This window comes from Mycobacterium sp. NGS45, assembly GCF_059812645.1.
Genome location: NZ_JCALDB010000020.1, coordinates 1 through 95612 on the forward strand (window position 1 = coordinate 1; position 95612 = coordinate 95612).

Genomic DNA, 95612 nt, shown 5'->3' on the forward strand with positions numbered 1-95612 from the left:
GCGGGCTGGCGCGTCTAACCGGTCATGTTGGAAGACTTCCTCCGTCGGCATGATGGCGTCATCACCTTGGCTCAGGCGCGCCAGGCCGGCTTGACCGACGACGTCGTCAAACGTCGAGTGCGTGCGGGTCGCTGGCGGCGCTGCGCCCGCGGTGTCTACTTCGTCGACGACCGACCGTTCACCGACGCGGCCCGGATCCGGGCCGCGGTGTGGGGCCACGGTGCCGCCGCCGTGGCCAGTGGCACCGCGGCCGCTTGGTGGCTGGACTTGGTGCCGAAGGCCCCGGACATCGTCGAGGTGACGTTGCCCAGATCCGCGCACAGTCGGGGTTCGCCGGGCACCCGGATTCGTCGTCGCGATCTTTCCGACGACGACGTCGTCGAACACCTGGGACTTCGGGTCACCACGGTCGAACTGACCGCCGTCGAAACGTCGATGAACGTGATGGACCTTGTGTTGCAACGGCATTCGGAACTCCCGCAGCTCTGGCGCGCGCATCTGCGCAACAAGGGCCGGTACGGCTCACCCCGGGCGCGGTTTCGGCTGCAGGCCGCCGGCGACGGCACGAAATCCAAGGCCGAGCGGATCTTCGCCGGCTTGCTCAACCGGGCCGGGATCACCGGTTGGGTTGCCAACCAGCCGGTGGGGCCCTACGTCGTCGACTTCCTGTTCCGCGACGCCAAGGTGGCAATCGAGATCGACGGGTTCGCTTTCCACAGCGAGACTGATGATTTCATTCGGGATCGGGCCCGGCAGAACTACCTGGTGCTGAACGACTGGCAGGTCCTGCGGTTCACTTGGTGGGATTTAATCGAGAACCCGGAACGGGTGATTGCCGAAGTCCGCCGGGCGATTTCGGTGCGCTAGGGGGTGCTGAGCGCCCGTAAACGCACCGAAATCACTCAGGAGCGGCGCAGGGTGACCCGGTAGGCGTACTGCTCGGGCAGGAACTGGCTGACCGCCAACTCGACCGGGGTGCCGGTGGAATCCGAGTACAGCCGATCCACCCGCAGCATCGGGTGCTGCACCGGACAGCCCACCGCGGCGGCCACCTCGGCGTCGGCCACACCCACCGTGATCGACTGTGCGGCTTCGGTTATCGGATGTGCAAGATGGGGCTCGAGCAAGCCGATGACGGTGTGCGCGCTGACCGCCCCGGTCTGCAGTTCGGGAGCGTCGAGCACCGGACCGGCGGCCGCTTCGGTCAGGTGCAGTCGGGTCAGTACGAATGGCACGCCGTCGTGCAACCGACGGAACACCACGGTGTAGACCACATCGCCGGCCGACCGCAGCCGGCCCGCGGCTTCGATGTCGACCCGGCGGCGCAGCCCGGTCAGGACTTCCAGCGTGGTGTCCTCGGACAGGCTCATCAGATCCTCGATCGAACCCAGCTGGCGCAGGTACCGCGGCGCGGACTCGGTGACGTAACTGCCCCGCCCCGGCACCCGGTACACCACACCCTCGGCCACCAGATCCTGGAAGGCTCGGCGTACGGTCTGCCGGCTCAGGCCGTACGCGGCGGCCAGTTCCGACTCGGTGGGCAACCGGCGGCCGTCGCGGTAGTCGCCGGCGGCGATCTGGTCGCGCAGCCGACCGCTGAGCATCCGATAGGCCGGATCGGGCCTCATCTCAAGTCAGCCCGCCTCGGGAGACCAACTGTGCGGCAATCACATTGCGCTGGATCTCGTTAGTGCCCTCGCCGACGATCATCAGTGGGGCATCCCGGAAGTAGCGCTCGACGTCGTACTCGGTGGAGTAGCCGTAACCGCCATGGATGCGCACCGCATTGAGCGCGATCTCCATCGCCACCTCGGAGGCGAACAGCTTGGCCATCCCGGCTTCCATGTCACAGCGCTCACCGCTGTCATAGCGCCGGGCGGCATACCGGGTGAGTTCGCGGGCCGCGGTCAACTTGGTGGCCATGTCGGCCAGATAGTTGCCCACCGACTGGTGCTTCCAGATCGGCACCCCGAAACTCTCGCGCTGCTGCGCGTAGGCCAGTGCATCCTCCAGTGCAGCCGCGGCCACCCCCAGCGCGCGGGAGGCGACCTGGATGCGTCCGGTCTCCAGGCCCTTCATCATCTGGGCGAAGCCACGGCCCGGTTCGCCGCCCAGGATCGCCTCTGCCGGCACCCGGTACCCGTCGAAGGACAGTTCGCAGCTCTCCACGCCCTTGTAACCCAGCTTGGGCAGATCACGCGACACCGTCAGCCCCGGCCCGTGCTCGACCAGCACCACCGAGATGCCCTGGTGCCGCGGCGTCGCTTCCGGATCGGTTTTGCACAGCAGCGCGATCAACCCGGAGCGCCGCGCATTCGAGATCCAGGTCTTGGCGCCGGTGATCACCAGGTCGTCGCCGTCGGCGCGCGCGACGGTGCTCATGTTCTGTAGATCGGATCCGCCGCCGGGTTCGGTCAAAGCCATGGTGGCGCGCAGCTGACCGGTCGCCATCGGCGGCAGGTAGCGCTGCTTTTGTTCCTCGGTGCCGAACAGGGTCAGCAGCTTGGCCACCACGGTGTGCCCGCCCATCGCACCGGCCAGGCTCATCCAGCCCCGGGCCAGCTCGGTGGTGACGTCGACGTAGCACGGCATCGACACCGGTGAGCCGCCGTAGGCCTCCGGCACCGCCAGCCCGTAGATGCCGATCTGCTTCATCTGCTCGATCCACGCCTCCGGGTATTCGTTGGCGTGCTCGACCTCGCGGACGGTGGGTTTGACGTCCCGGTCGATGAAGGTCCGCACCGTGTCGACCAGCATGGTCTCCTCGGGCGATAGCTCGGTGGTCACGATTGGCGGCCCTTCCCTGCGGGTACCTGTGCAGCGTGAAATGTACGGCCATATTCGCACAGGTACGGCAGCACGTACCATCAACCCGTGACTTTGTCCGGCCAAATCCCCGGTGGACCCTACTTCGACGACCTGAGCGTGGGTCAGGTCTTCGACTCGGCCCCGTCCATGACCCTGTCCGACGGCGTCGCGGCCGCGCACCAAGCGATCCTCGGCGACCGGCTGCGACTGCCACTGGACGCCGCGCTCAGCTATGCCGTCACCGGCACGCCGGGCGCACTCGCCCACCCGGCGCTGGTCTGCGACGTCGCGATCGGCCAGTCCACCCTGGTCACCCAGCGGGTCAAGGCCAACCTGTTCTACCGCGGCCTGCGATTCCACCGGTTCCCGGTGCTCGGCGACGCGATCTACACCCGCACCGAAGTGGTGGGCCTGCGGCAGAACTCGGCCAAACCCGGGCGGGCGCCGACCGGGTTGGCCGCGCTGCGGATGACCACGATCGACCAGGCCGACCGGTTGGTGCTGGACTTCTACCGATGCGCCATGCTGCCGTTGAGCCCGGACGCCGGTGACACCGGGCACGCCGACGACCTCGCCGGGATCGGCGCCGACCTCGGTCCGGCTCCAGACCCCACCGCCGACTGGGACGGCGCGCACTTCCGCGCCCGCGTTCCCGGCCCGCACTTCAGCCCGGATCTGGCCGGTGCGGTGTTGCACAGCACCGGCGACGTGATCAGCAGCGCACCCGAATTGGCCCGCCTGACCTTGAACATCGCTGCCACCCACCATGATTCGCGGGTCGGTGGTCAGCGTCTGGTGTACGGCGGGCACACCATCGGGTTGGCGCTGGCCCAGGCCACCCGGCTGCTGCCGAACCTGGTCACGGTGCTGAGCTGGCAGTCCTGCGACCACACCGGCCCGGTGCACGAGGGCGATACGCTCTACAGCGAACTGCATGTCGAATCGGCTACTGCGCGCGCTGACGGCGGCGTCCTGGAGTTGCGTTCGGTGGTCTACGCCGCCCCGGACCGACCGGTGCTGGATTGGCGTTTCTCCGCGCTGATGTTCTAACGGGCACAATCGCACACGTGGACTCAGTGCGCATCGCCGACGCCGTGTTGCGGCGCGTCCGGGAACGCTTCCCGGAAACGGATGCCGCCGCCTGGTTGACCGGCCGGGCCGCACTGCTCGGTTTGGTTGCCCGGGGCCGGGTGTCGCCCGGCGGCGCGACCCACCTGTTGCGCGCCGCCGACGGCTGGTGCGCACTCACGCTGTCCCGCGACGACGACATCGCCGCGGTGCCGGCACTGCTGGAAACCGACACCTGCGACGCGTTGGTGGCCGATCCTTGGCCGGCGGTGCAGCGCTGGGCCGCCGACTGTAGCGCCGACCAGGTCAGCGCCCGTGCGCAACTGCTCGACCTGCCGGTGGCTCGGCTCGCCGAGACCACCCCGAGGGCCCCGGTGACTACCCGTCTCGGCGCGCGCGGGCCGGCCCGCCGACCCGAAGGATTGTTGGTCGCCGACCTGACCTCGATGTGGGCCGGCCCGCTGTGCGGGCAACTGTGGGCCCGCGCCGGTGCCACGGTGGTCAAGGTGGAAAGCCCGCACCGGCCGGACGGTACCCGCCGCGGCAACCGCGCGTTCTTCGACTGGGTCAACGCCGAAAAACTGTCCTACGCGGCCGATTTCGACGCGGACGCTCGAGCTCTCGGGAAGCTGCTCGAAGCCGCCGACGTGGTCCTGGAGGGATCACGCCCGGCCGCGCTGAGCCGACGCGGTCTCGGGCCGACGCAGCGGCCGGGCCGCCCGGGGCGGGTGTGGTTGCGGATCACCGGTCACCCCGACGGCGGCCGGCGGGTGGCGTTCGGTGACGACGCGGCCGTCGCCGGCGGCCTGGTGGGTCGTGACGACGACGGCCCGGTGTTCATGGGCGACGCACTCGCCGACCCGCTCACCGGTTTGGAGGCCTACCGCGCGGTGACCGAATCGCTGGCCCGCGGCGGCGGCGAACTGATCGAGGTCGCGTTGGCCGCCGTGGCTGCCGACTACGCCCGCTACGCCACCGGTCCGGCCAGCGCAACGCCCGCCACCGCACCCCGGATCCTCAGCGCGGCAGCCGAACTGGGCGCCGACAATGCCGCCGTCGTGCAGCTGGTCGCCGCCCGCACCGAGGCGCCGTGCTGATCCGGCGGGCCACCCTGCTGAACGGCGCGGTGGTCGACATCCGGGTCGGGGACCGGATCGCCGACGTGGGCGAGCTCACCGCGATGCCGGGCGAGGACGTGCTGGACGCCGAATTCGGCACTGTGCTACCGGGTTTGCACGACCACCATGTGCACCTGCGGGCTGCGGCGGCTGCCGCCGAATCGATACGGGTCGGGCCGCCCCAGGTCGAGAACCGCGACCAGCTGGCCCGCGTCTTGAAAGGCGCCCCGCGCGACCGGGACGGTTGGGTGCGTGCGGTCGGCTACCACGATTCGGTGGCCGGTCCGCTGGATCGCCGGCTGCTCGACCAGCTTGGTCCGCACACTCCGGTGCGGGTGCAGCACCGCAGCGGCGCGCTGTGGGTGCTCAACTCCGCGGCGCTGATCTCGATCGGACGCCCCGATCACCCGGACGGTCGCTTTCTGCGCGGCGCCGAGGAACTCGACCTGGCGCTCCGCCCGCCCGCGCTACGCGGCCTGGGACGACGCTGGGCAGCCTACGGGGTCACCGGCGTCACCGACGCCACCCCGAACCAGACCCGCGGGGACATCGAAAGCCTTTCTGCTGCAGCCGAATCCGACGAGCTACCGCAGCGGCTTCACTGCATGGCACCGGCCCCCACCGCACCGGTCCCCGGTGTCGGTATCGGCCCGGCCAAACGCATCCTCGACGACACCACGCTGGATCTGGCGGAACTCACCGACTGGGTGGCCGCGACGCACGGCGCCGATCACCCGGTGGCGGTGCACGCGGTCACCGCAGCGCAACTGGTGGTCGCGATCGCGGCGCTGAGTGCGGCCGGTACGCACCGGGGGGACCGGATCGAGCACGCCGCAATCGTGCCGCCGGACTGCATCGCGGACCTGGTCGATCTGGGCGTCACGGTGGTCACCCAACCGAACTTCGTCGCCGAACGCGGCGAACAGTACCTGCGCGAGGTGCCGACCGACGAGCTGCCGTGGCTGTGGCGGGTCGCCTCGCTGCAGGCCGCCGGTGTGCGGTTGGCGTTGTCCACCGATGTGCCGTTCGGCGAACTGGACCCGTGGGCGGCGATGCGTGCCGCCGTGCACCGGCGCACCGCGTCCGGTGCCGTTCTGGGTGCCGCCGAACGTATTTCCGCACACCAAGCGCTGACCATGTTCTGCGGCCACGCCGCCGACCCGGCCCGGCCGCGACAGATCGCACCCGGTCAGCCCGGTGACCTGTGCGTGCTGTCAGCACCGCCCGCAGCGGTGCTGGCTGAACTGGATGCCGGACTGGTCAGCGCGACCGTGATCGGCGGCGAGCTGGTGCACTCAGTGCGGTAGCTCGCGGAACGCGGTCTCCTTGAACGGCTCGGGCTCCTTGGGCAGACCCAAGATCCGCTCACCGACGATGTTGCGCTGAATCTGGTCGGTACCGCCGCCGATCGACGTGAAATAGGCGTTCAGGGTGCGGAAGGTGACCCCGTCGCCGACCGGGTTCTCCGAGCCGGTCAACATGGACTCGGCGCCGATGATCTCGGTCTGCACCCGCGCGGTTTCGTGCAGGATCCGCGACATCGCGATCTTGCTCAACGCGAGCAGCGTGGCGGCCTGCATACCGCCGGAAGCCTTGGCGCGCTGATTGTTCCACTTGTTCACCGTGGCCAGCGCATCCATCCGGGCGATCTGTTGACGGATGTGGGCGTCATCGGCCTTGCCGAACTGGCGGGCCAGGTCCAGCAAGGTTTCCTTGGCCTGGCCGTCGCCGGACCTACGTGACGTGCGGGCCAGATCACCCATCAGGCGACGCTCGTAGCCCAGCGCGGTCTGCAGTACCCGCCAGCCGTCACCTTCTTCGCCGACCAGGTTCTCGGCCGGCACCACCGCGTCGGTGATGAAGACCTCGTTGAACTCCGATTCGCCGGTGATCTGGTGGATCGGCCGGATCTCCACTCCGGGCTGGCGCATCGGCATCATGAAGAAGCTGATGCCGCGGTGCTTGGGCACATCCCAGTTGGTGCGCGCCACCAGCAGGCCGTAGTCGGCGCTCTTGGCGAACGAGGTCCAGACCTTCTGGCCGTTGATCACGTAGTTGTCGCCGTCCCGGTCGGCGCGGGTGCGCAATCCGGCCAGGTCCGATCCGGCACCCGGTTCGCTGTAGAGCAGGCACCATTTCGATTCGCCGCGCAGAGACGGCGGGATCAGCCGCCGTTTCTGCTCCTCGGTGCCCTCGTCGTGCAGCGTGCAGGCGAACAGGTTGTGCCGGTCGTGTCCGGTGCCGGGGGCACCGGCGGCAGCGAACTCTGCTGCTGCAATTCGGGATTCGGGATCACTGAGGCCACGGCCGTACCATTCGGGCTCCCAGGACGGTGCGGTCCAGCCGGCTTCGAACAGCAGGTTGGCCCAGGTGGCGCGGTCCATGCCGGGGGTCCAGTGCTGGGCCAGGAAGGCCTGAACTTCAGCGCGGATGTCGGTCATCTCAGGCCTCCTGCAACCGTAGGTAGCGTTCCCGGTGAAGGGCGGGGTCGCCGAGCAACTGGGCGTCGGTGCGGGCCCGACGCAGATACAGATGCGCCGGATGCTCCCAGGTGAACCCGATCCCGCCGTGCACCTGGATGTTGGTGGCGGCGACGAACACGTAGGCGTCAGCGCAATAGGCATGTGCCAGCGCCAGATCCGAAGCGCGGCTGGGGTCTTCGCGGTCGAACGCAGCGGCGACGTGCCGGGCCGCCGAGACCGCGGACTCGGCTTCCAACAGCATGTCGGCGCACATGTGCTTGACCGCCTGGAAGCTGCCGATCGCACGGCCGAACTGGAATCGGGTGCGGGCGTACTCGGCACCCATTCGCATGGTCTTGGTCGCGCCGCCGGCCATTTCGGACAGCAACGCCACCGCGCCGGACTGCAGGGCGGACTCGAACGACGCTGCACCGGATCCGATTTCGCCGACCAACCGGGCCGGCGTCTCGGAGAAGGTGACGCGATGCAATTTGCGGGTCAGGTCGACGGTGCTCAGCGGCACGACCTGCAGACCGGCCGCACCGCGCTCCACCACGAACACCGCCGCGCCCTCGGTGGTGCCGGCCAGCACGTAGATCCGGTCGGCGACGCCGGCATCGAGCACGAAATTCTTCTCGCCGCGCAGCACCCAACCGTCGGCGTTCTGCTCGGCAGCCGTGGTCGGCACGGCGGGCAGCGCGGCCGCATTGCCTTCGGCAAAGGCCAGGCTGGTGAGCACCTCACCCGCGGCGATGCGGGGCAGCACCGTGCCGGCTTCGTCGTCGTCGCCGGTGGCGGTCAACAACGCCGGTGTCAGCACCGCGGTCGACAGGTATGGGCCGCACAACAGCGCGCGCCCCATCTCCTCGTTGACCACGCCCAGTTCGGCGTAGCCGGCGCCGGCGCCACCGAACTGTTCGGGAACGGTCAAGCCGAGCAGGCCCATCTCGGCCATATCGGCCCAGGAGGTCACGTCGTGGCCGGTGTCGGTGGCCATCAGCGCACGCACCTGCGCCTCGTCGGAATGCTTGCCCAGCAGCGCGCGTACGGCCTCGCGCAGGGCCTTGAGTTCAGCGGACATCGGTCAATCCTGTCGATCTGTGGTCGCAAAGCGCCGTTTCAGGCTGTGGCATTGGGCGTCGAAGAAACTGCGGGTGACCCCGGCGCGCGGAGCGATCATGTCGAAACCGTGGAAGGCGCCCGGGATGATCTCCACCTCGGTCGGCACACCGGCCGCGCGTAACCGCTCGGCATAGGCCAGGTCTTCGTCGTGGAACAGGTCCAGGCTCCCCACGCCGATCCAGGCCGGCGGCAGACCGGCCAGGTCGGCGCGCCGGGCCGGCACCACCTGCTCGGGGTCGGCGGTGCCGAGGTAGGCCGACCAGCCGAGTCGGTTGCTGCGCGCATCCCAGAGCCGAAATCCCGGGTTGTCCCCGGTCGTGGTCCGGTCATCGAGCATCGGATACACCAAATGCTGTGCCAGCGGGCGTATTTCGCCGGCGTCGCGCACCCGGAAGGCCAACTGCGCGGCCAGCCCGCCGCCGGCGCTGCCGCCGCCGATCACGATTTGCTCCGGATCGACCGACGGCAGCGAAGCCAGCCAGGTCAACGCGGCGTAGCACTCTTCGAGCGCCCGCGGGTACGGATGTTCGGGGGCCAGGCTGTACTCCACCGCCGCGACCGTGATGCCCAACCGGTCGGCGAACCCGCGGCACAGCGGCGCGTCCTGGGCCGCGGTGCCGATCACGTAGCCACCGCCGTGGATCCACAGCATCGCCGGACCCGGCGTCGCCGTGGGGTGCGCCGGCCGGTACAGCCGCACCTCGACGCCGGCTGCCGTGGTCAACACCACGGCGCCGTGCGTCCGGAACTTGCGCTGCACGCGCCCGGCGACCCGGATCAAGGGCAGCGTGGCGGTCCGAATCGGGGACCGCGGCACGAGCCGGGTCATGTTGCGCAGGTCGGGGTGGATGTCGGTGGACGTCACGGGGTCACCCTACTGGCGCCGTTCAGCGGTGGGCCGGGGGTGACGGTTTAGGCACCGGACCGCCAGCCGGGATCCCGCCGCCAGGAACATCGCGTGGTTGCTGCTCGTCGGTCATGGACATCCCCCGATCTGAATATCGCCGAGCGCAGCCTATCGGCAGCGAAGTTTGCTCGGGCGGTCGTGTCAGATCAGCCCGGACGGCCAGTGAAAGTGGCACACCGTGCCACTTTCGCGTTTGCTGGATGGCTGGGCCGGGGACGTTTTCGCAGCAAACTGGCAGCGTTACAGAGTCCTGCGTAGTTGTTAGCGTGTTCGGTGCTTTCCGCCAGGTCGGTTCGGAGTACGCTCACGCCATGACGGTTTGCCCGGAAAATGAAAAGTCGGGTACGACGGTGCGAGATTGCGCCACCTGGATGCTGCACGCGCGCCCCGCCGACTATCTGCTCGCAGCCGGCAACATCGCCGAATCGCTGCCGGTGGTCGGCAAGCACTTCCAGCAGCTGAACTGGTACGCCGCGCTGGGCATGTGGGGCAGCCGGCACGCACCGCACCTGATCACCGCGGCCGCCAAGTCGTGGTTCACGCCGGGCATCGGTGAGATCCGCAAGGCCGAGCGCGACCAGACCCACGCGGTGGCCGACGCCGCGCTGCGCGGCCTGGTGCCGGCCGCCGATCTGGCCATCGAATGGCCGCAACCGGAGGGTGCCCCGCCGCTGCTGAAGGCGCTCGAGCATCGTCGGCATCTGCACCGCTCGGCGGTGCAGTACGGCCCAGAACCAGGTCAGGTGCTCGACGTGTGGCGCCGCGACGACCTGCCGGGCGACGCGCCGGTGCTGATCTTCCTGCCGGGTGGGGCCTGGGTGCACGGCGGACGGATCCTGCAGGGCTACGCCTTGATGTCGCATCTGGCCGAGCTCGGCTGGGTGTGCCTGTCGGTGGAGTACCGGGTCGCGCCGACGCATCCGTGGCCGCACCATATCGACGACGTCAAGACCGCGATCGCCTGGGCGCGGGCCAACGTCGACCGGTTCGGCGGTGACCGCGAGTTCGTGGCGATCGCCGGCTGTTCGGCCGGCGGGCATCTGGCTGCCCTGGCCGGTTTGACCGCCGACCATCCCGACTATCAGCAGCACCTGCCGGCCGGTTCGGACACCTCGGTGGACGCGGTGGTGGGTATCTACGGTCGCTACGACTGGGAGGACCGTTCCACCAAGGAGCGGGTCGGGTTCGTCGACTTCCTGGAACGCGTCGTGGTCAAGCGCCGGATCGACCGGCACCCCGAGGTTTTCCGCAAGGCCTCGCCGATGGCGCAGATACATCCGGACGCGCCGCCGTTCCTGGTGCTGCACGGCACCGCCGACTCGATCATCCCGGTCGAGCAGGCCCGCGCGTTCGTCGATCGGCTCCGTACCGTGTCCCGCTCCGAAGTCGGGTATGTTGAGCTGCCCGGTGCGGGCCACGGCTTCGACATGACCGACGGCGCGCGCACTGGGTCGGCGGCGACGGCAATCGGTTTGTTCCTCAACCACATTCGCCGGAGCCGCACCGCCATGAAGGCAAAACGGGTCATCTGAGGCGCGCCGCGCTTGTAGGGTTTCCCGGCAGGAGGGGAAACGTTTGCAGAGCGGGCGGCTATGAAGAGACTCACCGGGTGGGACGCGTTCCTGCTGTACACGGAAGCGCCCAATGTGCACATGCACACGCTCAAGATCGCGATCGTCGAATTCACCGATGCCCAGCGCAGCTTCGGCATCGACGACTTCCGCCGTGTGATCAACGCGCGGCTGCACAAGCTCTACCCGCTGCGCTATCAGCTGGTCGACATCCCGTTCAAGTTCCATCACCCGATGTGGCGGGAGAACGTCGAAGTCGACCTGGAGTACCACGTCCGGCCGTGGACGCTGCCGGCCCCGGGCGGGCGACGCGAGCTCGACGACGCGATCGGTGAGATCGCGTCCACCCCGTTGGACCGCAGCCGCCCGCTGTGGGAGATGTACTACATCGACGGTTTGGCCGACGGCCGCATCGCGGTGGTGAACAAGATCCACCACGCGCTGGCCGACGGCGTGGCCGCGGCCAACCTGCTGGCACTCGGAATGGACCTGCAGACCGGGCCCCCGGACGACCGGGAGAACTACGAGACCGACCCCGCGCCCAGCAAGACCGCGCTGGTGACCTCGGCGTTCAAAGACCACTTCCGGCACGCAGCGCAGATCCCGTCGACGCTGGCCTACACCGCGGCCGGGATCAACCGGGTGCGACGCAGTACCCGCAAGCTCGGCCCGGACCTGACCATGCCGTTCACCCCGCCGCCGAGTTTCATGAACCACGTGCTGACCCCGGAACGTCGGTTCGCCACCGCGGCGCTGACTCTGGAGGATGTCAAGGAAACCAAGGCCGCGCTGGGGGTTTCGATCAACGACCTGGTGCTTGCGCTGTCCGCCGGGGCGTTGCGCAAGGCCGCGTTGCGTTACGACGGGCACGCCGACAACCGGCTGCTGGCCTCGGTCCCGGTCAGCTTCGACTTCAGCTCGGACCGCATCTCCGGCAACCGGTTCACCGGGGTCATGATGCCGATCCCGATCGACATCGAGGACCCGCTGGAGCGGGTCCGGCAAGCCCACGACGACGCCATCCTGGCCAAGGAGACCAACCACCTGATCGGCCCGGAACTGGTCAGCCGGTGGTCGAACTATCTGCCGCCGGTGGGGATCGAAGCCCTGTTCAAATGGCTGTCCAGCAAAGACGGTCAGAACAAGGTGCTGAACCTGAACATCTCGAACGTGCCGGGGCCGCGTGAGTACGGCCGGGTCGGTGGCTCGCTGGTCACCGAGATCTACAGTGTGGGGCCGCTGACCGCGGGCAGCGGCATCAATATCACGGTCTGGAGCTACGTCGACCAGCTCAACATCTCGGTGATCACCGACCTGAAGTCGGTGCACGACGCCCATGAGATCACCTCAGCGATGGTCGATGACTTCGTCGAAATCCGCCGGGCAGCCGGGCTTTCGCAGAAACTGACGGTGCTCGACAAGGTGATGCCGCCGGCCTCCTAGCCGGCCTGGCGGCGGGCCTGCACCCAGGACAGGAACGCCTCGATCGCCTCGGCGGTGTAGTGCCCGCGCGGTGAGCCGAAGATGTCGAACGCGTGCTGGGCGTGCGGGATCTCCGAGTAGGCGACCACGTCCTTGGAGTGCGCGCGCAATGCGGCGACGAATTCGCGGGCCTCCGGCACCGGGATCAGCGAATCGTCGGTGCCGTGCAGCACGAAGAACGGCGGCGCGTGCGGGCCCACATGGGCGATCGGCGAGGCGTTGCGGAACAGCTCCGGGTCATCTTCGAGTCGTTCCTTGGCGATGAACCGCTGCAGGATCTCCATGAACTCCGCCCGGCCGGGGCCGCCCGTGGAGAACCAGTCGTAGCGGCCGTACACCGGGACCGCCGCCACCACCGAGGTGTCGGCGTCCTCGAAACCGGGCTGGAATCGCGGATCGTTGGGAGTCAGCGCGGTCAGCGAGGACAGATGACCGCCGGCTGAACCACCGGTGATCGCAACGAAATCCGGGTCGCCCCCGTAGTCGGAGATGTTCTCCTTGATCCAGGCCAGCGCGCGTTTGACGTCCACGATGTGGTCCGGCCAGGTGTTGCGCGGGCTGACCCGGTAGCCGATCGACATGCACACCCAGCCGCGTTCGGCCAGATGACTCATCAGCGGATAGGACTGCGGCCGCCGCATGCCGATCGCCCAGGCGCCGCCGGGAACCTGCAGCAGCACCGGGGCCTTGGCGTCCCGGGGCAGATCGCTGCGCCGCCAGATGTCGGCCAGGTTGGCGCCGCCGTACGGCCCGTAGCTGATGGTTCCGGCCTGTTGGACGTAGCGGCGACGGGAAAAGCCGGTGGCGAACACCCCGCCGTGCTTGCGTAGCTGCTCGACGGCCGGCTGCGAACTGGCTGCCGTCTCGCGGTAGTTCTCCGGCAGCGCCGCGCGCAGCCCGGCCTCGAAGTAGGGTTCGGATTTGACGTTGCGGCGCATCAACACGCCGAGCAGTACCCAGCTGATCACGTTCAGCACCAGGGCGATTCGGCCACGGCGGCCGATGAAGTCGCCGCGGATCCCGCGCCGCAACGCGTCGGCGGCCGAGCCGGCCAAGAACAGCGGCGCCAGTTCGGTGGTGGGCCAGCCGAAGGCGAACGCCGGGATGCTGAGATAACCTCGGCGAGCCAGTGGTTTGATGCCGTTGGCCGCGTTCAACAGTTCGGCGGCGGCACGCGCCAGGGTCCGGTTCGCTCGTGGGTTTCGGCTCACGCAGTCTCTTCCGCTCGGGCTTGCAGCTCGCGGCGCAGCACCTTACCGGTGTTGTTGCGGGGCAACTCGTCGAGCACGATCACCGCGCGCGGCACCTTGTAGTTGGCCAGGTTGTCGCGCACGTGCGTCTTGAGCTCTTCGGCTGTGGCCGAGGCATTCTCACGCAGCACCACGAACGCCACCAGGCGTTGGCCGTACTTCTCGTCGTCGACGCCCAGCACCGCGGCTTCGGCCACGTCGGGGTGGCCGGTCAGCGTCTTCTCCACCTCGATCGGGTAGACGTTCTCGCCACCGGAGACGATCATCTCGTCGTCGCGGCCGATCACGAACAATCTTCCGGCCGCGTCGAAGCGGCCCAGGTCCCCGGAGGCCATGAACCCCTCATGGAACTGCTTGGTGGCGCCGGAGGTGTAGCCGTCGAACTGAGATCCGTTGCGCACGAACACCTGTCCGACTTCACCGACGGGCACGTCGCGCAGCTCGGCGTCCAGGATCCGGACCTCGGTGCCGACGGCGGGCCGGCCGGCGGTATCCGGCGCGGCGCGCAGATCGGCCGGGACGGCGGTGGCGATCATGCCGGCCTCGGTGGCGTTGTAGTTGTTGTAGATGATGTCGCCGAACCGGTCCATGAACGCGGTGACAACGTCGGGACGCATCCGGGAACCCGAGGCGGTGGCAAACCGCAGCGACCGACCGCTGTAGCGGTCCAGCACGTCGTCGGGCAGATCCATGATCCGGTCGAACATCACCGGCACCACACACAACCCGTAGGCCCGGTGCCGGTCCACCAGTTCCAGGGTGGCTTCCGGGTCGAAGCGGCGTCGGGTGACCACCGTGCAGGCCATCGACGCGGCGAACACCAACTGGGAAAAGCCCCAGGCGTGGAACATCGGCGCCACCACCACGACGGTCTTGTCGGTGTGCCACGGCACCCGGTCCAGGATCGCCTTGAGCTCGGCCAGGCCGCCGCCGGAATGCTTGGCGCCCTTGGGCGTTCCGGTGGTTCCCGACGTCAGCAGGATCAGCTTGCCTGGCGTGGCCGGCGGTTCCGGACGCTGACCGGTGTGCGCGTCGATCAACCGCTCCACCGTGCAGTCGTGGGCCAGCGGGTCGTCGGTCCAGCCCACGATGCGGCGGGTGGCCGGACGGTTGGCCAGGGCACGGTCGACGGTGGCGGTGAACTCCTCGTCGTAGATCACCGCGTCCACGTCTTCGCGTTCGACCACCTCGGCCAGGGCCGGCCCAGCGAACGACGTATTCAGCAGCAGCACGTTGGCGCCGATCCGGTTGGCCGCCACCAGGGAGTCGACGAAGCCGCGGTGGTTGCGGCACATGATGCCGACCGTGCGCACGCCGAGGGCCTGCAGGGCGTCGCCGAGCGCGTCCGCGCGTCGATCCAACTGGCCGAAGGTCAACGCACCCAACTCGTCGATCAGACCGACCCGATCCGGCGAGCGTTGCGCTGACATCGCGAAACCGCTTGTCACCGAACGCCCTTCGCGTGCGCCGGCGGCCATGATCCGCAGATACTTGTCCGGCCGCATCGGTGCGATCATGCCGGCGCGGGCCATCGTGGCCACCAGCTCGGCGGCTTGACCGGCTGCGCTGGCTGCGGCGCCGATCCGGGACAGTCCGGGGAGTTCGACCACGATCAGCCGATCACCGGGAAGTTGCGCTCATCGGCCAACTCGTCGAGCGCGGCCTGCATGACGTTGCGGACATGAGCATCGACCTCGTCGATATCGGGGTCCTCGCCGAACTCGGCGACGATGTCGATCGGTTCCAGCACCCGCTGCACGATCTTGCTGGGCAGCGGCACGTTGAGCGGCAGCACCGCCGACAGCCCGAACGGGAACCCGAAGGACACCGGCAAGATCTTGGCCCGGAAGAACTTGTCCAGGCGCAACAGCTTGGCCAGCTCGGTGCCGCGGGTCAGATAGATCTGGGTCTCCTGACCACCGATGCCGACCACCGGCACGATCGGCACCCCGGCGTTCAGCGCGGCGCGGATGTACCCGGTGCGGCCGTCGAAGTCGATCGTGTTGCGCGCGGTGCTGGGCCGGTAGGCGTCGTAGTCGCCGCCCGGGAAGACCACCACCACACCACCGGAACGCAGTGCCTCGCCGGCATTCTCGTGATTGGCCTTGATGAACCCGGTCTTGCGGAAGAAGTTCGCCGTCGGCCCGGTCAAGACCAGGTCGAAGGTCAGCGTGTACACCGGGCGGTCGTACCCGTAGCGCTCGTAGAAGCCGGTCGCAAACACCGGTACGTCGAGCGCGAACATGCCGCCGGAGTGATTGGACACCACCAGCGCGCCGCCGTCCGGGAAGACCTCGAGGCCGCGTACCTCGGAGCGGTGCCACCCCTTGATCAACGGACGCAGCAGACCCATCACCTTCTCGGTGAGGCCGGGATCCCACTTGGTGATCTCACCCGTGGAGATCTCGGTGCCGTCGTCGTTCGTCGAGCTCACGGGGCCCCCTGAGGCTGAATTGGAACGTGTTCTAGTTTTGATCGTACCGGGTGGGTGTAAGGACGGGTCGGGTAGTCAGCCGACGTGCTTACCGTACCGTTTACGATGACGGGCGTGAGCGACGAATCCACTGAACCCGCAGTCCTCGTTGAGCAGCGCGATCGCATCCTGCTCATCACGATCAACCGGCCGAAGGCCAAGAACGCCGTGAACCTGGCGGTCAGCCAGGGGCTGGCCGACGCAATGGACCGACTCGACGCCGACCCGGGCCTGTCGGTGGGCATCGTCACCGGAGCCGGCGGCTCCTTCTGCGCCGGCATGGACCTCAAGGCGTTCGCCCGCGGCGAACGCTGCGACATCGACGGCCGCGGCCTGGGCTTCACCCAGCGCCCGCCGGACAAGCCGCTGATCGCCGCGGTGGAGGGCTACGCGCTGGCCGGTGGCACCGAGGTCGCGCTGTCCTGCGACCTGATCGTCGCCTCGCGTGAATCCGCGTTCGGCATCCCCGAGGTCAAGCGCGGCCTGGTGGCCGGCGGCGGCGGCCTGCTGCGACTGCCGCAGCGCATCCCGTATGCCATCGCGATGGAGTTGGCCCTGACCGGCGAGAACCTGTCCGCCGAGCGGGCGCACGAGCTGGGCCTGGTCAGCGCGCTGACCGAGGCGGGCGGCGCGCTGGACGGCGCGATCGCGCTGGCCGAGAAGATCACCGCCAACGGCCCGCTGGCGGTCGCGGCCACCAAGAAGATCGTCGTGCAGTCGCGGTACTGGGGCGACGAGGAACAGTGGACCGAGCAGATGAAGATCCTCGGCCCGGTGTTCGTCTCCAACGACGCCCGCGAGGGCGCGACGGCGTTCGCTGAGAAGCGGGCGCCGAAGTGGACCGGCACCTGAGCCGATTCGCACGCCGGCCCGGACACCGCGCTGCCGGTGTTTTCGGATGCGGTGTCGGAAACTCGCTTGACCTCAACCGCGGTTGAGAAGCGAGGATGGGGGTATGACTGCCGAGCTAGTGGCGGCCGAACCCCGGCCCGACGTCGCTGACTACCTGGCGCGGATCGGCTATCCGGGGCCCGTAGAGCCGACCTACGACACGTTGTGCGCCCTGATCGGCGCGCACCTGTCGCACATCCCGTTCGAAAACCTCGACCCGCTGATGGGCATCCCGGTCGCCGATCTGAGTGCGGCGGCATTGTTCGGCAAGCTGGTGGCGCGGCGCCGCGGCGGCTACTGCTTCGAACAGAACGGCCTGCTGGCCTATGCGCTGGCCGAACTCGGCTATCAGGTCGAGTCGCTCACCGGCCGGGTGGTGTGGATGAAACCCGATGGCCTGGATGCGCCGCTGAGCGCGCTGACCCACCAGGTGCTGGTGGTGCGCGTCCCCGGGGACGCCCGCCGCTACCTGGTCGACGTCGGCTTCGGCGGGCAGACCCTGACCGCGCCGATCGAGTTCGTACCCGACGTGGTGCAGCAGACCCCGAACGAGCCGTACCGGATCGGCCGGTACGGCGCCGGGTACTTCCTGGAGACGTTGATCGGCGACAGCTGGCGGCCGCTCTACCTGTTCACCGACGAGCCCCGGCCGGCCATCGACCTGCAGGTCGGAAGTTGGTATGTGTCAACGTATCCGGAGTCGATCTTCGTCGTCGGCCTGAGCGCTTCGCTGCTCGTCGACGGCGCCCGGTGGAATCTGCGCGGCCGCAACCTGGCCATCCACCGGCCGGGTGCGCCGTCCGAACAGGTCCGCTTCGACACCGCGACCGAGGTGCTCGACGTGCTGATGAACCGATTCGGTCTCGACGTCGGCGGACTCGGCGACGTGCACGCCCGCATCACCGAGGTGCTCGACACCTGAGTGCCTTGCGATTTCGGTGCGTTGAGGGGCGCCCAGCGCCCCTCAACGCACCGAAATCGCGGGGGTCAGGCCCAGGTGAGCGCGTCCCAGAGCTCGCCGTCCGAGCCGGAGCCGGCGGCCAGTGCGCGACGTCCCAACTCCCGCGCGTAGCTCCCGGTGCTGCCGAACTCCTCGATCCACGCGTGCGCCCGGTTGGTCGACGACCACAGTCGATGCTCGATGGTCACCCCGATCGCGCCGTGCAACTGATGCGCCGTGGTGCTCACCGCCGGTACCACCCGGCCCAGCACCACCTTGGCCAGCGCGGTCGCATAATCGCACTGCGGGCTGGCGAAACCGTGATCGGCAGCCGCGCTGACCGCCAATGTCACTGCAGCTCTTGCTCGTTCGATCTCACCGGCCATACCGGCCAACGCGTGCTGCACGGATTGCTGCTTGCTCAGCGGCCGGCCGAACTGCACCCGCTCCCGGGTGTGCGCCACCGACAACTCGGCAGCCGAATCCAATGCGCCGATGAGCTGCACGCACCGGGCCCACGCGCCACGCCGGGTCAACTCGGCAGCCACTGCGGCATCCACCGTCGCGGTCGAGTCGGGCAGTGTGAACCGTACGGTGTCGCGGGGCTCACCGGCCAGGTTGTGGCCGTCGACCACGTCGAGGTCGGCGGGGGAGCCGACCGCGACCCGCAGGCCGGCATCGTCGGGGACCACCAGCAGCACCGCGGCTGCCGCACGCGTCCACGGCACCGCACGCGCGGTGCCGTCGGCGTCGGCCCACGCCAGGGTCAACGGGCCGCGCTCGGGCACCTGCAGCCCGGCGACCCCGGCCAGCCAACCGGCCAGCAGATCGGTCTCGGCGATCGGTGCGGCCACCGCGTGCCGGGCCAGCCCGCGCAGCGTGATCGCCGACTCGGTGGGCCCGGCGCCGAGCTCCGGATTGCTGGTGAGTCGACTCAGTCCGGTCTCTTCCAGTGCGCGCCAGGCATTTTCGTCGAACAGCTCGGGCAGCCGGCGCTGCCCGAGGCGGGCCTGATCGGCGCGCTTTCCGATGTCGTCGACCAGTTGACGGAGATCGCCGAACTCGTCGTCGGCATCGGTGGCGGCCGCGAACACGCCGCCGCTCAGGGCGCCGGCGCTCATCGCAGCCCCATGCCGCGCGCCACCACACCGCGCAGCACCTCGTTGGTCCCGCCGCGCAACGTCACCATCGGCGCGTGCAGTCGCGCCACCGCCAACATCCCGGTCAACCGGACGTGCGCTGCCGAGCCGGGCTCCACACAGTCCAGCAGGTCGGCCACCAGCTGCACCGAATCCTGCTCGAACCGGGTGCCCAAATCCTTGACCAGCGCTGCTTGATTGGCGGCGGACTCCCCGGCTGCCAGCGCGCGGGCCACCGACACCGACAGCTGACGCAGCGACACCAGGCGGGCCACCAAATCCCCAACGGCCACCAACGTGGCCTGCTCGACCTGCGCCGACTCGGCCAACGCGCGGATCAGTGCGGTGATCACGCTGACCGTCGACAGCACCCGCTCGGGTCCGCTGCGCTCGAACGACAACTCCGCGGTGACCTGATGCCAGCCGTTGCCGATCTCGCCGAGCACGTCGGCGTCGGGCACGAAGACGTCGTCGAACACCACCTCGTTGAAGTGGTGCTGACCGTCCATCGTCACGATCGGCTCGATCTGCACGCCCGCCGAATCGGTCGGCACCAGGAACTGGCTGAAACCGGCGTGCCGGTGTTCGGGATCGACCGCACTGGTGCGCGCCAACACCACCACCTGATGCGCCAGGTGCGCACCGCTGGTCCACACCTTGCGCCCGGTCAGCCGCCAGCCGCCGTCGCACTCGGTGGCGCGGGTGGCCGCGGCTGCCAGGTCCGAACCGGCCTGCGGCTCACTCATCCCGATCGCCGAGAAGAACCGGCCCGCAGCGATCCGCGGCAGGATCCGGTGCCGCTGCTCCTCGTTGCCGTAGGCCAGCAGAGCCGGCGCCACCTGCCGGTCGGCGATCCAGTGCGCGGCCACCGGGGCGCCGGCCAACAACAATTCCTCAGTCACCACATAGCGGTGCAGGTGGCTCAGTCCGTGCCCGCCGTACTCGGTGGGGATGGTCAACCCCAGGAAGCCGGCGTCGCCCAACCGGGCGCTGAACGCCTCGTCCCACTGCGACAGCCAGGTGTCGACGCCGGGCTGCCAACCGAACTCGGCGCGATCGGCAGCCAGGAACTCGCGCAGCGAACCCCGCAGCGCCGCCAGTTCCGGTTCGTTGGCGCACAACGCATCGAAACTGCTCATCGAGGCACATGATCGCATGCCCGCTGAGCTGTCGGAGCGCCGAGCAATACTCGGGACATGGCCACCGTGTACTACACCGCCTCCAGCCTGGACGGTTTCATCGTCGACACGGCGGACAGCCTGGACTGGTTGACCTCCCGCACGATCGACCCGGACGGGCCCTTCCACTACGAACGCTTCGTCGACGACGTCGGCGCCCTGGTGATGGGCGCGCAGACCTACTTGTGGATCCGGGACAACCAGCCCGGGGCGTGGATGTACCAGCAGCCATCCTGGGTGGTGACGCACCGGCCGGAGATCGTCGCGGCCGAACATCCGGTCACGGTGTTCGCCGGCGACGTCGCCGAACTGCATCCAGGCCTGGTCGAGGCGGCCGCGGGGAAGCACGTCTGGCTGGTCGGCGGGGGTGCGCTGGCTGCCCAGTTCGTGGCGGCCGGTCTGGTCGACGAGCTGATCGTGACGTATGCGCCGTGCAGTTTGGGTTCCGGTTCGCGACTGCTGCCGCTACGTTCGGAGTGGGTGCTGACCGAAACGGCGGTCAACGGCGAATTCGTGTGTGCTCGCTGGGTCCGAGCTGGGTAGCGGCGGACTCGGCGGCCGCTTGCGGCTATGGTTTAATCGGAGAATCATGTTCTTCAATTCGGATAACGCCAATCCCGGGTGGTTTCGATGAGCATTTCGCTGCTGCTGGAGATGGCGGCTTCGGGGGATCCCGACCGTGTCGCCGTGGTGTCCGAGGACACCCGGCTGACCACGCAAGAACTTTCCGATCTGGCCGACGGCGGGGCCGGTGTCATCGCGGCCAGCGGTGCTGAGCACGTCGTCTACGTCGGCACCGGCGGGGCGCTGCTGCCGCTGCTGCTGTTCGCCTCGGCGCGGGCCGGGCGGGCGTTCACCCCGATCAACTACCGGCTCTCGGCCGAGGGCATCCAGACCCTGATCGAGCGGTTGCCCAAGCCGCTGGTGATCGTCGACGGCCGCTACCGCGAGATGGTCGGCGACGCCGGCGTCGTGACCATGGAATCGCTGGAGTTCATCTCCGATGCCCGCACCCACGAACCGGTGGTCGAGTTCGCCGACCCCGACGACGTCGGCGTCGTGCTGTTCACGTCGGGCACCACCTCGGCGCCCAAGGCCGTCGAACTCACGCACAACAACCTGACCTCCTACATCACCGGCACCGTCGAATTCGCCTCGGCCGAGCCCGACGACGCCGCGCTGATCTGCGTGCCGCCCTACCACATCGCCGGCGTGAGCGCGGCCCTGTCGAATCTGTACGCGGGCCGAAAGATGGTGTACCTGCCCAACTTCGACGCCGCCGAGTGGGTTCGGCTGGTCGAGACCGAGGGCGTCACCTCGGCCACCGTGGTGCCCACCATGCTGGACCGGGTGGTCACGGTGCTGGAGTCCGAAACCCACGAACTGCCCACGCTGCGCACCCTGGCCTACGGCGGATCCAAGGTGGGGCTGCCGCTGGTGCGCAAGGCGCTGAGCCTGCTGCCGCACGTCGGCTTCGTCAACGCCTACGGGCTGACCGAAACCTCGTCGACCATCGCGGTGCTGACACCCGACGATCACCGGGAAGCGCACGGCAACGCAGACGAACGCGTGGCCAAGCGGCTGGGTTCGGTGGGTCAGCCGGTCCCGGGCATCGAGCTGCAGATCCGCGACGAGGCCGGCACCGTGCTCGGCGCCGGTGAACCCGGTGAGCTGTACGTGCGCGGTGAGCAGGTGTCCGGGCGCTACACCGGGATCGGCTCGGTACTCGACGACGAGGGCTGGTTCCCGACCAAGGACATCGCCATGCTCGACGAGGCCGGCTATCTGTACATCACCGGCCGCAGCGACGACACCATCATCCGCGGCGGTGAGAACATCGCGCCGGCTGAACTCGAAGACGTGCTGATCGAGCACGAGCAGGTGCGCGAGGTGGCCGTCGTCGGCGTCGAGGACGCGCAGTGGGGACAGGCGATCGTCGCGGTGGTGGTACCCGAGCCCGGCGCCGATCCCGATCCCGAGGACCTGCGCGCGCACGTGCGGGCACAGCTGCGCGGCTCGCGCACCCCGGATCGGGTGGTGTTCCGCACCGAGCTGCCCACCAACGCCACCGGAAAATTGTTGCGACGCGAGATCGTCGCCAGTCTCGAGAACGAGTAGGAGCCCATCATGGTGAAGAACGGCACCCGGTTGCAGAGCCAGGTCGACGACACGCAGGTGATCGTGGTCAAGACCTCTGATGCCCTCGATGACCTGCGCTGCGGCGGCGCCCCGATGGTTCCGCTGGACGCCGAAAAGCAAGCCGCAGAGCTGAATCCGGCGCTGGCCGACGGCACCGCGATGGGCAAGCGCTACGTCGACGAGGCCGGCGCCGAGGTGTTGGTGACCAAGGCCGGCAAGGGCACGCTGACGGTCGGAGACACCCCGCTGTCGCTCAAGGAAGCCAAGCCGCTGCCGGCCAGCGACTGACCTTTCGGCTGCCGCTCTACCGTCTCCGCCGCGCTCTTCGGGCCCGCAGAGCGGCTAAGTGGCGGAAGAGCGGGGACCGACGGGCGGGGTCAGCGTCGAGCCGACGCAGCGCTCCGGTTGACGAATTCCCGTGATTTGACCAGGAATTCGAGTTGCCTGGCGGTCTGGGTCAGGTGTTCGACGGTGCGCTCGACCCGGCACAGCACCACCGCGCCCTCCAGCGCTGCGACGCACGTGCTGGCCAGCGAGCGGGCATCGGCCGGGCCGAACCCGTCGCTGCGAAAAGCCAGGCTGAGCTGATCGAGCCAGCGGCGATAGATGTCGCCCGCCATCCCCAGCAGCGGTAGGTCGTGATCGGACGGACCGGTCGCCGCGGCCAGCACCGGACTGCCCGCGGTGAAGTCGCTCGCGGTCAACGCGTGCTCGCCGAACTCGACCAGATCGCGCAGCATGGCCAGCGCGCCGCGGTCGGCCGCGGCCACCATCCGCTCGACGATCGCGTCGCCGGCGTACTGCAGCGCCTCGCGCAGGATCTGGCTGCGGCCGCCGGGGAAGTGGTGATACACCGAACCGCGAGGTGCCCCGCTGCGGTGCAGCACGCTGTCGATGGTCACCCCGGCCGCGCCGCGTTCGCGCAGCAGGTCCGCGGCGCTGACCACCATGTCGTGCCGGGTGGACCGACGTTTGGTGGTGGACCCGGCGGGCGCTGCGGCAGCGGAAGGCATGCGGTGCGACGCCTCAGACGGCGCGTAGTTGGCGGACGTGTTCGCGCACGGCGCGCGGGCGCCAGTTCGCGCGGTTGACCAGCGGACCGAGCAGCCGGCGCCGGGGGCCCGGCAACTGCTGGGTGAAGCGATAGCCGGCGATGTTGACCTCGATGTCGTACATCAGCGCCTCCCGTCCAGAATTATGCTCTCCATCATAGAACGCGGAGGCGGCAACCGGGGACATCCGGCTCAGTGCGAATGAAAACACCCCTGACTATGCCTGCGGACATAGTCAGGGGTGTCGTGAAGAGAGTTAGGCGACCTCGATCACCATCGCGGCACCCATGCCGCCACCGGCGCACATCGACAGCACGCCGATACCGCCGCCGCGGCGACGCAGCTCGTAGATCGCCGAGGTGACCATTCGGGCGCCGGTCGCGGCGATCGGGTGGCCCAGGCTGATCCCGGAGCCGTACACGTTCACCTTGTCCTCGTCCAGGCCGAGCTGGCGGGTGCAGGCCACCGCCTGGGCCGCGAACGCCTCGTTGATCTCGAACAGTGCGACGTCGGAGATCTTCAGGCCGGCCAGGTCCAGCGCCTTCGGGATGGCGTAGATCGGACCGCTGCCGGTGCGCTTGGGCGGCAACCCGACCTGCGACCAGGACAGGATGTGGGCCAGGATGTTCTGCTGGGTGTCCGGTGCGGCCAGCGCGACGACGGCCGCGGCGTCGTTGGTGCCCGAGGAGTTACCCGCGGTCACCGAGAAGCCCTCGATCTCCGGATGCAGCACCTTGAGACCGGCCAGCGATTCCAGCGACGAATCCCGCCGCGGATGCTCGTCGACGGCGAAGGCGATGGTCGAGCCATCCTGCTGGGTGACCTCGATCGGCACGATCTCGTCGACGAACGAGCCGGCGTCGATGGCCTTGACGGCGCGCTGATGGCTGCGCAGCGCCCAGGCGTCCTGGTCCTCGCGGGTCAATCCGTACTCGACCGCGCAGTTGTGCGCGACGGTGATCGACATGTCGTAGGGCGGCGCGTCGGCAATGGTGACCGGGTTGGCCATCGGTGCCCAGCGTTCGAAGTCGCCGGCTTCCTTGCCGGTGGTGAACGCCTTGCGCTTGAGGAACTGCGGCATGTTCGACAGCGATTCCATGCCACCGGCCAGAATGTGCTGGCTCATGCCGGCAGCGATCTGGCCCGCGCCGAACGCGATGGCGGCCAGGCTGGAGGCGCACTGCCGGTTCACCGCGGCGCCCGGGACGGAGTCGAAGCCCAGGTCGACGGCGATGTAGCGAGCCGAGTCGCCACCACCCTGCAGGCTCTCGGCCAGAATCAGGTCATCGAAGTTGGCGGCGTCCAGCCCGGACCGCTCGACGGCGGCGGCCACGATCGGCTTGGCGATTTCGATCGGCTGGGTGTTGGCCAGCGTGCCCTTGCGCGCGGTGCCGATGGCGCTGCGGGCCGCCGCGATGATGGCGGCTTTGCTCTTGGTGGTCATGAAGTCTCCGAGTTCGGGTAGAGAAGGCGCCTCTGATTTACAGAGAACGATGTTACCGTAACGCCCTCGGGTACCGGAATGTGAGCTGTAGCCCACCCAGTCAGGGACCGTCGTGAACCATGAATTGTTGACCGCTCCACTCGGGAAATGCGTTCACAATTCATGGTTCACGACGAGCCGGACCTCAGAGCTCCGGGGTGTACCCGAACGGCAGCAACACGCTCTTGGACTCGCAGTAGCCTGCGATGCCCTCGGGCCCGCATTCGCGGCCGATTCCGGAGTTCTTGTACCCGCCGAACGGTGCGCCCGGGTCGAAGGCGTACATGTTCACGCCGTAGGTGCCGGTGCGGATCTGCGCGGCGATCTCGAGGGCCTTGGGGAAGTCGGTGGTGTACACCGAACCGGCCAGCCCGTACACCGAGTCGTTGGCGATCCGCACGGCGTCGGCCTCGTCCTCGAACGGGATCACCACCAGCACCGGTCCGAAGATCTCCTCCTGGGCGATGGTCATCGAGTTGTCGACGTCGGCGAACACCGTCGGCTGCACGAACCAGCCGCCGTCCAGTCCCTCCGGCCGGCCGCCGCCGGTGACCAGCCGCGCGCCCTCCTCGATGCCCTTGCGGATGTAACCCTCGACCCGCTCGCGCTGCTTCTCCGAGATCAGCGGGCCGACCATGGCCGCCGGATCGGTAGGCAGGCCCGGGGTCATCGCGGCGACGGCGGCACCGACCTTCTCCACCACCTCGTCGTAGCGGGAGCGCGGCGCCAGGATGCGGGTCTGCCCGACGCAGGCCTGCCCGCTGTTCATCAGACCGGAGAACACCAGCATGGGCAGCGTGGCATCCAGGTCGGCGTCCTCCAGGATGATGGCCGCGGACTTGCCGCCGAGTTCGAGGGTGCACGGCTTGAGCTTCTCGGCCGCGATCTTGCCGATCTCCTTGCCGACCGCCGAGGACCCGGTGAAGGTGAACTTGTCCAGTTCGGGGTTGTCGGTCAGGGCGCGGCCGGTCTCCGGTCCACCCGGCACCACGGACAGCACCCCCTCGGGCAGCCCGGCCTGGGCGAACATCTCGGCCATCAGGTTGGTGGTCAGCGGAGTCTCGGCGGCCGGCTTGAGCACGATGGTGCAGCCGGCCAGCAGCGCCGGGCCCAGCTTGTTGGCGGCCAGGAAGAACGGCACGTTCCAGGCCACCACGGCCCCGACCACACCGACCGGCTCCTTGAGCACCAGCGTCTGCCCATAGGCGCCGTCGCGGATGTCCTTCCAGGTGAACTTGTCGGCCGCCGAGGCGTAGAAGTTCAGCGTCGACATCGCCGCGCCGTACTGCATCATGTCGATGATCGACTGCGGCTGCCCGGTCTCCAGCGCCAGCAGCTGCTTGAACTCGTCTGCGCGCTCCTCGATCAGGGCGGTCGCTCTGGCCAGCACGGCCTCCCGCTCCTTGGGCGTCATCCGCGGCCACGGACCCTCGTCGAAGGCCTGGCGGGCGGCTGCGCAGGCCGCGTCGACGTCGGCCTTGGCGGCCAGCGGGACCTGCCCCACCTTCTCGCCGGTTGCCGGCGAGAACACCTCGATGACTTCGGAAGTGGACGGCGCGACCCACTGTCCGCCGATGAACAGGGTGTCGTACTCAGTCTTGGTGACAGGCGCAGTTTGTGTCATGCGGCACACCCTACCGAGTAGCTCCGGTCCACACGAGAACCTGTTTCAATCCGGGCTTGCCGCCGGGCTGAGCACGAGCACCAAGTTGCTCACCAGAAACTCCCGCAGCACCGGCACCGCGGTCAGCCACCACGCCCATCGCGGGTGGTAGCGCGGGAAAGCAGCGCGCAATGCCCCGGTGGCGCGGGCCCACTGAAGCCCGGCTGCCGCCGACACCGGAAAAAGTGACGAGCCGTAGTCATTCTTGGGTCTACGGCCGTGTTTGCGGGCGTACCGATCAGCGGCCCTGGCACCGCCCAGATAGTGCGACAAACCCATCTCGTGCCCACCGAACGGCCCCAGCCACACGGTGTAGGACAGGATCACCAGACCGCCGGGCCGGGTCACCCGCAGCATCTCGTTGCCCAGCCGCCACGGGTCGCGCACATGTTCGGCGACGTTGGAGGACAGGCAGATGTCGACGCTGGCGTCGGCGAACGGCAGGGCCATCCCGGAGCCGCGGACATAGCTGCCGGCGCTGCGGTCCAGGGTGGGTGCGGCGTGCATCTCGGCCGGGTCCGGTTCAACACCGACGTATCCGATGCCGTGCGCCGCGAACGCCCGGGCGAAGTAGCCCGGTCCGCCGCCGACGTCGAGCAGGGTGGTGCCGGCCAGCGGGGCGTCGCGTTCGGCGGCCCACAGATCGGCCACCAGGGCTGCGGTGTCCTCGGCCAGTCCGCCGTAGAACCGGGCCGGGTCGGTCTGTTCGAAGCGGAATTCGGAGAGCAACCGCACCGACCGGGCCAGGCCGGCCCGGCGGGCGAAGACATCGGTGGCGCTCACCGCAGCCACCCTACGGCGCCGCTGGGCGGCGGTGAGCGGACCGGCAGCGGATTTGCCGAGGCCGTTAGGCTGGTCCGGTTATGTCTGGTTCCCCGGTTCGCTCGGTACTGATGCTGTGCTGGCGCGATACCGGTCACCCGCAGGGCGGCGGCAGCGAAACCTACCTGCAGCGGATCGGCGCCCAGCTGGCCGCGGCCGGAGTCTCGGTGACGTTGCGCACCGCGCGTTACCCGGGTGCGCCGCGCCGCGGTGTGGTCGACGGCGTCCGGATCAGCCGCGCCGGCGGCAGCTACTCGGTCTACGTCTGGGCCGGGCTGGCGATGGTGCTGGCTCGGTTCGGGCTCGGCCCGCTGCGTGGAGTGCGGCCGGACGTGGTGATCGACACCCAGAACGGGGTGCCGTTCCTGGCCCGGTTGGCGTACGGCCGGCGCGCGGTGGTGTTGGTGCACCACTGTCACCGGGAACAGTGGCCGGTGGCGGGCCGTTGGACCGGCCGGTTCGGGTGGTTCGTTGAGTCCAAGCTCTCGCCGTGGCTGCACAAACGCAACCAGTACGTCACGGTGTCGCTGCCTTCATTACGCGACCTCGCCGAACTGGGTGTGCAACAGCAGCGAATTGCGGTGGTGCGCAACGGTTTGGACGACGCCCCGCAATCCACCCTGGCCGGTGCCCGCTCGGCGGTGCCGCGGGTGGCGGTGCTGTCGCGGCTGGTGCCGCACAAGCAGATCGAAGACGCGCTGGACGCCATCGCGGTGCTGCGGCCACGGATCCCGGGTCTGCATCTGGACGTGGTCGGCGGCGGCTGGTGGCACGACCGGTTGGTGGCGCATGCCGAAGCGCTCGGCATCTCCGACGCGGTCACCTTCCACGGCCACGTCGACGACATCACCAAACATCAGGTGATCCAGCGCTGCTGGGTGCACTTGCTGCCGTCGCGCAAGGAGGGCTGGGGCCTGGCCGTGCTGGAGGCCGCGCAGCACGCGGTGCCCACCGTGGGCTACCGGTCCTCGGGCGGATTGACCGACTCGGTGGTCGACGGTGTCACCGGGATCCTGGCCGACGATCCGCAGCAACTGACCGCGTGTCTGGAGCAACTGTTGGTCGACACCGTGCTGCGCGAAGAGCTCGGGCAGAAGGCCCAGACCCGCAGCGCGGAGTTCTCCTGGGCGCAGAGCGCCGCGGCGATGGGCACCGTGTTGGCCGCGGTGCAGGCCGGGCACCGGGTCAGCGGCGTCGTCTGAACCGGGCGATCTGCCCGCTCACCAATCCGGCGGCCCCGACCGTCAACACCGCCAACCACGCCGCGTGCCCGAGCAGGGCCGCGGTTCGGGCGCTGCGCGTGCTCGGCGCCGGGTCCGCAACCCGGTACAACGTCATCTCGGAATCCGAAAACTCGATCGGTAACGACTCCAAAGTCCTTGCCGCCGAACCGGTCTCACCCGCCGACGCATGTTGCACCACGACCCAGCCGACGCCGGCGTCGGCCAGCCGCGCGGGGTCGGCACCGTCAAGTAGCAACTGCTGCACGGCGCGGGCGTGCCGACCTTCCCCGGTCACGGTGTGCCCGGAGATGTTCAGGTCACCGGTGGCCAGCACGTCGGCGCGCACCCAGCGGGGCAGCGGGTCGAGCACCGGCGCCGGTCCGGCCCAGGCGAACCTGCGCATGGCGTCGGCGGGCAGCACCGCCACCGGAGCCGGGTCGGCGTTGATCCGGTTCGCCACCGCCGTCCAACTCGCCGGATAGGTCACCGACCGGACCTGCCCCCAGGCGCCCCAAGCCAGATCCGGCAGTACCACCAGGAGCGCCAGGCAGCACGCCGCGCCCGCCGCGCCGACCGACAGTCCGCGGCGCGCCAACACCGCGGGCGCAGCTGCTGCCGCGACCACGTAACCGGGCATCGCCAGCGCCACCCACTTCTGCCCGTCGCGCAGGATGCCCAGACCGGGTGCGGCCTCGGCCAGCGTGCGCACCAACGCCAGACCGGGGCCGGTGGCCAGCGCCGCGGTCGTCAGCACGGTCAGCACCGCCAACACCAGCAGCGGGCGGGCCGAAACCTGGCGCACCGCGGCCACCGCACCGATCACCACGACACCCACCAGCACCGCCGTCGCCAGCACCGCGAAGAGCGTGGCCCGCGAAGCGGGTACCGCATCGGCGTTCCAGATCCCGCCGAGCCCGGCCAAACTGCCCAGGGTGCCCAAACCGGGTTCGGCGCGGGCCGCGAACTCCTCGACACCCACACCCGCTGCCCGATAGGCCGACAGCGCGTCGGTCAGCATCGCCGCGATCAACCAGGGCAGCGCGGCCAGCACCGCCAATGCCGTCGTCGCGGCAACACACCACCACCGGGGACGGCCCGCGCCCGGGGCGGCCGCCGCGACCAGCGCCACGATCGCGGCCAACACCAGACCGGTCGGGGTCAGGCCGGCCAGCGCCAGCCAGAACGCCAAGGCGAACCAGTCCAGCCGGCTCGGCTCGGTGCGCAACCGCAGCACGGCCAGCGCCACCCAACCCAGCGCGCCGTAGCCGACCAGCAGACTCCAATGGCCCTGCAGCAACCGCTCGGCGACATACGGATTCCAGATCGCAACCGTGGCCGCGACGAACTGCCCGGCAACGCCGGCATCCGGCAGCACCTGCGCGGCCAGCCGTGCTGCACCCCAGCCGGCGGCCCACAGCCCCGCGGTCAGCAGGACCTTGACCAGCACGCCGCCGTCCAGCAGAGGTGAACCCAGCGCGATGAAGAAATCCTGCGGCAGCGCCCGCGGCGCACTTTCGCCCAGCCCCAGGGCCGCGTCGCTCAGATAGGAGCGCGGTGTGGACACCGCATCACGCAACAGCAGATACCCGGGCTGCCACAGCGGCGCGAGGATGGCGACGGTCAGCGCCAGTGCATAGCCCGGTACCGCCCAGGCGGGCAGCCGGGACATCGACGAGGGCTACTTCCGGTCCGGCGGATCGGCGTCCGGGTGCAGATCGGGACGCTGCGCGGGCAGTTTCTCGGTCTCGGCTTCGGCGGCCGGCATCGGGCCGGTGTCGGTCTCCTTGCGGGCGCTGAAGCTGCTCAGGAACCCGCCCCCGGAATCCAGACCCGGATCGATCAATGCGGCCTCGGCGCGCAACGAGAACGAGCCCAGCAGCGCGCCGGCGATCAAGCTGACCAGACCGGCCGCGGTGAACGTGATGGGCAGGATCCGTGACCACAGCGCGACCCGGTCCCGCTCGTCGCGCGCGGCGGCCACCTGATCCTCGATGGACTCCTGCGTCGAGGACACCTGATAGTCGGCCAATGCGCGATCAGGCACCAGCGGGTCGCCACCCTCACGGACGTAGAAGTGGTTGGCGTGCTCCTCGGACTTGACGATGGTGCCGGTCACCGGATCCACCCAGAAGGTGCGCTGCGCGGCGTAGAACCGGTCCATCGTGATCGGCTCGTCGGGTTCGCCGGGCAGACCCCACACCGACGCCGGGGCGGTGACCTTGGCGTCGACGTCGTCGTCATAGAGCGAGACGTACTGGATCGGCTCGACCAGCTTGCCGTCGGCGTCGTAGCCGACGTTCTGGCTGAACTTGTAGGTGGTCAGGCCGTTGACGTCGTCTTCGCCCTCGTAGTTCGCGTCGAACGCCTTCTGCGCCACTGAGTCGAACACCTGATAGGTCTTCTTCTCGGTGCCGAACGGGAAGCGGTAGGTCAGGCCGGTCGGTTCCAGGCTCTTGAACTCGCCGGACACCGGGCTCTGCAGTGCGCCGGCGGCGCCGTCGGTGACGGCCTCTGCGGTGTTGCGGTCGATCGTGACGCGGCTGACCCCGGCCAGCAGCAGACCGGCGTCGCCCTGCTTGTCGCCGCGGCGCACCGACATACCGCTCTGCAGCGTCACCACGCGGGCGTTGGCCGGCGCTTCGGCGGTGATCTGGCGTTGCGAGACCAGCGGGACGTCCTCGTCGATGACGATCGGCCGCGGCCCTTCCCCGGGTTCCGGCGCGGCGGTCAGCGAATCCGGATCCAAGGCGGTACCGGTGCCGCTGCTGATCAACGTGGTGTCCAGGTCCAGCGGGATCTTCTGGATCCGGCTGGAGGTGTAGGTGGACAGCAACAGCGCAGCGATCAGCAGGCCGGCGCCCAGCCCCAGCAGGCCACACGCAGCAATACGCAACATGACTGCTCGGTTCAAGGCGTGTGTACCTTCCTTCCGGTCCGGGCAGGAAACCCGTCTGACCCTAACAGCAGAACTTAAGCAGACCTCTGCTCTGGTGGCCGTTGCACCGGGTACCCGATTTTGCGCCGCGAACTGCAGGCACACTGGATCCGATGAGCGACGAGCAGATCCCGGCGAAGGTCGGCGGCACCCGCGGCTTCCTGCCGGCCGTCGAGGGACTGCGGGCGTGCGCTGCGATGGGCGTCGTGGTGACCCACGTGGCGTTCCAGACCGGGCAGGGCAGCGGCCTGACCGGGCGGGTCTGGGCGCGGTTCGACCTGGCCGTTGCGGTGTTCTTCGCGCTGTCCGGGTTCCTGCTGTGGCGCGGTCACGCCGCGGCGGCGCGGGGTCTGCGGCAGAAGCCGTCCACCGGCCACTACCTGCGCTCCCGGATTGTGCGGATCATGCCGGGATATCTGGTTGCGGTCGTGGTGATCTTGCTGTTGCTGCCCGACGCGGCCGGGGCCAGTGCGACGGTGTGGTGGGCCAATCTGACGTTGACCCAGATCTATGTGCCGCTGACGTTGACCGCCGGGCTCACCCAGATGTGGAGCCTGTCGGTGGAGATGACGTTCTATCTGGTGTTGCCGCTGCTGGCGCTCAGCGCCTACTGGTTGCCGGTGCGGGCCCGGGTGCCGGTGATCGTGGCGGTGGCGGCGGGCAGCCTGGCTTGGGGTCTGCTGCCGATCCAGACCGCCGAGGGCGTGAACTTCATGAACTGGCCGCCGGCGTACGCGTCCTGGTTCGCGGCCGGCATGCTGCTGGCCGAGTGGACCGTCAGCCCGGTCGGCTGGGTGCACCGGTTGGCCCGCCGCCGGGTTCTGGTGGCGGTGATCGGGTTGATCGCGTTCGCGATCTCGGCTTCACCGCTGGCCGGGCCGGAAGGATTGACGCCGGCGACGCTGAGCCAGTTCGTGGTCCGCACCGCGATGGGCGCGATCGTGGCCGGCGCGCTGCTGGCGCCGCTGGTGCTGGACCACCCCGACACCGAACACAAGATCCTGGGCAGCCCGGTGATGGTGACGTTGGGCCGCTGGTCCTACGGACTGTTCATCTGGCATCTGGCGGCGCTGGCCATGGCGTTCCCGGTGGTGGGCCGGTTCGTGTTCGACGGCGCCATGCCGGTGATCTTGGTGTTGACCCTGGTGTTCGGGTTCGCGATGGCCGCGGTCAGCTACGGCCTGATCGAGAACCCGTGCCGGCAGGCGCTTCGGCGCTGGGAGTATCGCGCTGCCAAACCCGTTCCGCCGCTGGACAGTTCGGTGACCGACACCCCGGAGCCGTCGGTGGCGCGCTGAGCGGTCAGTAGCCGCCCTGCACGCCGAAGATCTTGGCCGGGTTGTCCACCAGCATGGTGTGGATCTGCTCGTCGGTGACGCCGCGCTGCCGCAGCGCGGGCAGCACGTCGTTGTGGATGTGCAGGTAGTGCCAGTTCGGCATCACCACCGGCACGTCCTTTTCCGGCAGCCAGTCGATGAAGCAGGACGCGTCGTGCGAGAGCACCAACTTGTCGGCGTGCCCGCGTTCGCACAACCGGGCCACGGTGTCGACCCGCTCCGGGGTGCCCAGGAACACATCGGCGCCGAACCGGTCCATCCCGAGGTAGGAGCCGTTGCCGATCAACTCCTCGAGATAGTCCAGATCGGTGCTGTCACCGCAGTGCCCGATCACCACCCGGGACAGGTCCACACCTTCCTCGTTGAAGATCCGCTGCTGGTCCAGACCGCGCCGGGTGGCGGCGTGGGTGTGCGTGGAGATCGGCGCCCCGGTTTCGCGGTGCGCTTGGGCGACGGCGCGCAGCACCCGCTCGACGCCCGGGGTGAGGCCGGGCTCGTCAGTCGCGCACTTGAGGATCGCGGCCTTGATCCCGGTGTCGGCGATGCCTTCGGTGAGGTCGCGGACGAACAACTCGAGCATCGGTTCGGGTCCGGACAGCACCGTGCCCGGCCCCTGGAAGTGGTAGTACATCGGGACGTCGTTGTAGGTGTAGAGCCCGGTGGCCACCACGATGTTGAGGTCGGTGGCCGCGGCGATCCGCGCGATCCGCGGAATGTAGCGACCCAGGCCCAGCACGGTGAGGTCGACGATGGTGCCGACCCCGCGGGATTTCAGCTCGTTGAGTCGGATGATGGCGTCGGCCTGCCGTTTGGCTTCATCGCCCCATACGTGCGGGTCGTTGTCCAGCATCTCCGGGGACAACACGAATACGTGCTCGTGCATCAACGTCACGCCGAGGTCGGCGGTGTCGATCGGGCCGCGGACAGTGTTCACCTGAGCCATGCCCGGATGTTAGGTCGGGCTGGGCTCCCCGGTGTCGGTTTCGGCGTCTGGTTCCGCGTCGCCGCGCTTCGGCAGCGGACAGACCGCGGCCACCAGCAGCGCCACGCTGACCAGCGCGGCCAACTGCAGCCAGCCGGAATGCCCGTGATAGCCGTCCACCGAACGCCACGGGTGCCGGGCCAGCGCGGCCCCGGCCAGGATCAAACCGCCCGCGACACCACCGAGCGTGACGGCCTTGCCGGCCCGCGGCGAGTCGGCCAGCCGCCACAGCAGCGCGACGGCCGCCGCGAACACCGCGGCGCCGACCAGTCCGCCAAGCAACCCGCCGGCCGCGACCGCGGCCCCGATCGCCGGCAGCGGGCCCGGCTGCCACGGCCGGCTGGCCGGGTCTGCCGGGTCGCGGCGCGGGCGGATCAGCACCAGTAGAACCAGTACCGGGAGCAGCATCAGACCGCCGGCCAGCCCGGCGCGGTAGAGCGCATTGGCGGCAAAGCTCAGCGTCACCGGTCCGGAGGTGCCGGCCGGCACCACCCAGCCCTGCTGCCAACCGTTGACGGTGATCGGGGTCAACGGCAGCCCGGCGTCGGTCTTGGCGGTCCAGCCCGGGTTGATGCTTTCCGGCACTACCAGCACCCGGTCGACGTCGGCGCGCGGCACCTGCACCTCGCGGTGGTCGGCACCCCACGCCGACGTCGCCGCGACCGTGCGGGGCGCCGGCGGCGGCGCCGGGGACGTGGACAACTGGATGCCGTCGACGATGAACGCCGCGCCCGGGCTGACCAACAGCTCCTGCTGGCCGGCCGGCAGCGTGATCGGCTCGCTCTGGCAGGGCTGCACTTCGATCGGGTCCCCGTCGAGCAGCTCGGCCACCGTGGTCTGCACCGCGGTGTGCACAAAGCGACCCGCGATCGCGATCACCGGGCCGGCCTCACAGCCGACCCGGACGGTGCGGCGCCGATTCTGTTCGGCGTCGGCCGCACCGATCGGGGTGCCGTCGGCGCGCAGCGCCACCAGCTCGGCCAGGCCGGGTGGCTTGACCTGATCGAAGCCCAGTGCGGTGCGGTCGATCACGTCCTGCCACTGCAGCACGCTGACCTCGATGGTGTCGGTGCGCGTCGGCAGCAGCCGCACGGTGGTCGGGTTGTCGGTGTCGACCGCGTGCACCTGCGGTCCGCGGCCCAGGTCGACGGCGATCAGGGTGGGGTGCGAGGGCAGCGTGGTGCGGCTGGGCGTGATCTGCAGCGCGGCGACCTCGGTCGGCTGCGGCAGCTTCAGCGTCAACGAGGGTGCGCTGCGGTGCTGCACCACGCCCTGGGGCGCGGTCCACGAGGTCCTGGGGTCGCCGTCGGTGGCCGCATACGCGGTGCCCAGCACGTCGAACGAATCCGAGTCACCCTCGGCGCGGGTGCTGTCCGGCTGGCGGATCAGAGCGGTCAGCGCCGGGCCCTGCCGGGGCCGCACCCACAGCCGCGGGGTCACGGTGACCGGGTCCGGCACCGTCAACATCCGACTCAGGTTGACCAGTTCTTCGGGTGCCAACGACAGCGGGGCCGCGCAGTGCACCGCGTCGCGCCCGGCCACACAGCCGGCCCGGCCGAGCAGTTCGGCGCCCAGATCCCAGCCCGACACCGTCGACCCGACCGGCGGGCCGGGCACTTCCAAGGTGTGGCGCAGGTCGATCGGGTGCGCGAAACCCGATGCGTCGTACTGCGAGATCGCCAGGTCGGTGATGCCGAACTGCACGCCGCCGGAACCATCGGCGGTGCCGGCCGCGGTCAGCTTCACCCACGGCGTCTCACCCGGCGGCAGCGCCACCGTGACCGGTGTGCCGGGTTCCTCGACCCGCAGCGTGGTGGTGCCGGTTTCGGTGGCCACCTCGATCCGGTTGACCTGCGCGCCGATCGTCGAGCGGGCCGGCGTGACGGTGAGCCGGGCGTTGGTCACCGGATGGTCGAAGTCGATGCGCAGCCACTGCCCGACGGCGGCCTGCAGCGCATTGGACACCCAGCCGGTGGCCGAGTCGCCGTCGATCACCGCGGTCGGGCCGGTGGCCGGCGCGACGTGCGGCAGCGCGGTGGAGTCCGCGGCCGAACTCGACGTCGACACCCGGCCGCCGGTCCAGGCGCCGTAGACCAGGTCGGCACCGGGCGCCGGATAGTCCGGGACCCGGTTGAAGGTGCGGCGGTCGTCGTCGGGGGTGCGTGCGGCCGAGGAGTGGTCGTCGACGCGGCCGTAGTCGGTCTCGCGCGCCACCGGGGTGTCGGTGACCGTGACGGTCGGGCTCCACAGACCGGCCGCCGACGCGTCCTGGGTCAGCAGCGCCGGGCCCAGCGGCGGTGCGTCGCTGAGCCGGCGTCGTTCATCGAGGCGCAACAGCACCTCGGGGCCGCCGTCGATCCGGGGCAGCGCGGCGATGTCGGCCAGATAGGGCGCCCCCGGGTTCTCGACACCGGTGTGGCTGGGTTGCACCCGGTAGATCTCGATCGCCGGATAGGGCGGGCGCAGGCCGCTGTCGGCGACGAAGCCCGCCAGGGTGCCCGGCCCGATCGGCTCGCCGAACTCGGCCACCTTGGTCAGTCCCGGTGAGCCGTCGAGCGTGCGGTGCGCCAGGATCGGCCGGGCCGAACGCGAGGTTTCCGGGTCCAGGTCGTTGCGCAACACCACGTGCGAGATGCCCTGCCGGGCCAGGGTGTCGGCCAACCCGGCCGACGGTCGGCCGGCGGCCATCAGACGCTGCACCGAGTCCAGCGCCCGGATGGTCTGCGGCGGGTTCAGCGGGATCGAGTCGCGCACGCCCCACGGCCCGGCCTCGAGCACCTGCAGCGGTTCGTCGTGACTGTTACCCCAGGTTTGGTTGGCGAACGGTGCGCCGGGCGCCACCAGCACCCGGCCCGGCGCGGGTTGCCCGACGTTGTTGGTGGCCAGCCAGGTCGCGGCCTGCTGCCAGTGGTCCGGGATGGCGGTGAAGCCGCCCGGCGGGGTGAGCCGGCCGGTCCAGGCCAGTGAGGTGGCCACCGCCAGTGCGGCCAGCACCACGATCCCGACGGCGACGCGCTTGTCGTCTTCGGGGTGCGCATAGGCGCGGCGCAGCACGGCGCGCGGTGCGCTGCCGGGCAACGGGATGCGGCCCAGCAGATGCGCCAGGCCCAGCACGATGGGGATCCGGACCAGGGGCTCGAGCTTGTGCACGTTGCGCAGCGGTGCGCCGGCCGCGTCGAGGAACAGCTGCACCTGGCCGGCGATCGGTGAGCCGAGCCCGCCGGCGTTGCCGAGGCCGAGCAGCACCAGCCCGATCAGCAAGATGATCACCAGCCGGCCCCGGGCCGGCATGGTGCGCAACGCCAAACCGGCCAGCCCGGCGGCGGCCACCAGCGTGGTGGCCAGGATCGCGACCGGACTTTCCACCAGCGCGGCGCCCGCGGTTGCGTTCGGTGCCACGAACGGGGTCCAGCTGTCGGTGCCGCGCAGCACCTCGATCAGCGACGTCCACTGCGTCGTCACCCCGGAGGATTCGATGTAATCCAGGAATGGCGGGCTGACCCGGCCGAGCAGGAACAGCGGGATCACCCACCAGGTCACCGCCAGCGCCGCCGCCAGCAGCCACCAGCCGGTGAAGCGCCACCAGCGCCGATTCGGTCGGTGACAGGCCCACCAGATCAGCGCCGGCAGGCACCCGGTCAAGGTGGCGACCGCGTTCACCGCGCCCATCAGCGCCACCGCCAGCCCGGACTGCGCCGCCAGCACCCGCACCGATCCCCGACCGCGCAGCGCCCGGATCACCGGCAGCAGCACCCACGGCGCCAGCATCATCGGCAGCGTCTCCGACGAGATCGAGCCCAGCGTGGTCAGCACCCTCGGCGACAGCGCGAACGCGACACCGGCCAGCACCCGGGAACTGGTGGTGCCGATGCCCAGCGCCTCGGCCACCCGCAGCAGCCCCCAGAACCCGGCGGCCAACAGCAACGCCCACCACAGCCGTTGGGTCACCCAGCCGGGCACCCCGAGCAGGTCACCGACCAGATAGAACGCGCCGTGCGGGAACAGGTAGCCGTAGGCCTGGTTCTGGGTCTGCCCGAACGGCATGTCGCTGTTCCACAGGTTGGCCGCGCGGGCCAGGAAGTGCAGCGGGTTGGCGGTCAGGTCCAGCTTGGTGTCCGGCGAGATCCGGCCGGGGGATTGCGCGAAGGTCAGCAGCAGCGAAATCGTGCCGACCAGCCAAAGCCAGCGCCGCGACAGCGCCGGCGCCGCTACCTCGCCGGTGGACGCGACCGCTCGGGTCGCGAGTCCTGACGCGCTCAGCTCAGGTACGGGTGCCGTACTCGACCCGGTTGAGCACCGAGGAGCCCGGGTCGCCGGCCGTGAACGGCGGCTTGGTGTCCTGCTTGACGTACTCGGACACCCCGAAGACCGCGGCTGCGCCCAGCAGCATGCCGATCACGATGCTGGCGCCGGCGGTTACCGCGAACCGGTCCATGTGGGGGCTCCTCGTGGATGTGCAGACGTCTTGGAGGTCGTCCGCCAAACTAGCACGATCGGCGTCAGGCCCCCGGGGGCACGATCAGCACCGGTCGCCGGCCGTGCCGCAACACATGGTCGGCGATGCTGGACTGCAGCAGCGAGCGCAACCCGGTGGTGCCGCGGGTGCCGGTGACGATCAAGTCCGCCCCGACCCGGTCGGCGGCTTCGATGATGGTGCGCCAGACCGTGCCGTGCACCGCGATGCACATCGGCTCGGCGGGGAGTCCGGCAGCCCGCGCCAACCGGATGCCCTCGGCGTTGGTGCGTTGCGCGTCGGCGTAGGCGATGTCCTCGTTCTCGAGGATGTCCGGATCCAGCGGGTCAGGCGGCCCGTCGAGGTCGACGCTGACCGGGTCGGGACCTTGGCGGATCGGCGACCACACGGTGACCACCAGGGCGCGGTCAGCGGTCAGGAAGCGCCCGGCATAGTTCACCGCGCGCCGTGCGTGCGGGGACCCGTCGTAGGCGATCAGCGTGATCGGCATGTGGCCATTTTCTCCTACCTCTCGGCGTGGATTTGCACGCCTCCCGGAAATCGTTGCGGCGTGCTGCCTTTCGACAAGGACGACGCACCGGGTGTAGGTGATCGGTGACAGCCGCGGATGGCCGTGACAGCATGAGGCATGCCTTCCTCCTCGGTGCTGGCCCGAAAATTGCTGTCGATCGCTGTGCTGCCCGCGCTCGCGCTGGCCTGTTCGCCGGTCCCCGAAGCCCCTCAAGCCGCTCCCGAAACCCAGCCGGCGGCCACACCGACGGTCGCCTCACCGGCCTCCACGCCGGTGGCCAACACCGTCGTTCCGCCGCCCACGGCGCCGGCCGGCTGCGATGTTTCGCTGCTGTCCACCCGGCAGAAGCTGGCTCAGTTGCTCACCGTCGGGGTGCGCGACGCCGCCGATGCCCGCTCGGTGGTGAACAACTCGCAGGTCGGCGGCATCTTCATCGGCAGCTGGACCGACCTGTCGATGCTGGACGGGCCGCTGCAGGAAATCGCCGCGGCGGCCGGGCCGCTGCCGCTGGCGGTCACCGTCGATGAAGAAGGCGGCCGGGTGCAGCGGCTGTCCTCGCGGATCGGTCCCCAGCCGTCACCGCGCGAGTTGGCCCAGACCGAGACACCCGAGCAGGTCTACCAAATCGCGTTGCAGCGCGGTCAAGCCATGCGCGGGCTGGGCATCACGGTGGACTTCGCCCCGGTCGTCGACCTCACCGACGCCGACGCGGATGGTGTGATCGGGGACCGCTCGTTCGGCTCCGATCCGCAGACCGTGATCGAGTACGCCGGCGCCTACGCCCGCGGGCTGCGGGACGCCGGGCTGCTGCCGGTGCTCAAGCACTACCCCGGACACGGCCGCGCCTCGGGGGATTCGCACACCGGTGCGGTGACCACTCCGCCGCTGGCAGAGTTGCAGGCCGCCGATCTGGTGCCCTACGGGCCGCTGACTTCGCAGGGTGCGGTGGCCGTCATGGTCGGGCACATGGAGGTGCCGGACCTGACCGGAAGTGATCCGGCCTCGCTGAGCCCGGCGGCCTACAACGAACTGCGCGGCACGCCGTTCGGTGGGCTGGTCTACACCGACGACCTGTCCTCGATGGGCGCGATCAGCCAGCGCTACGGCGTGGCCGAGGCGGTGCTCAAGGCGTTGCAGGCCGGGGCCGACGTGGCGTTGTGGGTGAGCACCGACGAGGTGCCGGCCGTGCTGGACCGGCTCGAGCAGGCCGTGGAGTCCGGTGAGTTGCCGATCGCCCGGGTCGACGAATCGGTTCGGCGGGTGGCCTCAGCCAAGGGTTGCTGACTGCGTCGAGCCCGCCGGCGGGTGCAGCTCCGCGCGCCATGCCTGCGCGCGGGCCGATCGCCATTGCCTACTCTTGAGTCAGCTTCGCCGACGGCACAGAGTAGAAGGGGCAGCGCATGGCAGGTGGTACCAAGCGGCTGCCGCGTGCCGTGCGCGAACAACAGATGCTCGACGCGGCCGTCGAGGTGTTCTCGGTCAACGGATATCACGAGACCTCGATGGACGCGATCGCCGCCAAAGCCGAGATCTCCAAACCGATGCTGTACCTGTACTACGGCTCCAAGGAGGAGTTGTTCGGCGCCTGCCTGAACCGTGAACTGGGCCGGTTCATCGAAGCGGTGCGCGCCGACATCGACTTCAACCTGCCGCCGCGGGAGATGTTGCGCAACACCATCACTGCGTTCCTGAACTACATCGACACCAATCGGGCGTCCTGGATCGTGCTGTACACCCAGGCCACCAGTTCGCAGGCGTTCGCCCACACCGTGCGCGACGGCCGTGAGCGGATCATCGACCTGGTGTCCCGACTGCTGCGGGAAGGCACCCGAAACCCGGGCCCGGACAGCGACTTTCCGATGATGGCCACCGCACTGGTCGGTGCCGGCGAGGCGGTCGCCACCCGGGTCAGCGCCGGTGACGTCGACGTCGACGACGCCGCCGAGTTGTTGATCAACCTGTTCTGGCGCGGCCTGAAGGGCAAGCCCAGCGACCGCGAAGAAACTGCAGGCGCGGCGTCGAACTAGACTGGGCGGACTTCGGCGGTCAGGTGCGGATAGCCCTTGCTCAGATTCCGCAGCGACAGATCCCAGCCGTCGCCCACCCGGTCCACGTACAACCCGACGCTGGCCGGCAGCAGAACCGGCTTGCCGAACTTCACCGAGTAGCCGACCTGATCCGGTAGCTGGCCTTCGATGTTCGCCAATACTGCTGCTGCGCTGAACATTCCGTGCGCGATCGCGGTGGGGAATCCGAACAGCTTGGCACCCAGAGAGCTGGTGTGGATCGGGTTGTGGTCGCCTCCGACCGAGGCGTAGCGGCGGATCTGGCCGGGTGTGATCCGCAGGATGGTGTTCGGCGGCGGCAGCTTGGGCTGCTTGACCGGCGGCGGTTTGGGCTCGTCGGACAGGCTGGTGCGCTGCTGATGCAAGAACGTGGTGACCTGATGCCAGGCTTGATCGTTGCCGACCGTCAGGTCGGTGACCACGTCCACCAGCAGGCCCTTGCGGTGCTCGCGCAGGTTCTGTGCGCGGGTCTTGATCCCGACGACGTCGGTCACCGCGATCGGCCGGTGCTGGGTGATGTGGTTTTCCACGTGCACCGCGCCGATCGCCGAGAACGGGAAGTCGAACCCGGTGATCAACTCCATCACGGTCGGGAAGGTCAACGCGAACGGGTAGGTGAGCGGGACCTTGTCGCCGAAGCGCAGCCCGGTCACCGCGGCGTAGGCCGCGACGTTGGCCCGGTCGATGGCCAGCTCGTCGACGCTCAGTGTGCGATCCGGCAGGTGGTCCCCGCGGGAGATCACCGGCAGCGCACCCACGGCCGCCTTGAGCATGTTCAGTGCCGAATTCGCCACGTCAGGCTCCCAGCATGGCTTGACCGCACACCCGGATGGTGTTGCCGGTGACCGCATTCGACGCCGGGCTGGCGAAGTAGGCGATGGTCTCGGCCACGTCGACCGGCTCGCCGCCCTGGAACAGCGAGTTGAGCCGGCGGCCCACCTCGCGGGTCGCGAACGGAATGGCTTCGGTCATCTTGGTTTCGATGAACCCCGGCGCGACTGCGTTGATGGTGATGTCCTTGGTCGCCAGTTCGGGTGCCAGCGCGTCGGTCAAACCGATCATGCCGGCCTTGGTGGCGGCGTAGTTGGTCTGCCCGCGGTTGCCCGCAATCCCGGCCATCGATGACAACCCGATGATCCGGCCCCCCGCGCCGATCGTGCCGTTGGCCACCAGGCCTTCGGCAAGGCGTTGCGGGGCAAGCAGATTCACCGCGATCACCGCGTTCCAGCGGGCATCGTCCATGTTGGCCAGCAGCTTGTCGCGGGTGATCCCGGCGTTGTTGACCAGCACGTCGGCCCTGCCGGCATGGTGCTCGGTCAGGTGCGCGGTGATCTGCGCGACGGCGTCGTCGGCGGTGACGTCCAGCGGCAGTGCGGTGCCGCCCACCTTGGTGGCGGTCTCGGCCAGCGCGTCGGCGGCCTGCGGCACATCCACGCACACCACGGTGGCGCCGTCGCGGGCGAACACCTCGGCGATGGTGGCGCCGATCCCGCGCGCAGCGCCGGTCACGATCGCCACCTTGCCGTCCAGCGGCTTGTCCCAGTCGGTCGGCGCGGTGGAGTCCTCGGCGCCGACATAGAACACCTGGCCGTCGACGTAGGCCGACTTGCCCGACAGCAGGAAGCGCAGGGTGGATTCGACGCCGGTGGCGCCGGGCTTGGCGTCGGGGGACAGGTAGACCAGTGACACCGTGGCGCCGCGCTGCATCTCCTTGGCCAGCGAGCGGGTGAACCCCTCCAGGGCGCGCTGGGCGATCCGCTCGTCGGTGTTACCGGTGGCGTCCGGGGTGGTGCCGACCACCACGATCCGTCCGGACGGACCCAGATTGCGCAGCAGCGGGGTGAAGAAGTCGTGCAGCGTCTTCAGACCTGCCGGTTCGGTGATGCCGGTGGCGTCGAACAGCAGTCCGCCGAAGCGGTCGGCCCAGCGGCCGCCGAGGTTGTCCCCGACCAGGTCGTAATCCTCGGCCAGCGCGGTGCGCATGGGTTCGGCAACCCGCCCGTCCCCGCCGATCAGCAGCGGGCCGGCCAGCGCGGGTTCGCCCGCGGCGTAGCGGCGCAGCGGCTCGGGTTGTGGGATGCCGAGTTGTTTGGCCAGAAACGATCCCGGCGCCGAGCCGAGGACCGTCGAGTACAGATCGGACGGGAGCTTGGGAGCCACGGTGCTACCTCTCATCTCGGGGGGCGTCTCGACTAACTTACTCTGGAGTAAGAACAGTGCGTATTATGGCCCTAGAGTCGAGCAACCTCAAACCCCAACCATACGGAGATTCCCGTGCCTACCAGCAACCCGAAGCAGCGCCGCCCGGTGGCGGTGCTGGGCGGCAACCGCATCCCGTTCGCCCGCTCCGACGGCGCCTACGCCGAGGCGTCCAACCAGGACATGTTCACCGCGGCCCTGGACGGGCTGGCCGATCGGTTCGGCTTGGCCGGCCGGCGTCTCGACATGGTGATCGGCGGCGCGGTGCTCAAGCACAGCCGGGACTTCAATCTGATGCGAGAATGCGTGCTGGGCAGCGCACTGTCGCCGGACACGCCGGCCTTCGATCTGCAGCAGGCCTGCGGCACCGGGTTGCAGTCCGCGATCGCTGCAGCCGACGGCATCGCCGCCGGCCGCTACCAGGTCGCGGCGGCCGGCGGGGTGGACACCACCTCGGACGCGCCGATCGCCTTCGGCGATGACCTGCGCCGCGTGCTGCTGAGCCTGCGGCGGTCCAAGTCCAACCTGGACCGGCTCAAACTGGTCGGCAAGTTGCCGGCCTCGATCGGTGTGCAGATCCCGACCAACGGCGAACCTCGCACCGGGTTGTCGATGGGTGAGCACGCTGCCATCACCACCAAGCAGATGGGCATCAAGCGCACCGACCAGGACGCGCTGGCCGCCGCCAGCCACCAGAACATGGCCGCGGCCTACGACCGCGGCTTCTTCGACGACCTGGTCACTCCCTTCCTCGGTCTCTACCGCGACGACAACCTGCGTGCCGACTCCTCGGTGGAAAAGCTGGCCAAGCTGCGACCGGTGTTCGGTGTGAAGAACGGCGACGCCACCATGACCGCGGGCAACTCCACGCCGCTGACCGACGGCGCCTCGGTGGCGCTGCTGGCCAGCGAGGAGTGGGCCGCCGAGCACGATCTACCGGTGCTGGCCTACTTCGTGGATTCCGAGACCGCGGCTGTCGACTACGTCAGCGGCGCCGACGGCCTGTTGATGGCACCCACCTACGCGGTGCCGCGACTACTGGCCCGCAACGGACTTACGTTGGCGGACTTCGACTTCTACGAGATCCACGAGGCGTTCGCCTCGGTGGTGCTGGCCACGCTGGCCGCCTGGGAGTCCGAGGAGTACTGCACCCAGCGGCTGGGCCTGGACGCCGCGTTGGGCAGCATCGACCGGTCCAAGCTCAACGTGAACGGTTCGTCGCTGGCCGCCGGACACCCGTTCGCTGCCACCGGCGGCCGGATCCTGGCGCAGCTGGCCAAGCAGCTGCACGAGAAGAAGGCCGAAACCGGCAAGCCGGTGCGCGGCCTGATCTCGATCTGCGCTGCCGGTGGGCAGGGCGTGACGGCGATCCTGGAGGCCTGACCCGCGGGCCGCGAAGAAATCTCCGCCCGCAGGTTTGTAACGCACTGCTTCGGGTAGTCGATGTACCGGATAGTCCCGCGTTGCCGTCTGACCCCCCGACCCGACGGCAACGCGGGACGTCCTCGAGTCGCAGGTTCAGCGGTTGCGCAGGACAGCCGCTGAACCCCCTGGGTTCCAGTGGCCGAAGGTTCGACGGGTCGCCGCTGGAGACGAGGGGTTCCAGCGGCGTCCCACTGTTTTTGCTGCCCGAAAGGCTTCCAGAAACCTCGTCCTGGACCCTGGTGCACCTGCTTTTTGCGGCGTAGCATCGTCTGCACGACGGGTTCGGGAGAGACAGATCCGAAGTGCCGGCAAAGAGGTGAAAGCCGGACGCGCGAGACTAATGAGAGCGCACTCAATTGTCCTCCCGAACCCGCCCTTATTTTTTTCCAGCCAGCACCGGATCGCCAATGAGAAGACCCCCGCACGCTCAGGCGTGCGGGGGTCTTCTCTATGGAGACGTAACGTCGGTCAGAACGCGGCTTCGTCGAGGACCATGACGTCGTTGTCGAGGTTCTCCACGATGCTGCGGGTGGAGGTCAGCAGCGGCAGGAAGTTCTTGGTGAAGAACGACGCGGCCGCAACCTTGCCCTCGTAGAACGACTTGTCCGCGCCGCTGGCGCCGGCGTCGAGCTTCTCGATCGCCACGGCGGCCTGACGGGCCAGCAGCCAGCCCAGCAGCAAGTCACCGACGGACATCAGGAAGCGCACCGAACCCAGGCCCACCTTGTAAATGCTGGCCTGGTCCTCCTGCGCGGCCATCAGGTAGCCGGTCAGCGCGGCAGCCATGCCCTGCACGTCGGTCAGTGCGGTGGCCAGCAGCGCGCGCTCGGCCTTGAGTCGACCGTTGCCCTGCTCGTTCTTGATGAACGATTCGATCTCGCCGGCCACGAACGCCAGCGCCTTGCCCTGGTCCCGGACGATCTTGCGGAAGAAGAAGTCCTGAGCCTGGATGGCAGTGGTGCCCTCGTAGAGGCTGTCGATCTTGGCGTCGCGGATGTACTGCTCGATCGGGTAGTCCTGCAGGAAGCCCGAGCCGCCGAAGGTCTGCAGACTCTCGGTGAGCTTGGCGTAGGCCTGCTCGGAGCCGTAACCCTTGACCACGGGCAGCAGCAGGTCGTTGACCTTGTGCGCCAGTTCCGGCTCGATACCGTGCACGGCCTGGGCCACCGAGGTGTCCTGGAAGGTCGCGGCGTACAGGTACAGCGCGCGCATGCCCTCGGCGTAGGACTTCTGGGTCATCAGGCTACGGCGCACATCCGGGTGATGCGTGATGGTGACCCGCGGCGCGGTCTTGTCCGTCATCTGGGTCAGGTCGGCACCCTGCACGCGGGTCTTGGCGTATTCCAGCGCGTTCAGGTAGCCGGTGGACAGCGTCGCGATGGCCTTGGTGCCCACCATCATTCGAGCCTGCTCGATCACGTCGAACATCTGCGCAATGCCGTTGTGCACCTCGCCGACCAGCCAGCCCTTGGCCGGGACACCGTGCTGGCCGAAGGTCAGCTCACAGGTGGTCGAGACCTTCAGGCCCATCTTGTGCTCGACGTTGGTGACGAAGGCGCCGTTACGCTCGCCCAGCTCGCCGGTCTCGAAGTCGAAGTGGAACTTCGGCACGAAGAACAGCGACAAGCCCTTGGTGCCGGGGCCGGCGCCCTCGGGGCGGGCCAGCACCAGGTGCATGATGTTCTCGAACATGTCGTCGGAGTCCGCGGACGTGATGAACCGCTTGACGCCGTCGATGTGCCAGCTGCCGTCCTCTTGCTGGATGGCCTTGGTGCGCCCGGCGCCGACGTCAGAACCCGCGTCCGGCTCGGTCAGCACCATGGTGGCGCCCCAGCCGCGCTCGGCGGCCAGCACGGCCCACTTCTTCTGCTCGTCGGTGCCGTTGTTGTAGAAGATCTCGCACATGCCCGCGCCCATCGCGTACATGTAGGCCGCCGGGTTGGCGCCCAGCACGTGCTCGATCACGGCCCACTGCAGCGCGCGCGGGACCGGCATGCCGCCGAGTTCCTCGGACAGGCCGACCTTGTCCCAGCCGCCCTCGAGCAGCGCGCTCATCGACTTCTTGAACGCCTCGGGGATCTTGACGGTGTGGGTCTCCGGATCGAAGACCGGGGGATTGCGGTCGCCGTCGGCGAAGGACTCCGCGATGGGGCCTTCGGCCAGTCGGGCGATCTCCGCGAGCATTTCGCGAGCGGAGTCCTGGTCGAGCTCGCTGTATTCGCCGGTGCCGAACACTTTGTCGACTCCGAATACCTCAAAGAGGTTGAATTCCTGGTCGCGAACGTTGGACTTGTAGTGGCTCACGTGCTCCTCCTCGATGAGAATGCCACTTCATAGGTGCATTCATGGTTGGGTACCAGGGATAAGTTACCCACCAGTAACACCGCTAACTATACTCGCTGGTAACCCAAAATCAAGTCGATTGAGCAAGTTTGGTCAACGAATCAACCCACCGGTCGGTTTGGACCGCGGTCCGCGCGGTTTTCGCAGGCCAGCCCACGTAGCGGCGATCACAGCAGAGCACTCGCAGTGCTCGATGAAACAGCGGACGGACGCGGCCAGCGACGATTCGGACGCGGCCCGGCGAGGGCAGCAAAGACCTCCGGCCGCGCCCGGTGTCCCGGCTGCCGGTCGGTCACGCTGAGCGGTCGGACAGCATCGCGTATCTTGCTAAGACGATGAGTTCAACAGCTGACTTGAGTCCGACTGCACTGCGCGAAGCCTTCGGGCACTTCCCGACCGGTGTGATCGCGATTGCCGCCGAAGTCGACGGCACCCGGGTCGGGCTGGCCGCCAGCACCTTCGTCCCGGTGTCGCTGGATCCGCCGCTGGTCTCGTTCTGCGTGCAGAACACCTCGAGCACCTGGCCCAAGCTGGCTGATCGGCCCTCGTTGGGCATCAGCGTGCTCGGCGAGGCGCACAACGACGCCGCCCGCACGTTGGCCGCCAAGACCGGTGATCGTTTCGCCGGGCTGCAGACCGAGTCGCGGGAAAGTGGTGCGGTATTCATCCACGGCACCAGCGTCTGGCTGGAGAGCGCGATCGAGCAGCTGGTGCCGGCCGGTGACCACACTATCGTCGTGCTGCGTGTCACCGACATCGCCGTACATCCGGATGTCGCACCCATCGTCTTCCACCGGAGTGCATTCCGGCGCCTAGATCCCTGAGCGCGACGAATTCGGTGGCGGCTCAGGGGCGGGTGCTGAGCTCCTCGCGATAGCGTTGCACCCGCGTTTCGATCTCTGCGGCATCGTCGTTCCGGCCTTCCTTACGGGCAAGTTCGGCACGGACCGACAGTTCACGGATGGCGGTGCGAATATCGTTGACGCTGAGGATTTCTCGCATGGTCATTGGGTTGCCTTTCACCGTTGATTGGCAGTACCCCGAGCCTACGCAAGAATCCTGGATTGGCCAGCGGTCGATCACCTTCTGAACAGCTTGTTGCCGAGCCAGACGATCGGGTCGTACTTGCGGTCGGCCACGCGTTCCTTCATCGGGATCAGCGCGTTGTCGGTGATCTTGATGTGCTCGGGACACACCTCGGTGCAGCACTTGGTGATGTTGCAATAGCCCAGCCCGAACTCGTCCTGCGCCATCTCCTGGCGGTCGGCCACGTCGAGCGGATGCATGTCGAGTTCGGCGATGCGCATCAGGAAACGCGGACCCGCGAAGGCCTTCTTGTTCTCCTCGTGGTCACGTACCACGTGGCAGACGTTCTGGCACAGGAAGCACTCGATGCACTTGCGGAACTCCTGGCTGCGTTCGACGTCCTGCTGTTGCATCCGGTACTCACCGGGCTGCAGGCCCGGGGGCGGCGTGAACGACGGGATCTGCCGGGCCTTTTCGTAGTTGAACGACACGTCGGTGACCAGATCGCGCAGCACCGGGAAGGTCCGCATCGGCGTGATGGTCACGGTCTCGTCCGGTTCGAAGGTCGACATCCGGGTCATGCACAGCAGCTTCGGTTTGCCGTTGATCTCGGCCGAACAGGATCCGCACTTGCCGGCCTTGCAGTTCCAGCGCACCGCCAGATCCGGCGTTTGGGTGGCCTGCAGCCGGTGGATGATGTCGAGCACCACCTCGCCCTCGTTGACCTCGACGGTGTAGTCCTGCAACCCGCCGCCGGACGGGTCGCCCCGCCAAACCCGCAACTTGGCGTCGTAGGTGCTCATCTCAGCTCCTCCATTCCGGGTGCTCGGCGAGCTCGGCGTCGGTGTAGTACTTCTTCAGCTCGGACAGCTCGAAAGTCGCCAACAGATCTGGTCGCATCGGTTGCTGGGTTTCGGGCGTGACCGACACCGCCGGCACCACACTGTCGTCGCCGTTGTCCTCGGCACGGCAGACCAGCAGGGTGTTGCGCCAGTTGGCGTCCATCTCCGGGCAGTCGTCGCGGGTGTGCCCGCCACGGCTCTCGGTCCGAGCCAAGGCGGCCTTGGCCACGCATTCGCTGACCAGCAGCATGTTGCGCATGTCGATGGCCAGGTGCCAGCCCGGGTTGAACACCCGGCCCCCGTCGACCACGACGTCGGCATACCGCTTCTTGAGTTCCTCCAGTTTGCCCAGGGCCTGCTGGATCTCACCTTCGGTGCGGATGATGCCGACCAGGTCGTTCATCGTCTGCTGCAGCTCGGCGTGCAGCTCATAGGGGTTCTCCGGGGTTGGCTTCGGATCGAACGGCGACAGCGCGAGCTTGGTGGCCGAGTCCAGCGCGGTCGCCGAGACCGACGGCCGGTTCGACAGCGCCCGCACGTAATCGGCCGCACCCAGGCCGGCGCGCCGGCCGAACACCAACAGATCGGATAGCGAGTTACCGCCCAGGCGGTTGGACCCGTGCATACCGCCAGAGCATTCGCCGGCCGCGAACAGCCCGGGGGTGGCCGCGCCGCCGCTGTCCGGGTCGACCTCGATACCGCCCATCACGTAGTGACAGGTGGGCCCGACCTCCATTTCGTCCTTGGTGATGTCCACCTCGGCCAGTTCCATGAACTGGTGGTACATCGACGGCAGCCGGCGCTTGATCTCCTCGGGCGTCATCCGCGAGGCGATGTCCAGGTACACCCCGCCGTGCGGCGTGCCCCGGCCGGCCTTGACCTCCGAGTTGATCGCACGAGCCACCTCGTCGCGCGGCAGCAGGTCCGGTGTGCGGCGCGCCGAGTCGTTGTCCTTGAGCCACTGGTCGGCTTCTTCTTCGGTCTCGGCGTACTGCCCGGCGAAGACCGCGGGGATGTAGTCGAACATGAAGCGCTTGCCGTCGGAGTTCTTCAGCACGCCGCCGTCGCCGCGCACACCCTCGGTGACCAGGATTCCCTTCACCGACAGCGGCCAGACCATCCCGGTGGGGTGGAACTGGATGAACTCCATGTTGATCAGACCGGAACCGGCGCGCAGCGCCAGCGCGTGGCCGTCACCGGTGTACTCCCAGGAGTTCGACGACACCTTGAAGGACTTGCCGATGCCGCCGGTGGCCAGCACCACCGCGGGCGCCTCGAACAGCACGAAATCGCCGGTCTCGCGGTAGTAGCCGAACGCCCCCGCGACGGCGCCGCCGTCCAGGATCAGTTCGGTGATCGAGCACTCGTGGAAGACCTTGATCCGGGCCTCGTAGTCACCGAGTTCGCGCTTGTCCTCCTGCTGCAGCGAGACGATCTTCTGCTGCAGGGTGCGGATGATCTCCAGGCCGGTGCGGTCACCGATGTGCGCCAACCGCGGGTAGGTGTGCCCACCGAAGTTGCGCTGGTTGATCCGGCCGTCCTTGGTGCGGTCGAACAGGGCGCCGTAGCTCTCGAGTTCCCAGACCCGGTCCGGCGCCTCCTGGGCGTGCAGTTCGGCCATCCGCCAGTTATTCAGGAACTTCCCACCGCGCATGGTGTCCCCGAAGTGCACCTGCCAGGAGTCCTTGTCGTTGACGTTGCGCATGGCCGCGGCGCAGCCGCCTTCGGCCATCACGGTGTGGGCCTTGCCGAACAGCGACTTGGTCACCACGGCTACTCGTAGGCCGTGTTCCCGGGCCTCGATCACCGCGCGCAGTCCGGCACCGCCGGCACCGATCACGACCACGTCGTACTGGTGCCGTTCGAGCTCAGCCATGAATTCCTCTTGCCTTATCTGTAATTGCTTGTCAGCCAATGAATCTGAGGTCGTTGATGGTGCCACTGGCAACCAGCATGATGTAGAAGTCGGTAACCATCAGGGTGCCGAGGGTGATCCATGCGTACTGCTTGTGCCGGACGTTGAGCCTGCTGATCTGGGTCCAGAGCCAGTACCGCACAGGGTGTTTCGAGAAATGCTTGAGTCGGCCACCGGTCACGTGCCGGCAGGAGTGGCAGGACACCGTGTAGACCCACAGCATGAACACGTTGCCGACCAGGATCAGGTTGCCCAAACCGATGCCGAATCCGCCGTCGGGCTTGTGGAAGGCGATGATCGCGTCGTAGGTGTTGACCAGCGAGATCAGCACCGCGATGTAGAAGAAGTAGCGATGCGTGTTCTGGATGATCAACGGCAGTCGGGTCTCGCCGGTGTAGTGCGCACGCGGTTCGGCCACCGCGCAGGCGGTCGGCGATTGCCAGACCGTGCGGTAGTAGGCACCGCGGTAGTAGTAACAGGTGAGCCGGAACAGCAGCAGGAACGGCAGCGAGACCGCCGCGTACGGCAGCCACCACACATCGGGCAGGAACTGGCCGAAGTGGCTGGCCTCCGGTATGCAGCCGACGCTCACGCACGGCGAGTAGAACGGTGTCAGGTAGCCGAACTCTCCCACCCAGTAGTGGTTCTGCTGGAACGCCCGCACCGTCGCGTAGATGACGAAGGCCGCGAAGCCGAGGTTGATGATGAGCGGTGACTTCCACCATGGGTCGGTGCGTAAGGTGCGGCGCGGAATCGCGGCGCGGGTCGGTGAGAAGACACCGGGTCCGTCACCGGGCCGGTTGGCGGTGGGCGCGCTCATCTAACTGCATTCCCTTCTTCGGCGCGGGCCGTGGTCTGGGTGAATTCGTGCGACCAGTGCGCACGCGTGGCCGATGAGCGCGGGCTCACCGGTTCTTGAGGTGGCCGCCCACGCCTTCGTCGTCGACGTCGCGCCAGAACGCGGTGTCGTACTCGGTGTCTGGCACCTGGATCTTCTCGCCGGAATGCTGCGGAGCGCAGCGCGAGAGATCGAGGTCGTTGGCATCGTCGTCCAGCAGCTCGACGTCGTGCAGGATGCGCTCGGCATCCAAGACGATGCGCCGGGTGGCTGGGCTGTCCCCGTACTTCGACCGCAGCGCCAGGACGCAGCGGCGTAGCTCGCCGACCAGATCGTGCAGTTCGGTGAGTTCGGTCATGCTGGACAAGTGACCTCCTTGGGCTGAAGGGTGTCGGGAATCACACTACGACACCCGATGCTAGCCACATCACGATCGAGAAGTGACTCACATCACGTTCGACCTCGCCGTGGCGCGTCGCCCGATGCGGTAATGCGGTAGCCAGAAGGAGGAATTCGATGACTGATACCCAATTGGCCGCCAAGGCCCAGACCCTGCTGGAGCTGCACCGTCCCGGCGATCCGGTGGTGCTGCCCACGGTGTGGGACGCCTGGTCGGCCGACATCGCCCGAGCCGCCGGGTTCAAGGCGCTGACCGTCGGCAGCCACCCGGTGGCCGATTCACTCGGGAAGGCCGACGGCGAAGGCATGTCGTTCGACGACGTGTGTGCGCGGGTCGCCCAGATCACCGCGAAGGCCGACCTGCCGGTGTCGGTCGACATCGAATCGGGCTACGGGCTGCCGGCCGAAGATCTGATCGCCGGTCTGCTGAAATCCGGCGCGGTCGGGCTGAACATCGAGGACACCGTGCACAAGGAAGGCAAGCGGCTGCGCGCGCCCGATGAGCACGCCGAGTTGGTCGGCCGGCTGCGTGCAGCCGCCGACCGGGCGGGCGTCCACGTGGTGGTCAATGCCCGCACGGATCTGTTCCTGCGCAAGGACGGCGACGACGCCGACCGGGTCGAGCGTGCGGTGTCCCGGCTGAAGCTGTGTGCCGAGGCCGGCGCGGACAGTCTGTACCCGGTGGGGCGGCACGATCCAGAAACCCTGTCGCGGTTGACCGCTGAGCTGCCGCTGCCGGTCAACGCCATCGCGCTGCCGGACCAGGATGATCCCGCCTCGTTCGGCCCGCTCGGTGTGGGCCGGATCAGTTTCGGGCCGTTCCTGCAGGGCGCCCTGCGTAAGCAGGCCGAAGACATGCTGGCCCGCTGGACCTGACACCCGGGCGTGCGAAGTCCGGCGCACCCGGTGCTGCGCCGGACTTCGTCGCCGGTGACTACTTGCTTTCGATCGCGATGCGGGTGGCGCCGGGGGCTGCCGGCGTGGCGTGCGCACCAGCGACCCGCACGGTCAGCACTCCGGCGTCATAGGACGCGGTGACGTCGTCGCCGCCGATGTGCTCGGGCAGCGCGAACGTCCGACGGAATGCGCCGTAGCGCACTTCGCGGAGTGTGCGACGCACACCGTCCTCGGTGTCCTCGCCGGTGTATTCGTCGCGACGTTCACCGTGCACCACCAGGTTGCCGTCCTCGACGTCGACGTGCACGTCCTTGGCTACGTCCACGCCGGGCAGTTCGAGCCGGACGACGGCGTCGTCGCCGTCCTTGATGATCTCGGCGACCGGGGTGAAACCGGTCGCGACCGGCTTGAACCACTCTTGGGCCGCGGCCGGGCCGAAGAACTCCCGGACCCAGCGATCGGCGGGCCAGGCGGGTCGGGTCCGCAGTGTGATTGCGCTCATCGAAACTCCTCGTTGACTGTGTTCGGCCGGCACCTCACCGGACCGTCACCAATACAAACTTGAGTCGACCACGCTAAAGTTCCATCTGGCGTTCGCCGGCAGCGAAACCCTCACACCCGATGCGCCGCGGCTTGTGAGGACACTGTGATGGCTGGTTCACACTGAGACGACAATCCGGCAACGTCGCGTTCCTAACCTCGCCGCATGTCCGGAAACCAGATGTCAAAGAACTGCGTGGTGGTTGGCCACGGCATGGTCGGTCACCGCTTCGTGGAAGCGTTGCGCAGCCGGGACACCGACGGCCAGTGGACGGTCACGGTGTTGGGTGAGGAAGCCGACGCGGCCTATGACCGGGTCGGGCTGACCAACTACACCGAGCACTGGGATCGCGGACGGCTGGCGTTGGCCGGCAACACCTATCCCGACGACGACCGGGTTCGGTTGCTGCTCGGCGACCGGGTCACCGAGATCGACCGGGACGGTAAGGCCGTCGTCACGGCCTCGGGGCAGCGTTTCGACTACGACGCGCTGGTGCTGGCCACCGGTTCCTACGCCTTCGTGCCGCCGGTGCCCGGCCGCGACCTGCCCGGCGTGCACGTCTATCGCACCCTCGACGACCTGGACGCGATCCGCGCCAGCGCGCAGAAGGCGTTGGACACCAAGTCGCCGGTGGGCGTGGTGATCGGCGGCGGTCTGCTCGGCCTGGAAGCGGCAAATGCACTGCGCCAGTTCGGTTTGACCGCGCACGTGTTGGAAATGTCACCGCACCTGATGGCCGCCCAGCTGGACGAGGCCGGCGGCGTGCTGCTGAACCGGATGATGCGCGGCCTGGGCATCGAGGTGCACACCGCGGTGAGCACCGAGAGCATCGCGCCGGCGCAGAAGAACAAGCCGCTGCGTCGCTCGGCAGTCGACGACTCGCTGCGGGTCACGCTCAACGACGGCAGCTCCGTCGACGCCGGCGTGGTGATCTTCGCCGCGGGTGTGCGCCCGCGCGACGAGCTGGCCCGTCAGGCCGGCCTGGAAACCGCCCAGCGCGGCGGTGTGCTCACCGACATCACCTGTGTGACAAGCGATCCCAACATTTACGCGATCGGCGAGGTGGCGGCCATCGAGGGGCGCTGCTACGGCCTGGTGGCACCGGGCTACACCACCGCCGAGGTGGTGGCCGACCGGCTGCTCGGCGGGGCGGCCGAGTTCACCGGGGCGGACATGTCCACCAAGCTCAAGCTGATCGGCGTGGACGTCGCCAGTTTCGGTGACGCCAAGGGAGTCACGCCGAACTGTCTGGAAGTCGTCGTCAACGATCCGGTCAAGCAGACCTACGCCAAACTGGTGCTCTCCGACGACGCCAAGACGCTGCTCGGCGGCATCCTGGTCGGCGATGCCTCGTCCTACGGTGTGCTGCGCCCGATGGTGGCCAGCGAACTGCCCGGCGACCCGCTGGCGTTGATCGCGCCGGCCAGTGAGGACGGTGCCGGCGGCGCTGCCCTGGGTGTGGGTGCGCTGCCCGACATCGCGCAGATCTGCTCGTGCAACAACGTCACCAAAGGTGACCTCAAGGAAGCGATCTGCGGTGGCTGCACCGATGTGCCGGGGCTGAAGAAGTGCACCCTGGCCGGCACTTCCTGCGGGTCGTGCGTGCCGCTGCTGAAGCAATTGCTCGAGGCCGAAGGCGTCGAACAGTCCAAGGCATTGTGCGAGCACTTCGGCCAGTCCCGCGTCGAGCTCTTCGAGATCATCACCGCGACCGGGATCCGGACCTTCAGCGAACTGGTCGAACGATTCGGCACCGGTAACGGCTGCGACATCTGCAAACCGGTCGTGGCCTCGATCCTGGCCTCGACCTCCAGCGACCACATCCTCGACGGCGAACAGGCCGCACTGCAGGACTCCAACGACCATTTCCTGGCCAACATCCAGCGCAACGGCAGCTACTCGGTGGTGCCGCGGGTGCCCGGCGGCGACATCACGCCCGAGCAACTGATCCTGATCGGCGAGGTGGCCAAGGAGTTCGACCTGTACACCAAGATCACCGGCGGCCAGCGCATCGACATGTTCGGCGCCCGGGTCGAGCAGCTCCCGCAGATCTGGCGACGGTTGATCGACGGCGGCATGGAATCCGGGCAGGCCTACGGCAAGTCGCTGCGCACTGTGAAGAGTTGCGTCGGCAGTGACTGGTGCCGGTACGGGCAACAGGATTCCGTGCAGCTGGCGATCGACCTCGAACTGCGCTACCGCGGACTGCGGGCACCGCACAAGATCAAGATGGGGGTCTCCGGTTGTGCGCGGGAGTGCGCCGAGGCGCGCGGCAAGGACGTCGGCGTGATCGCCACCGAGACCGGCTGGAACCTCTACGTGGCCGGCAACGGCGGCATGACCCCCAAGCACGCGCTGCTGCTGGCCAGTGACCTCGACACCGAAACCCTGGTGCGCTACATCGACCGGTTCCTGATGTTCTACATCCGTACTGCAGACCGGCTGCAGCGCACCGCGCCGTGGCTGGAAAGCCTCGAAGGTGGCCTCGACCACCTGCGTGACGTCATCTGCAACGACTCGCTGGGACTGGCCGATGACCTGGAAGCCGCGATGGCCCGCCACGTCAGTGGTTACTCCTGCGAATGGAAAGGCGTGTTGGAGGACCCGGACAAGCTGTCCCGGTTCGTCTCCTTCGTCAACGCTCCGGACCAAGCCGACCCCACCGTGCAATTCTCCGAACGATCCGGCCGCAAGGTCGCGATCGGAATGCCGACCTTGCGAAAGGACGAATCATGACTGTGCTCAACGACGTTCAGGTGTGGACCAGTGCGTGCGACTATGACTTCCTGATCCCCGGACGCGGTGTGGCGGTGCTGCTCGACGACGGCTCGCAGGCCGCGCTGTTCCGGTTGTCGGACGGTTCGTTGCGTGCGGTCGGCAACGTCGACCCGTTCTCCGGAGCCGCCGTGCTGTCCCGCGGCATCGTCGGGGATCGGGCCGGCTGCCCGGTGGTGCAGACACCGATCAAGAAGCAGGCCTTCGGTCTGGACGACGGTGTCTGCCTGGATGATCCCGACGTCACCGTGCCGTCCTACCCGGTCCGGGTGACCGAGGGCGGCCGGGTGGAGATCGGTCGCTTGCGCTGAATCGGTTGCGCTCGAACTCCGGGGTGCAGCGGCCGGGCTGCGGTTATCCTCAAGGCCATGAGTCGACGCGCGCACGTCGGTCTGGCGGCGGTGTTGTTGGCCGCCGGGTTCGCCGTCATCGACACCACGGCCATCCCGGTGAGTGTGCACGCCGACGTCTGCGCCGGCATCGGTGGCCGGCACGTCTCGGTCAATACCTGCGGCAGCATCGCCGACGCCATCTCTCCGTGGGTGACGCCACCGTCGGAGTGCGCGCCGCTGCCGCAGGATTTCGAACAGACCACCGCACCGCCGCCGCCCCCAGCGCCGGCCCCGGACGTCAACGTGTGCGCAAACGTGGGCCGACGGATCAGCGTCAGCGGTTGCGTGTAGCGGTTACGCGGCGGGCACCAGAGCCGGCCCGGCGGTTTCGGCGCGGGCCCGCAGGAACCTCGAGGTGACCAGTCGCACGGTGCCGGGATGCAATCCCACCGGCGCGGTGACCAGGTCGGCCCCGGAGTCCCGCAACCGGTCGTAGAACAGTCCGTCGGCCAACAGGTAGCTGGCCACCACGACACGGCGGTGCCCGGCGCGCCGCAGCGCCGTCACCGCATCGGCCACCCGCGGTTCGCCGGTGGCCGCGAAGGCCAACTCCACCCGGCTGCCCAGCGCCGCCGACAGCAGCGTGGCCGTGACCCGCAGATCGCGTTGGGCCAGCGGATCAGAGGTACCGGCGGCGGCCAGCACCACGGCATCCCCTGGGCACCAACCGGATTCGATCAGCCGGTCGGTGAGCACCCGCACGATCTGGGCGCTCGGGCCCAGCGCGGCGGCCACCGTCACATCGGGATGGCCGCTCGCCGCGACGTGCGCGGGCAGGTCGGTACGAACGTGGTATCCGCTGGCCAGGAACGCCGGCACCAGGACCGCCGGCCGGCCGGACAGACCGGCCAGCACTTCGCTCGGGGTGGGTCCCAGGACATCGACGAACGCCACCCGCACCTGTTGGTCGAGCAGCCGCGAAACCCGCTGCGCGAGTTCGCCGATCATCGACACACCGCCGGGCTTACGGGTGCCGTGCGCCACCAAGACCAGGCTCATGCTGCGCCCTCGTCGACGGCCAGCCGGTATCCGCGCTTGACCACCGTGGCGACGATGTTCTTGTCGCCCAACGCAGTCCGCAGCCGCAGCACCGCGGTTTCCACGGCGTGCGTATCGCTTCCCGAACCGGGCAGCGCGGACAGCAGATCGCGTCGGGAGACCACCGTCCCGGGTCGCGCCGCCAACGCCCGCAGCGTGGCCATAGCCGCCGGCGACAGCGTCTTGACCGCGCCGTCCACCAGCACGCAGGTGCCGCGGATCTCGACGTGGTGCCCGGCGGCGACCAGCGTGCGGGTCTGCAGCAGCGGCAACTCGTCCGTGATGTGCCGGGCCAGCGCCCCCAGCCGCATCCGCTCCGGCGCCGAGGTCGGCACCCCGAGCCGTACCAATGGCCGTGCCGTCACCGGACCCACGCACATCGCGTGCACGCTGCCGCGCAGTGCGGCCAGCACCTGCTCGGCGATGCCGAGCTCCCGGGCACGCAACAGTGTGGCGGCCACCGCCGGTGCCGAGGTGAAACTGACCGCATCGAACTGTTCTTCGGCAATGCCACGCACCAGGGCGTCGAACGGGCCGCCCGGCGCGGTGGGCCGCCAGCGGTACACCCGGATCGGCACCACGTCGGCGCCGGCCGCGCGTAGCTCGTCGACGAACTCGGGGAACGGATCCCACTCGTCGGTGGCGCCGTGCAACTGCACGGCGATCCGGCGCCCCGCGATCCCGGTCGCCAGCAGATACTGCAGCACCTCGCGCGACGATTCGGATTCCGGCGACCATTCCTCGGGTAACTCGGCGGCGCGCAGCGCGCCGGTGGCCTTGGGACCGCGGGACACCACCCGGGCCCGACCCAGCGCCTCGGTCAGTTCGTGCGCCAGGCCCCAGCCGTCGGCGGCGGCCATCCAGCCGCGGAAGCCGATGCCGGTGGTCGCGACCACCACATCCGGTGGTCGCTGGATCAGGGCGGTGGTCTGCGCGTGCAGTTCTTCGTCGTCGGGCAGCGCGACCATCTCGATGGCTGCGGCGGCAGTCACCGACGCGCCGCGGCGGCGCAGCAGCCCGCACAGCTCTTCGGAGCGGCGCGCGGCGGTCACCGCTACCCGGAATCCGGTCAGGGGCGCCCAGTCGCGTTCTTGCATGGAATCTGTGTAAGCAGGTTCCGTTTCGGAACGGTTAACGATCGGTTGCCGCGGCGTCTCCTCGCTGCGTGCCGACACCATGGACCTCACAGTAGGGCCTCGAGGTTGCCCTAAAGCTGCAGGTCATGACTGAGATGTAAACATCAGCTCACGGCCTCCTCGGCGCGTGTGGCGTGCACCACGGTGAACGGCAGATGGACCAGATCGTCATCGAGCAGCGGCATGATGGTGGCCATCCGTTCGGTCATCTCACGCAGTTCGGCGACCCGCTCGGCCGGCATCTCCGCCAGCGCCTCCGCAGGCAGTTCGCTGACCTGTCCGCGGAAACCGGCGGCGTTGCCCAGGTAAGTGGTGGGCCCGATGAAGTCGATGCGCCAACCGGCGCTGCCCAGGGTGTCGCGGATCTGACCCTCGTCGATCGCCGCCAGCGGCGCGCGGACCCCGTTGACGTGGCCGGCGGCAAAGCAGTACAGGAACCAGCGTGCTCCCGGCCGGGTGGCCTGATGCAGCCGTGCGGCATAGCTGCGCCGGCCGGCGTCGTCGAGGCAATGGAACAACGCGCTGTCGACCACGGTGTCGAACCGGCCGTCGTAGCCGGTGAGCTCGGTGGCGTCGGCGACTCCGAAGCTGACGCTGGCGCCGGCGTCAGCGGCGCGCTGGCGCGCGCGTTCGATCGCGGCTTCGGAGCCGTCCAGCGCGGTGACCGAATGACCGCGCAGAGCCAGGAATATCGCGTTGTCGCCCAGACCGCAGCCGATGTCCAGCACCTCACCGGAGATCGCTCCCAACGCTTCGAGTTCACGTAGCCGCGGCTGGGCCTGACCGATGTCCCACGGGATGGCGGCCGCCGCCGGAGCGCCCGGGGTGGCGGGTTCACCGCGGTAGAGCTTGTCGAATGATTCCGGGTCGGGCCGGAAGTCGTCGGAGCCGGCGGTCACTTGATCCAACCTACGCCCGATTACCAGACGTCGCCGTCGCGCCAATCGCAGATCAAATCGGCGCTGGTGTCCACCTCGACGGTGACCGGCAGCACGAACACGCTGCCGTCGTCCTCGGGGGTGTACTGGATGCCGGTCGGGGCCAGCACCCCGGTGCGTCCCTGCCAGCCCAGCCAGCCGCGGGCCGCATAGAAGCCGGTCGCGGTCTTGGTGGCGCTGGCCGCGCCCACTTGGTACGCGCCGCGGATCACCTGCTCGACGGCGTCCATCAGCGCGGCGCCCAGCCCGGTGTCGCGATGGTCTTCGCGCACCGCGACGGCCTCGACGTAACCGCAGCGCAGGGCGCGGCCTTGGCAGAGCAGTCGGCGTTGCACGACGGCGGCGTGCGCGATCAGTGTGCCGTGCCGGCTGACCAGGGCGTGCATGCCGCCCTGCGCATGCTCCCAGTCGCTCTCGGTGAACCCGTCGTCGAAGGCACCGAACAGCATCCGGCGTGCGTCGTCACGCGTTTCGGGGTCCAAGTCGGCGTTGTGCACCAGGCGAGCGGTGCACATCGGCGTGGGCGTGTGAACCAGGGGCTGCACACTGCCGTTTCTACCCGAAGAGCGCTGTCCTGGCCAGGCTTTCGGCTGGCGGCGCGCGGGTCAGCGGCGCGGCCGCGCCCAGCGCAATCGCACGGTTTGGCCGGGCCGGATCTGGGCCACCTTGTCCACGTCGGCTTCGATGATCACGCCGGCGACCGGATAGCCCCCGGTCACCGGATGATCCGGCCCGAGGATCACCGGCTGGCCGTTGGGCGGCACCTGAACGGCACCCCGGGTGGCTCCTTCGGAGATCAGCTGTCGGTCCGGCCACCGGTAGCGCATCGGGGTTCCGACCAGCCGCATGCCGACCCGGTCGCTACGGTCCGAGGCCATCCAGACCGTGTGCACCAGCGCGTCGGGGTCGGCGAACCAGTCCTCCCGCGGGCCCGGCAGCACCCGCAGATCCAGCATCTGGTCTTCGATGCTGGCCACCGGGGCCTGATCGAGTTCGGGATACTCCTCGGAGTGTTCGCCGACCGGCAGCACATCGCCGGCTTGCAGCGGACGCGGCCCGATCGCCGACATCACGTCGTAGCTGCGGGAGCCGAGCACCGGAACCACGTCGAACCCGCCGCGCACCGCGACGTAACTGCGCATGCCGGCCCACGGTGACCCCAGCGAGATCACGTCGCCTTCGTGTACCCGGGTGATGCTGTTGGTGCCGAACGGTTTTCCGTTCACCGTCGGGTCGGTGTCGGCGCCGGTAACGGCGATGTCGGCGTCGCCGCCGCGCACCCTTGCCGACAGCCCGCCCAGGGTGACTTCCAGGGTGGCCCGGTCATCGGGATTGGCCACCAGCCGGTTGGCCAGGGTGTGGGCGCGCCGGTCGGCGGCACCCGATCGACTCACGCCGAGGTGGGCCTGTCCGGTGCGACCGAGGTCTTCGACCAGGGCAAGTGGCCCGGTGCGCAGGATCTCGAGTGTGACCATGGTGTTCCCTCTTCGCTTATCCGGTTCAGACCGCGCGGAACTGCACCCAGGAACCCGGGGTCAGCAACGCCGGTTGTTCGCGCTCGACGTCGAACAACACCGCGTCGGTGTGTCCGATCAGTTGCCAACCGCCGGGGGAGCGGCGCGGGTAGATGCCGCTGAACTCACCGGCCAAGCCGACCGCTCCGGCCGGCACCTGGGTGCGCGGCTCGGCGCGGCGCGGGACATGCAGCCGTTCGTCACCACCCACCAGGTAGCCGAAGCCCGGCGTGAAGCCGCCGAACCCGACCTGCCACAGCGTGCCGGTGTGGGCGGCGATCACGCCCGCGGTGCTCAAACCGGTCAGGTCGGCGACCTCGATCAGATCGGGCCCGTCGTAGACCACGTCGAGCACGACGTCGGCGTGGCCCGGGACCGGACGCGCCGGGACAGTGCCGGCCTCCGGGGTCAGGGCGGCCAATCGTTGACGGGTGGGCTGCTGGTAGCGCGGTGCCGCCAGTTTCAGCAGGACGGTGCGCGCGGCCGGAACCACGTCGAACACACCGGGTAGTTCGGCCTGGTGCAGGGCACTCGTCCAGGCCAACACCTCGGCGGTGTCGGCGCACTCGATCAGTAGGGCACAGTCGCCGTAGTCGCGCACCATGCCAGTGACTTTCCTGTCCAACGCGATGCTCATGACCCGACGTTACCGCTGAGTAGGGTGGGCCGGCAGAACCCTTACAGGCACGCCAGAGCGGCCTTACCGAAGGCTCAGAGACGGCGTCCTCAGCCCATCGGCTGATAGCTGGGTTCCCGGCGTTTGATCGCGTCGATCACCCGGTAGGTGACCGGCAACAGTGCCACTTCGACGATGGTCTTGTAGAACCAGCCCAGCGCCGCGTACACGACGAAGTCGCGCAGGCTGTGGATCCCGATCGCGCCGGCCGCGATGGCGCAGAACACCAGCGAATCGCCGAGCTGGCCCACGAAAGTCGATCCGATCAGCCGGGCCCACAGGTGCTTTTCCTTGGTGCGCTGCTTGATCAGCACCAAACTCAGCGCGTTCAGCGTCTGCCCGACCAGGAAGCCGGCCAGCCCGGCCACAATCAGCTGGGTGTAGGCCGACACCACGTTCTCCAGGTGCACCTGGTTTTCATAGAAGTCGGCCGGCGGCAGCGCCACGGTCACCCAGAACGCGACCGCAGCCAGCACGTTCATTCCGAAGCCGAGCGCGATCGCACGGAACGCGGGCCGGAACCCGTACACCTCGGAGAGCACGTCGCCGATCACGTAGGTCAGCGGGAAGACGATGAAGCCGCCGTCGGTGATGATCTCGCCGAACGCCACGCCCTTGGTGGCGGTCACGTTCGAGATGATCACCAGCGCCGTGAACATCGCGACCAGCGTCGGGTAATAGCGGGACCCGACTTCGGCGAAGCCGCGGTGCTCGCCGGGTCCGTCGAGGTAGGGGCTGCTCACCCGGCCATCCAAGCAGATCGCGGGCGCGCCACCGCGCCGACGGTCAGGCCCCGAGCGCGCCCGTCAGCAGCGGCGGCAGCTGATCGGCCACCACCGGATAGGACAGCACCGAGCTGAAGCCGATCGCGCCGGCCAACTCCTTGCCGGTGAAGACGTTGCGCTGGGCCGCGCTGGCCGGCAGCGCCGCGATCTGCGGTTCGGCGAGCAACCGGGCGGCGGCGTCGTCGGTGTCGGTGGTCCAGATCAGTACGTCGACGTCGCGCAGTGCCGCACCGATCTGGTCCAGCGGCAGGTGCAGCTGGCCGCCGCGTTCGTCGCCGAACTCGCCGAGGCCGTCCGGGATGGTGAACCCCATCCGGGTCAGGAACTCGGTGCCGTGACCGGCCGCGGTGGCGATCACGGTGTTGTCGAAGACGTTGCCCTGCAACAACACTGCGCTCTTGTCCGTGAACTCCGGGTGTTCGGCGGCAACCGCGTCGAGGCTGTCGTCGACGGCGGTGACCAAGTCGGTCATGGCTGCGGAGGCAAAGCAGGCCGCGCCGATGCTGGCCGCTTGATCGCGCCAGGGCCCGAAGAACGGTGCGTAGCCGGGCTGGGCCACGGTGGGCGCGATGGCCGACAGCTGCTGATAGCTCTCGGCGTCGCAGCCGGCGTTCAGCGCCAGGATCAGATCCGGTTCCAGCGCCTCGATCTGGTCGACCTGGATGCCGTCGGCGAGGTTCAGCACCGCGGGTTGGGCGCTGCCGAGCGCGGCCCGGGCCCATGGCCACACCGCGAACGGTTCGGCTCCCCACCATTCGGTGGTCGCGATCGGGATCACACCCAACGCCAGCAGGCTGTCCTGTTCGGTGAAGCCGGCGCTCACCACCTTTGTCGGTGGCGCTTCGATGGTGGTCTCGCCGAAGACGTGCGCGACGGTGACGGCCTTACCGTCCGCGTCGTCACCCGATCGTGAACAGGCGGCCAGGGTGAGTGCCGCAGCGCCGGCTGCGCCCAGGAATGCCCTTCTGCTCCACCGTGACTGCATCACGGTGAGCGTACGACCGGCGCGGTCAGGTCACCGTGAAATTGCCGAACAGCAGCAGCGCCAGGCCGAGCGCGACGACCAGGTTGACCACGGTGGCCGAGGCGAACACCACGATCGGACGCCAGCCGGCTTCGCGCAGGCCCTTGGCGGAGAACTCCAAACCGATCGCCACGAACGCGAAGATCAGGAACCAGGTGCGCAGGTCGTTGACCGTGGCGATGTCGGCCTTGTCGGCCGCGCCGGCGAACTGCAGGTACAGCGTGCCGATCACCGAGGCCGCAATGAAGCCCAGCACGAACTTGGGGAACCGCTGCCAGAACTGCCCCACCGTGGGCCGGGCAGCCTGACTGCCGCGCTCCACCTTCAAGGCGAAGTAGGCGGTCAGCGCGATCGCCACGAACCCGATCAGCGCGTTCTGCGTGGTCTTGACGATGGTGGCGATCTGCAGCGCCTGCTCGCCGGCGATCGCACCGGAGGCGGCCACCGCGGTGGTGGTGTCGATGTTGCCGCCGATCCAGGCGCCGGCCACCACCTCGGACAGGCCGAACACGTGCGCCAGCCAGGGCAGCAGGAAGATCGACGGCAGCGCGAACACGATCACCAACGAGGCTGCGTAGGCCAGTTGTTCACGTTTGGCCTGCACGGCCCCGGCTGCGGCGATCGCGGCGCTGACCCCGCAGATCGACACCGCCGAGGCCAACAGCGCGCGCAGTTTGTCGTCCAGGCCCAGTTTTCCGCCGATCCACCAGCTGAAGCCGAACACCGCCGAGATCAGCAGCAACGCCTGCAGGATCGCCGGGCCGGCCGCGGTGGCCAGGAGCTTCAGATTGATCGACGCGCCCAACAGCACCAGACCGGTCTTGATGAAGAACTCGGTGCGGAAACCGGCTGCCAGCGCGTCCCGGATCGCCAGTTTGGTCAAGATCAGGTTGCCCAGCAGGCCCAAAGCTATTGCGTAGATCGGGAATTCGATGGATTTTCCGATGCCCTGCAGTGGGGTGCCCTTCGACCACTGCGGCACCTGGGTTTCCAGGTAGCGGGTCAGTGCACCCAGCACCAGCACGGCGAGCACGCCGCCGGCGAAACCGGCCAGCGACGTCCGCTGCGGTTCGGTTTCGGGGCTCGCCGGCTGAGCCGGCCGGGTTTCCTGTTCGGTCACGGGATCACGCTGCCCGGGATTGCACCGACCAGAACCAGGGCCAATAGCGTCAAGCCGACGATGACGGCCAGCCAGTCTTCGTTCACGACGGCAACCTACGGTCGCCGAAGCTCAGCGAGAAGGGTTGGCTTCAGCGCGAATCGAACGGTTCAGTGTTTGGCCAGGCGCTTGTTGAGCAGCCGGGTCAGCCAGGCCGGTGAGAACCGGGAACCGAGGGTGAACAGCTTGGCCTCGGTGCCGACCGGGAAGTGCACCTGGCGCAGGGTGCGTTGCAGCGCTGAAGGTTCGACGGCCGCGACGATGTCGCGGGCGATGTCCTCGGCGGTCAACTTGACGCCCAGGCTCTGGGTGGTGCCGATGTCGACGCCGTCGGTCATCGCCGTCTGCACGTACAGCGGCCACATCGCGATCACCCGGATGCCGGCGCGGCTCCATTCGATGTCCAACGCCTCGGTCAGGCCGCGCACGAAGAACTTGGTGGCGCTGTACACCGCGAGTTCGGCCTGACCGTAGATGGCCGACGCCGAGGCCAGGTTGACCACCACCGATCCGGCGGTGTTGCGCAGGTGCGGGTAGGCAGCGTGCAGACTGTTGACCACACCCTTGCAGTTGATGTCGATTTCCCGGTGGTGGGTCGGCACCGCGACGTCGGCGAACTCGCCGGCCACCAGGATGCCGGCGTTGTTGATCATCACGTCCAGTCGCCCGCCCGCGGCCTCGACGAATTCGTCGACGCGAGTGGCCATTTCGGTGGCATCGGTGACGTCGAGGTGACCGGTGCGGACCCGGTCGCCGAGTTCGTCGGCCAAGCTGGCCAGTCCGTCGGCATCGATGTCGTAGGCCCCGACGAGAAAGCCCTTGGCGGCGAACGCCGTGGCGGTGGCGCGGCCGATCCCGGCCGCGGCGCCGGTGATGAACACGGCTTTGGTCACTAGAGTTCCTCCTGATTGGGCCAGCCGGCGTCGAGGATGTCCAGGGCGCGCAGGATGGCTTCGCGCGACATCGGGGTGTCGTCGGCGGCCGCCATCAGAACACCGGTGATCGCACCGGCGGCCACCTTCAACCCCTCGTCGTCCGGGGGGCGTTGCTGGCGCCGGGCGATCGCGGCGGTCAACAACCGCATGGTGCGGATGTACTCGTTGTAGAGCGCGCCCTTGGCTTCCGGCAGTGCATAGAGCATCCGCTGCCGAGCCACCGAGAACTCCCATTCCTCGGCGGCGGTGAAGGTCCGTTCGACGGCGTAACGGTAGGCGGCCACCGGGTTCAGGTGACCCGGCGCCGCCACGAACTCTTCGATGATCGGCTCGATCAGTTCATCGGAAACCAGCAGCGATTCCTTGGACGGGAAGTAGCGGAAGAAGGTGCGCGGTGAGACCTCGGCGGCTTCGGCGATCTGCTCGACGGTGGTCTCGGCGTAGCCCTGCTCATCGAAGAGTCGGAAGGCGGCCCGACGGACTGCGTCGCGGGTCCTGCGCTTCTTGCGCTCCCGCAATCCCGGGGAGTCGTCGGCGGTCATGCCATGCATTGTGGCGTACGCGAGCAGCCAACTCCCGGGGTATCCCGGGCCGTACCGGACCGGCGCGGTGGGTCAGGCCCCAGCCGGCACCGGATCGCGGTCGTTGACGTCGGCGTTGGTCTCCTTGCGCGCACAATGCGCACAACAAAACATGCCGGCGTCGGTCTCGATCCCGTGCCCGAGGATCCGGCAACCGCAGTGCGCACAGTTCGGCGCCAGCTGCTCGGTGGCGCATTCCACGCTGTCGAACGAGGCCGAACGGCCGTCCGGCCAGGTCACGGTGAAGGCCTTGTCGTAGTCATTTCCGCAGGTGGCGCATATCGTCATGGAAACCCTCCTTGTCGATGCCTGGTCGGGTTCCCGAGATCGATGGCGGCAAACCTCGGCGTCGGCCGGCACCGGATAGTCGACTTCGTCACAACCTGATTGATTCGTGCACTCCGCGGCCCGAGTGGGTAACCGAAAGGACAGGACGGCGACGGGGGCGCCGCCTGAAATCCGGTACATCGACACCGAAGGATCAATGCATATGGCCACGACCACCATCGAAACCAGCACCTTGATCGCCCAGCTGCGGGCCATCCTGGATCTCACGCACACCGAGATCCAGATCGCCGAGACCCGGGTCGCGCAGGCGCGCACCGAGGCGGTCCGACGTGAGCTGGAGCGCAACGCCGAGCACGGCCGGCTGCGGGCGGAAACCATTGAGCGGGCCATTCGGGACCTCGGCGGCTTTCCGGACGTGGTGGGACCGTTCCTCGGCCGGGCAGCCGCCGCGGTCAAGGCACTGACCGAGCAGGCCGAGCCGTTCAATGAGGCACTGCTCGGCGACTTGGCGCTGGAGGGGCAGCTGCTGGACCGCGCGCGCTATGTCAAGGCGTTGGCCGTGGCGGCCAAGAACCGCGACGTCGAGGAGCTGGCCACCCGTCTGATCACCGCGCACTCGGCCACTGTGGACTGGTTGACCACGGTGCTCGCCGAGGACGCCCTGGGTGGTCCGGCCGCGTTGCGACGTACTCCGGTGCAGGCTGCGGTGGGATTGGCGGTCCGGCTGGCGAACCTGCCACTGACCTGGTCGGCCCGCGGGCTTGAGCATGCCGCCGAGGCCATCCGCTCGACCCGCCCGGCGTTGCAGAACCTGGCTGAGCGGGGCGCCCGCACCGGTGAGATCGCCGGCAAGGCGTTGTCCGGGGCCGGCAACTCGGCGCTGGAAGCCGCCGAGCGGATCACCCGGGAGCAGGGTGCCGAGGAGGTCGCCGATGCCATCCATGCGGCTCGTGGTGCGACCGGTGCGCTGGATCCGGCCGAGCTGCCGATCGCCGACTACGACGAGCTCAACGTCTCCGAGGCGGCCAACGCGGCTAAGGGGCTCAACGACGCGGCCGACATCCGGGTGATCATCGCCTACGAGGAGGCGCACAAGAATCGTCAGCGCGTGGTGTCGGCCGCCCAGGTGCGGCTGGCCGAGCTGGCCCAGGAGGTCGTCGGTCTGAGCTGACCGCCCTGGCCTGGCTGGCTCGGGTGGCCGGACCGGCTGGCAGTTTCGTCAGTCCGGCGCGACGGTCCGCTGCTCGAGCCAGCCGGCCAATGACCGGCCCGCCTCGAGGACGTGGCGTTCGGCGATCACCCGGGCCCGCTCGGCGTCCTTGGCGCCGAGTGCGTCCAGGAGTTCCTCATGCTCGTCGAGGGAATGGTTCTCGTGCTCGGGGAACAGCGTCAGGAAGTTCGTCGGTACGACGCGGGCCGCTTGGCGGATCTGGGTGAGCAGCCGCGGCGAGTGCGCGGCACGGTGGATCTCTTGGTGGAAGCGCCAATTGGCTTCACCGATGCTGTCGTCGCCGGAGCGTGACGCCACGTCGGCGGCCAGTGCGCGCAGGTCGGTGAGTTCGGATTCGGTGATCCGGTCGGCGGCCCAGGCCGCGGCCTGACCGGTCAGCACACCCAGGATGGTGAACGAATCCATCACGTCGTCGACGTCGACGCCGATCACCGTGATTCCGCTGCGCGGCGCGATCTTGACCAGACCCTCGAAGGACAGTTCCAGCAACGCTTCGCGCACCGGGGTGCGACTGGTGGCGAACTCCTCGGTGATCGAATCCAGGTCGATGCGCGAGCCGGCCGCCATCGCGCCGGTCAGGATGCGGTCCCTGAGCTCACGGGCCGCGCGCTCACGCACCGTCCCGGAGATGTCCATCACCATGTCCCGTACTTTACCGCGCAGCTCAGATGAAGCATTTGATATCTGAAATATCAGATGTTAGATTCCAAATATGGGTGACAAGCGCAGTGACAAGATGTCCTTGGTCGCGTTCATGCAGGCCGGCAATGCTTCGGTGTACTCCGGATCGTGGCGACATCCCGCCACCGAGCACGGTTACCTCGATGCGTCCTATTACGCCAAGGTGGGCCGGCAGCTCGAAGAGGGCCGGTTCGACCTGATGTTCTTCGACGACCGGCTGGCGATGCCCGGCATCTACGGCGGCTCGGTTGCCGAGGCGGTGCGCTACGGCGCCCGTCCGGTCAAGCTCGACCTGTCGGTGGTGCTCGGTGTGCTGGCCGAAGCCACCTCCCACATCGGTCTGGGCGCCACCTACTCCACCACCTACTACGCGCCGTTCCACGTCGCGCGCACCTTCGCCACCCTCGACCATCTGTCGGCTGGCCGGGCCGCGTGGAACGTGGTGACCTCGGTCAACGACAGCGAAGCGCAGAACTTCGGGGTGCAGAGCCACCTCGGTCACGACGAGCGCTACGACCGCGCCGACGAGTTCCTCGAGGTGGTCGCGGGGCTGTGGGACTCCTGGGAAGACGAGGCGATCGTCGCCGACCGGGCCTCGGGGCAGTACGCCGATCCGGGCAAGGTGCATGAGCTGGGCCACGTCGGTCAGTACTTCTCGGCCCGTGGGCCGTTGACCGTGCCCCGCACCCCGCAGGGCCGGCCGGTGATCCTGCAGGCCGGCTCCTCGGGCCGGGGCCGCGACTTCGCTTCGCGCTGGGCCGATTTGATCTTCACCGGCGACCCGGGCTTCGACGTGGCGCGGGCGCACTACGCCGATCAGAAGCAGCGCATCGCCGAGTCCGGGCGCGATCCGCAGACGGTCCGGATCTGCCCGATGGCCTACGCCGTGGTCGGGGAATCCGAGGCGCACGCCAAGGAGCGCGAGGCGATGTTCCTCGACGACCTGGTGCACCCGATGGCGTCGCTGACGTTGTTGTCGGAGTTGATGAACTACGACTTCGCCCAGCATGACCTCGATGATCCGATCACCGACGAACTGGTCGCCGCGGCGTCCGGGATCCGCGGTCTGGTGCAGGGCCTGCGCGAGCACATCGGCGGTACGGTGCGAGTGCGCGACCTGGCTGCGCATCGGGCCACGCTGCTGCAGGGCCCCCGGTTCGTCGGTACCGGCGCCCAGGTGGCAGACCAGATGGCCGCCTGGTTCGAAGACGGTGCGTGTGACGGCTTCGTGTTGGCCGCCACGCACATGCCGGGATCCTTCGAGGACTTCGTGCGGATGGTGGTGCCGGAGTTGCAGCGTCGCGGGTTGTCCCGCACCGAGTATCAGGGTTCGACGCTGCGCGAACACCTCGGTCTGCCGCGGCCCGAATCTGCCCACGGCCGTTCGGAAGTGGCGGTCTAGATGAGTGTGCCCAGTACTGCCATGCTCGACGGCGTCCGGGTGCTCGATCTGGCCACGCTGGCGGCCGCGCCGCTGGTGGCGACCTACCTCGGTGAGTTCGGTGCCGAGGTGATCAAGGTCGAACAACCCGTGCACGGCGATCCGATCCGGACCTGGGGCCATCAGCGCGACGGCGTCGGCCTGATGTGGAAATCACTGTCCCGCAACAAGAAATCGGTCACCCTCAATCTGCGCTCGGAAACCGGGCAGGACCTGGTGCGCCGGCTGGTCGAGCACGCCGACGTCGTGATCGTCAACACCCGGCCGCAGACCTTGCGGAAATGGGGCCTGGACTACGACGCGCTGCGCGCGGTCAACGAACGCATCGTCATGTTGCACATCACCGGATTCGGGCTGACCGGACCCAAGAGCGAACGCCCTGGCTTCGGCACCCTCGGTGAGGCGATGAGCGGCTTTGCGCATCTGACCGGTGCGGCCGACGGTCCACCGACCTTGCCGCCGTTCATGCTTGCCGACGGGGTGGCTTCGCTGAACGCGGCCTACGCGGTGATGATGGCGCTCTATCACCGGGACGTGCACGGCGCGCCCGGCCAACTCATCGACGTGAACTTGATCGACCCGCTGGCCCGGCTGCTGGAGCAGAGCCTGCTCGGCTACGACCAACTCGGGATCGTCGGCCAGCGAGCCGGCAACCGATGGGACATCTCGGCGCCGCGGAACACCTACCGCACCTCCGACGGTCGCTGGCTGGCCATGTCGGGCAGCTCGCCGGCCCTGGCACTGCGGGTCTTCAAAGCGATCGGCCGCGATGACCTGGTATCCGACGCCGACTTCTCCGATCCGCAACGCCGACTGGCCCGGGCCGCCGAGGTCGACGCCGTGGTGGCCGAATGGGTGGCCGGGCAGACACTTTCCGATGCCATGGCAGTGTTCGACGCGCACGAAGTAGCGGCTGCGCCGGTGTACGACGTACGCGGCCTGGTCGAGGACGACCAACTCAAACACCGGGAGGTGTTCGTCTCGGTGCCCGACGAGGAACTCGGCGCCATGACGGTGCAGGCTCCGGTGCCGAAGTTCTCCGACGCCGCGCCGCGCGTCGAGAACCTGGGCCCGCGGTTGGGCCAGCACAATGCCGAGGTTTACGGCGAACTGCTCGGCCTGACGCCATCTGACATCGACGACCTGCACGCCGACGGCGTGCTCTGATCCGAAGGAATACACACACGATGACCGATCTGCTTCGTCGCTCCGAACTGGCCCTGCCGGCCTGCAATGACCACATGTTCGTCAAGGGCGTCAGCTGTGGGGCCGACCTGGTGTTCCTCGATCTCGAAGACGCCACCCCGGTGGCCTTGAAGATCGAGTCCCGGGCCAAGGCGATCCGCGCGCTGACCGAACTGGAATGGGGTGCCACAGCGCGGGCAATCCGGATCAACGGCCTGGACACCCCGTGGTGCCATGACGACATCATCGAGGTGGTCACGCACGCCGGCGCGCAGCTCGACACCATCGTGATCCCGAAAGCCCGTACCGCCAAGGATGTCTGGTGGGTGGACGTGCTGCTGACCCAGCTCGAGGAGAAGCTGGGACTGGACAAGCAGATCCGGCTGGAGGTCCTGATCGAAGAGGTAGAGGGGCTGGCCAACGCCGAGGAGATCGTGCGGGCCAGTCCGCGGCTGGACGCGGTGATCTTCGGTGTCGGTGACTTCTCGCTGTCTCAGGGTGCGCGGGTGGATACCAACTTCGTGCCGATCAATGACTACCCGGGCGACTTCTGGGCGTACGCGCGCAACAAGATCATGGTTGCGGCGCGGATCGCCGGCATCGACGCCATCGACTCGCCGTACCCGGACTACGCCGACCTGGCCGGCTACGAAGCCGAAGCCCGCCGCTCCTCGCTGTACGGCTACACCGGCAAGTGGGCGATTCACCCCAACCAGGTTCCGATAGCCAACCAGGTCTTCGCCCCGACCGCCGACGAGATCGCGTTGGCGCACCGCAACATCGAGGCCTACCGGGCCGCCGAGGCCGCAGGCCGGGGCGCCACCGGAGTCGATGGGGTGCTGGTCGATGCCGCGCACGTGAAGAAGGCCGAGGAAGTCTTGGCCCGTGCGGCGCTGATCGACTCTCAGTTGGTTTCCGCCGACGGATAGGGCAGGTCGCTGCTGGCATGCGGGTCCACGCGTACCCGTCGTCCGATGTACGGGAACGCGCGTTGCGCGCAGGACGACCGGTCGCAGACCTTGCAGCCGGCGCCGATCGGCACCCGAACCTCCTCGTTGCTGAGATCGATGCCGGCCGAATAGATCAGCTTGGCCGCGTGGGTGAGCTCGCAACCCAGTCCGATCGCAAACGACTTGCGTTGCCCGAGAAAGTGACTCGGTGATGAGTCGGTGGTGCGGGCGATCCAGAAGTAGGACCGGCCGTCGGGCATCTGGGCCACCTGGGTGATGAACTCGCCGGGCCGGTTGAACGCGCGGTGCACCACCCACAGCGGGCAGCTGCCACCGACCCGGGAGAAGTGGAACGCGGTGGCGGACTGCCGCTTTGAGATGTTGCCGGCCGCATCGGCGCGCACGAAGATGAACGGGACCCCGCGCGAGTCGGTGCGCTGCAACGTCGAGAGCCGGTGGCAGATGGTCTCGAATCCGACCTCGAAGCGTCGTGCCAGCTGGTCGATGTCGTAGCGCAGATTCTCGGCGGACTGCAGGAATTGGCGGTAGGGCAGCAACAGCGCGCCGGCGAAGTAGTTGGCCAAACCGATCCGGGCCACTTCCCGGGCTTCGGCGCTGAGGTGTTCGTCGGCGGCGATGGTCGCGGTGAACAAGTCGGCCTGGGTGAGCAGCGCCAGCTGGGTGGCCATCTGGAAGGCGCGCTGACCGGGGTCGAGCCAGCGGGCCACCTGCAACCGCCTGGTGTCCGGGTGGTAGCGCCGTTTGGCGTGCGAGCCAAGGGTTTCCACGTCGTCGAGCGACACGGTGATGCCCAGTTCGTCGGACAGCAACTGGGACAACTGCCGGTCCAGGCCGCCGACCCGGAGTCGGTGGGTGGCGAACATCTGCTCGGCGGCGCGGTCCAGGTCATCGAGGTAGTTCTGCCGGTCGTAGAAGAAGTCACGGACCTCTTCGAACGGCTTGGGCGGCGCCAGATCACCGGGAACGTCCAGGCTGGCCCGGCCGGCCAGTGCCTCCAACTCGGCGGTCGCCGCCGTCAGCCGGCGGTGCAGGCCGATCACGGCGTGGCCGACCTCGGGCATCCGGGCCGCGAGTTCCTCGATCTGGGCGGGGCTGACCTGGGCTTCGCTCAGGGTCTGCCGGAGCTCCGCGACCAAGCGGGCATCGGAGTCCGGTGTGAAGAAGTGCGCCGGCAGGTTGAACCGCTCGGTGAGGGTCAACAGCACCGGCACGGTGACCGGGCGCTGGTCGTTCTCCAACTGGTTGACGTAGCTGGTCGACAGGTTCAGTGCGCGGGCCATCGCCACCTGGGTGAGGCCGTGCTCTTCGCGCAGGCGACGTAGCCGCGCTCCGATGAAGGTCCTCGACACGTCGACCAGGATAGCTCCGGCGGCTTACACAAACTTCGCAAAATCGGCGGACCAAGGACACAGGAATACGCTTCTACTGGGCCTTTTGCCTGGCTACCGCAGTGCGTACGGTGCGGAATATGCAGATCCACGAAGTACGCACCCGACGCAGCGCCGACGATTTCCCGCGCAGCGAGCACCTGGCCACCAAGATCGCCGCGATCGCCGCCGACCCGGTGGCCGTGCCCGCCGAGACCGAGGCGATGGTGATCAACCGCATCATCGACAACGCCGCGGTGTCGGCTGCCTCGGTGATCCGTCGGCCGGTGACGGTGGCCCGCGTGCAGGCGCTGGCGCATCAGCGTCCGGGTGGTGCCACGGTGTTCGGTGTCGAGGGCACGGTCTCGGCCGAATGGGCAGCGTGGGCCAATGGCGTCGCGGTGCGCGAACTGGACTTCCACGACACCTTCCTGGCCGCCGAGTACTCCCACCCCGGCGACAACATTCCCGCGCTGGTTGCCGTCGCGCAACAACTCGGCGTGGGCGGCGCCGACCTGATCCGTGGCCTGGCCACTGCCTACGAGGTACAGATCGATCTGGTCAAAGGAATCTGCCTGCACGAGCACAAGATCGACCACGTCGCGCACCTGGGTCCGTCGGTGGCCGCGGGTCTGGGCACCATGTTGCGGCTGGATGAAGACACCATCTACGACGCCATCGGGCAGGCGCTGCACCTGACCACCGCCACCCGGCAGTCGCGCAAGGGGTTGATCTCCAGCTGGAAGGCCTACGCGCCGGCCTGGGCCGGCAAGGTGGGCATCGAAGCCGTCGACCGCGCCATGCGCGGTGAGGGATCGCCGGCGCCGATCTGGGAAGGTGAGGACGGCGTCATCGCGTGGCTGCTGTCCGGGCCCCAACACAGCTACCAGGTCCCGCTGCCCGAGCCCGGCGAGCCCAAGCGCGCCATCCTGGACAGCTACACCAAGGAGCATTCGGCCGAATACCAGAGCCAGGCGCCCATCGACCTGGCCCGCCGGATGCGCGAGCGGATCGGCGATCTGGACCAGATCGCCTCGATCGTGCTGCACACCAGCCACCACACCCACGTGGTGATCGGAACCGGTTCGGGGGATCCGCAGAAATTCGACCCCGACGCCTCGCGGGAGACACTGGACCACTCGGTGATGTACATCTTCGCCGTCGCCCTGCAGGACGGCAGCTGGCATCACGAACGGTCCTACGCCCCAGAGCGCGCGCACCGGCCCGACACCATCGAGTTGTGGCGCAAGATCTCCACGGTCGAGGACCCGGAATGGACCCGCCGCTACCACTCAACCGACCCGTCCGAGAAGGCGTTCGGCGCGCGGGCCGTGATCACGCTCAAGAGCGGCGAGACCATCGTCGACGAGCTCGCGGTGGCCGATGCGCATCCGTTGGGGGCCCGGCCGTTCGCCCGCGATCAGTATGTCGCCAAGTTCAACGAGCTGGCCGAGGGCGTGGTGGATCCCGATGAGCAGAAGCGGTTCCTGTCTGCCGCGGAGAACATCTCGTCGGCCGCCGCCGGCGACCTGGCCGCACTGAACGTGCGGGTCGATCCGCTGGTGCTGGACAAGGCGCCGACGATCCCGGCCGGGATCTTCTGATGAGCGGGTTGCTGGCCGCTGCCACTCCGGCCGCGGAGAAGCGACGCAAATTCCGGCTCGGCCTGGAATCCGGACGGTTGCTGCGCTTCCCGGGGGCATTCTCGCCGCTGGTCGCGAAACTGGTCGCCGAAACCGGCTTCGACGGGGTTTACGTCTCGGGTGCGGTGTTGTCCGCCGACCTGGGTCTGCCGGACATCGGCCTGACGACCTTGACCGAGGTGGTGGGCCGAGGAGCCCAGATCGCTTCGGCCACCGATCTTCCCACGTTGATCGACGCCGACACCGGATTCGGGGAGCCGATGAGTGCGGCCCGTACCGTGACCTTGCTCGAAGATGCCGGGCTGGCCGGGTTGCACCTGGAAGATCAGGTCAATCCCAAGCGGTGCGGGCATCTCGACGGCAAGGCCGTGGTCGAGACCTCCGAGATGGTCAAGCGGCTGCGTGCGGCTGTCGCCGCGCGGCGCGATCCGAACTTCATCATCTGCGCCCGCACCGACGCTGCGGGCATCGAGGGCATCCCCGCGGCGATCGAGCGGGCCAAGGCCTATGCGGATGCCGGCGCGGACTTGATCTTCACCGAAGCGCTGCACACCCCGGCCGACTTCGAGCAGTTCCGGGAAGCGGTCGACCTGCCGCTGCTGGCCAACATGACCGAGTTCGGCAAGTCCGAACTGCTGACCGCCGCGCAGCTATCCGAGATCGGCTACAACATGGTGATCTACCCGGTCAGCACGCTGCGGTTGGCGATGCACGCCGTCGAGCTCGGACTGCGCGAAATCCACTCCGCGGGAACACAATCCGGTCTGATCGACCAGATGCAACAACGCAGCCGACTCTACGAGTTGCTGCGTTACGCCGACTACAACCAGTTCGACTCCGACATCTTCAACTTCTCGCTACAAGGGGCAACACCGTGACTGTTACCGCGAACGAGCCGAAGATCCACAAGGGACTGGCCGGCGTGGTGGTCGACACCACCACGATCTCAAAGGTGGTGCCCGAGACCAACACCCTGACCTACCGTGGCTATCCGGTACAGGACCTGGCCGCGCACTGCTCGTTCGAGCAAGTGGCCTACCTGCTCTGGCACGGTGAGTTGCCCACCGATCAGGAGTTGGCGCTGTTCACCCAGCGTGAGCGGGCCTCCCGGCGAATCGACCGGTCGATGCAGTCGCTGCTGGCCAAACTGCCGGAGAACTGCCATCCGATGGACGTGGTGCGCACCGCGATCAGCTATCTGGGCGCCGAGGACCCGGAGGAGGACGACGCCAGCGTCTCAGCGAACATGGCCAAGTCGCTGCGGATGTTCGCGGTGCTGCCGACCATCGTCGCCGCCGACATGCGCCGCCGCCGCGGATTGGAACCGATTGGCCCGCACAGCCATATGGGTTACTCGGAGAACTTCCTGAACATGTGCTTCGGCGAGGTTCCCGAACCCGCCGTGGTGCAGGCGTTCGAGCAGTCCATGGTGCTCTACGCCGAGCACAGCTTCAATGCCTCCACCTTCGCCGCCCGCGTGGTGACCTCGACACAATCCGACATCTACAGCGCGGTCACCGCGGCGATCGGCGCGCTCAAGGGGTCGCTGCACGGCGGCGCCAACGAGGCCGTGATGCACGACATGCTCGAGATCGGTTCGGCGGACCGGGCCGCGGAATGGTTGCACGGCAAGCTGTCCCGCAAGGACAAGGTGATGGGATTCGGTCACCGGGTGTACAAGAACGGTGACTCGCGGGTGCCCACCATGAAGGCCGCACTGCAGCAGGTGGCCGCCGTCCGCGATGGCCAACGCTGGCTGGACATCTACGAGGTGCTGGAGAGCGCGATGTACGCGGCCACCAGAATCAAGCCGAACCTGGACTTCCCGACCGGGCCGGCCTATTACCTGATGGGCTTCGATATCCCCTGCTTCACACCGATCTTCGTGATGAGCCGGATCACCGGTTGGACGGCGCACATCATGGAACAAGCCGGTTCCAATGCGCTGATCCGGCCGCTCAGCGATTATTCGGGTCACCCGCAGCGCGCGCTGGCATAGCACGATGCTGGAGAAGATACTGGTCGCCAATCGCGGCGAGATCGCGATCAGGGCGTTCCGCGCGGCCCATGAACTCGGCGTCGCCACGGTCGCGGTGTACCCGTTCGAGGACCGCAACTCGGTGCACCGGTCGAAGGCCGACGAGTCCTATCAGATCGGCGAACCGGGACATCCGGTCCGGGCCTACCTGAGCGTCGACGAGATCGTGGCGACTGCGCGGGCATGCGGTGCGGACGCGGTCTATCCGGGATACGGGTTCCTCTCCGAGAACCCGGCACTGGCCGCTGCCTGCGCTCGGGCCGGCATCGTGTTCGTCGGGCCCGCTGCCTCGGTGCTCGAACTGACCGGGAACAAGGCCACCGCGATTGCGGCTGCCGAAGCGGCCGGACTGCCGGTGCTGGCGTCCTCGGCGCCGTCCTCCGATGTCGACGAATTGCTCACGGCGGCAACAGACATGGAGTTTCCGCTGTTCGTGAAGGCAGTCGCCGGGGGCGGCGGCCGCGGTATGCGCCGGGTCGGGGCCTTCGACGAGTTGGCCGAGGCGATCGCGGCGGCCAGCCGCGAAGCGGAATCGGCGTTCGGTGATCCCACCGTGTTCCTGGAACAGGCCGTGGTCAACCCACGTCACGTCGAGGTGCAGATCCTGGCCGACACGCACGGCAACGTCGTCCACTTGTACGAGCGGGACTGCAGTGTCCAGCGTCGACACCAGAAGGTCATCGAGTTGGCGCCCGCCCCGAATCTCGATCCCGCGGTGCGTCGGCAGATGTGCGCAGGCGCGGTCGAATTCGCCCGGCAGATCGGCTACTGCGGCGCCGGCACAGTGGAGTTCCTGGTCGACGAGCGCGGCAACCATGTGTTCATCGAGATGAACCCGCGGATCCAGGTGGAGCACACGGTGACCGAGGAAGTCACCGACGTCGACCTGGTGTCGGCCCAGTTGCGGGTCGCAGCCGGGGAATCGTTGGCGGACCTGGGACTGACCCAGGATTCCATCGTGTTGCACGGGGCGGCCTTGCAGTGCCGGATCACCACCGAGGACGCCGCGAACGGCTTCCGGCCCGACACCGGCCGAATCACCACCTACCGCTCACCGGGCGGAGCCGGCGTCCGCTTGGACGGCGGTACCCACGTCGGCGCCGAGATCACCGCGCACTTCGACTCCATGCTGGTCAAACTGACTTGCCGGGGCTCGGATTTCGGGGCCGCCGTGCGGCGGGCACGGCGGGCGGTCGCGGAGTTCCGGATCCGTGGCGTGGCGACCAACATCGGATTCCTGCAGGCCGTCCTGGACGATCCGGACTTCCTGGCCGGACGGGTAACCACCGGCTTCATCGATGAACGGCCCGGTCTGCTCACCGCGCGGTGCAGCGCCGATCGCGGCACCAAGATCCTGAACTACCTCGCCGACGTCACGGTCAACAAGCCGCACGGCCCGCGGCCGACCGGGGTGTACCCGCACGACAAGCTTCCGGCGATCGACCGGAAAGCCCCGGTGCCGGCCGGCTCGAAGCAGAAGCTGGACGAATACGGACCGCAGGGTTTCGCCGACTGGATGCGCGATCATCGCGGTGTCCTGGTGACCGACACCACCTTTCGCGATGCCCACCAGTCGCTGCTGGCCACCCGGGTGCGCACCAGCGGTCTGGCCACCGTAGCGCCCTACATCGCACGGACCATGCCGCAGTTGCTGTCGGTCGAATGCTGGGGCGGGGCCACCTACGACGTCGCGTTGCGCTTCCTCAAGGAAGATCCCTGGGAGCGGCTGGCGGTACTGCGCGACGCCATGCCGAACATCTGCCTGCAGATGCTCCTGCGCGGCCGCAACACGGTCGGCTATACGCCCTACCCGGTTGTCGTCACCGACGCGTTCGTCGACGAGGCCGCCCGCACCGGGGTGGACATCTTCCGGGTCTTCGATGCGCTGAACAACGTCGAGTCGATGCGGCCGGCGATCGATGCGGTGCGGGCCACTGGAACCGCGGTCGCGGAAGTCGCGATGTCCTACACCGGCGATCTGCTGAACCCGGCCGAGGATCTGTACACGTTGGACTACTGGCTACGGCTGGCCGAACAGATCGTCGAAGCCGGCGCACACGTGCTGGCGATCAAGGACATGGCCGGGCTGTTGCGAGCTCCTGCGGCGGCAAAACTGGTGTCGGCCTTGACCACACGTTTCGACCTGCCGGTGCACGTGCACACGCACGACACCGCCGGCGGCCAGTTGGCCACCTACGCTGCGGCCTGGACCGCCGGCGCCTCGGCGGTCGACGGTGCGGCCGCCCCGCTGGCCGGAACCACCAGTCAGCCAGCGCTCAGTTCGATCGTCGCTGCGACCGCGCACACCGAATTCGACACCGGGCTGTCGCTCGGCGCGGTGTGTGCGCTGGAGCCGTACTGGGAGGCCCTGCGCAAGGTGTACGCGCCTTTCGACGTTGCGGCATCGGGACCGTCGGCCCCCACCGGGCGGGTGTATTCGCATGAGATTCCGGGCGGGCAGTTGAGCAATCTGCGTCAGCAGGCCATCGCGCTGGGACTCGGCGACCGCTTCGAGCAGATCGAGGACGCCTACGCGGGCGCCGACCGGATCCTCGGCCGACTGGTCAAGGTCACCCCGTCCAGCAAGGTGGTCGGTGACCTGGCTCTATCCCTGGTCGGTTCCGGCGCTCAGGCCGACGAATTCGCCGCGGATCCGGCCCGCCACGACATCCCGGACAGCGTGATCGGGTTCCTGCGGGGTGAACTCGGCGATCCGCCCGGCGGCTGGCCGGAACCGCTGCGCAGCAACGCATTGGCCGGCCGCGGACCCGGGCGGACCGAGCAGCCGTTGACCGCCGAGGACCGCGACGTGCTCGCTGCGCCGGGGCCGAAGCGGCAGGCCAAGCTGAACGAACTGCTGTTCCCGGGTCCGACCGCCGAGTTCCTGGCGCACCGCGAGCAGTACGGCGACACCAGTCAACTCTCGGCGAATCAGTTCCTCTACGGATTGCGGCGCGGTGAGGAGCACCGGGTCAAACTCGAGCGAGGAGTCGAGCTGCTGATCGGTTTGGAGGCCATCAGCGAAGCCGATGAAAAGGGTATGCGGACGGTGATGTGCATCATCAACGGGCAACTCCGTCCAGTTCTGGTGCGCGACCGCAGCATCGCCGCCGACGTTCCGATCGCCGAGAAGGCCGACCGCACCAATCCCGATCATCTGGCGGCGCCGTTCGCGGGCGTGGTCACCCTGGTGGTTCAGGCCGGGGACGAGGTCGCCGCCGGTGACACCGTGGCCACCATCGAGGCGATGAAGATGGAGGCTGCCATCACGGCGTCTCGGGCCGGTACCGTGCAGCGCACCGCGATCAACCCGACCGCTCAGGTCGAAGCCGGTGACCTGATCGCGGTGATCGGCTGAAATCGTCTCGGCCGCGCTGAATACTGAACTGAGAGCGAAGATCGGGTCGAATCTTCGCTCTCAGTTCAGTTTCCGCGTAGCAACGCCGGTAATGACTAGAAGATCAGGCCAGAAGTCTTGCTGCGGGCGGCCGCGAAACGCTGCTGCACGTCAGCCCAGTTGACCACGTTCCAGAACGCCTTGACGTAGTCGGCTTTGACGTTCTTGTACTGCAGGTAGTAGGCGTGCTCCCACATGTCGACCTGCAGCAGCGGGATGATGCCCAGCGGGACGTTGGCCTGCTGGTCGAACAGCTGGAAGGTGAGCAGTCGGTCGCCGAGGGTGTCGTAACCCAGCACCGCCCAGCCGGAGCCCTGCAGGCCGTTGGCAGCGGCGGTGAACTGTGCGCGGAACTTGTCGAACGAACCGAACTGGTCGTCGATAGCCGCGGCCAGGTCGCCTTCCGGCTTGTCTCCGCCGTTGGGGGACAGGTTCTTCCACCAGATGGTGTGGTTGACGTGCCCACCGAGGTGGAACGCCAGGTTCTTCTCGTTGAGGAAGATCGCCGCGTGGTCGCCGTTGGCGCGGGCCTCCTCGAGCTTGCCCAGTGCGTCATTCACACCTTTGACGTAGGCCGCGTGGTGCTTGCTGTGGTGGATCTCGTTGATCTGACCTGAGATGTGGGGTTCCAACGCACCGTAGTCGTAGTCCAACTCGGGCAGGGTGTACTCGGCCATGAATTCCTCTCTGCGTACGCGCTCGGGGAGCCGTCGGCCGGCCTGGACAGATGATCTGCCGCATCGACAGTGCGTGCGCCGCCGGCCAATGGCAGTTTATCTGTTCAGGTGAGCATGTGATAGACCGGGCACTGGCTATTCCGGCGGCACCGGCGCGGCGGGCTGCGGCGCCCAGTAGGCCAGCATCTCGGCGAACGTGTCGAACGCCGGTCCGCAGATCCCGTACGGCGCCTCCAAGTGCAGACTCAACGGGAATCCGAGCTCGGCCACGCCGTCGATCACCCGCCGGTACAGGTCCAGCAGCCGTCGACGCTTCTCGGCCGGCTCGGCCGCGGCCAGCGCGCGCACGAAGTCTTGCTCGACCTCGACGGCGGCGTTGCCGCGGTCCCGGATCAGCCAGTCGATCAGGCCCACCTCGGCTTCGAGTTTCGGCACGAAGCCGAACGAGAGCAGGATTTCCGGTCGATGCGCACTGGTACGCGCGAACTCTCGCAGAAATCCGACGATGGCGTCGGAATACAGCAACTGCGTCATCCCGAACGTCGCGCCCCGGTCGCACTTGAAGCCGAAGCGCTCCTGCTCACCGTCGCGGGTGGGGATCAGGATCACCCCGCGGTTGTCGACGAGCTCACCGAACTTGGACAGCGCCTCGATCGGGGGGACGCCCTCGCCGTCGCCGTCGTTCATGGTGCGGGGAACCCCGACGAAGATGGTGCCGTCGAACCGGGCGGCCCGCAGCCGGCCGAGACGTTCCCGCAGCGCCGCCTCGTCGAGGAACGAGGTCACCTGGGTGCACAGGGCGGACACGCCGGGCAGATCCGGGCTGATGATCGACCAGAAGTCGAGGACGTCGAGCTTGGGCTTCATCTCGACCGGCCGGTCGTCGTCCTCGGCGATCATCCCGGGAATCATGATGTGGCCGATCCGCCCGGCGATGCCGGCTTGCTCGGCGTGGCGCAGCACCTTGTGCGCCTCTTCCCGCGCGCGCGGCACACCGCGTTCGACGTCGGGCGGCACCAATTCCAAGGCGATGGTGTTCAGCGGCATGGTGACCTCCTGGTCATTGTGCAAACACGTTGCGCCCCAGGGCTTCCTGGGGCGCAACGCGGATGCGGACGACGACTAGCCGCGCACGGCCTTGGCCGCGGCCACCATGTTGCGAAGCGATTCGGTCACCTCATCGGTGCTCCGGGTCTTCAACCCACAGTCCGGATTGACCCAAAGGCGTTCCGCGGGAACTGCGTCGAGCGCATGGCGTAGCGATGCCACCATCTCGTCGGTGGACGGCACCCGCGGTGAGTGGATGTCGTAGACACCCGGACCGACGCTGTTGGCGAACCCGATCTCGTTGAGGTCTCCGAGCACCTCCATGCGTGATCGCGCGGCTTCGATCGAGGTGACGTCGGCATCCAGGTCGGCGATCGCGCCGATCACTTCACCGAACTCCGAGTAGCACAGATGCGTGTGGATCTGGGTGGTGTCGTCGACCCCGGAGGTGGACAGCCGGAACGCCGAGACCGCCCAGGCCAGGTATTCCTGCTGGTCCTCGCTGCGCAACGGCAGCAGCTCGCGCAGTGCGGGCTCGTCGACCTGGATGATCGAAATGCCGGCGGCCTGCAGGTCTACGGTTTCGTCCCGGATCGCCAGCGCGATCTGGTTGGCGCTGTCGGCCAACGGTTGGTCGTCCCGGACGAAGGACCAGGCCAGGATGGTCACCGGGCCGGTGAGCATGCCCTTGACCGGCTTGTCGGTCAGCGATTGCGCGTACCGGATCCAGTCGACGGTCATCGGTTGGCGTCGCGCCACGTCGCCGTACAGGATTGGCGGCCGCACACACCGGGAGCCGTAGGACTGCACCCAGCCGTTCTGCGTGGCGAAGAAGCCGTCGAGTTGTTCGGCGAAGTACTGCACCATGTCGTTGCGCTCGGGTTCACCGTGCACCAGGACGTCCAGGCCGAGTTCCTCTTGCAGCCGGATCACGTCGGCGATCTCGGACCGCATCTGTTGTTCGTAGCCGGCCTGGTCGATCTGTCCAGCGCGCAGCGCAGCACGTGCTTTACGGATCGCGACGGTTTGCGGGTAGGAGCCGATGGTGGTGGTGGGCAACACCGGCAGCTTCAGCCGTGCGTCCTGGGCCGCCCGGCGACCGGCCGCCGGTCCGCGCTGGACACCGGTGGCGAGCACCGCCGCCAGCCGGGCGCGCAGCTCGCCGTCGTGCAAGCGGGGGTCGGCCGCGCGCGACGCCACCGCGGCGTTGGAGGCGTCGATCTCGGCGGCGACGGCCTCGCGTCCCTTGCGCAGTGCGACCGCCAGCGTTGCGACCTCGAACACCTTCTCGTCGCCGAAGGCCAGCCAGGTGCGCAGCGCGTCGTCGAGGTCGTGCTCGGGATCCAGCGAGTACGGCACGTGCAGCGTCGAGCAGGAGGTCGAAACTGCCAGGGAACCAACCGATCCCAGCAGCGACGCCAAAGTCCCCAGCGCGTCTTGCAGGTCGGTGCGCCAGATGTTGCGGCCGTCGACCACGCCGGCGACCACCAGCTTGTCGGCAAGCTCGGGGACCGCTGCGACGGCCCGGGTGCTACCGGCCACCAGGTCCACCGCGATCGCTTCGATCGGACTGCGGGCCAGCGCGGACAGCGCGCCGTTGAGGCCACCGAAGTAGGTCGCCACCAGGATGTCCGGCCGATGCGGCGCCGCGGCGAGTTCGGTGTACACCCGGTGCGCGAGTTTGGCCGCGTTGTCGAGTTGATCGGTGACCAGCACCGGCTCGTCCAACTGCACCCATTGCGCACCCGCTTCGGCGAGTTCGGCCAGCAGTTGCGCGTAGAGCGGCAGCAACTCGTCGATCCGCTCGATCGGTGCGGCCGCGCCGTCGACGGCCTTGCTCAGCGCGAGGAAGGTCAGCGGTCCGATCACGACCGGGCGGGCCGGAACGTCGAGTTCGCGCGCCTCGGCGAGTTCGGCCAGCACCTTCTGCGGATGCAGCGAGAAGACGGTGTCCGGCCCGATTTCGGGAACGATGTAGTGGTAGTTGGTGTCGAACCACTTGGTCATCTCCAGCGGTGCGACGTCGGCGTTGCCGCGGGCGGCAGCAAAGTAGCGGTCCAAATCGTCCGGGATCGACTGCACGCGCGGCGGCAGTGCGCCGAGCAACACCGCGGTGTCGAGGACCTGGTCGTAGTAGGAGAAGGTGTTGACCGGGACGGAGTCCAGGCCGGCCTGGACCAGCGAGGTCAAGGTCTGGCGACGCAGGTCGGCGGCGACCTCTTCGAGTCGGGTGCGGTCCACCCGGCCGGCCCAGTAGCCCTCGGTGGCGCGTTTGAGTTCGCGATTCGGTCCGATGCGGGGGGCGCCCAGAATGGTCGCGGTGAACGGTGTTGCCATGAGACGTCCTTCGATACGGCGGATAGCGCATTCGCCCACGGACGTCCACTGAGGCTGCACTGCGGCAGCTCTCGGCGATCCGCCCATTCCGCGAGGCGATGCACCGCCGGACGCGGCGCGTCCGGCACAGCTGGCAGGTCTTCGGACTCGCAGGCGCGCACCGTTTCCGGTGCTCCTAGTGGCCGTCGCTTCCCGGTGGCAGTTTGGCTGCTACCAGTGCTGATGACGGCGGTCGTTCCTGCATACCGCTGCGGGACAGTCCCGGATTCTCACCGGGTTCCCTCTATCGGTCCACCCATGGTGGACCGGTCGATGCCGTCCGCGCGGGGCGCGGGCGGCAAACCAGCTGCACCGCAAATTCTACCGCCTCCCCGGCAACACGGGGGGCCGCAGGGTAGGCACGGTCAATCGCAGCATCGGAACTCGCTTCGAGGCAACAGGATTCCCGCTACCGTCGAGCCGACGCCGCTCCGACCGAAGGATTCGACGATGCCCGATCCGCGCGCTGCCGAGTCCTCGACCCGTCGCTTCCACGTCTTGGCCGCCAATCCGGGCAAGCGGCGAACCGAGATCATCTACCTGGTCTGGTTCCTGGCGACCGTCCCGATCCAGGCCTTGGTGGTGTTCAACCTCAGCTACGACCGCCCCAACGACCCCGCCCTGGTGGGACAGGCCATGCTGATGGCCGCCGGCACGTTGATCCTGCCGTTGGTCCTGCGCGCCCCCGAGGACCGAGGTCGGCCGCTGCGCGACCTGTACGGCTTCCGGATGGGCATCTTCTTGACGATCTGGGCCGTGCTGGGCGGCTTCATCGGCACCGACCCCTGGTACGAGGTGCTGCACGGACACTTCGCGTTCAACACCGCACTGAATCCCAACGGTGTGCCGCTGTTCATGCTGCCGATGACCATCTCGGTGTTCAGTTTCTACACCGTGATCCTGGGCAGCCTCTACCGGATGCTCACCCAGGTGTTCACCCGCGACACCCTGGTCCGGCACGTGCTGCTGTGCCTGCTGTTGGCCGGCATCATGCCGCTGGGCGAGACGTTCGCCTACTCGGGTCCCAACTACTGCTTCGACAACGGTGTCGGCATGTGGGGCCTGAACGTGCTGATCTACGGCTCTTGGCATTTCGCCGCGCTGCTGTTCTACACCCGGTTCGACCGCGAACCCGACGAGCGCACTCCGCTGCAGACCGTCGCACTGTCAGGTTTCGCGGCGATCGGCCTCCTGATGGTGCTGATGGCGATCACCAAGACGTTCATCGCGCCGCACTTCGTCGAGGTGCAGCACGGGGTACGTCACCTCAACGACTGGAGTTCGGAAAATTGCCTGGGACCTAAGCCCTGAGGGTTTTGGTGGTCCGGGCTCCGACGGTGATCCACCCGGTGATCTCCCGGCGCCATCAGGCTCGGGACGGATGCCAGTTGCGGATGGCGGCGGCGAAGCGTTCCGGGGCGTCGGACTGCACGAAGTGCCCTGCGCCCTCGAACAACTCGGTGTGCACCTCGGTGAAGCTGGACTGCCAGCGCCGAAGTTCGGCCTCGCCGAACGCGATGTCGGCGGTGCCCCAGACGATCAATGCCGGCAGTGACGTCAGGCTGGCCAGGGTCTTCTCGACGCCTTCGAGAAAGGCGCGGCTGCCGGTGATTCGGCCGGGAAACACTGCCGAGGCCTGCCGACGCTGTGGTGTCGCCAGCGCCGACCGGTAGTGCGCCATCTCCGTGGCAGTGGGCGTGCGCAGCCGGTGCCCGGCCGGGATCATCGCGTTGACGAACAGATTGAACTGCCGGATCAGCAGTCGTCCGAGTGGTCCGCCCACCACGTGCGACATGATCTGGATTCCAAGCGCGTCGGCGGGCCAACCCATGGTGTTGGCCAGCACCAGTCGCGCGAACGCTGCGCGGCGCTGACCGACGGCGAACAGGCCGATGGGCCCGCCCCAGTCATGCGCCACCAGCGTGACGTCGCGGAGGTCGAGTGCATCGATGAAGCCGACTACGCACTGGGCGTGCTCTTCGGGCAGGTATCGGTACCCGGGCCGGGCATGCGACAGCCCGAATCCGGGGTAGTCCACCGCAACACAACGGAAGTCGTCGCGCAAGACCTGGATCACCTCGCGGTAGACGAACGACCAGGTGGGATTCCCATGCAGGAAGAGCAGCACGGGGCCGGCGCCCTCGTCGATGTAATGCACGGTGTTTCCGTCGATGTCGACGAACCGGCTCTGGAACGGGAACAACTCGTCGTCGACCCACGTGGGTCGGGTGCTGACTGCCATTGGCGCCTCCGATCAGTGCACTTGATATAATCAAGCCAGATTGAAAATATCAAGTAGGGGCGTGATGGCAAAGGATTACGGGCAGTATTGCGGGCTGGCACGTGCGCTCGACGTGGTCGGTGATCGTTGGAGTCTCCTGATCGTCCGGCAGTTGCTGATCGGACCCGCTCGCTATGGCGAGCTGAGGGACGGACTGCCGGGCATTGCGACCAATTTGCTGGCCGACCGGTTGCGGGACCTGGAGACCGCCGAGGTCGTCGAGCGGCGGATCGGTGCACAAGGCGGTGCGGTCGAGTACGCACTCACGCCATGGGGTGAGCAACTGCGGGAACCGATCGAGGCGTTGATCCGCTGGTCTGGTCCGCTGATGGTTCGCGGGCCGCAAGGAGATCACTTCCGCGCGGAGTGGTTGTTGCTGGCCCTGCCCGCGTTGTTCGCGCACCGCGTGCCGCCGAAACAGCGAGTTACAGTTGGGATTTCCGTCGACGGCGAACTGGTCGCAGTGCGGGCCAGCCGGTCCGGCTTTCACTTCGGCTCGCCCGGCGCCCATCACCTCGATGCGGTCATCAGCGCTGACGCGCAGATCGTCCTGGGGTTGGCGGCCGGCATGCTCACCCTGGATGCGGTCCCCGAGTTGATCGAGATCACCGGTGATGCGACAGCGGTGCAGCGACTGTTCGAGGCGCCGCTGTCGGTTGGCTGACCGTCAGGCCGCTGACTTCTCCAAAATGTGTACACCGCACGCGGATCCAAGTCCGATCACGTGCGCCAAGCCCAGTTTGGCGTTCTCGATCTGCCGGTCACCGGCCTCGCCGCGCAGATGATGGCAGACCTCCCAGATGTTGGCGATGCCGGTCGCGGCGATCGGATGCCCCTTGGACTGCAGCCCACCGGACACGTTGACCGGGGTGGAGCCGTCGCGCCAGGTCGCGCCGGACTCGAAGAAGTCCACCGCGCCACCCTGTTCGCACAGCATCAGGTTGTCGTAGTGCACCAGCTCGGCGGTCGCGAAGCAATCGTGCAACTCCACCAGATCCAGGTCGCCGGGCTCGACGCCGGCCTGCTGGTAGGCGGTGGCAGCGGCGTTGCGGGTCAGCGTGTTGACGTTCGGCAGCACCTGGCAGCCTTCTTCGTACGGATCGGTGGTCAGCACCGACGCCGACACCTTGACCGCGCGTCGGCGCTGCTCGATCGACAGCGACTTCAGCGTCTCGCCGTTGCACACGATCGCGGCGGCCGCGCCATCGCAGTTGGCCGAACACATCGGCCGGGTGTTCGGGTAGGCGATCATCACGTCGTTCATGATCTGTTCCAGGGTGAACCGCTTCTGGTAGGCGGCCAACGGATTCAGCGTCGAATGCGCGTGGTTCTTCTCGCTGATCTTGGCGAACAGCTCGAAGCTGGTGCCGCCGTACTTGTGTCCGTACTCCATGCCGATCTGGGCGAACACCCCCGGCATGGTTTCGGTGCCGATCCGGCCGTCGATCGGGGCGATTGCACCGAATCGGCCCTTGGCCGTCCAGACGTCGGCGTCGTCGGGCTTCTTGCCACCGGCACCGAGAAGTCCGGCGCCGGAAAGCTTCTCGACGCCGACCGCCATGCCGTAGTCGACCTCGCCGGCCTTGACCGCCATGATCGCGGTGCGCAGCGCGGTGGCGCCGGTGGCGCATGCATTGGCCACGTTGTACACCGGGATACCGGTCTGGCCGATCTGTTTCTGCAACTGTTGGCCGAGGCCGGCACCCGCGTTCATCAGGTTCCCGGCGGCCAGCACCCCGATGTCCGACATCTGCACACCGGCATCGGCCAGCGCGCCGAGTGCAGCCTGGGCGGCCAGGTCGACGGTGTCGAGTTCGGCGTGCTTGCCGAACTTGGTCATGGTGATCCCGAGGATCCAGATATCGTCGCTGGCGCTCATCGGAATTGCTCCTTGGCTCGAGGGATGGGGGTCAGGCGGCCGGTTCGAAACCGAAGCCGATCGCCTCGGTGCCGTTGGCATCGGTGCCCAATGAATAGGTGGCCAGCTTGACCTTCATGCCGTCCTGCACGTGCTCGGGTGTCGGCTCGACGTTGATCAGGTTCGCTCGCACCTGGGTGCCGTCGCAGTCCACCACCGTGGCGACGAACGGGGTGGGCACACCAGGGGCGGCGAAGGCCACGATGGTGAAGGTCCGGACCGTGCCCTCAGCGGGCAGCGGCACGGTGCTGAACTCGGTGCCGGAGCAGCGGGCGCAGGCGTTTCGACGGTCGAAGAAGCGTGCCCGGCACCCGGTGCACTCCTGAACGACGAGGTGGGGGTCGCCGTCGTCGAGCACCAGGTAGTCGACCAGGGGAATCTGCGCAGCCATTGAGCACCTCCGTCGATGTGTCCTTCTGACTGACGTTAGCGTGCGGTTGCCTTGCCGTTGCGCTCGCGGTGCTTGCAGCCCGGCCAACAGCACGGCCGGCGTTTGCCCTCTTCGAGTTCTTCCTGGGTGCGGCGGATCCGACGTTCCCGGGTGGCGGCCTGTTTGGCGTCTTCGACCCAGCAGATGAACTCGTTGCGGGCCAGCGGCGTGATGTCTTGCCACGCGGCCAACGCGGTCGCGTTGCCGACCAATGCGGTGTGCAAATCGGCGGGCAGCTCATGCACCACTCCGCCGGGAACTTCGTCAGCGGTCACGGTGGCCAGGGTAGCGCCGACTCAGCGCAGACCGATATGGGTGGGCGGACGAAACGAACCGGCCGGCTGCGCCAGCGCGATCGCAATCCCGTGCCCGATCGGCCCGCGCTGGTCGAACAACGTCGCCGCGCCGGAGGCCACGCCGTCGGCGCCGTTGTGCCCGTCGGAGGCCAAGCCGACGAACTCGCCCTCGGGCAGCCGGCTCAGCGACAACGTGAAATCGGCGTTGATGTAACGCAATCCGGTTGTGCTCCAATGGGTCAGCGCGCTGGTGACATCGGCGGCCAGCGCGGCCCGGGTGAACGGCGTCATCGGCTCGTGGTCGATCAGCGGCCGGGTCTCGCGCACCCAGGCGAACTTTCGGGCCTGGTCCTGCTGCCAGTCGATGCCGGTACCGCCCAACTTGCCGTTCTCGGTGTCCGCGCCGTAGGTCCACAACTCGAACGGCATCCGGTTGACGGTGACATCAGCGGCGCTCGGCAGCGCCGGGACCGCGGTCGCGGGATTCCAGACCGCGCCCTCGGGATGCTCGCCGCGGCGCAGGAACACCGCACTGGCCCGTGAGACCAGCTCACCGTCCTGGCGTACCTCGACGTCGATCACTTTGATGCGCTTACCTTCTCGACGCACCACGGTGTACACCTGGACCGGCTTCATGAACGCCGGACGCAGCAGGTCGGCGGTCAACCGGGCCGGCTGCAACTCCGGGTCGGAGCTGGCTTGCTCGGCCGCCCAGCCCAGCAGTCCGCCCACGATGTGGCCGCTGATCGTCTCGCCCCACGGTCCCTGCGCCATCTGGCTGGGGACCAGCGTGTCACCGTCGCGGGTGAAGAACGGGGCCGGTTCGGTCACGGCAGCGGAGCCAGTTCCGGCTGCCGGGGCGCCGGCCACGGCTCAGGCTTGGGACGCTGACGCACCTGCTGCGGCCACCAGAACCACTTGCCCAGCAGCGCCGCGATCGACGGTGTCATGAACGAACGCACCACCAGGGTGTCGAACAGCAGACCCAGACCGATCGTGGTGCCCACCTGGCCGATCACGGCCAGCTCACTGACCGACATCGACATCATGGTGAACGCGAACACCAGACCGGCCGACGTCACGACGGATCCACTGCCGCCCATGGCGCGGATGATGCCGGTGTTGAGGCCGGCGTGAATCTCTTCCTTCATCCGGGCCACCAGCAGCAGGTTGTAGTCCGCGCCGACGGCCAGCAGCACGATCACCGCCATCGGCAGCACCATCCAGTGCAGTTCCAGGCCGATCAGGTGCTGCCACAGCAACACCGACAAGCCGAACGATGCACCCAGGGACAGCACCACGGTGCCGACGATCACCGCGGCCGCAATGATCGCGCGGGTGATCAACAGCATGATGATGAAGATCAGTGCCAGCGCGGCGATTCCGGCGATCAGCAGGTCATAGTTGGCGCCGTCCTGCATGTCCTTGAAGGTGGCCGCGGTGCCGCCCAGATAGACCTTCGATCCCTCCAGTGGGGTGCCCTTGATGGCCTCCTTGGCGGCCAGCTTGATGGCATCGATGTGTTTGATGCCCTCAGGGCTCATCGGGTCGCCGTCATGGCTGATGATGAACCGCACCGCGTGCCCGTCCGGCGACAGGAACATCTTCATGCCGCGCTTGAAGTCCGGGTTGTCGAACGTCTCCGGTGGAAGATAGAACGAGTCGTCGTTCTTGGCCTTGTCGAAGGCCTCACCCATGGCCGTCGAGTTTTCCGACATCGCCGACATCTGATCCTGCATACCCTTTTGGGTTTGATACATGGTCAGCATGTAGGTCTTCATGTTCTTCATGGTCTGGATCATCTCGGGCATCAACGCCACCATCTGCGGCATCAAGGTGTCGAGACGTTCCATGTCCGGGATCATCGCCTGGATGTCGTGAGTCATCACGTCCATGCCGTCGATCACGTCAAAGATCGACCGGATCGACCAGCAGGCCGGGATGTTGAAGCAGTGCGGTTCCCAGTAGAAGTAGTTCCGCATGGGCCGCAAGAAGTCATCGAAATCAGCTATGTGGTCCCGCAATTCGGCCACGTCAGCGGTCATGTTCTTCATCTTGGTGACCATGCTGTGCGTGGTGTCGGCCATCTGGATGGTGATGGACTGCATCTGCTCCATGGTCTCGACGTTCTTCTGCATCTCGTCGGCCTGGACCAGCATGTTGGCCATCATGTCCTGCTGGTACTTCTCGTTCATCTTGGACGTGGTGCCCTGCATGCTGATCTGGAACGGGATCGAGGTGTGCTCGATGGGCGTGCCCTGCGGCCGGGTGATGGCCTGCACCCGAGCAACCCCGGGAACCCGGGTCAACGCCTTGGCGACCTTTTCGATCACCAGGAAGTCGGCGGAATTACGCAGATCCTGGTCGGTTTCGATCATCAGTAGCTCGGGGTTCATCCGGGCCGGGGAGAAGTGCCGATCGGCCGCGGCGTAACCCTCGTTGGCCGGCAGGTCCGCCGGCAGGTAGTCGCGGTCGTTGTAGTTGGTGAGGTAACCGGGCAGGGTCAGCAGGCCGACCAGGGACAGCGCGATGGTGGCCACCAGGATCGGGCCCGGCCAACGCACCACGGCCGCACCGATCTTGCGCCAACCGCGTACCCGCATCGCACGTTTGGGTTCGAGGATGTTGCCGAACCGGGTGACCACGCTGATGATCGCCGAGCCCAACGTCAGCGCCGCGAACACCACGATCGTCATACCGATCGCGAGCGGCACGCCCAGGGTCTGGAAGTACGGCATCCGGGTGAAGTGCAGACAGAAGGTAGCCCCGGCGATCGTCATACCCGAGCCGAGGATGACGTGGCCGGTGCCGTGGAACATGTCGTAGTACGCAGTTTCGCGGTCCATGCCCTTCGACCGCGCCTCTTGATAGCGGCCGATCAAGAAGATGGCGTAGTCGGTGGACGCCGCGATCGCCAACGTCACCAACAGGTTCGTCGCGAACACCGACAGCCCGATGATCTCGAAATGGCCGAGGAAGGCCACGCCGCCGCGGGCCGCGCCCAAAGACAGCACCACCAGGAACAGCGTCACGACCACCGAGATGATCGACCGGTAGACCAGCAGCAGCATGATGATGATCACTGTGAACGTCAGCGCTTCGATGGTCCGCATGCTGCGGTCGCTGGCGATGGACTGGTCGGCGGCCAGTGCGGCCGGTCCGGTCACATACGCCCGCACGCCCTCGGGCGCGTCGACGCCGGCGACGATGTCCTGAACCTTCTCCACCGACTCGTTGGCCAGCGCCTCACCTTGGTCACCCGCGGTGTAGACCTGCACATAGGCCGCGTGGCCGTCCGGGCTTTGGGCGCCGGCCGCGGTCAGCGGATCACCCCAGAAGTCCTGGACGTGTTCGACGTGTTCGGTGTCGGCCTCGAGCGCTTCGACGATTCGGTCGTAGTAGTCGTGGGCTTCCTCGCCCAGCGGCTGGTCGCCTTCGAACACCACCATGACCGAGCTGGTGGACTCGAACTCCTGGAAGACCGAGCCGACCCGGGCCATCGCGATCATCGACGGCGCATCGCTGGGTGACATCGACACCGAGCGGGCCTTGCCGACCGCCTCGAGTTGCGGCACCGAGACGTTGAGCAGCGCGATCAGCGCCACCCACACCACGATGATCGGCACGGCCAACCGACGGATCCACTTGGCGATACCGGAACGCGGCGGGCCGCCGGTCGGCAAGGTTTCGGTGGGGGCGTCGTAGATCGGTGCGCTCATGCGGATTTCACCAAGCAGAAGGTCTGGGCGCTCACGCCGGAGTTGGTCCGTTCGTCTTTGACCTCGTCATCGACGGTGATACGGCAGGACAAGGTGTTGGAGTCGCCCTGTGCGACGACGTTGGGGAACACCGAGGGGTCGGTGGTCTCCAGGGTCAGGGTCCAGGGCAGGGCCGCGCCGTCGACGCGCTGCGGCTGGGCATCGAGGTCGAGGTAGTTGACGTCGGCGTAGCTGCCGTCGCCCCACACCTCATAGGTGACGACCTTGGGGTTGAACGGTTCGGTGTCCTCGATGGCCGCGCTGGTGCCGAACTCATTGGGGTCGGCGCCGAAGAAGGTCCGGATCCGGGACACGGTGAAGCCGGCAACGAGCAGCACCACGACGATGACCAGCGGAAGCCAAGTCCGCCGCAGCAGGGTCATCGAAGGCCCCCACCGTCTGGGACGGTCGGGATGGGTATCTGGGGGAGTCGACCTGACCTTGCCACTCGGCTAACTATAAGTAGTACGCTCGACTAATCAAAGCTCGAATTTGGGCGGATTCGGTGATTCCGCGCACAACGACCGCGAAAGTGTGAGCGGCCGAGGGGGTCGGAGGAGACTGTCGTGGCCAAGCCGGTGGCGCAACGAGGTTCCGCGCGCGCCCGCGTGATCGAAGCTGCGCTGGAACTGTTCGCTCGGCACGGTGTGCACGCCACCTCGCTGCAGATGATCGCCGATGCCCTCGGCGTCACCAAGGCCGCGGTGTACTACCAGTTCCATTCCAAGGACGACATCGTGCACGCCGTCGTCGGGCCGATCTTCGCCGACATCGCCCGGGTGATCTCCGATGCGTCCTCGCTGGCGTCGACGACCGAGAAGCGCGATGCGGTCGTCGTCGGCCTGATCGACGTGTCGGTGGCGCACCGTCGCGTGATGGCGGTGTTCTCCGGTGACCCGGTGGTGCACGCGATGGTCAACTCTGAGCCCGAGTACTCCGAAGTGGTCGACCAACTGGGGGAGGTGTTGACCAGTGCCCGGCACGACGTCACCTCCCGCGTGGCGGCCGCGATGATCACCGCCGGGATCTTCGGCGCCAGCACCGATGCGCAGTTGGTCGACGTGCCCGACGAGCGGTTGCGCGAGATCCTGTTCGACTGCAGTCGGCATTTGCTGGACCGGGCCATGTCGGACCCTCGGGTCGGTCCCAGCAGCTAACAGGTTTCGGCGCCCTAACGATTGGGTTCCGGCTCGGCGCTCGCGCTGGCCGACCCGTCGGCAGCTGTGCTGTGGTGGAAGCGATGTCTACCAGGAATGTGTCACCCCGTCTTTTCGCGGGGTCGCTCGGGATTCTCGGCGTTGCCGGCGGTCTGCTGGGTGCCGCGCCCGCCGGGGCTGCGCCGGACGCCGACGCGCGTGGCTACGTCGATTCCAGCGCGCGCTGCCCGAGCCCCGCGTTGATGTTCGGCGAGACCACGGCATCGCGGGTCGCGATCTGTGAGACCTCCAACGGTTACGAATACCGCGGCGTCCGACTGCGCGACGGCGCGACGCTGACCGTTTCGGCCGCCAAGACCAGCGCCGGCTACTCCGCGGAGAACGCCGGTATCGAGTACGAGGTGACCCCCAAGGCGTTGATCATCAGTTCGGGCAACGAGGTGATCCGCGAAGAGAAGATGGTCGACTTCCACCCCGGCGGCGCGCAGGCGTCTACGCCGAGCATCGAAGCACCGAAATCCAGCGGACCGCCGCTGGCCGCCGAGGTCGGCGGCAGCGGTGATCCCTCTGCTGAGTAACTCGTCGGCGTCGTCGGCTGAGTAGGCCCGCCGAGCGGGGCTCCCGGCGCGGGCAGGGCTGCCGGTCGCGGCCGGGCTCCCGGCGCGGGCAGGGCTGCCGGCCCGGCCAGCGGACCTCCCGCCCGTCGGAGGAACTCCCGGGCCCGTCAACCCTTCTGGCCTGCCCAAACTCTCTTCGTTTCGTGGGTTATGCACAGTGTGTGTTTCATCCCCAGATCGGGGTTCGGGTCGTCGCGTGTGTCTGACCCCGAACCTAGAATCGAAAGCATGTTCGAACTCCTGGATCGGGACGCGTTACGGCAGGCAGATGACGCCGCGCTGATCACCGCGATCGAGGACACCACCCGTCTGGAGGCCGCCGCCGCAGCCGCGCGCCTC

General features: G+C 68.1%; 87 protein-coding genes and 1 riboswitch. Of the genes, 33 read left to right on the forward strand and 54 right to left on the reverse strand.

Translation table 11 applies throughout. The features are described from left to right. Positions 1–24: 24 nt before the first annotated feature. Entirely contained in the window at positions 25–867 is an 843-nt protein-coding gene (locus AC5Y3P_RS17310) for an endonuclease domain-containing protein (protein ID WP_500047156.1), read from the forward strand. 35 nt (positions 868–902) lie between these two features. On the opposite strand, the gene AC5Y3P_RS17315 is transcribed toward AC5Y3P_RS17310, so the two are convergent. Further along, positions 903–1628, reverse strand: a complete 726-nt coding sequence (locus tag AC5Y3P_RS17315) for a GntR family transcriptional regulator (RefSeq protein WP_500047157.1) — start codon at positions 1626–1628, stop codon at positions 903–905. Between the two features lies 1 nt (position 1629). Continuing rightward, positions 1630–2787, reverse strand: a complete 1158-nt coding sequence (locus AC5Y3P_RS17320) for an acyl-CoA dehydrogenase family protein (RefSeq protein ID WP_500047158.1) — start codon at positions 2785–2787, stop codon at positions 1630–1632. 168 nt (positions 2788–2955) lie between these two features. Here AC5Y3P_RS17320 and AC5Y3P_RS17325 point away from each other — a divergent pair, with 168 nt between their 5' ends. Genes AC5Y3P_RS17325 through AC5Y3P_RS17335 form a run of 3 tightly spaced genes read left to right on the forward strand, consistent with a single transcriptional unit; the run spans position 2956 to position 6301 of the window. Beyond that, complete coding sequence (locus AC5Y3P_RS17325; RefSeq protein WP_500047231.1) at positions 2956–3858, forward strand: hotdog family protein; 903 nt, start codon at positions 2956–2958, stop codon at positions 3856–3858. 26 nt (positions 3859–3884) lie between these two features. Further along, positions 3885–4973: a CoA transferase gene (locus AC5Y3P_RS17330; protein WP_500047232.1), complete on the forward strand. Its 1089-nt coding sequence runs from the start codon at positions 3885–3887 to the stop codon at positions 4971–4973. Continuing rightward, complete coding sequence (locus AC5Y3P_RS17335) at positions 4967–6301, forward strand: amidohydrolase family protein (RefSeq protein ID WP_500047159.1); 1335 nt, start codon at positions 4967–4969, stop codon at positions 6299–6301. Before AC5Y3P_RS17330 ends, AC5Y3P_RS17335 begins: the two co-directional genes overlap by 7 nt. On the opposite strand, the gene AC5Y3P_RS17340 is transcribed toward AC5Y3P_RS17335, so the two are convergent. Genes AC5Y3P_RS17340 through AC5Y3P_RS17350 form a run of 3 tightly spaced genes read right to left on the reverse strand, consistent with a single transcriptional unit; the run spans position 6290 to position 9443 of the window. Next, positions 6290–7435, reverse strand: a complete 1146-nt coding sequence (locus tag AC5Y3P_RS17340) for an acyl-CoA dehydrogenase family protein (RefSeq protein WP_500047160.1) — start codon at positions 7433–7435, stop codon at positions 6290–6292. The two genes, AC5Y3P_RS17335 and AC5Y3P_RS17340, sit on opposite strands and share 12 nt — an antisense overlap. Position 7436: 1 nt before the next feature. Beyond that, on the reverse strand, positions 7437–8537 hold the full coding sequence (locus AC5Y3P_RS17345; RefSeq protein WP_500047161.1) for an acyl-CoA dehydrogenase family protein: 1101 nt from the start codon (positions 8535–8537) through the stop codon (positions 7437–7439). 3 nt (positions 8538–8540) lie between these two features. After that, positions 8541–9443, reverse strand: a complete 903-nt coding sequence (locus AC5Y3P_RS17350; protein ID WP_500047162.1) for an alpha/beta hydrolase — start codon at positions 9441–9443, stop codon at positions 8541–8543. A 353-nt stretch (positions 9444–9796) separates the two neighbouring features. On the opposite strand from AC5Y3P_RS17350, the gene AC5Y3P_RS17355 reads away from it, so the two are divergent. Together AC5Y3P_RS17355 and AC5Y3P_RS17360 are read left to right on the forward strand one after the other, a co-directional pair. Then, positions 9797–11017 (forward strand): alpha/beta hydrolase, encoded by a 1221-nt coding sequence (locus AC5Y3P_RS17355; RefSeq protein ID WP_500047163.1) that lies wholly within the window; start codon positions 9797–9799, stop codon positions 11015–11017. Positions 11018–11077: 60 nt separating this feature from the next. After that, entirely contained in the window at positions 11078–12499 is a 1422-nt protein-coding gene (locus AC5Y3P_RS17360) for a WS/DGAT/MGAT family O-acyltransferase (RefSeq protein WP_500047164.1), read from the forward strand. On the opposite strand, the gene AC5Y3P_RS17365 is transcribed toward AC5Y3P_RS17360, so the two are convergent. The 3 genes from AC5Y3P_RS17365 to AC5Y3P_RS17375 are packed head-to-tail and all read right to left on the reverse strand — an operon-like array spanning position 12496 to position 16141. Continuing rightward, on the reverse strand, positions 12496–13749 hold the full coding sequence (locus AC5Y3P_RS17365) for an alpha/beta hydrolase (protein ID WP_500047165.1): 1254 nt from the start codon (positions 13747–13749) through the stop codon (positions 12496–12498). The two genes, AC5Y3P_RS17360 and AC5Y3P_RS17365, sit on opposite strands and share 4 nt — an antisense overlap. Next, a complete protein-coding gene (gene fadD12, locus AC5Y3P_RS17370; protein WP_500047233.1) occupies positions 13746–15371 on the reverse strand; it encodes an acyl-CoA ligase FadD12 in 1626 nt (541 codons plus the stop codon). Before fadD12 ends, AC5Y3P_RS17365 begins: the two co-directional genes overlap by 4 nt. 29 nt (positions 15372–15400) lie before the next feature. Next, the gene (locus tag AC5Y3P_RS17375) at positions 15401–16141 is read right to left on the reverse strand and encodes a 1-acyl-sn-glycerol-3-phosphate acyltransferase (protein ID WP_500047234.1); all 741 of its coding nucleotides are present in this window, start codon (positions 16139–16141) and stop codon (positions 15401–15403) included. Positions 16142–16327: 186 nt separating this feature from the next. Between AC5Y3P_RS17375 and AC5Y3P_RS17380 the strand changes: the two genes are divergently transcribed. After that, entirely contained in the window at positions 16328–17113 is a 786-nt protein-coding gene (locus AC5Y3P_RS17380) for a crotonase/enoyl-CoA hydratase family protein (RefSeq protein ID WP_500047166.1), read from the forward strand. A gap of 103 nt (positions 17114–17216) precedes the next feature. Beyond that, entirely contained in the window at positions 17217–18074 is an 858-nt protein-coding gene (locus AC5Y3P_RS17385; RefSeq protein ID WP_500047167.1) for an arylamine N-acetyltransferase family protein, read from the forward strand. Positions 18075–18139: 65 nt separating this feature from the next. Here the strand turns inward: AC5Y3P_RS17385 and AC5Y3P_RS17390 are convergent, their stop codons facing one another. Next, positions 18140–19213, reverse strand: coding sequence for an acyl-CoA dehydrogenase family protein (locus AC5Y3P_RS17390; protein WP_500047168.1), 1074 nt, complete (start codon positions 19211–19213; stop codon positions 18140–18142). Beyond that, positions 19210–20370, reverse strand: a complete 1161-nt coding sequence (locus AC5Y3P_RS17395; RefSeq protein WP_500047169.1) for an acyl-CoA dehydrogenase family protein — start codon at positions 20368–20370, stop codon at positions 19210–19212. Before AC5Y3P_RS17395 ends, AC5Y3P_RS17390 begins: the two co-directional genes overlap by 4 nt. Positions 20371–20427: 57 nt before the next feature. Between AC5Y3P_RS17395 and AC5Y3P_RS17400 the strand changes: the two genes are divergently transcribed. The 3 genes from AC5Y3P_RS17400 (at position 20428) to AC5Y3P_RS17410 (ending at position 22836) form a co-directional block, all read left to right on the forward strand. Next, the gene (locus AC5Y3P_RS17400) at positions 20428–20952 is read left to right on the forward strand and encodes a dihydrofolate reductase family protein (RefSeq protein ID WP_500047170.1); all 525 of its coding nucleotides are present in this window, start codon (positions 20428–20430) and stop codon (positions 20950–20952) included. Between the two features lie 87 nt (positions 20953–21039). Beyond that, on the forward strand, positions 21040–22527 hold the full coding sequence (locus AC5Y3P_RS17405; RefSeq protein WP_500047171.1) for a class I adenylate-forming enzyme family protein: 1488 nt from the start codon (positions 21040–21042) through the stop codon (positions 22525–22527). Positions 22528–22536: 9 nt separating this feature from the next. After that, positions 22537–22836 (forward strand): hypothetical protein, encoded by a 300-nt coding sequence (locus AC5Y3P_RS17410; RefSeq protein WP_500047172.1) that lies wholly within the window; start codon positions 22537–22539, stop codon positions 22834–22836. A gap of 89 nt (positions 22837–22925) precedes the next feature. Here the strand turns inward: AC5Y3P_RS17410 and AC5Y3P_RS17415 are convergent, their stop codons facing one another. The 5 genes from AC5Y3P_RS17415 to AC5Y3P_RS17435 form a co-directional block, all read right to left on the reverse strand. After that, the gene (locus tag AC5Y3P_RS17415) at positions 22926–23561 is read right to left on the reverse strand and encodes a TetR/AcrR family transcriptional regulator (protein ID WP_500047173.1); all 636 of its coding nucleotides are present in this window, start codon (positions 23559–23561) and stop codon (positions 22926–22928) included. A gap of 13 nt (positions 23562–23574) precedes the next feature. Further along, on the reverse strand, positions 23575–23724 hold the full coding sequence (locus AC5Y3P_RS17420) for a hypothetical protein (protein WP_500047174.1): 150 nt from the start codon (positions 23722–23724) through the stop codon (positions 23575–23577). A 132-nt stretch (positions 23725–23856) separates the two neighbouring features. After that, a complete protein-coding gene (locus tag AC5Y3P_RS17425) occupies positions 23857–25044 on the reverse strand; it encodes a thiolase family protein (RefSeq protein WP_500047175.1) in 1188 nt (395 codons plus the stop codon). Between the two features lie 184 nt (positions 25045–25228). Further along, entirely contained in the window at positions 25229–26707 is a 1479-nt protein-coding gene (locus tag AC5Y3P_RS17430; RefSeq protein ID WP_500047176.1) for an aldehyde dehydrogenase, read from the reverse strand. Between the two features lie 45 nt (positions 26708–26752). After that, the gene (locus tag AC5Y3P_RS17435) at positions 26753–27529 is read right to left on the reverse strand and encodes a class I SAM-dependent methyltransferase (protein ID WP_500047177.1); all 777 of its coding nucleotides are present in this window, start codon (positions 27527–27529) and stop codon (positions 26753–26755) included. Between the two features lie 80 nt (positions 27530–27609). Between AC5Y3P_RS17435 and AC5Y3P_RS17440 the strand changes: the two genes are divergently transcribed. Continuing rightward, positions 27610–28770 (forward strand): glycosyltransferase family 4 protein, encoded by a 1161-nt coding sequence (locus tag AC5Y3P_RS17440; RefSeq protein WP_500047178.1) that lies wholly within the window; start codon positions 27610–27612, stop codon positions 28768–28770. Here AC5Y3P_RS17440 and AC5Y3P_RS17445 read toward each other — a convergent pair. Next, positions 28754–30460, reverse strand: coding sequence for an MmpA family trehalose lipid delivery protein (locus tag AC5Y3P_RS17445; protein WP_500047179.1), 1707 nt, complete (start codon positions 30458–30460; stop codon positions 28754–28756). The genes AC5Y3P_RS17440 and AC5Y3P_RS17445 overlap by 17 nt on opposite strands. Before the next feature lie 9 nt (positions 30461–30469). Beyond that, positions 30470–31702 carry a cell envelope lipid trafficking protein PgfA gene (gene pgfA / locus AC5Y3P_RS17450; RefSeq protein ID WP_500047180.1) on the reverse strand — a complete coding sequence of 411 codons (1233 nt, stop codon included), beginning with the start codon at positions 31700–31702 and terminating at the stop codon, positions 30470–30472. Positions 31703–31839: 137 nt separating this feature from the next. On the opposite strand from pgfA, the gene AC5Y3P_RS17455 reads away from it, so the two are divergent. Next, complete coding sequence (locus tag AC5Y3P_RS17455; RefSeq protein ID WP_500047181.1) at positions 31840–33024, forward strand: acyltransferase family protein; 1185 nt, start codon at positions 31840–31842, stop codon at positions 33022–33024. A gap of 4 nt (positions 33025–33028) precedes the next feature. On the opposite strand, the gene AC5Y3P_RS17460 is transcribed toward AC5Y3P_RS17455, so the two are convergent. The 4 genes from AC5Y3P_RS17460 to AC5Y3P_RS17475 form a co-directional block, all read right to left on the reverse strand. Beyond that, positions 33029–34006, reverse strand: coding sequence for a phosphotriesterase family protein (locus AC5Y3P_RS17460; protein ID WP_500047182.1), 978 nt, complete (start codon positions 34004–34006; stop codon positions 33029–33031). Between the two features lie 9 nt (positions 34007–34015). Next, positions 34016–38242 (reverse strand): alpha-(1->3)-arabinofuranosyltransferase domain-containing protein, encoded by a 4227-nt coding sequence (locus AC5Y3P_RS17465; protein WP_500047235.1) that lies wholly within the window; start codon positions 38240–38242, stop codon positions 34016–34018. Positions 38243–38306: 64 nt separating this feature from the next. Beyond that, on the reverse strand, positions 38307–38480 hold the full coding sequence (locus tag AC5Y3P_RS17470; RefSeq protein ID WP_500047183.1) for a DUF2613 domain-containing protein: 174 nt from the start codon (positions 38478–38480) through the stop codon (positions 38307–38309). Positions 38481–38544: 64 nt separating this feature from the next. Continuing rightward, positions 38545–39009 carry a universal stress protein gene (locus AC5Y3P_RS17475; protein WP_500047184.1) on the reverse strand — a complete coding sequence of 155 codons (465 nt, stop codon included), beginning with the start codon at positions 39007–39009 and terminating at the stop codon, positions 38545–38547. A 138-nt stretch (positions 39010–39147) separates the two neighbouring features. On the opposite strand from AC5Y3P_RS17475, the gene AC5Y3P_RS17480 reads away from it, so the two are divergent. Together AC5Y3P_RS17480 and AC5Y3P_RS17485 are read left to right on the forward strand one after the other, a co-directional pair. Next, entirely contained in the window at positions 39148–40314 is a 1167-nt protein-coding gene (locus AC5Y3P_RS17480) for a glycoside hydrolase family 3 N-terminal domain-containing protein (protein ID WP_500047185.1), read from the forward strand. A 116-nt stretch (positions 40315–40430) separates the two neighbouring features. Continuing rightward, on the forward strand, positions 40431–41057 hold the full coding sequence (locus AC5Y3P_RS17485; protein ID WP_500047186.1) for a TetR/AcrR family transcriptional regulator: 627 nt from the start codon (positions 40431–40433) through the stop codon (positions 41055–41057). Here the strand turns inward: AC5Y3P_RS17485 and AC5Y3P_RS17490 are convergent. Continuing rightward, positions 41054–41869, reverse strand: a complete 816-nt coding sequence (locus tag AC5Y3P_RS17490; RefSeq protein ID WP_500047236.1) for a MaoC/PaaZ C-terminal domain-containing protein — start codon at positions 41867–41869, stop codon at positions 41054–41056. The genes AC5Y3P_RS17485 and AC5Y3P_RS17490 overlap by 4 nt on opposite strands. 22 nt (positions 41870–41891) lie before the next feature. Further along, positions 41892–43256 (reverse strand): 3-oxoacyl-ACP reductase, encoded by a 1365-nt coding sequence (locus tag AC5Y3P_RS17495; protein WP_500047187.1) that lies wholly within the window; start codon positions 43254–43256, stop codon positions 41892–41894. A 108-nt stretch (positions 43257–43364) separates the two neighbouring features. Between AC5Y3P_RS17495 and AC5Y3P_RS17500 the strand changes: the two genes are divergently transcribed. Then, positions 43365–44678, forward strand: a complete 1314-nt coding sequence (locus tag AC5Y3P_RS17500) for an acetyl-CoA C-acetyltransferase (RefSeq protein ID WP_500047237.1) — start codon at positions 43365–43367, stop codon at positions 44676–44678. A gap of 510 nt (positions 44679–45188) precedes the next feature. Here AC5Y3P_RS17500 and AC5Y3P_RS17505 read toward each other — a convergent pair. Further along, a complete protein-coding gene (locus AC5Y3P_RS17505) occupies positions 45189–47024 on the reverse strand; it encodes an acyl-CoA dehydrogenase (protein ID WP_500047188.1) in 1836 nt (611 codons plus the stop codon). A 374-nt stretch (positions 47025–47398) separates the two neighbouring features. Between AC5Y3P_RS17505 and AC5Y3P_RS17510 the strand changes: the two genes are divergently transcribed. After that, positions 47399–47887, forward strand: a complete 489-nt coding sequence (locus AC5Y3P_RS17510) for a flavin reductase family protein (protein ID WP_500047189.1) — start codon at positions 47399–47401, stop codon at positions 47885–47887. A 22-nt stretch (positions 47888–47909) separates the two neighbouring features. Here AC5Y3P_RS17510 and AC5Y3P_RS17515 read toward each other — a convergent pair whose 3' ends face one another. The 5 genes from AC5Y3P_RS17515 to AC5Y3P_RS17535 all read right to left on the reverse strand — a co-directional run bounded on the left by AC5Y3P_RS17515 (position 47910) and on the right by AC5Y3P_RS17535 (position 52051). Continuing rightward, complete coding sequence (locus tag AC5Y3P_RS17515; protein ID WP_500047190.1) at positions 47910–48071, reverse strand: hypothetical protein; 162 nt, start codon at positions 48069–48071, stop codon at positions 47910–47912. Positions 48072–48142: 71 nt separating this feature from the next. Continuing rightward, a complete protein-coding gene (locus AC5Y3P_RS17520) occupies positions 48143–48892 on the reverse strand; it encodes a succinate dehydrogenase/fumarate reductase iron-sulfur subunit (RefSeq protein WP_500047191.1) in 750 nt (249 codons plus the stop codon). Between the two features lies 1 nt (position 48893). Continuing rightward, positions 48894–50807: a fumarate reductase/succinate dehydrogenase flavoprotein subunit gene (locus AC5Y3P_RS17525; protein ID WP_500047192.1), complete on the reverse strand. Its 1914-nt coding sequence runs from the start codon at positions 50805–50807 to the stop codon at positions 48894–48896. Positions 50808–50838: 31 nt separating this feature from the next. Beyond that, complete coding sequence (sdhC, locus tag AC5Y3P_RS17530) at positions 50839–51666, reverse strand: succinate dehydrogenase subunit SdhC (RefSeq protein WP_500047193.1); 828 nt, start codon at positions 51664–51666, stop codon at positions 50839–50841. Between the two features lie 85 nt (positions 51667–51751). Further along, positions 51752–52051: an Rv0250c family protein gene (locus tag AC5Y3P_RS17535; RefSeq protein ID WP_500047194.1), complete on the reverse strand. Its 300-nt coding sequence runs from the start codon at positions 52049–52051 to the stop codon at positions 51752–51754. Positions 52052–52200: 149 nt separating this feature from the next. Here AC5Y3P_RS17535 and AC5Y3P_RS17540 point away from each other — a divergent pair, with 149 nt between their 5' ends. Next, positions 52201–52959 carry an isocitrate lyase/PEP mutase family protein gene (locus tag AC5Y3P_RS17540; RefSeq protein WP_500047195.1) on the forward strand — a complete coding sequence of 253 codons (759 nt, stop codon included), beginning with the start codon at positions 52201–52203 and terminating at the stop codon, positions 52957–52959. Positions 52960–53017: 58 nt separating this feature from the next. On the opposite strand, the gene AC5Y3P_RS17545 is transcribed toward AC5Y3P_RS17540, so the two are convergent. Then, entirely contained in the window at positions 53018–53482 is a 465-nt protein-coding gene (locus AC5Y3P_RS17545; RefSeq protein WP_500047196.1) for an Hsp20/alpha crystallin family protein, read from the reverse strand. Between the two features lie 204 nt (positions 53483–53686). Between AC5Y3P_RS17545 and nirB the strand changes: the two genes are divergently transcribed. Genes nirB through AC5Y3P_RS17560 form a run of 3 tightly spaced genes read left to right on the forward strand, consistent with a single transcriptional unit; the run spans position 53687 to position 56979 of the window. Continuing rightward, positions 53687–56257 carry a nitrite reductase large subunit NirB gene (nirB, locus tag AC5Y3P_RS17550; RefSeq protein ID WP_500047197.1) on the forward strand — a complete coding sequence of 857 codons (2571 nt, stop codon included), beginning with the start codon at positions 53687–53689 and terminating at the stop codon, positions 56255–56257. Further along, the gene (gene nirD, locus AC5Y3P_RS17555; protein ID WP_500047198.1) at positions 56254–56607 is read left to right on the forward strand and encodes a nitrite reductase small subunit NirD; all 354 of its coding nucleotides are present in this window, start codon (positions 56254–56256) and stop codon (positions 56605–56607) included. Before nirB ends, nirD begins: the two co-directional genes overlap by 4 nt. Before the next feature lie 57 nt (positions 56608–56664). Next, positions 56665–56979, forward strand: a complete 315-nt coding sequence (locus AC5Y3P_RS17560) for a hypothetical protein (protein ID WP_500047199.1) — start codon at positions 56665–56667, stop codon at positions 56977–56979. 3 nt (positions 56980–56982) lie between these two features. Here AC5Y3P_RS17560 and AC5Y3P_RS17565 read toward each other — a convergent pair whose 3' ends face one another. The 12 genes from AC5Y3P_RS17565 to AC5Y3P_RS17620 all read right to left on the reverse strand — a co-directional run bounded on the left by AC5Y3P_RS17565 (position 56983) and on the right by AC5Y3P_RS17620 (position 66762). Continuing rightward, positions 56983–57687: a sirohydrochlorin chelatase gene (locus AC5Y3P_RS17565; protein ID WP_500047200.1), complete on the reverse strand. Its 705-nt coding sequence runs from the start codon at positions 57685–57687 to the stop codon at positions 56983–56985. After that, a complete protein-coding gene (locus tag AC5Y3P_RS17570) occupies positions 57684–58823 on the reverse strand; it encodes a uroporphyrinogen-III synthase (RefSeq protein ID WP_500047201.1) in 1140 nt (379 codons plus the stop codon). The genes AC5Y3P_RS17565 and AC5Y3P_RS17570 overlap by 4 nt, the downstream gene beginning before the upstream one ends. A gap of 143 nt (positions 58824–58966) precedes the next feature. After that, the gene (locus tag AC5Y3P_RS17575) at positions 58967–59761 is read right to left on the reverse strand and encodes a class I SAM-dependent methyltransferase (protein WP_500047202.1); all 795 of its coding nucleotides are present in this window, start codon (positions 59759–59761) and stop codon (positions 58967–58969) included. Positions 59762–59781: 20 nt separating this feature from the next. Continuing rightward, positions 59782–60315: a GNAT family N-acetyltransferase gene (locus tag AC5Y3P_RS17580; protein ID WP_500047238.1), complete on the reverse strand. Its 534-nt coding sequence runs from the start codon at positions 60313–60315 to the stop codon at positions 59782–59784. A 90-nt stretch (positions 60316–60405) separates the two neighbouring features. Further along, on the reverse strand, positions 60406–61275 hold the full coding sequence (locus AC5Y3P_RS17585) for a 5-oxoprolinase/urea amidolyase family protein (protein WP_500047203.1): 870 nt from the start codon (positions 61273–61275) through the stop codon (positions 60406–60408). 25 nt (positions 61276–61300) lie between these two features. Continuing rightward, positions 61301–61951, reverse strand: coding sequence for a 5-oxoprolinase subunit B family protein (locus tag AC5Y3P_RS17590; RefSeq protein ID WP_500047204.1), 651 nt, complete (start codon positions 61949–61951; stop codon positions 61301–61303). 89 nt (positions 61952–62040) lie between these two features. Further along, positions 62041–62733 (reverse strand): queuosine precursor transporter, encoded by a 693-nt coding sequence (locus AC5Y3P_RS17595; protein ID WP_500047205.1) that lies wholly within the window; start codon positions 62731–62733, stop codon positions 62041–62043. Between the two features lie 43 nt (positions 62734–62776). Next, positions 62777–63760: an ABC transporter substrate-binding protein gene (locus AC5Y3P_RS17600; protein WP_500047206.1), complete on the reverse strand. Its 984-nt coding sequence runs from the start codon at positions 63758–63760 to the stop codon at positions 62777–62779. Positions 63761–63785: 25 nt separating this feature from the next. Next, positions 63786–64853, reverse strand: a complete 1068-nt coding sequence (locus AC5Y3P_RS17605; protein ID WP_500047239.1) for a YeiH family protein — start codon at positions 64851–64853, stop codon at positions 63786–63788. Positions 64854–65068: 215 nt separating this feature from the next. Next, positions 65069–65851, reverse strand: a complete 783-nt coding sequence (locus tag AC5Y3P_RS17610) for an SDR family oxidoreductase (protein WP_500047207.1) — start codon at positions 65849–65851, stop codon at positions 65069–65071. Continuing rightward, on the reverse strand, positions 65851–66435 hold the full coding sequence (locus AC5Y3P_RS17615) for a TetR/AcrR family transcriptional regulator (protein ID WP_500047208.1): 585 nt from the start codon (positions 66433–66435) through the stop codon (positions 65851–65853). Before AC5Y3P_RS17615 ends, AC5Y3P_RS17610 begins: the two co-directional genes overlap by 1 nt. Before the next feature lie 72 nt (positions 66436–66507). Beyond that, the gene (locus AC5Y3P_RS17620) at positions 66508–66762 is read right to left on the reverse strand and encodes a metallothionein (RefSeq protein WP_500047209.1); all 255 of its coding nucleotides are present in this window, start codon (positions 66760–66762) and stop codon (positions 66508–66510) included. A gap of 196 nt (positions 66763–66958) precedes the next feature. Between AC5Y3P_RS17620 and AC5Y3P_RS17625 the strand changes: the two genes are divergently transcribed. After that, positions 66959–67933, forward strand: coding sequence for a ferritin-like domain-containing protein (locus AC5Y3P_RS17625; RefSeq protein WP_500047210.1), 975 nt, complete (start codon positions 66959–66961; stop codon positions 67931–67933). A gap of 48 nt (positions 67934–67981) precedes the next feature. On the opposite strand, the gene AC5Y3P_RS17630 is transcribed toward AC5Y3P_RS17625, so the two are convergent. Further along, positions 67982–68635 (reverse strand): GntR family transcriptional regulator, encoded by a 654-nt coding sequence (locus tag AC5Y3P_RS17630; protein WP_500047211.1) that lies wholly within the window; start codon positions 68633–68635, stop codon positions 67982–67984. A 70-nt stretch (positions 68636–68705) separates the two neighbouring features. On the opposite strand from AC5Y3P_RS17630, the gene AC5Y3P_RS17635 reads away from it, so the two are divergent. The 3 genes from AC5Y3P_RS17635 to AC5Y3P_RS17645 are packed head-to-tail and all read left to right on the forward strand — an operon-like array spanning position 68706 to position 72229. Then, positions 68706–70076, forward strand: coding sequence for an LLM class flavin-dependent oxidoreductase (locus AC5Y3P_RS17635; protein ID WP_500047212.1), 1371 nt, complete (start codon positions 68706–68708; stop codon positions 70074–70076). Positions 70077–70097: 21 nt separating this feature from the next. Beyond that, positions 70098–71282 (forward strand): CaiB/BaiF CoA transferase family protein, encoded by a 1185-nt coding sequence (locus AC5Y3P_RS17640; RefSeq protein WP_500047240.1) that lies wholly within the window; start codon positions 70098–70100, stop codon positions 71280–71282. Positions 71283–71302: 20 nt separating this feature from the next. Then, complete coding sequence (locus tag AC5Y3P_RS17645; RefSeq protein WP_500047213.1) at positions 71303–72229, forward strand: HpcH/HpaI aldolase/citrate lyase family protein; 927 nt, start codon at positions 71303–71305, stop codon at positions 72227–72229. Here AC5Y3P_RS17645 and AC5Y3P_RS17650 read toward each other — a convergent pair. Beyond that, complete coding sequence (locus AC5Y3P_RS17650; RefSeq protein WP_500047241.1) at positions 72205–73629, reverse strand: short-chain fatty acyl-CoA regulator family protein; 1425 nt, start codon at positions 73627–73629, stop codon at positions 72205–72207. The genes AC5Y3P_RS17645 and AC5Y3P_RS17650 overlap by 25 nt on opposite strands. Before the next feature lie 110 nt (positions 73630–73739). Here AC5Y3P_RS17650 and prpD point away from each other — a divergent pair, with 110 nt between their 5' ends. From prpD to AC5Y3P_RS17670, 4 genes are read left to right on the forward strand one after another with little or no spacing between them, the layout of a single operon-like run. Continuing rightward, a complete protein-coding gene (prpD, locus tag AC5Y3P_RS17655) occupies positions 73740–75242 on the forward strand; it encodes a 2-methylcitrate dehydratase PrpD (RefSeq protein WP_500047214.1) in 1503 nt (500 codons plus the stop codon). Beyond that, positions 75242–76159 carry a methylisocitrate lyase gene (gene prpB / locus AC5Y3P_RS17660; RefSeq protein WP_500047215.1) on the forward strand — a complete coding sequence of 306 codons (918 nt, stop codon included), beginning with the start codon at positions 75242–75244 and terminating at the stop codon, positions 76157–76159. The genes prpD and prpB overlap by 1 nt, the downstream gene beginning before the upstream one ends. Further along, positions 76156–77280, forward strand: a complete 1125-nt coding sequence (locus tag AC5Y3P_RS17665) for a bifunctional 2-methylcitrate synthase/citrate synthase (protein ID WP_500047216.1) — start codon at positions 76156–76158, stop codon at positions 77278–77280. The genes prpB and AC5Y3P_RS17665 overlap by 4 nt, the downstream gene beginning before the upstream one ends. A gap of 4 nt (positions 77281–77284) precedes the next feature. After that, complete coding sequence (locus tag AC5Y3P_RS17670; protein ID WP_500047217.1) at positions 77285–80677, forward strand: pyruvate carboxylase; 3393 nt, start codon at positions 77285–77287, stop codon at positions 80675–80677. Between the two features lie 95 nt (positions 80678–80772). Here AC5Y3P_RS17670 and AC5Y3P_RS17675 read toward each other — a convergent pair whose 3' ends face one another. The 3 genes from AC5Y3P_RS17675 to metE form a co-directional block, all read right to left on the reverse strand. Then, a complete protein-coding gene (locus AC5Y3P_RS17675) occupies positions 80773–81393 on the reverse strand; it encodes a superoxide dismutase (protein WP_500047218.1) in 621 nt (206 codons plus the stop codon). A 135-nt stretch (positions 81394–81528) separates the two neighbouring features. Further along, entirely contained in the window at positions 81529–82440 is a 912-nt protein-coding gene (locus AC5Y3P_RS17680) for a mycobacterial-type methylenetetrahydrofolate reductase (RefSeq protein ID WP_500047219.1), read from the reverse strand. 75 nt (positions 82441–82515) lie between these two features. Then, complete coding sequence (gene metE, locus AC5Y3P_RS17685) at positions 82516–84777, reverse strand: 5-methyltetrahydropteroyltriglutamate--homocysteine S-methyltransferase (RefSeq protein WP_500047220.1); 2262 nt, start codon at positions 84775–84777, stop codon at positions 82516–82518. A 132-nt stretch (positions 84778–84909) separates the two neighbouring features. Continuing rightward, a riboswitch (cobalamin riboswitch) is annotated at positions 84910–85084 on the reverse strand. A 182-nt stretch (positions 85085–85266) separates the two neighbouring features. Between metE and AC5Y3P_RS17690 the strand changes: the two genes are divergently transcribed. Further along, positions 85267–86127, forward strand: coding sequence for a hypothetical protein (locus AC5Y3P_RS17690; protein ID WP_500047221.1), 861 nt, complete (start codon positions 85267–85269; stop codon positions 86125–86127). Between the two features lie 55 nt (positions 86128–86182). Here AC5Y3P_RS17690 and AC5Y3P_RS17695 read toward each other — a convergent pair whose 3' ends face one another. After that, positions 86183–87058, reverse strand: a complete 876-nt coding sequence (locus tag AC5Y3P_RS17695) for an alpha/beta fold hydrolase (protein WP_500047222.1) — start codon at positions 87056–87058, stop codon at positions 86183–86185. 64 nt (positions 87059–87122) lie between these two features. Between AC5Y3P_RS17695 and AC5Y3P_RS17700 the strand changes: the two genes are divergently transcribed. Further along, the gene (locus tag AC5Y3P_RS17700; protein ID WP_500047223.1) at positions 87123–87761 is read left to right on the forward strand and encodes a winged helix-turn-helix transcriptional regulator; all 639 of its coding nucleotides are present in this window, start codon (positions 87123–87125) and stop codon (positions 87759–87761) included. A 3-nt stretch (positions 87762–87764) separates the two neighbouring features. Here AC5Y3P_RS17700 and AC5Y3P_RS17705 read toward each other — a convergent pair whose 3' ends face one another. Genes AC5Y3P_RS17705 through AC5Y3P_RS17730 form a run of 6 tightly spaced genes read right to left on the reverse strand, consistent with a single transcriptional unit; the run spans position 87765 to position 93882 of the window. Then, positions 87765–88976: a thiolase family protein gene (locus AC5Y3P_RS17705; protein WP_500047224.1), complete on the reverse strand. Its 1212-nt coding sequence runs from the start codon at positions 88974–88976 to the stop codon at positions 87765–87767. A gap of 31 nt (positions 88977–89007) precedes the next feature. Further along, a complete protein-coding gene (locus AC5Y3P_RS17710) occupies positions 89008–89406 on the reverse strand; it encodes a Zn-ribbon domain-containing OB-fold protein (protein WP_500047225.1) in 399 nt (132 codons plus the stop codon). Positions 89407–89441: 35 nt separating this feature from the next. Next, entirely contained in the window at positions 89442–89720 is a 279-nt protein-coding gene (locus AC5Y3P_RS17715) for a YdeI/OmpD-associated family protein (RefSeq protein WP_500047226.1), read from the reverse strand. Positions 89721–89741: 21 nt separating this feature from the next. Continuing rightward, positions 89742–90515, reverse strand: a complete 774-nt coding sequence (locus AC5Y3P_RS17720) for a thioesterase family protein (RefSeq protein WP_500047242.1) — start codon at positions 90513–90515, stop codon at positions 89742–89744. Between the two features lie 53 nt (positions 90516–90568). After that, positions 90569–93460: an MMPL/RND family transporter gene (locus tag AC5Y3P_RS17725; RefSeq protein ID WP_500047227.1), complete on the reverse strand. Its 2892-nt coding sequence runs from the start codon at positions 93458–93460 to the stop codon at positions 90569–90571. Continuing rightward, positions 93457–93882: an MmpS family transport accessory protein gene (locus AC5Y3P_RS17730; RefSeq protein ID WP_500047228.1), complete on the reverse strand. Its 426-nt coding sequence runs from the start codon at positions 93880–93882 to the stop codon at positions 93457–93459. The genes AC5Y3P_RS17725 and AC5Y3P_RS17730 overlap by 4 nt, the downstream gene beginning before the upstream one ends. Before the next feature lie 183 nt (positions 93883–94065). Between AC5Y3P_RS17730 and AC5Y3P_RS17735 the strand changes: the two genes are divergently transcribed. Beyond that, positions 94066–94656, forward strand: coding sequence for a TetR/AcrR family transcriptional regulator (locus AC5Y3P_RS17735; RefSeq protein ID WP_500047229.1), 591 nt, complete (start codon positions 94066–94068; stop codon positions 94654–94656). An 83-nt stretch (positions 94657–94739) separates the two neighbouring features. Then, a complete protein-coding gene (locus AC5Y3P_RS17740; protein ID WP_500047230.1) occupies positions 94740–95234 on the forward strand; it encodes a hypothetical protein in 495 nt (164 codons plus the stop codon). Positions 95235–95612 lie beyond the last annotated feature (378 nt).

Bases quoted from the DNA above. Each gene is read 5' to 3' on its own strand.
- AC5Y3P_RS17310 (WP_500047156.1), top strand. From the start codon at position 25: ATGTTGGAAGACTTCCTCCGTCGGCATGATGGCGTCATCACCTTGGCT.
- AC5Y3P_RS17315 (WP_500047157.1), bottom strand. From the start codon at position 1,628: ATGAGGCCCGATCCGGCCTATCGGATGCTCAGCGGTCGGCTGCGCGAC.
- AC5Y3P_RS17325 (WP_500047231.1), top strand. From the start codon at position 2,956: ATGACCCTGTCCGACGGCGTCGCGGCCGCGCACCAAGCGATCCTCGGC.
- AC5Y3P_RS17340 (WP_500047160.1), bottom strand. From the start codon at position 7,435: ATGACCGACATCCGCGCTGAAGTTCAGGCCTTCCTGGCCCAGCACTGG.
- AC5Y3P_RS17345 (WP_500047161.1), bottom strand. From the start codon at position 8,537: ATGTCCGCTGAACTCAAGGCCCTGCGCGAGGCCGTACGCGCGCTGCTG.
- AC5Y3P_RS17355 (WP_500047163.1), top strand. From the start codon at position 9,797: ATGACGGTTTGCCCGGAAAATGAAAAGTCGGGTACGACGGTGCGAGAT.
- AC5Y3P_RS17360 (WP_500047164.1), top strand. From the start codon at position 11,078: ATGAAGAGACTCACCGGGTGGGACGCGTTCCTGCTGTACACGGAAGCG.
- AC5Y3P_RS17375 (WP_500047234.1), bottom strand. From the start codon at position 16,141: ATGGGTCTGCTGCGTCCGTTGATCAAGGGGTGGCACCGCTCCGAGGTA.
- AC5Y3P_RS17380 (WP_500047166.1), top strand. From the start codon at position 16,328: ATGACGGGCGTGAGCGACGAATCCACTGAACCCGCAGTCCTCGTTGAG.
- AC5Y3P_RS17385 (WP_500047167.1), top strand. From the start codon at position 17,217: ATGACTGCCGAGCTAGTGGCGGCCGAACCCCGGCCCGACGTCGCTGAC.
- AC5Y3P_RS17390 (WP_500047168.1), bottom strand. From the start codon at position 19,213: ATGAGCGCCGGCGCCCTGAGCGGCGGCGTGTTCGCGGCCGCCACCGAT.
- AC5Y3P_RS17395 (WP_500047169.1), bottom strand. From the start codon at position 20,370: ATGAGCAGTTTCGATGCGTTGTGCGCCAACGAACCGGAACTGGCGGCG.
- AC5Y3P_RS17400 (WP_500047170.1), top strand. From the start codon at position 20,428: ATGGCCACCGTGTACTACACCGCCTCCAGCCTGGACGGTTTCATCGTC.
- AC5Y3P_RS17405 (WP_500047171.1), top strand. From the start codon at position 21,040: ATGAGCATTTCGCTGCTGCTGGAGATGGCGGCTTCGGGGGATCCCGAC.
- AC5Y3P_RS17410 (WP_500047172.1), top strand. From the start codon at position 22,537: ATGGTGAAGAACGGCACCCGGTTGCAGAGCCAGGTCGACGACACGCAG.
- AC5Y3P_RS17415 (WP_500047173.1), bottom strand. From the start codon at position 23,561: ATGCCTTCCGCTGCCGCAGCGCCCGCCGGGTCCACCACCAAACGTCGG.
- AC5Y3P_RS17420 (WP_500047174.1), bottom strand. From the start codon at position 23,724: ATGTACGACATCGAGGTCAACATCGCCGGCTATCGCTTCACCCAGCAG.
- AC5Y3P_RS17425 (WP_500047175.1), bottom strand. From the start codon at position 25,044: ATGACCACCAAGAGCAAAGCCGCCATCATCGCGGCGGCCCGCAGCGCC.
- AC5Y3P_RS17430 (WP_500047176.1), bottom strand. From the start codon at position 26,707: ATGACACAAACTGCGCCTGTCACCAAGACTGAGTACGACACCCTGTTC.
- AC5Y3P_RS17440 (WP_500047178.1), top strand. From the start codon at position 27,610: ATGTCTGGTTCCCCGGTTCGCTCGGTACTGATGCTGTGCTGGCGCGAT.
- AC5Y3P_RS17445 (WP_500047179.1), bottom strand. From the start codon at position 30,460: ATGTCCCGGCTGCCCGCCTGGGCGGTACCGGGCTATGCACTGGCGCTG.
- AC5Y3P_RS17455 (WP_500047181.1), top strand. From the start codon at position 31,840: ATGAGCGACGAGCAGATCCCGGCGAAGGTCGGCGGCACCCGCGGCTTC.
- AC5Y3P_RS17460 (WP_500047182.1), bottom strand. From the start codon at position 34,006: ATGGCTCAGGTGAACACTGTCCGCGGCCCGATCGACACCGCCGACCTC.
- AC5Y3P_RS17470 (WP_500047183.1), bottom strand. From the start codon at position 38,480: ATGGACCGGTTCGCGGTAACCGCCGGCGCCAGCATCGTGATCGGCATG.
- AC5Y3P_RS17475 (WP_500047184.1), bottom strand. From the start codon at position 39,009: ATGCCGATCACGCTGATCGCCTACGACGGGTCCCCGCACGCACGGCGC.
- AC5Y3P_RS17480 (WP_500047185.1), top strand. From the start codon at position 39,148: ATGCCTTCCTCCTCGGTGCTGGCCCGAAAATTGCTGTCGATCGCTGTG.
- AC5Y3P_RS17485 (WP_500047186.1), top strand. From the start codon at position 40,431: ATGGCAGGTGGTACCAAGCGGCTGCCGCGTGCCGTGCGCGAACAACAG.
- AC5Y3P_RS17490 (WP_500047236.1), bottom strand. From the start codon at position 41,869: ATGCTCAAGGCGGCCGTGGGTGCGCTGCCGGTGATCTCCCGCGGGGAC.
- AC5Y3P_RS17510 (WP_500047189.1), top strand. From the start codon at position 47,399: ATGAGTTCAACAGCTGACTTGAGTCCGACTGCACTGCGCGAAGCCTTC.
- AC5Y3P_RS17515 (WP_500047190.1), bottom strand. From the start codon at position 48,071: ATGACCATGCGAGAAATCCTCAGCGTCAACGATATTCGCACCGCCATC.
- AC5Y3P_RS17520 (WP_500047191.1), bottom strand. From the start codon at position 48,892: ATGAGCACCTACGACGCCAAGTTGCGGGTTTGGCGGGGCGACCCGTCC.
- AC5Y3P_RS17525 (WP_500047192.1), bottom strand. From the start codon at position 50,807: ATGGCTGAGCTCGAACGGCACCAGTACGACGTGGTCGTGATCGGTGCC.
- sdhC (WP_500047193.1), bottom strand. From the start codon at position 51,666: ATGAGCGCGCCCACCGCCAACCGGCCCGGTGACGGACCCGGTGTCTTC.
- AC5Y3P_RS17540 (WP_500047195.1), top strand. From the start codon at position 52,201: ATGACTGATACCCAATTGGCCGCCAAGGCCCAGACCCTGCTGGAGCTG.
- AC5Y3P_RS17545 (WP_500047196.1), bottom strand. From the start codon at position 53,482: ATGAGCGCAATCACACTGCGGACCCGACCCGCCTGGCCCGCCGATCGC.
- nirB (WP_500047197.1), top strand. From the start codon at position 53,687: ATGTCCGGAAACCAGATGTCAAAGAACTGCGTGGTGGTTGGCCACGGC.
- nirD (WP_500047198.1), top strand. From the start codon at position 56,254: ATGACTGTGCTCAACGACGTTCAGGTGTGGACCAGTGCGTGCGACTAT.
- AC5Y3P_RS17560 (WP_500047199.1), top strand. From the start codon at position 56,665: ATGAGTCGACGCGCGCACGTCGGTCTGGCGGCGGTGTTGTTGGCCGCC.
- AC5Y3P_RS17565 (WP_500047200.1), bottom strand. From the start codon at position 57,687: ATGAGCCTGGTCTTGGTGGCGCACGGCACCCGTAAGCCCGGCGGTGTG.
- AC5Y3P_RS17570 (WP_500047201.1), bottom strand. From the start codon at position 58,823: ATGCAAGAACGCGACTGGGCGCCCCTGACCGGATTCCGGGTAGCGGTG.
- AC5Y3P_RS17580 (WP_500047238.1), bottom strand. From the start codon at position 60,315: ATGTGCACCGCTCGCCTGGTGCACAACGCCGACTTGGACCCCGAAACG.
- AC5Y3P_RS17585 (WP_500047203.1), bottom strand. From the start codon at position 61,275: ATGGTCACACTCGAGATCCTGCGCACCGGGCCACTTGCCCTGGTCGAA.
- AC5Y3P_RS17590 (WP_500047204.1), bottom strand. From the start codon at position 61,951: ATGAGCATCGCGTTGGACAGGAAAGTCACTGGCATGGTGCGCGACTAC.
- AC5Y3P_RS17600 (WP_500047206.1), bottom strand. From the start codon at position 63,760: ATGCAGTCACGGTGGAGCAGAAGGGCATTCCTGGGCGCAGCCGGCGCT.
- AC5Y3P_RS17615 (WP_500047208.1), bottom strand. From the start codon at position 66,435: ATGACCGCCGACGACTCCCCGGGATTGCGGGAGCGCAAGAAGCGCAGG.
- AC5Y3P_RS17620 (WP_500047209.1), bottom strand. From the start codon at position 66,762: ATGACGATATGCGCCACCTGCGGAAATGACTACGACAAGGCCTTCACC.
- AC5Y3P_RS17625 (WP_500047210.1), top strand. From the start codon at position 66,959: ATGCATATGGCCACGACCACCATCGAAACCAGCACCTTGATCGCCCAG.
- AC5Y3P_RS17630 (WP_500047211.1), bottom strand. From the start codon at position 68,635: ATGGTGATGGACATCTCCGGGACGGTGCGTGAGCGCGCGGCCCGTGAG.
- AC5Y3P_RS17635 (WP_500047212.1), top strand. From the start codon at position 68,706: ATGGGTGACAAGCGCAGTGACAAGATGTCCTTGGTCGCGTTCATGCAG.
- AC5Y3P_RS17640 (WP_500047240.1), top strand. From the start codon at position 70,098: ATGCTCGACGGCGTCCGGGTGCTCGATCTGGCCACGCTGGCGGCCGCG.
- AC5Y3P_RS17645 (WP_500047213.1), top strand. From the start codon at position 71,303: ATGACCGATCTGCTTCGTCGCTCCGAACTGGCCCTGCCGGCCTGCAAT.
- prpD (WP_500047214.1), top strand. From the start codon at position 73,740: ATGCAGATCCACGAAGTACGCACCCGACGCAGCGCCGACGATTTCCCG.
- prpB (WP_500047215.1), top strand. From the start codon at position 75,242: ATGAGCGGGTTGCTGGCCGCTGCCACTCCGGCCGCGGAGAAGCGACGC.
- AC5Y3P_RS17670 (WP_500047217.1), top strand. From the start codon at position 77,285: ATGCTGGAGAAGATACTGGTCGCCAATCGCGGCGAGATCGCGATCAGG.
- AC5Y3P_RS17675 (WP_500047218.1), bottom strand. From the start codon at position 81,393: ATGGCCGAGTACACCCTGCCCGAGTTGGACTACGACTACGGTGCGTTG.
- AC5Y3P_RS17680 (WP_500047219.1), bottom strand. From the start codon at position 82,440: ATGCCGCTGAACACCATCGCCTTGGAATTGGTGCCGCCCGACGTCGAA.
- metE (WP_500047220.1), bottom strand. From the start codon at position 84,777: ATGGCAACACCGTTCACCGCGACCATTCTGGGCGCCCCCCGCATCGGA.
- AC5Y3P_RS17690 (WP_500047221.1), top strand. From the start codon at position 85,267: ATGCCCGATCCGCGCGCTGCCGAGTCCTCGACCCGTCGCTTCCACGTC.
- AC5Y3P_RS17695 (WP_500047222.1), bottom strand. From the start codon at position 87,058: ATGGCAGTCAGCACCCGACCCACGTGGGTCGACGACGAGTTGTTCCCG.
- AC5Y3P_RS17700 (WP_500047223.1), top strand. From the start codon at position 87,123: ATGGCAAAGGATTACGGGCAGTATTGCGGGCTGGCACGTGCGCTCGAC.
- AC5Y3P_RS17705 (WP_500047224.1), bottom strand. From the start codon at position 88,976: ATGAGCGCCAGCGACGATATCTGGATCCTCGGGATCACCATGACCAAG.
- AC5Y3P_RS17710 (WP_500047225.1), bottom strand. From the start codon at position 89,406: ATGGCTGCGCAGATTCCCCTGGTCGACTACCTGGTGCTCGACGACGGC.
- AC5Y3P_RS17720 (WP_500047242.1), bottom strand. From the start codon at position 90,515: ATGGCGCAGGGACCGTGGGGCGAGACGATCAGCGGCCACATCGTGGGC.
- AC5Y3P_RS17725 (WP_500047227.1), bottom strand. From the start codon at position 93,460: ATGAGCGCACCGATCTACGACGCCCCCACCGAAACCTTGCCGACCGGC.
- AC5Y3P_RS17730 (WP_500047228.1), bottom strand. From the start codon at position 93,882: ATGACCCTGCTGCGGCGGACTTGGCTTCCGCTGGTCATCGTCGTGGTG.
- AC5Y3P_RS17740 (WP_500047230.1), top strand. From the start codon at position 94,740: ATGTCTACCAGGAATGTGTCACCCCGTCTTTTCGCGGGGTCGCTCGGG.